The sequence below is a fragment of the Streptomyces sp. NPDC001728 genome (assembly GCF_040297565.1).
GTDB lineage: Bacteria > Actinomycetota > Actinomycetes > Streptomycetales > Streptomycetaceae > Streptomyces.
Genome location: NZ_JBEOZK010000008.1, coordinates 1 through 115,343 on the forward strand (window position 1 = coordinate 1; position 115,343 = coordinate 115,343).

A 115,343-nucleotide genomic window follows, 5' to 3' on the forward strand; every position below is an offset into this window, starting at 1 on the left:
CCAGTTGGTGTTCGCCACGAACGAGGCGGCCGTGTTGAACGCCTGGTCCGGATCGATCGACACGAAGCCGAGCGAGCCCGGCAGCGCGCCCTGGAGCCGCTGGAGCAGATAGAGGAACAGGACGCTCACGGCGGAGAAGGCGAGGACCCCCCGCAGATACGCGGGCCAGCGCATCTCCACGTTCGGATTGGCGCCTATGACCTTGTAGATCCACTTCTCCACCCGCAGATGCCGGTCGGAGGAGTAGACCCGCGCCATGTGGTCGCCCAGCGGCCGGTACGAGAGACCGAGCGCGACGACCAGCGCGAGAAGCTGGAGGATCCCAGCGAGAACAGGACTCATCGTCGTACTCAGAACCTCTCGGGCTTGACGAGGGCGAGGACGAGATAGCCCAGCAGGGCGGCGGCCACCAGGAGACCGACGATGTTCTCGGCACTCACAGCTTCGCCACCCCCTTGGCGATGAGGGCCACCAGCGCGAAGACCGCGACCGTGGTGACGACGAAGGCCATGTCGGCCATCGTGAGCTCCCGGATGAAGGAAGAGGGAAGAACGGATTCTCTGACGAGATGAGGAAACCCCTCCTCGGGCCGCTCACCGCCTCCGTTGACGTGCCCCTAACGCCGCGAATGCCCGTCTTGACGCGTCCCGTACGTGCGGGGGACCTGCGGCTCCCCGCCGCTCCCCCATTGCCAGTGGCCGGGAGTGGACATATCTTCGAGCCGAACCTACGGACCGGGATGCTCGTCAGTCCCGGGGCGGTCCGCCGTTCACGGACCGGACGGCGGGGAGCGGAACCCCCGGGACGACGGGGACGCTGGACGCCGGGCGTACGGGATATCCGTATCCACGTACCCGCAGGAGCTGAGCAGCACATGAGCAAGCACGTCCTGGCACAGAACCAGTACGGCAAGGCCGAGAACCGCCTCGTCACGGTCACCCGCAAGGGCGACGGCGGCGCGTGGCACGAGATCCGCGACCTGAACGTGTCGGTGGCGCTGCGCGGTGAGTACCGCGAGATGCATCTGACCGGCGACAACGGCAACTGCCTGCCGACGGACACCACCAAGAACACGGTGTACGCCTTCGCCAAGGAGCACGGTGTGGCCTCCCCCGAGGCCTTCGGCATCCTCCTCGCCGAGCACTTCGTGAACTCGCAGCCGGTGATCCACGAGGCACAGATCCGGATCGAGGAGTACGCCTGGGAGCGGATCTCCGTCCCCACGCGCAAGGAGCAGCACTCCTTCGTCCGTGACGGCCAGGAGGTCCGCACCGCGCAGATCACCTACTCGGAGAACACCGGGCTCCAGGTCCTCTCGGGCCTCAGGGAGCTCACCGTCATGAACTCGACCAACTCCGAGTTCCACGGCTTCATCAAGGACGGGTACACGACGCTCCAGGAGGCGTACGACCGCATCCTGGCCACCAAGGTGACCGCCCGCTGGGCGAACTCGGCGTCCGCCGCCGCCGACGCGGAGCACGACTGGGACCGCTCGTACGGGAAGGTGCGCCGCCACATGCTGGAGGCGTTCGCGGAGACGTACAGCTACTCGCTCCAGCAGACCCTGCACGCGATGGCCGACCGGGTCCTCGACAACGTGTCCACGGTCAACGAGGTCCGGCTGAACCTGCCGAACAAGCACCACTTCCTGGTGGACCTGGAGCCCTTCGGCCTGAAGAACGAGAACGAGGTGTACTTCGCGGCCGACCGGATGTACGGCCTCATCGAGGGCACGATCCACCGCGAGGGCGTCCAGCCGGTGATCGCGACCAGCGACTGGATCACCGCCTGAGGCCCTGGCTAGAACAGCCCGGCCGTCCGGACTCCCAGCCATACGGCTCCGAGTCCGGCGGCCAGGCTCCCGGCCACGTTGAGCAGGGCGTGGCGCTTCGCCCCGTCCTCGAACAGCTTGAGCGTCTCGTACGAGAAGGTCGAGTACGTCGTCAGGGCCCCGCACAGGCCCGTGCCGAGCAGCAGGTACGCACGGCCGGAGGCGGTTCCGGCGAACAGGCCGAGCAGGAACGATCCGACGACGTTCACCAGGAACGTGCCCCAGGGGAAGTCCGGCCCGAACCGGGCCCGTGCCGCACGGTCCGTGAGGTAGCGCAGGGGCGCGCCGACGGCGGCTCCGACGACCACGAGCAGCCAGTTCACGCGCGGCCCGCCCGCTCACGGGCGGCCCGGACGCCGTCGGCCCTTCGCCACGCGGACCTGGTGGCGGTGACACCGGCCCAGACCCCGGCGAGCGCGGTGAGCACCGTCCCGCCCAGGTACAGCAGCCCGCGCGTCGGGTCGCCGCCGCTCAGCAGCCGCTCGGTCTCCAGGGCGTACGTCGAGAAGGTGGTGAACCCGCCGCAGAACCCGGTGCCCAGGAAGGGGCGGAGGAGCGGGTGCGGAGGAGCGGAGGACCACTCGGTCGGCTTCTCCGTGACCAGGACCATCAGCACGCCGAGCAGCGCACAGCCGGTGGCGTTGACGGTGAACGTCGTCCAGGGGAAGGTGCCCTCGGGACTCGGCCAGAGGAGTCCCGCGCCGTAGCGGGCGGACGCGCCGATGGCGCCGCCGACGGCCACCGCGACGACGACCGGCGGTTCCGCGCGCAGTCCCCGCGGTCCCCGCAGTCCGTGCAGTCGCCGCAGTCCCATGGCCGAGAGCCTATGACAGGCGGGTCGAGGCGAGGCGCACAGGCGCGGTCCCCGGCCTGGGGCATTAACCGCGGTCCGGCCCGTGCAGCCTCGCTCTGCGATGGTCCGGCCACGCCGTGCGACGGGTCAAAGCCGGGCCCGCGAGTCTGTCAGATCCCCCCGCGGGGTATTCCGGACTCCTCAGGCAGGGGCCGGCGAGGGAGCGACGACGCCCCCCGCGACCTGCGACGACACGGCGGGAGGTGGTCAGGCCACCATCCGGCGGCCGATTCGGGTGCCGGGTACACCTCGTCGCGGAATACGGTCACGGGCGACGGTGGTGGAGCAGCGGGAGGGAGCTGCGCAACCTTCGGGCAGGAGTGTCGTGAGTACATCCGTCGCAACCAAGCGCAGGGCCGCCGCCGGTACCGTTCCCCCGGCCGCGCCCCTGGGTGTCGTCAGGTCCGTCGGCGCGGGCGGCTCGCGCGAGGACGTCTACGCCGAGCTGTGTGCCGCGCTGTTCTCCGGCTTCCCGCGCCGCGACCAGCGGCTGAAGGCCGAGCAGTATCTGCACGGCCTGCTCACCGCGCAGGGCCGCAAGTCGATCCGTAACATCGCCGCCCAGATAGGCGGCCCCGCCGCCGAACAGAGCCTGCACCACTTCGTGTCCAGCTCCACCTGGGACTGGCAGCCCATGCGGGCGGCGCTCGCCCGCCACCTGGAGCGGAACGGCTGTCCGCAGGCCTGGGTGGTGCGGCCGATGCCGATCCCGAAGGCCGGGGAGCACTCGGTGGGCGTGGACCGGCGTTTCGACCCGGAGCGCGGCCAGGTCTTCCACGGCCAGCAGGCGTTCGGGGTGTGGTTCGCGAGCGACGAGCTGAGCGTCCCCGTCAACTGGCGTCTCTTCCTGCCGGACCCCTGGGTGAACGACCGCACGCGGCGCGACCGCGCGGAGGTTCCCCAGGAGGCCGGCGAGGAGACGCTGGAGGAGTGCGCGGTGGCGGCGGCGCTCGACACCGCTCGCTGGTCCGACGTCACCCGCAAGCCGGTGCTGCTCGACATCCGGGGCGGCGCGGGGCGGGCGGCCCTCACCCGGCTGGCCGGGGCGGGGGTGCCGGTCGTGGCGCGGATCGGTCCGGGGTCCCGGCTGGCCATCGCGGACCGTTCGCTGCCCGGTTTCGGCGCGGGTCCGCTGTCCGCCGTACAGATCCTGGAGTCCCTCAAGGGGCTGCGCAGGCCGGTGAGCTGGGTGGACACGGTCGCCGGTGCGCGGACCTCGCGGACCTCGCTGGCCACGGCCGTGCGGGTGGCGCTGCCCACGCCGGGCGGGGAGCGGATGCGTCCGCTGGTGCTGCTCGGTGAGTGGGACGACCCCCGTCGGGCGCCGTCCCGGGTGTGGATCAGCGATCTGGCCGGGTCGCCGGTCGGCACGCTGCTGCGACTGACGAAGCTGGCCCGCCGGGTGGAGCGGGACTTCGTGGAGGTGGGTGAGGGGGCGGGGCTGCGGGATTTCGTGGGCCGTTCGTTCCGCGGCTGGCACCGTCACATCACGCTGGCGTCGGCGGCCCACGCGGCGACGGTGCTGGCCTCCGCCGACTGGGACGCGCCGTACGGTTCGGGCTACGGCTCGGGGCGTTCGGCCGGCTGACGGCCCCTGGCCAGGAGTTCGCGGGTGCGCTGGAGGCGCAGCGCGAGCTGGACCTCAAGGACCTGGCCGGGCTTCTGCCATTCGGGGCCCAGGAGTTCGCCGATCCGCTCCAGGCGCCGGGAGACCGTGTTGGGGTGGACGTGCAGCGCCTCGGCGGCGTTCGTCGGGCTGCCGCCGGAGGCGAAGTACGCCTCCAGGGTGTGGGTGAGGTCGGTGAACCGCTCGGCGTCGTAGTCGAGCACGGGTCCGATCGCCGCCTCGACGAAGCCGTCCACGTCGTTGTCGTCGGAGAGCAGCAGCCCGAGGAAGCCCAGGTCCTGCACGGAGGCGGCGGAGCCGGTGCCGCCGAGCGCGCTCATCGCGTCCAGGCAGCGGCCGGCCTCCTGGTGCATCCGTCCGACGCCGTCCGGGCTCTGGGCGGGTCCGGCGGCGGCGACGGAGACGGGGTGCCCGAGCAGCGGGGACAGTTCGTCGGCGACGGCCCGGGCGGCGGCCGAGGCGTCGATGCCCGGGAGCAGCAGCACGATGCAGCCGCCCTGCACGGTCTTCAGACCGGAGAGGCGGTACGCGTAGGAGGACGCCCAGACCACGGCCCTGCCCTGTTCGCCGCCCTCCGGCCGGGCGAGCACGAGGACGTGCGGCTTGCGCAGGTCGACGCCGAGGCGGCGGGCCCGCTGGGCGATCTGCTGCGGTGCGTGCGGCGGGTCGGCGATGAGGTCGTCGAGGAGTTCGTCGCGGACGGGTCCTTCGGCGACGGCGGTGGAGCGGCGCATCAGGAGGAGGAACGCGACGGACTGGGCGGCGAGTTCGAGCAGCCGTTCGTCCTCGCCGGTGAGTCCGCCGGCGGCCCGGACGACGAGGCCGCCGAGGTCCTCGGAGCCCGCGATGACGGGTGCGACCCAGGTGTCGTCGTCGGCGAGGACCGGGCGGCGGCGGGCGTGCGCGTCGAGCGAGGCCTTGGCGACGGCCTCCTCGTCGAGACCGGGGAGGTCCCCGGCGCCGGCGAGGCAACGGCCTCCGGGGTCGCGGATCATGACGGTCGCGTCGAGGGCGTCGGCGGTGGCCTTGGCCACGTTGCAGAGGTCGCCGCCCGCGAGGACCAGGTTCATGATGCGGCCGTGGGCCTCGCTGACGTGCCGCATCCGGGTGAGGCTCGTACGGACCCGGGAGCTGTCCCGTTCCAGTTCGGAGACCTCGGCGCGGGTGCGGTCGAGAAGTCCGGCCTTCTCGACGGCGAGGGCGGCGAGGTCCGCGAGGGCGGCGAGGAGTCCGATCTCCTCTGCCGTGTGGTCGCGGACGCGCCGGTCGGCGCCGTGCAGGGCCCCGATCACGGTGTCGCCGCTGCGCAGCGGGGCGGCCATGATCGCGTGGAGGTCCTCGGCGCGCAGGGCCGTCTCGGCGGCCTCGTCGAAGGCGGGGGCGTGGACACCGGCGTCGAGGGAGCCGGAGGGCGCGAAGCGTTCGTCGGCGAGGTAGTCGGCGGTCCAGACGGGTTCGCCGTGGAGCTGGACGGCGCCGCCGAGCCCGTACCCCTCGGCGATCCTGAGTCCGGGGGCGAGCCGGGGGCCCGCGCCGCGGCCGGCCCGGGAGCCCTCGGTGGTGTGGACGTAGCAGGCGCCGTGCGGTCCGCGCAGGGTGACATAGGCGAGGTCGAGGCCGAGGAGCCTGCGGGCGCGGCGGGTGATGACCCGCAGCAGGCTTTCGAGGTCGTAGGACGAGGTCAGGTCGCGTGCGGTGTCGGCGAGGGCGGCGAGCCCGGCCTCACGGCGGACGGCCTGTTCGCGGACGGCCTGCTCGCGCCGGGCGGCCTGCTCGAGGGCGGCCCGCTCAAGGGCCGTCTGTTCGAGGAAGTCCTGTTCGAGGAAGTCCTGATCGCCGAAGACCTGCTCGCGGAAGACCTGCTCAAGGGCGCCCCGGTCGTCGCCGCGCGCCTCCCGTTCCCGTCCCGCGTGGGCCTCCCCGGCCAGGGCGACGGCCCGTTCGAGGCGGGCGAGCGCGTCGCCTTCGAGGCCGGTGGCGCGGGCCTCGGCGAGGACGGCGTCGAAGCGGGCGGGCGGCGCCTGCCTGGCGAGCAGTTCGAGGACCGTGAGCAGCGCGTCGGCACCACCGGCTCCGTCCGCGCCGTGCAAGCTCATGGCCCCTACCCCCGTGGTCGAGCGAAATCGGGCACCTGGGAGGAAACCCGTACTGCTCGCCGAAAATAATTCGGCTTCGGGAGTCGGTCAACGGTGAGTTGCCGCACTTCATTCCCCGCCGGTGCCCGCGCCGTCGACCACCCGGCGTGTTTCGTGGTTCCCTGCGCCGTCAGCCGACGGAGCCCGCCGGGACGAGGCGGGCGCGGGTGGGGCTGAACTGGGCCGGGATGCGGGGAGCGTACACGGGGCGGATCTCGGTCTCCCGGACGGCGAGGACCGAGCGCTGGAGGCGTCTGAGCCGCGCCGACGGCTCCATGCCGCTCTCCGCCAGGAGCGAGGCGCTCAGCCGCTCGTACGCGGCGAGGGCCTCGTCGTGGTGGCCGCAGCGCAGCAGCGCGACGATGTAGTGGGCGTGCAGCGGTTCGTTGGTGCGGTAGCGGGCGGTGAGCCCGGAGAGTTCGGAGACGAGTTCGGCGTGCCGGCCGAGGCCGAGCTGTGCTTCCACCCACTGGTCGAGCACGCTCAGCCGGGAGGTTTCGAGGCGCTCGATCTCCCTGCGGATACGGGGTCCTGCGGCGACGCCCGCGTAGGGCTCGCCGCGCCACAGGGCGAGGGCCTCGCCGAGACGGAGCGCGGCCCTCGGCAGGTCGCCCGCCTCCATGGCCCGGTAGCCGGCGCCGGCCGCGCGCTCGAACTGCCAGACGTCGTTGGCGCCGCCGCCGGTGTCGAGCCGGTAGCCGCCGGGCTGGGAGACGAGGATCGCGTCGGCGGTGCGCCGGTCGGACCAGCCGCCGGGCCGGGGCTCGGCCGGGTCGGCGCCGCGCAGCGCACCCGCGATGAGGGTGCGCAACTCGGCTATGTGGGACTGGAGTTCGGTACGGGCTCCGCGGGGCGCGCCGGACGGCCACAGCTCCTCGGTCAGGACCGTCACGGGGACGACCTGGTCGGCGCTGGCCGTGAGCAGGGCGAGGAGCTGCCGGGGTGCGGCGGCCGTCGGGGTGATCGACACCCCGTGCTCGCGCACCGACAGTCCCCCCAGGATCCGGACGTCCACCTTGCCCCCTCAGTGCCTGTGCGGTGTCTGCGCGCGGGATGACTCTCGATGATTAGAAAAGACCCCCGAAGGCATGTCAATAAGAAACCGGAGGGTATGGAAACCCGACCCTGGATATCGGGGTGATTCACCCTCTTTGTCGGGATATCTGAGCGTAGGGATTTCGTCAGTGGCGGAGACTGGCACACGGCGGAAGACTGTTTCCGGACTCGTAGGTACGCTTTCGCGGGCTCCTCGCGGGAGCGGGAGGTGACCTCACCCGCGAGTTCACGCCAGAAACGGGCAGGGGGGTACGGTTCCGGGCCCGGCCTACTGGACGGCGGCGGCGGCGAGCAGGCCGAACGCGGCGACGACCAGCGCCGTACGGATCCGGTGGAAGCCGTTCCAGCGCTTCTCGAAGGCGGCGCGGACGGCGGCCGGGGCCTCGCCCGTCGACTCCGAGGCGGCCAGGGCCGTGTTGAGCGGGATGTTGCCGCCGACGGTCACCGCGTGATTGAGGACCGCGGCGACGAGTCCCATGAGGACCAGCCACTTCTGCGTGTCCGTACGCCCGTCGGCCGGCACGAAGAACGCGGCGGCGGGGAAGGCGACCACCCCGAGGAAGACGGCCATGAACACGCCCCTCGGCACCGACTCGTTGATCCGGCGCATCGCCGTGACGAACTCGGCGTCCTTCAGCCGGGCCAGCGCGGGCATGATCCCGGCCTGGAAGATCAGCATGAATCCGGCGTACAGCCCGGTGCATCCGACGGCGAGGGCGAGCAACAGGGTGGCCATGCGGCCATTCTGACCCGCCGCCCGCCCGCCGCGTCGGTGTTTGCGGACCAGTCGTCAGCGTTCGCGGGCCGGCCGTGACACCGGTACCGGACGAAAAGCCCCGCGACGGTGGCCGAGAACCGCCCCCCCTCGGCCCGTTCCTCGCCGGGCCGTCGCACTGTCGGGCCGCTCTCCGTCATCTCCCCCTCCCCGTAAGGCACTTGCGAACCCGACGAAGGAGAGGCCCGCCAGGAGCGGTCGAAGGTGTTGCGGATGAATCTCGCTGCGGCGACGGCGACCCGGGTGACGTGGTGTGGCATGGATTCGCCATCCTTCTCAACAGGGGTTGTCACCGTGTGCAGTCACATGCGTACATGGAGTGGACATCGATCGGGCGGGGGTGGTCAGCGGTGGCAGAGAGCGCGGGCTCCGTGATGCTCGCCCGTTCGGCGATGAACCGGGCCGCGACCGAGGGACAGCGGCCCGCGGGGCGCCCGGTCCGGGGTGCGCGGCGCATCAGCGCGGCGCTCGCCGGGCTGGCCGCTTCCACCCGGTACGAACTGCTGACCTTCGACGACCCGGTCGCGTCCGCGGGCTGCGCGATCCCCGAGCCGTTCCTGCGGCTGGCGGGAGCGTGCATGCGGGCCGCGGCGGAGCGGGCCGGCGAGGTCAGGAGGATCGTGCCGCGGCACGCGCTGCCCCGGATCGAGTCGGGCGTCCGGATACCGGGACGGGCCAGGCTGGCGGATTCGATCCCGTTCAAGATGATCGTGGTCGACCGGACGGTGGCGGCGCTCCCGCTCGACCTCGAACTCCTCTACAACGGGCTGCTGCTGATCCGGGACCCGGTGGTGGTGCAGGCCCTCGTCCGGACGCACCATGTCTGCTGGGCGGCGGCCGAGGAGCTGACGTACGCACCGCCGCCCCCGCCGCCGCCCCGCGATCTGCCGCCGCAGCTGCGTCCGGTCCTCGACGCCCTGCTGTCGGGGCTCACGGACGAGACGGCGGCGACCCGGCTCGGCATGTCGGCGCGGACGTACAGCCGCCGGGTCGGCGAGCTGATGGCGGCCCTTGGCACGACGAGCCGCTTCCGCGCGGGCGCGGAAGCGGCTCGGAGGGGGTGGCTGTGACGAGACCCCGAGGCCCCGGCCGGGGGCTTTCGGATACGTGCCCGGCGCCCCGGCCTGGGCCTTCGGGTACGTGCGCTAGGACACGATGTCCTTGCGGGCGAAGCCCCGGAAGGCGAGGGCGAAGAGGACGAGGGCGTACGTGAGGGAGATCGCCGTGCCCTTCACCATGCCGCCCCACTCCAACTGCGGCTGGAGCGCGTCGATCCAGGCGAACTGCCAGTGCGCGGGCAGGTAATCGCGCCAGTCGCCGAGGGCCGTGACGGCGTCCAGGACGTTGCCGACGATGGTCAGGCCGACGGCGCCGCCGACCGCGCCGAGCGGGGCGTCGGTCCGGGTGGAGAGCCAGAAGGCGAGCCCCGCCGTGACCAGTTGGGAGGCGAAGACGAACACGACGGCGACCGCGATCCGGAGCAGCGCGTCCCCGGCGGGCACCGAGCCCCCGGTGGGTAGCTGGAGCGGCCCCCAGCCGTAGGCGACGGTGCCCGCCACGAGGGCCACCAGCGGCAGCAGGACCATCGCGGCCGCGCTGTAGCCGAGGGCGACCGCCAGCTTGGAGGCGAGGAGCCGGGACCGGGGCACGGGCGCGGCCAGGAGGTAGCGCAGTGAGGCCCAGCTCGCCTCGGAGGCGACGGTGTCCCCGCAGAACAGGGCGACGGGGACGACGAGGAGGAAGCCGGCCGAGACGAAGAGGCAGGTCGCGGCGAAGTTGGCGCCGGAGGCCGTCGCCGTGTCCATCAGGGTGATGCGGCTGTTGCCGCCGCCGTCCGGCCCGCCGCCGACGGCGAACGCGATCATCAGGACGAACGGCAGGGCGACCAGGATGCCGCCCATGACCAGGGTGCGGCGGCGCTTCCACTGCCGGAGCGCTTCGACCCGCAGGGGCAGGGTGCGTCCGGGGCGGTAGCCGGGGGCGGAGTCCGGCGGGGTCGCGCCGGTCCCGTCGGCGTCGGCGGTCGTGGCGGTGTCGAGCAGCGGGCTCATGCGGCTCCGCCTCCGATCAGGGTCAGGAAGGCGTCTTCGAGGCGCCGGTGCGGTCCGACCCCGGTCAGGGGGACGTCCAGGCCGACGAGTTCGCCGATGAGGGCGGTCGGTGCGAGGCCGTCGAGGCGGACCAGGATGCCGCCGTCGGTCCGGGTGGCCCCGGCGATGCCCGGGAGGGTGCCGACCTTCTCCACGAGGGCGTCCGGGACGGGCGCCCCGAGCGTCACCAGGAGGGTGTCGCCGGAGCCGGTGATCTCGGCGACGGGTCCCGCCTGCACGAGCTGTCCCCGGTCCATGACGACGAGGTGGGTGCAGGACTGCTCGACCTCGGCGAGGAGGTGGCTGGAGACGATGACGGTACGACCGCCTGCCGCGTACCGGATCATCACCTCGCGCATCTCGCGGATCTGCGGCGGGTCGAGTCCGTTGGTGGGCTCGTCCAGGATCAGCAGGTCCGGCAGGCCCAGCATGGCCTGGGCGAGGGCGAGGCGTTGCCGCATGCCCTGCGAGTAGGTGCGGACGGCGCGTTCCAGGGCGCCGCCGAGGTTCGCGATGCGCAGGGCCTCGACGACGTGGGCGTCCTCGGCGGGGCGGCCGGTGGCCTTCCAGTACAGATCCAGGTTCTCCCGGCCCGAGAGGTGCGGCAGGAAGCCGGCGCCCTCGACGAAGGCGCCGACCCGGGAGAGGACCGGGGCGCCGGGCCGGATGGCCTGGCCGAAGACCCGGATCTCGCCCTCGTCGGGGGTGATCAGGCCCATCAGCATGCGCAGGGTGGTGGTCTTCCCGGCGCCGTTGGGGCCGAGGAGGCCGAGCACCTGGCCCTGCTCGACGCGGAAGGAGAGGTCCTTGACGCTGTACCTGTCGCCGCCCTTGTACTTCTTGGACAGTCCGGTGATCTGGAGGGGTACGGAGACGAGTCCGGGGTCGGGCGCGGGGGCGGCGGTGCGGCGCCGGGCGGTGAGCAGCAGCGCGGCGGCGACGGCGAGGCCGAGCAGCGGCAGGCCCCACACCCACCAGGGGAAGCCGGCGGCCTGGGTGGCGAGGCCGGGCGCGGTGGGGACGGTCAGCGGGCCCTCGACGGCGACGGTGTACCCGGCGGGGACCACCGGGGAGGCGTAGCCGAGGTCGGTGGCGGCGACGACGAGCCGGAGCCGGTGCCCGGCCTCCACCTCGTGGTCGATGGCGGGGAGGGTGAGCGTGACGCTCTTCCCGGCCTTGGCGCCGTCGACGCGGACGGGGGTGACGAGCTGGGCGGGCAGCACCTGCTGACGCCCGTCGGGCCCGACGTCGTACACCTTGCCGAAGAGGACGGCGGAGCCGTCGGCGGCGGTGGAGGTGACCTTGACGCGGACGGTCGGTGTGCCGGTGATCCGCAGGGCCCCGGTCTGCGGTTTCGCGTCGAAGCGGGCGTGCTGGCCGGGGAAGTCGAGGGAGAGGCCGACGCCGAGGGAGGAAAGTCCGGCGATGCCGCCGCCGAGGCCGGGGACGGCGGAGACGGCGGGCGGTGCGGCGCCGGCGGGGTTGGTGAAGGTCTGCGGCGGTCCCGCGAGGGCCACGGCCGTGGGTCCCGCGGTGAGGCCCGGGTAGTGGTCGTCGGTCGCGGCGCGCAGGGTGGCCTGTCCGTCGGTGGAGTCGACGCCTCCGGTGCGGCTGACGCGGAAGGCGGGCCCGGTGTCGACGGAGGTGTCGCGCTTCAGCCAGCGGTCGAACCAGGTGCTGATGCGGCGTTCGACGCGTTCGGTCTCGCGGTCGCCGCCGTCGTGGCCGCCGGAGATCCAGTCGACGGCGACGGGGGCGCCGTTGGCGGTGAGGGTGCGGGCCATGGCGTCGGACTGGGCGAGGGTGAAGAGGGAGTCGGACTGGCCCTGGACCAGGAGGGCGGGGACCTTGATCCGGGCGCCGACGGCGGAGGGGCTGCGGGCTTCGAGGAGGGCGCGGGCGGCGGCGTCGGGCTTCCCGGAGACGGCGACGCGCTGGTAGAGGGCGCAGAGTTCGGGGGTGAAGCGCCCACAGGCGTCGGCCGCCCCGGGCGCGGCGGCTCCTGCCCCGGCTCCGGTTCCTGCTCCGGTTCCTGCCCCGGTTCCTGCTCCGGTTCCTGCCCCGGCTCCCACCGCGGGCCGGTCGCCCGCCGAGAAGAAGATCCCGGCCCAGAGCTTCTTGAAGACGCCGTTCGGGAAGAGGGCGTCGGCCAGGTTCCAGTAGGTGATCTGGGGCGCGATGGCGTCGACGCGCGGATCGTGCCCGGCGGCGAGCAGGGAGATCGCGCCGCCGTACGAGGCGCCGGTGACGCCGACGCGCGGGTCGCCGGGCTTGTCGAGCAGGACCTCGGGGCGGTCGGCGAGCCAGTCGATCAGCTTGCGGGCGTCCTCGACCTCGTACGCGGGGTCGTTGAGGCCGATCCGCCCGGTGGAGGCGCCGAAGCCGCGGGCGGACCAGGTGAGGACGGCGTAGCCGTCGCGGGCGAGCTGTTCGGCCTGGGCGCGGACGTCGTCCTTGGAGCCGCCGAAGCCGTGGCCGAGGAGGACGGCAGGCCGGCGCCCGTCACCGTCGCCGGTGAAGTACGAGGTGTCGAGCCGGGCGCCGTCGATGTCGAGCGTCCGGTCCGCGCGGTGCACGGGCGGCGGATCGTCCGAGGCGACGGCGGTCCAGGTGCCGGCACCCGCGAGAACGGCGAGGACGGCGGTGACCGCGGCCCACCGGGGAAGTCGGAGTCGCATGGTGTCGAGCCTAGGGCCTGTCGTGTGGATCAGGCCGGATCAGGGAGCGGGGCCTGGTGCGTGCGATCGCAAGGCGGAGGAGGAAGTCAACGCGGAGCGTTGGCGACCGACGACAACGCGGCGAGCGTGCCTGCCAGGCCCCGCGAGCCCGGCATGATCCGAAAGACAGGCCCTCGGGCGCCCCGGCCGTGCGGTACGGCTGCCCGGGGGCTGAGCCGCCCGACCTCCTGGGGTCGTACGACACCGCCGCCCCGTACCGCGGGCGCGGTACGGGGCGGCGGGGTGCTGCCGGGCTTGATCAGTGGTTGCGCGGGAAGCCCAGGTCGACGCCGGACGGGGCGTCGGACGGGTCCGGCCAGCGGGTCGTGACGACCTTGCCGCGGGTGTAGAAGTGCACGCCGTCGTTGCCGTAGATGTGGTGGTCGCCGAAGAGCGAGTCCTTCCAGCCACCGAAGGAGTGGTAGCCCACCGGCACCGGGATCGGCACGTTCACACCGACCATGCCGGCCTCGACCTCCATCTGGAAGCGGCGGGCGGCGCCGCCGTCACGGGTGAAGATCGCGGTGCCGTTGCCGAAGCGCGAGCCGTTGATGAGGGCGAGGCCCTCCTCGTAGGTGTCGGCGCGCAGCACGCAGAGCACCGGGCCGAAGATCTCGTCCTGGTACGCCTTGGCCGTGGTCGGCACGTGGTCCAGGAGGGACAGGCCGATCCAGTGGCCGTCCTCGTGGCCCTCGACCGTGTAACCGGTGCCGTCGAGGACGACCTCGCAGCCCTCGGCCGCCGCGCCGGTCACGTACGAGGCGACCTTGTCGCGGTGGACGGCCGTGATGAGCGGGCCCATCTCGGAGGTCGGGTCGTTGCCGGGGCCGATCTTGATCTTCTCGGCGCGCTCGCGGATCTTCTCCACCAGCGTGTCACCGATGGAACCGACGGCCACGACGGCGGAGATCGCCATGCAGCGCTCGCCGGCGGAGCCGTAGGCCGCGGAGACGGCCGCGTCGGCGGCGGCGTCGAGGTCGGCGTCCGGGAGGACCAGCATGTGGTTCTTCGCGCCGCCGAGCGCCTGGACGCGCTTGCCGTTGGCGGAGGCGGTGGTGTGGATGTGGCGGGCGATCGGGGTCGAGCCCACGAAGGAGATCGCCGCCACGTCCGGGTGCTCCAGGAGGCGGTCCACGGAGACCTTGTCGCCGTTCAGGACGTTGAAGACGCCGTCCGGGAGACCGGCCTCGGCGAGCAGCTCGGCGATCTTCAGGGCCGGCGACGGGTCCTTCTCGCTCGGCTTGAGGATGAAGGTGTTGCCGGTCGCGATGGCGATCGGGAACATCCACATCGGCACCATGGCCGGGAAGTTGAAGGGCGTGATGCCCGCGACGACACCGACGGGCTGGCGGATCGAGGCCACGTCCACGCGGTTCGACACCTGGGTGGACAGCTCGCCCTTGAGCTGGACGGTGATGCCGCAGGCCAGGTCGACGATCTCCAGGCCGCGGGCGACCTCGCCGAGCGCGTCCGAGTGGACCTTGCCGTGCTCGGCGACGATCAGCTCGGCGATGGCGTCGCGGTTGGCGTCGAGCAGCGCGCGGAACTTGAAGAGGATCGTGGTGCGCTGGGCGAGCGAGGAGGTGCCCCAGGTCGCGAAGGCGCCCTTGGCGGCGGCGACGGCGGCGTCCACCTCCTCGACGGAGGCGAGCGCGACCCGGGTGGTGACGGCGCCGGTGGCCGGGTCGGTGACCGGGCCCCAGTTGCCCGACGTGCCCTCGACGGTCTTGCCACCGATCCAGTGGTCGACGGTCTTGACGGTGTTCGTCATGACGAAATGCTCCTTCAGAGATGGCTGCGTCGGGCGGTGACGTGCCGGTCGTACTCCTCGCGGGCCTTGACCGCCGACGGGCGGGTCGAGATCTCGGCCACGGGCACATCCCACCACGCCTGGGCCGGGGGCGGGCCCGACACTCTGTCTGGCGTTTCGGTCTCGACGTAGACACATGTGGGAACCGTCGCCGCCCGTGCGTCCGCGAGGGCTTCCCGCAGGTCACGCACGGTGCGGGGGCGTAGCACCCGCATGCCGAGGGAGGCGGCGTTGGCGCCGAGGTCGACGGGGAGCGGGGGTCCGGTGAAGCCTCCGTAGGCGTCCCGGTGGCGGTAGTCGGTGCCGTACCGCTCGGCTCCGACGGCTTCCGAGAGGCCACCGATCGAGGCGTAGCCGTGGTTCTGGAGGACGACAAGACGCAGGGGCAGCCGTTCCTGGACGGCGGTGACGATTTCGGTGGGGTTCATCAGATACGTACCGTCGCCGACGAGCGCCCAGACGGGCCGGCCGGGTGCGGCGAGCAGGACGCCGACGGCCGCGGGGATCTCGTAACCCATGCAGGAGTAGCCGTATTCGACGTGGTACTGGTCGGTTGAGCGGGTCCGCCAGAGCTTGTGGAGGTCGCCGGGGAGCGAGCCGGCGGCGTTGATCAGGATGTCGCTGCCGTCGACCAGGGTGTCGAGTACGCCGAGGACCTGGGTCTGGGTGGGGCGGGCGTCCTCGTCGGGGACGGCGTAGGCGGCGTCGACCTGTTCCTCCCAGCGCTGCTTGGAGGAGTGCCACCGGACCGTGTCCCGGCGGTGGCCGCCGAGCGCTTCCGTGAGCGCGGTCAGCCCTTCGCGGGCGTCCGCGACGAGCGGGAGGGCGCCCAGTTTGTGGGCGTCGAAGCCGGTGATGTTGAGGTTGAGGAAGCGGGTGCCCTCGGGGAAGAGGGTGCCGGAGGCGGTGGTGAAGTCGGTGTAGCGGGTGCCGACGCCGATGACCAGGTCGCTGGTGCGGGCCAGGGCGTTCGCGGGCCCGGTGCCGGTGTGCCCGATGCCGCCGACGTCGCAGGGGTGGTCGTAGGGGAGGACTCCCTTCCCGGCCTGGGTGGTGGCGACGGGGAGACCGGCCCGCTCGGCGAGGACGCGCAGGGCGTCCTCGGCGCGGCTGTGCCGCACCCCGCCGCCGGCGATGACCAGGGGGTGGGCGGCGGACCTCACCGCCCGTACGGCGGCGTCGAGTTCGGCCGTGTCGGGGCGGGGGCGGCGGACCCGCCAGATCCGCTCGGCGAAGAACTCCTCCGGCCAGTCGTACGCCTCCGCCTGGACGTCCTGGGGCAGCGCGAGGGTCACGGCGCCGGTCTCGGCGGGGTCGGCGAGGACCCGGGCGGCGGCGAGCGCGGCCGGGATCAGGGCCTCGGGCCTGGTGACCCGGTCGAAGTACCGCGACACCGGGCGCAGGCAGTCGTTGACGGACACGTCGCCCGCGTACGGCGGCTGGAGCTGCTGGAGCACGGGGTCGGCGGGGCGGCCGGCGAAGGTGTCGCCGGGCAGCAGCAGGACCGGGAGGTGGTTGATCGTGGCGAGGGCGGCGCCGGTGACGAGGTTGGTGGCGCCGGGGCCGATGGAGGTGGTGACGGCGTGCGCGGAGAGCCGGTTCGACTGGCGGGCGTAGCCGACGGCGGCGTGCACCATGGCCTGCTCGTTGCGGCCCTGGTGGAAGGGCATCAGGGTGGGGTCCTCGACGAGGGCCTGGCCGATGCCGGCGACGTTCCCGTGGCCGAAGATGCCCCAGGTGGCGGCGATCAGCCGCTGCCGGGCGCCGTCGCGCTCGGTGTACTGGGCGGCGAGGAAGCGGACGAGGGCCTGAGCGACGGTGAGGCGGACGTGGGAGCCGCCGGCGGGGCGGGGGCCGTCGGGGCTCGCGGGACCGGGGCCGGGACCGGGGCCGGGACCGGGGCCGGTGTCGCTCATGCGTATCCCTCCGTGTGGTCCGGGTGGAAGCAGATCTTCCACTCCCGCCCGGGGCCGGGGCCCGCCATGACGTTGAGGTAGTAGAGGTCGTGTCCCGGCTGGGCGATCGAGGGACCGTGCCAGCCGTCGGGCACGAGGACCGCGTCGCCGCCCCTGATCTCGGCGAGGAGTTCCGCGCCGCCGGGCCGGGAGGGCGAGATCCGCTGGTAGCCGAGACCGTGCGGGCCGTCGACCTCGTAGTAGTAGATCTCCTCGAGGACGGACTCGGCGCCGGGGCGGTGCTCGTCGTGCTTGTGCGGCGGGTAGGAGGACCAGTTGCCGCCGGGGGTGACGACCTCGACGGCGATCAGCCGGTCGCAGTCGAAGGCGTCGGCGGAGGCGAAGTTCCGCACCTCGCGGGCACGGTTGCCGCTGCCCCGGATCTCGACGGGAACCTCCGGCGCGGGGCCGTAGCGGGCGGGGAGTCGTCGCTCGCACTTCGCTCCTGCCAAAGCGAAGCGGCCTCCCGCACCGGAGGCGATCTGGGCGCGGGCGTCGCGCGGTACGTAGGCGAAGTCGGTCACCCCTTCGAACACGCCTGCGCGGCCCTGGAGTTCGAGGTTCTCTCCGTCGACGCGCACGCTACAGGCACCGGCGAGGGGAAGCACGGTCCATTCGAAATCCCCGCTCTCGAAGGAGTGGATCTCCCCGGGTCCGAGGGTGAGGACACGGAGGGCGGAGTACGCCCATCCGGCCCGCACGGGGTCGATGTCGAGCGCGTAGGGGCCGTGGGCGGCGGTCCCGGCCGGCAGGTGGAGGGACGGGGGGTGATCGGTGCTCATGGCAGACCCCTACCCCGTTTCCGCCGGGGTTCCGCCGCCGGCCAGCACTTCGGCGATCTCGGCGGCGTACGGCATCGCCGAGGAACAGGCGAGACGGCCGGCGACGATCGCGCCGGCGGCGTTCGCGTGGCGCAGGACCGTCTCCAGGTCCCAGCCGGCGAGCAGCCCGTGCACCAGCGCCCCGCCGAAGGCGTCCCCCGCGCCGAGCCCGTTGACGACCTCCACCGGCAGCGGCGGCACCTCCGCGCTCGTCCCGTCGGCGGCGAGCGCGAGGACGCCCTTGGGGCCCTGCTTGACGACGGCCAGCCGGAGCGCCCGCCCGGCGGCTGAGCCGAGCAGGGCGCGGGCCGCCGCGTACGGGTCGCGCTCCCCCGTGGCCACCTCGCACTCGTCGAGGTTGCCGACGGCGACGGTCGCGTGCCGCAGCGCCTCGGTGTAGTACGGCCGGGCCGCCGCCGGGTCCGCCCAGAACATCGGCCGCCAGTCCAGGTCGAGCACCGTCACCTCGCGGCCGGACCGGGCCCGCAGCGCCGCAAGGGTCGCGGCGCGGCTCGGCTCGGCGCACAGCCCGGTGCCGGTCGCCCAGAAGACCCGGGCGGCGCGGATCGCGTCGAGGTCGAGCTCGTGCGGGTGGATCTCCAGGTCGGGGGCTTTGGGGCGGCGGTAGAAGTACAGCGGGAAGTCGTCGGGCGGGAAGAGCTCGCAGAAGGTGACGGGCGTCGGATACTCCTCGACGCCGGCCACCCAGCGGTCGTCCACGCCGAAGCCCCGCAGCTCGCGGCGCAGATAGACCCCGAAGGGGTCGGTCCCGGTACGGGAGACGAGAGCGGTGCGGCGGCCGAGGCGGGCGGCCGCGACGGCCACGTTGGCCGGGGAGCCGCCGAGGAACTTGGCGAAGGTCTCGACCCGGTCGAGCCCGACGCCCGTCTGGAGCGGATACAGGTCCACACCGAGGCGTCCCATGGTGATCAGGTCGTACGGCTCCGACTCCACCCGCGCCACCTCTCGCGTCCGGTCTCCCGCACCCAGGTCTAGCCGTCCGCCGGGAGGCGTGTCAACGATATGTCCGGACATTCGGACGACTGAGCGGGCCGGGGCGGCCTCCTTGACGCTGCTCGTGACCCCCGTCCAAGGTGGCGGGCATGACGAAGCCGTCCCCGCAGCCGTCACCGCAGCCGTCGCCGTCCCGCATCCGGATCGGGTCGGCCCCGGACTCCTGGGGCGTGTGGTTCCCCGACGATCCCCGCCAGGTGCCCTGGCGGCGCTTCCTCGACGAGGTGTCCGGCGCGGGCTACGGCTGGATCGAGCTGGGCCCGTACGGCTATCTGCCCACCGATCCGGCCGTCCTGACGGAGGAGACCGCGCGGCGCGGCCTGCGGGTCTCGGCGGGCACGGTCTTCACCGGCCTCCACCACGGGCCGGACGTCTGGGAGCGGACCTGGGCGCACGTCGCCGAGAACGCCGCCCTCGCCCAGGCCATGGGTGCGGGCCATCTCGTCGTCATCCCCTCGTTCTGGCGGGACGACCGCACCGGCGAGGTGCTCGAGGACCGGACGCTCACCGCGCCGCAGTGGCGGGACCTGACCCGGCTCACCGAGCGGCTCGGCCGGGAGGTGCGCGAGCGGTACGGGCTGCGGATCGTCGTCCATCCGCACGCCGACACCCATCTCGACGGTGAGGAGAGCGTGACGCGGTTCCTCGACGCCACCGACCCGGAGGCGGTCGCGCTCTGCCTGGACACCGGGCACTACGCGTACGCCGGCGGGGACAGCGTCAAGCTGATCGAGACGTACGGGGAGCGGATCGGCTACCTCCACCTCAAGCAGGTCGACCCGGCGGTCCTCGCGGGGGTGGTGGCCGAGGGGGTGCCGTTCGGTCCGGCCGTCGCACGGGGCGTGATGTGCGAGCCGCCGTCCGGGGTGCCCGCCCTGGAACCGGTCCTTGCCGCCGCGTCCGCCCTGGACGCCGACCTGTTCGCGATCGTCGAGCAGGACATGTACCCGTGCGAGCCGGACGTCCCGTACCCGATCGCCGCACGCACCCGACGCTTCCTGCGGTCCTGCGGAGTCTGACGGGCGCGCCGGCGGCGTATACCTCTCTGACCAGGGTGACGCATGCGGACACACCGATGTCCCGATGCGTCTCTTCTGTCACGCTTGTCCCGCGACCGTCACACATGTCTCCATTACGCGGGTCTTCCGTCACAGGCGATCGACAGCCCCTCCCCTCCTGTCTGGAGGGGAGGGGATGGGGCACAGGCTCAGTGATCGCCAACGCCCGCCCGCAGCGCCCCCGAACGGCACCCCCGCCGCCGCTGCGCGGTGAGCAGGGAGGTACCAGGCATGACGGACAAGAGGCTCTGGTCGTACAAGGACATCGCCGTACACATCCGGGTGCAGCCGGACACGGTCCGCTCCTACCGGAAGCACGGGCTGCTTCCGTCCCCCGACCACGTCGAGTCGGGCAAGCCCTACTGGTACGCGGACACCATCCGCACCTGGGTCGCCAACCGCCCCGGCAACCGGGGCCGCCGCGACTGACACCTCCCCGCCCCCACGAGGACGCCGGGCCCGGAACACCTCCGGGACCCGGCGGGGCCCCTGACCGTACGGCCCTCCTCAGAAGATCAGGTCGTACGTGTTCCAGCCGCCGAACGCGTGCCATGAATCCCCCCGGGGGTGCTTCTCATCTGCGTGGCGAAGCGGTTTCACGCCGCTCCTCGGACACCTCCTCGGCACCTGAGGGATGTCCAGGGTTGCGCCCGTCCGACTCACTGATCCCGAATCGGTCGTGGAGGCGGCGCAGCGGGCCCGGTGCCCACCAGGTGAGGCGGCCGGTCAGTCTCATCACGGACGGGACGAGGAGGCTGCGGACCACCATGGCGTCCATGAGGACGGCGAGGGCCACGCCGAGGCCCAGCATCTTGGTGTTGGTGACGCGGGAGGTGCCGATGGCGACCATCACGACCGCGAGGATCACGGCGGCGGCGGTGATGAGGCCGCCGGTGTGGCGCAGGCCGAAGCGGACGGAGCGCTCGTGGTCGCCGGTCGCGTCGTACTCCTCCTTGATGCGGGAGAGCAGGAACACCCCGTAGTCCATGGAGAGTCCGAAGGCCACGCAGAACATGAGGACGGGCAGGGTGGTCTCGATGTCGCCGGTGGGCGTGAAGCCGAGGAGTCCGGCGAGGTGTCCGTCCTGGAAGACCCAGACGACCGCGCCGAACATCGCCGTGAGGCTGAGTGCGTTGAGGACGACGGCCTGTACGGGGATGAGGACGCTGCCGGTGAGCAGGAAGACGAGAAGCAGGGTGACGAGCACGATGATGCCCGCGGCCCAGGGCAGCCGCTCGGCGAGGGCGTCCTTGGAGTCGACGAGGACGGCGGCCTGTCCGGTGACGGAGGTCTCGAACGGGGCGGGCTCGGCCCGCAGTTCGGCCACGGCCCGCTGGGCCCCGGCACCGACGGCCTCCCCCTCGGGCACGACGGTGAAGTAGGCGTGGCCGCCGCCGGCGGTCACCGGTCCTTCGGCTCGCACGACGCCGTCGAGGGCGGAGATCCGCTCCCGGTAGGCCGCGTACTGGGCGGGGGTGGCCGTCCCTTCGGCGAGCACGGTGATGCCGCCGCCGGGGTCGCCGGGGAAGCCCTCCCTCAGCTGGTCCTGGACGACCCGGGAGGAGGCGGTGACGGGGAGCTGGCGGTCGTCGGCGGTGCCGAACCGCACGCCCAGGAAAGGCAGTCCGAGGAGGACGAGTCCGGCGGTCGTGAGGACCGCGAAGACCGGCGCCCGGCGCATCACGAGCGCGGCGGCCTTGGCCCAGCCCGCGCCCTCGCCCCGGTCGCGGGCGCCGGACGCGCCCCGCCGAAGGAGGCGTCGCAGGTCGAGGGCGTTGACCCGGTCGCCGAGCAGCACGAGGGCCGCCGGGAGCAGGGTGAGCGCCGCCGTCGCGGCGAGCAGGACGACCGCGATCCCGGCGTACGCGAAGGAGCGCAGGAAGTACTGCGGGAAGACCAGCATCGCGGCGAGCGAGACGGCGACGGTCAGGGCGGAGAAGAGCACGGTCCGCCCGGCGGTGCGCAGGGTGGTGCGCACGGCGGTGTACGTGTCGGCCCCGGTGGCGAGTTCCTCGCGGTAGCGGCGGACGACGAACAGGGCGTAGTCGATGGCGAGTCCGAGCCCGAGCGCGGTCGTCAGGTTCTGCGCGAAGACGGAGACGTCGGTGAACTCGGTGATGCCGCGCAGGACGGCGTTGGTGCCGAGGATGGCGACGATGCCGACGCCGAGGGGCAGCAGGGCGGCGACGGCGCTGCCGAAGACCATGACGAGCAGGACGAGGGTGAGGGGCAGGGCGATCATCTCGGCCCTCAGCAGGTCTTCCTGGATGATCGTCTGCATCTCGTGACGGACGGCGAGGCCGCCGCCGAGGGAGACCTCGACGGGCCCGTGCGTGCCCCGGTAGGCGGGGGCGATCCGGTCGAGGACGGCCCCGGCGTCCTTCTCCTCGCCGGCGATCCTGGCGGCGATCACGGCCTGCCGGCCGTCCTCGGAGCGGAGGGCGGGCGAGCCGGTGGACCAGTAGGAGCCGACGCCCTCGATACCCGGCTCGGCGTCGAGCCGCTCGGTGAGCCTGCGGGCCTCGGCGGCGACCGTCGGGTCGTCGACCCCGGCGGGACCGGCGTCGACGAGGAGGAGCAGATTGGGCTGGGAGCCGGGGAACCGCTGCTCCAGGGCCTCGATCGCGTACGTGGACTCGGCGGTCGGGTCCTCCCAGCCGCCGCTGCCCATCCGGTCGGCGACCCCGCCGCCGGCGAGCACCGCGAGTGCGGTGAGGACGAGGGCCACGAGCAGGGTGAGACGCGGCCGTGCGGTGACGAACCGCGTCCACCCGCCGGACCTCGCCGCCCCGGAAGCCCCGCCCCCGGACCTCGCCGCCCCGGCTGTCCCGGAGGACCCGCCCCCGGGTGCTGAATTCTTGACTTCGGCCATGACGCGGTGTCCCCTTCACCTGACCCGTGCGCTCGCTTCCCGGCAGGTCACATGGGTCGCCCGTTGCCATAGACTGGCAAACACGAGTGATCACTCGCGTTTCCCAAGAATGCGAGCGACCTCTCGCGTTTGTCAATCGCGTTGAGGAGAGCTGGGGACAACCGTGTCCGAAGAACCGAAGCCGCGCCGCCACCAGGCGCGCGGCGAGCGCCGCATCGCGCAGCTGCTCCAGGCCGCCGCGAACGTCTTCTGCGCGAACGGCTACACGGCGGCCAGCACCAACGCGATCGCCCGGGAGGCCCATGTCTCGCCCGGCACGCTCTACCAGTACTTCCCGAACAAGGAAGCCATAGCGATCGAGCTCGGCGAGCGCCTGATGCACGAGATGCGCGAGGCCCACGGCCAGGCGTTCGTCCCGGAGAACCTCGCGCTGCCACTGCCCGAGCTGCTCGACGCGGTCGTCGACCCGATGATCGAGTTCAACTGCGCGAACCCCGCCTTCCTCGCCCTGATGCACGGCTCCGAGGTGCCCGGCCGGATCGCCGAGGAGCACGACGCCCTGCACGCCTCGCTCCTCGCGCGCGTGCAGGAGGTGATCGCCCACTACGCCCCGGAGACGCCCGCCCCGGACCGCGCGCGCGTGGCCGCAATGACCTTCTCGGCCTTCAAGGGCGGCCTGGGGCTCGTCCTGGCCGCACCCGAGGGTCCCGAGCGGGACGCGACCATCAACGAGTTGAAGACCCTCCTCCTGCGCTACCTCAGCCCACTGACCGGCGAGCCGCTCACGGACCCCAGGACCACCATGGACCCCAGGACCACCATGGACCCCAGAGCCACCACGGATCCCCTGGTCACCACGGACCCCAGGCCCACCACAGCCCCCCGGATCACCACGTTTCCGAACCGCTGACCCGTTCCGCCAGGAGCTCGTCCCCGCCCTTCCCCTTCCCCGCCCGCATTTTCAGCGCGAGCAGCGGGAAGACGAGCACCGAGACCATGCCGGCCCCGACGAGCGCCGCCGCCTCGCCCGCCGTCATCGCCTTGTCGTCCACGCCGATCGTGGTGATGGCGACGACGAGCGGCAGCGCGGTGGAGCCGTACAGGACGAGCCCGCCCCGGTCCTCGCGGTCGAGGTCGCGCGGGGCGAGGAACCAGATCGGGCCGCCGCGCACCACCAGGAAGAGCAGCAGGAAGACCGGCAGCAGGAGCAGGGTCCGGCCCCCGTCGAGGAGCGAGTCGAGGTCGAACTCGATGCCGGTGACGACGAAGAAGACGGGCACCAGGAAGCCGAAGCCGACGGCCTCGACCTTCTCCAGGACCTGGGGGCCGGACTCGGGCGCCGCCCCGGTCAGGACGAGCCGGGTGATGAGTCCGGCCGCGAAGGCGCCGAGCAGGATGTCCAGCCCGAGCACCTCCGACGCGCCCAGCATCACGGCGAGCAGCAGGAAGACGAACCGGACCGCGAACTGGGCGCTGGTGTGCAGCGTCTTGGCGATGATCTTCGAGAACCACGGCGGGCGCGGTCGGAGCGCCCAGAACACGGCCCCGGCGGTGAGCGCGGCGAAGACGGCGAGGAGCGCGGTCGACTCGCCCGCGCCGCGCCCGCTGAGCAGCAGCGCCATCGCGATGATCGGGCCGAACTCACCGACGGCGCCGAAGGCCATGACGACCGAGCCGAACCGCCCGCGGAGGTCGCCCGCGTCCCTGAGCACGGGCAGGACGGTGCCGAGCGCGGTGCTGGTGAGCGCGACCCCGATGAAGACGCCCTTGGTGTAGCCACCGCCGAGCAGGACGCCGGTGCCGAGCCCGACCGCGAGGGCGATCGCCCAGGCCTGGACGGAGCGCCGGAGGGTGTCGCCGCGCACCTTGCCGAACTCGATCTCGTACCCCGCGAGGAAGATCAGCATGGTGAGGCCGAGCTGCGAGAGTCCGTCGATCAGCTCGCTCGGGCGGGCCCAGTCGAGGACGTCGGGGCCGATGAGGATGCCGAGCAGGATCTCGAAGATGACGAGGGGTACGGGGACCTTGCGGCCGACTCCGTAGGCGAGCAGCGGCGCCAGGACGGCGATCGCCATGATCAGGATAAGAGTGGTCCCCGAATGCGACATATGGGGTATTTATCATAAGCTCCAGTCAGATCACCCGGCGGCAGAGGGACTTGGAGGTCTCCCCGTGCACGAGTACCCGCCCCTCACACAGACACCGCCGCCCCCGGCGGCCCCGCCGGCCCCCGTGCCGCGACCCGGCCTGTGGAAGCGCTGCCTCTGGGGCGGCCTGGCGCTCTGGATGCTGACCGCGGTCGTCACGTACACCACCGAGAACACCACCCTCCTCCCCACCCTCATCCTGCTCGGCAGCTTTCTCGTCCCGGCGGTCTTCGTGCTCTGGGCGTACGAGCGGCACGGCCGGGACCTCGGGGTGCCGGTGATCCTCGGCTGCTTCGTCACCGGCGGGGTCCTCGGCGTGCTCGGCGCCTCGGTCATGGAGCACTACCTGCTCCACCCCTCCCTGTGGATGTTCCTCGGGGTGGGCCTGATCGAGGAGGCGGTGAAGCTGGCGGCGCTGATGTTCGTCGTCCGCCGTCACACCCAGCTGCGGGGCGTCCGCGCCGGGATCGTGCTCGGCGGCGCCGTCGGCTTCGGCTTCGCGGCCTTCGAGAGCGCCGGATACGCCTTCAACGCCGCCGTCACCATGGACGGCATCGACCTGCGCTCCCTCCTGGAGACCGAGATCCTGCGCGGCCTGCTCGCCCCCTTCGGGCACGGCCTGTGGACGGCCATCGCGGGCGGGGTGCTGCTCGCCTTCCGCCGCGCCGACGGCCGCTTCCGCTTCACCGGGCCGGTCATCGGCACATACCTCGGCGTCGCGGTGCTGCACGCGCTCTGGGACTCGATGCACGGCATCGCGCTCTGGCTGGTCCTCCAGGTGACCACCACCAACCTGGACCGCTCGCTCTTCGCCCAGGGGTACCTTCCGCGGCCGACCGACCAGCAGCAGCACCTCTTCACCCTGTTCTCGGTGGGCGGACTCGTGCTCGTGACCCTGGCCGGTCTCATCTGGCTGAGATCACTGGCGCGCCACGACCGCGCCCCGAATGGAATTCATACCCCCTAGGGGTATAATCTGGTGGTGTACGGCACTGAACCCACGAGGAGAACGCCATGACCGCAGAGACGAAGACCGAACTCACCACCGTCTACCAGGTCAAGGGCATGACCTGCGGCCACTGCGAGGGCGCCGTCTCCAGCGAGATCTCCGAGCTCCCCGGCGTCTCCTCGGTCACGGCCGTCGCCTCGACCGGACAGGTGACCGTCGTCTCCGCCGCCCCGCTCGACGAGGAGGCCGTCCGCGTCGCCGTCGACGAGGCCGGCTACGAGCTGGTCTGACCGCTCCCCCACCACCACCCCGCAGGGTCGTACCGTTTACCTGGTACGGCCCTGCTCCCGTTTGGAACCGCTCATGACCTCCACGATCACCGAGCTCACGATCGGTGGCATGACCTGCGCCTCCTGCGCCGCCCGTGTCGAGAAGAAGCTCAACCGGATGGACGGGGTGACCGCGACGGTCAACTACGCCACCGAGAAGGCGCGCATCGAGCACCCCCCGGAGATCGACGTCGACGCGCTGATCGCCACCGTCGTCAGGACCGGCTACACCGCCGAGGAACCCCCGCCGCCGGAGCCCGTGCCGACGCCCGCCCAGGAGACCCACGAGGACCCCGAGCTCGCCTCCCTCCGGCAGCGGCTCACCGTCTCCGCGCTCCTCGCCGCGCCCGTCGTCCTGCTCTCCATGGTCCCGGCCCTCCAGTTCGACAACTGGCAGTGGCTCTCCCTGACCCTCGCCGCCCCCGTCGTCGTCTGGGGCGGGCTCCCCTTCCACCGGGCCGCCTGGACCAACCTCCGGCACGGCGCCGCCACCATGGACACCCTCGTCTCCGTCGGCACCCTCGCCGCCTTCGGCTGGTCGCTCTGGGCCCTCTTCCTCGGCGACGCGGGCATGCCCGGCATGCGGCACGGCTTCGACCTGACCGTGGACCGGTCCGCGGCCTCCTCCGCGATCTATCTGGAGGTCGCCGCCGGAGTCGTCACCTTCATCCTGCTCGGCCGCTACCTGGAGGCCCGCGCCAAGCGGAAGGCGGGCGCGGCGCTCCGCGCCCTGATGGACCTGGGCGCCAAGGACGTGGCCGTCCTGCGCGCCGGGACCGAGGTCCGCGTCCCCGTCGCCGCACTGCGGGCCGGCGACCTCTTCCTCGTACGCCCCGGGGAGAAGATCGCCACCGACGGCACCGTCACCGAGGGCGCCTCCGCCGTCGACGCCTCCCTCCTCACCGGCGAGTCCCTGCCCCTCGACGTCACCGAGGGCAGCGCCGTCACCGGCGGCTGCGTCAACGTCTCCGGCCGGCTCGTCGTCCGGGCCACCCGGGTCGGCGCCGACACCCGGCTCGCCCGGATGGCGAAGCTCGTCGAGGACGCCCAGAACGGCAAGGCCGAGGTGCAGCGGCTCGCCGACCGGATCTCCGCCGTCTTCGTCCCCGTGGTGCTGCTCATCGCGCTCGGCACCCTGGTCACCTGGCTCCTCGTGACCGACGACGCCACAGCCTCCTTCACCGCCGCCGTCGCCGTCCTGATCATCGCCTGCCCCTGCGCCCTGGGCCTGGCCACCCCGACCGCCCTCATGGTCGGCACCGGCCGCGGCGCCCAGCTCGGCATCCTGATCAAGGGCCCCGAGGTCCTGGAGTCCACCCGCAGGGTCGACACCGTCGTCCTGGACAAGACCGGCACCGTCACCATCGGCCGGATGGCGCTGCGGAAGGTGTACGCGTACGAGGGCGCGGGCACCGACGAGGACACGCTGCTCCGGCTCGCCGGGGCCCTGGAGCACTCCTCCGAGCACCCGGTGGCCCGCGCGGTCGCCGCCGCGGCCACCGAGCGGTACGGGGAGCTCCCCGTACCGAAGACCTTCGAGAACGTCCCCGGGCTCGGCGTACGCGGCTCCGTCGACGGCCACCTGGTCCTCGTCGGGCGCGCGGCCCTGCTCGCCGCCGAGGAGATCGAGGTCCCGGCGGGGGCCGAGCCCGGCGTCGTCCACGTCGCCTGGGACGGACTCGCCCGGGGCGCCCTGACCGTCGCCGACGCCGTCAAGGACACCAGCGCCGAGGCCGTCGCCCGGCTGCGCGGGCTCGGGCTGCGCCCGGTGCTGCTCACCGGGGACCACCGGGCGGTGGCGGAGGCGGTGGCCGCCGAGGTCGGCATCGACGAGGTGATCGCGGAGGTGCTGCCCGAGGAGAAGGCCGAGGTGGTCCGCCGGCTCCGGGCGGAGGGCCGGACGGTCGCGATGGTCGGCGACGGGGTCAACGACGCGGCGGCGCTCGCCACGGCGGATCTCGGGCTGGCGATGGGGACGGGCACGGACGCGGCGATCGAGGCGAGCGACCTGACGCTGGTACGGGGTGACCTGCGGGTCGCGGCGGATGCCATCCGGCTCTCCCGGCGGACCCTGGCGACGATCAAGGGCAACCTCGGCTGGGCCTTCGGCTACAACCTGGCGGCGCTGCCGCTCGCGGCGGCCGGACTGCTCAATCCGATGATCGCGGGCCTCGCGATGGCCCTTTCGTCCGTGTTCGTCGTCTCCAACAGCCTGCGGTTGCGGCGGTTCTCGTGAATTCACCTACGCTTGACGCACAGGACCTTCACAAAGAGATCTAGATCACAGATATTGGGGGGTAACCATCTGGGCTGTTCGCGAGTCTAAGTGGGCGATGCCGAGAACGTCTTGGGGGACGTTCATGGGATGTCTTGGGGGATGTCCCATTGGCAAGCGTTGGCCGGGGCACGTGCACCGGGGAGCTTTGAGCGGCCCTCCCGTACGTACCCCGGCAGACCGCGCAGCGCCCGACCCGCGTAGCTTCTGCTGACACCCGCAGACGCCCGGCCCGGATCCCGTGGGGGGAATCCGCTCCGGGACATGGGAAGCGCCCCGACTACCGACCCGTGGGGGGATCGATAGCGGGGCGCTTCCTCTTTTCTCAAAGGCTCGGTTCGCCGGGGCGCAGTCCGGCGCTTGAGGTTCTAGCGCGCCTCGACCGGGACGAAGTCGCGGAGGACCTCGCCCGTGTAGATCTGGCGCGGGCGGCCGATGCGGGAGCCGGGCTCCTTGATCATCTCGTGCCACTGGGCGATCCAGCCGGGGAGGCGGCCGAGCGCGAAGAGCACGGTGAACATCTCGGTCGGGAAGCCCATCGCGCGGTAGATGAGGCCCGTGTAGAAGTCCACGTTGGGGTAGAGGTTGCGCGAGACGAAGTACTCGTCGGAGAGCGCGTGCTCCTCCAGCTTGAGCGCGATGTCCAGCAGCGCGTCGTCCTTGCCGAGCGCCGAGAGGACATCGTGCGCCGCCGCCTTGATGATCTTGGCGCGCGGGTCGAAGGACTTGTACACCCGGTGGCCGAAGCCCATCAGGCGGACGCCGTCCTCCTTGTTCTTCACCTTGCGGATGAAGGAGTCGACATCGCCGCCGTTGGCCTGGATGCCTTCCAGCATCTCCAGGACCGACTGGTTGGCGCCACCGTGCAGGGGACCCCACAGGGCCGAGATGCCGGCGGAGATCGAGGCGAACATGTTCGCCTGCGAGGAGCCGACCAGACGCACGGTGGAGGTCGAACAGTTCTGCTCGTGGTCCGCGTGCAGGATCAGCAGCTTGTCGAGCGCGGAGACGACGACCGGGTCGAGGTCGTACTCCTGCGCGGGGACCGAGAAGGTCATGCGCAGGAAGTTCTCGACGTAGCCGAGGTCGTTGCGCGGGTAGACGAACGGGTGACCGATCGACTTCTTGTACGCGTACGCCGCGATCGTCGGCAGCTTCGCGAGCAGCCGGATCGTGGAGAGGTGGCGCTGCTCCTCGTCGAACGGGTTGTGGCTGTCCTGGTAGAAGGTGGACAGCGCGGAGACCACCGAGGACAGCATCGCCATCGGGTGGGCGTCCCGCGGGAAGCCGCGGAAGAAGTTCTTGACGTCCTCGTGGACCAGCGTGTGCTGCGTGATCTCGTTCTTGAAGGTCGACAGCTCGTCGACCTTGGGAAGCTCGCCGTTGATCAGCAGGTACGCCACCTCAAGGAAGGTGGAGCCCTCGGCGAGCTGCTCGATGGGGTAGCCGCGGTACCGCAGAATCCCCTGCTCACCATCGAGGTAGGTGATCGCGGATTTATAGGCGGCGGTGTTGCCGTATCCGCTGTCCAGGGTGACCAGACCGGTCTGGGCTCGGAGTTTCCCGATGTCGAAGCCCTTGTCGCCGACGGTGCTCTCGACCACCGGGTAGGTGTATTCACCGTCCGCGTACCGCAGTACTACAGAGTTGTCGCTCACGTCATCCCTCACCGACGTAGTGCCTCTTCTTCGAGGTGCCCTGACTGTCTCTACCATCCCCCATTTGGCTCAGGAGAGTGCACTCGGGGTCGACCATTGGGCCAATCGGCGGCACTCAGTGCCGCCAACCTTCATATCCTGCCCCCTTCGCCCCGGTTCCGGTACCCCTCCGTGATCTTTCACACGAGGGCGCCCCCTGTGAGCCGATGGGCGAGTGCGGTAAAGCGCCTGCCCGCCGAGACCGTACGGACCGCCTGGGCTATCGCCCGCCGGGAACCGACGAGGACGACGAGCTTCCGGGCCCGGGTCACGGCCGTGTAGAGCAGGTTCCGCTGGAGCATCATCCACGCGCTCATGGTGACCGGGATCACCACCGCCGGATACTCGCTGCCCTGCGAACGGTGGATGGTGACCGCGTACGCATGGGCGAGTTCGTCCAGCTCATCGAAGTCGTACGGCACCTCCTCGTCCTCGTCCGTCCGCACGGTCAGCCGCTGTTCGACGGCGTCCAGCGCCGTGACGACGCCGACCGTACCGTTGAAGACCCCGTTGGCCCCCTTCTCATAGTTGTTCCGAATCTGGGTGACCTTGTCACCGACACGGAAGACCCGGCCGCCGAATCGCTTCTCCGGCAGATCGGGGCGGGCCGGGGTGATGGCCTGCTGGAGCAGTCCGTTGAGCGAGCCGGCACCGGCCGGGCCCCGGTGCATGGGGGCGAGCACCTGGACGTCGCGGCGCGGGTCGAGCCCGAACTTGGCCGGAATCCGGCGGGCGGCGACGTCCACGGCGACCCGGGCGGCGTCCTCCGTCTCCTCCTCGACGAAGAGGAAGAAGTCCGGCAGCCCTTCGGTCCTCGGCGGGAGTCCGGCGTTGATCCGGTGCGCGTTGGTGACGACACCCGACTCCTGGGCCTGCCGGAAGATCCGGGTCAGCCGCACCGCCGGTACGGGGCTTCCCGGGGCGAGCAGATCGCCCAGGACCTCCCCCGCGCCGACCGAGGGGAGCTGGTCCACATCGCCCACGAGCAGCAGGTGCGCCCCCGGCGCCACCGCCTTGACCAGCTTGTTCGCCAGGAGCAGGTCGAGCATGGAGGCCTCGTCGACCACGACCAGGTCGGCGTCGAGGGGCCGGTCCCGGTCGTAGGCGGCGTCGCCGCCCGGCTTCAGCTCCAGGAGGCGGTGGACGGTGGAGGCCTCGGCGCCGGTCAGCTCCGCGAGCCGCTTGGCGGCCCGGCCGGTGGGCGCGGCGAGGACGACCTTGGCCTTCTTGGCGCGGGCCAGTTCCACGATGGAGCGGACGGTGAAGGACTTGCCGCAGCCGGGGCCGCCGGTGAGCACGGCGACCTTGCGGGTGAGGGCGAGCCGTACGGCCTCCTCCTGCTCGGGCGCGAGCGAGGCCCCGGTCCGGTCGGCGAGCCAGGCGAGGGCCTTGTCCCAGGCCACGTCACGGAAGGCGGGCAGCCGGTCCTGGTCGGTGGCGAGGAGCCGGCGGAGCTGCCCGGCGAGGGACAGTTCGGCCCGGTGGAAGGGGATGAGGAAGACGGCGGTGACGGGGGTCCCCTCGGGCCCGGGGACGGTCTCGCGCACCACCCCCTCGGGGTCCTCGGCCAGCTCTGCGAGGCACTCGATGACAAGCCCGGTGTCGACCTGGAGGAGCTTCACGGCGTCGGCGATCAGCCGTTCCTCGGGGAGGAAGCAGTGGCCCTGGTCGCTGGACTGCGACAGGGCGTACTGGAGGCCGGCCTTCACCCGGTCGGGGCTGTCGTGGGGGATGCCGACGGCCTGGGCGATCTTGTCGGCGGTGAGGAAGCCGATCCCCCAGACGTCGGCGGCGAGCCGGTAGGGCTGGTTCCGCACGACGGAGATCGAGGCGTCCCCGTACTTCTTGTAGATCCGTACCGCGATGGAGGTCGACACCCCCACGCCCTGGAGGAAGACCATCACCTCCTTGATCGCCTTCTGCTCCTCCCAGGCGGCGGTGATGTTCTTCGTGCGCTTGGGGCCGAGCCCGGGGACCTCGACCAGCCGCGCGGGGGCGTCTTCGAGGATGTCGAGGGTGTCGAGACCGAAGTGCGTCGTGATGCGGTCGGCGAAGACGGGCCCGATGCCCTTGACGAGCCCGGAGCCGAGGTAGCGGCGGATGCCCTGGATGGTGGCGGGAAGGATCGTCGTGTAGTTGTCCACACTGAACTGCTTGCCGTACTGCGGATGGGACCCCCAGCGCCCCTCCATCCGCAGCGACTCCCCCGGCTGCGCGCCGAGCAGCGCCCCGACCACGGTGAGCAGATCACCGGCACCACGCCCGGTGTCGACCCGGGCGACCGTGTACCCGCTCTCCTCGTTGGCATAGGTGATCCGCTCCAGAACCCCTTCGAGCACTGCCGGACCTGGCCCGCGACCCTCATTGGACATGGAACGAACCGTAGCGAAGAGCTCGGACAGTGCGCGGGGCCCTGCGGACAACTCCCGGGCGGCGGCCCGGGCGGCGGCAGGCGGGGCTCGGGGCCTCAAGGGCGGTCAGACCGCCCGGAACGCCTCCAGCGTCTCCTCCAGGACCTCCACCCCGTCCCTCGCCCACAGTTCCTCGTTGAAGAGTTCCACCTCCACCGGGCCCGTGTAGCCCGTCTTCTCCAGCAGGGCCGACCAGGCCTTGAGGTCGATCGAGCCCGTGCCCAGCTGGCCCCGGCCGTTGAGGACTCCGGCCGGGAGGGGGGTCGTCCAGTCCGCGAGCTGGAAGGAGTGGATGCGGCCCGTCGCGCCCGCGCGTTCCACCGCCGCCGGGGCCCGGTCGTCCCACCACAGGTGGTACGTGTCCACGACCACGCCCACCTGTTCGGCGGGGAAGTGTTCCGCGATGTCCAGCGCCTGGTCCAGGGTGGAGACGGCGCAGCGGTCCGCGGCGTACATCGGGTGGAGGGGTTCGACGGCGAGGCGGATACCGCGTTCGCCCGCGTAGGGGGCGAGTTCGCCGATGGCCTCGGTGATGGCGGCGCGCGCGGACGGCGGGTCCGGGTGGGCCGGGGTGAGGCCGCCGGAGACCAGGACCACGGTGTCGGTGCCGAGCACCACCGCCTCGTCGATCGCCGCGCGGTTGGAGTCGAGCCAGCCCTCCGTGGTGAAGAAGCCGCCCCGGCAGAGGGTGGTGACGGTGAGGCCCGCGTCCCGCACCAGGTCGGCCGCCGCCTCCACCCCGTACTCCTGGACCGGCTCCCGCCACAGGCCCACGCCCCGGATGCCGAGACGGACGCACTGGGACACCAGCTCGGGCAGGGCGAGCTGCTTGACCGTCATCTGGTTGACGCTGAAGCGGTCGAGGTTCATCGCATGCCTCCGTGGACCGTGAGCAGGGACCGCATCCGGGCCTCGGCCAGGGCCGGGTCCGGGAACAGGCCGAGGCCGTCGGCCAGTTCGTACGCGCGTGCGAGGTGCGGCAGCGAGCGGGCGGACTGGAGGCCGCCGACCATCGTGAAGTGGTCCTGGTGGCCGGCCAGCCAGGCGAGGAACACCACGCCCGTCTTGTAGAAGCGGGTGGGGTTCCGGAAGAGGTGCCGGGAGAGCGCGACGGTCGGGTCGAGGATCCCGCGGAAGCCGGCCGTGTCGCCGGTGTCCAGGGTCCTGACCGCCTCCGCCGCCAGCGGGGCGAGGGGGTCGAAGATGCCGAGCAGGGCGTGGCTGAAGCCCTGTTCGTCGCCCGCGATCAACTCCGGGTAGTGGAAGTCGTCGCCCGTGTAGCAGCGGACGCCCTCCGGGAGGCGGCGGCGCAGCGCCACCTCGCGTCCGGCGTCGAGCAGGGAGACCTTGATGCCGTCTACCTTGTCGGGGTGCGCGGCGATCACGTCGAGGAAGGTCTCGGTGGCGGTGTCGAGGTCGGCCGAGCCCCAGTACCCGTCGAGCGCCGGGTCGAACATCGGGCCGAGCCAGTGCAGGATCACCGGTTCGCCCGCCTGGCGCAGGAGGTGGCCGTAGAGGTCGAGGTAGTCCTCCGGGCCGCTCGCGGCGGCGGCCAGCGCGCGGGAGGCCATCAGGATGGCCTGGGCGCCGGACTCCTCGACGACCGCGAGCTGTTCCTCGTAGGCCGCGCGGATCTCCGCGAGCGAACCGCCCGCGATCTGGTCGGTGCCGACCCCGCAGGCGATCTGTCCGCCGACGGCCTTCGCCTCGGCCGACGAGCGGCGGATCAGTTCGGCCGCGCCGGCCCAGTCGAGGCCCATCCCGCGCTGTGCGGTGTCCATGGCCTCGGCGACCCCGAGGCCGTGGGACCAGAGGTGGCGGCGGAAGGCGAGGGTGGCGTCCCAGTCGACGGCGGCGGGCGAGTCGGGGGTGGTGTCGGCGAAGGGGTCGGCGACGACATGGGCGGCGGAGAAGACCGTACGGGAGGCGAGCGGGCCGCCGGTGACGGGCGCGAGGGGCTCGGTGCGGGGCTCGTACGCGCGGACGCCGCCGTCGGGTCCGGGCAGGTGGATCGTCACAGCGTCACCTCCGGGACCTCCAGGCGCCGGCCCTCGGCCGCCGACCTGAGGCCCAGCTCGGCCAGCTGGACGCCCCGGGCGCCCGCGAGCAGGTCCCAGTGGTACGGCTCCCCGAGCGTGACGTGCCGCAGGAACAGCTCCCACTGGGCCTTGAAGCCGTTGTCGAACTCGGCGTTGTCGGGGACCTCCTGCCACTGCTCGCGGAAGGGTTCGGTCGCCGGGATGTCCGGGTTCCAGACCGGCTTGGGGGTGGCCGAGCGGTGCTGGACACGGCAGTCGCGGAGCCCCGCGACGGCCGAGCCGTGGGTGCCGTCGACCTGGAACTCCACGAGTTCGTCGCGGTTGACGCGGACGGTCCAGGAGGAGTTGATCTGGGCGATGGCGCCGCCCTCCAGCTGGAAGATGCCGTACGCGGCGTCGTCGGCGGTGGCCTCGTACGGCTTGCCCTGCTCGTCCCAGCGGCGCGGGATGTGGGTGGCGACCTGGGCGGTGACGGAGGTGACCCGGCCGAACAGCTCGTGGAGCACGTACTCCCAGTGCGGGAACATGTCGACGACGATGCCGCCGCCGTCCTCCGCGCGGTAGTTCCAGCTGGGGCGCTGGGCGTCCTGCCAGTCGCCCTCGAAGACCCAGTAGCCGAACTCGCCGCGCACGGACAGGATCTCGCCGAAGAAGCCGCCGTCGATCAGGCGCTTCAGCTTGAGGAGTCCGGGGAGGAACAGCTTGTCCTGGACGACGCCGTGCTTCACGCCCTTCGCGGTGGCGAGGCGGGCCAGCTCCAGGGCGCCGGCCAGGTCGGCGGCGGTGGGCTTCTCGGTGTAGATGTGTTTCCCGGCCTCGATGGCCTTGGTGAGCGCCTCGACGCGGGCGGAGGTGACCTGGGCGTCGAAGTAGATGTCGATGCTGTCGTCGGCGAGGACGCCGTCGAGGTCGGTCGACCACTCGGTGAGGCCGTGGCGCTCGGCGAGGGCGCGCAGGGCGGGCTCGCGGCGGCCGACGAGGACCGGCTCGGGCCAGAGGACGTCGCCGTTGCCGAGGTCGAGGCCGCCCTGCTCGCGGAGCGCGAGGATCGAGCGGACGAGGTGCTGGCGGTGTCCCATGCGTCCGGTGACGCCGTTCATGGCGATGCGGACTGTCCTGCGTGTCACGAAAGGTTCCTCTCCCCGGTGTTCCGCGCCTCGATAGAAAGCGCTTTCCATCGACGATGACGCTAGCCTGCCGACATCGCCGTCGACAAGGCCCCGGAGGTACGCACCCGATGACCGTCACCCTGGCGGACGTGGCCGCCCGCGCTCGGGTCTCCCCCGCCACCGTCTCCCGCGTCCTGAACGGCAACTACCCCGTCGCCGCGTCGACCCGCGAGCGGGTGCTGCGCGCGGTGGACGAGCTGGACTACGTCCTCAACGGGCCCGCGAGCTCGCTCGCCGCCGCCACGTCCGATCTGGTCGGCGTCCTCGTCAACGACATCGCCGACCCCTTCTTCGGGATCATGGCCGGGGCCGCGCAGAGCGCCATCGGGGAGGGCGGGACCGGGCGCGGCGGCGGCGAGAAGCTCGCCGTCGTCTGCAACACCGGGGGCTCCCCGGAGCGCGAACTGACCTACCTCACCCTGCTCCAGCGGCAGCGGGCCGCCGCCGTCATCCTGATGGGCGGGTCCCTGGAGGGACCCGAGCACCTGGCCGCCACGACGGCGAAGCTCGCCAAGCTCGCGGAGGCCGGGACGCGCGTGGTGCTCTGCGGGCGCCCGCCCGTGGACGGCGACGCGCACACGGCCGCGCTCGTCTTCGACAACCGGACCGGCGCGCGGCGCCTCACCGAGCACCTGCTCGGCCTCGGACACCGGCGCATCGGGTACGCGGCCGGGCCCGCCGCCCGGACCACCACCCGGCACCGGCTCGAAGGCCACCGCGAGGCGCTCGCGGCGGCGGGCGTCCCGGAGGGGCCGACCGTCCACGGCGCGTACGACCGGCGGGCCGGCTACGAGGCCACGGCCGAGCTCCTCACCCGCGACCCCGGCCTCACGGCGGTCGTCGCCGCCAACGACACGGTCGCGCTCGGCGTCTGCGCGGCCCTGCGGGAACGCGGCCTGAGCATCCCCGGCGACGTGTCCGTCGCGGGCTTCGACGACCTGCCGTTCTCGGTGGACGCGGTCCCGTCCCTGACGACGGTGCACCTCCCACTGCACGAGTCGGGGGTACGGGCGGGCCGCCTGGCCATGGGCACGGAGGAGCCTCCGGCGGGCGGCAGGGAGGACGTGCCGGCGGGGCTGGTGGTACGGAGGTCGACGGGGGCGCCTCGGGGGTGACGGGGCGCCTCAGGTGACGGAGGTGCCTCAGGTGACGGAGGCGCCTCGGGTGACGGAGGTGCCTCAGGTGACGGAGGTGCCTCAGGTGACGGGGGCGCCTCGGGTGACGGAGGTGCCTCAGGTGACGGAGGTGCCTCGGGTGACGGGGCGCCTCAGGTGACGGAGGTGCCTCAGGTGACGGAGGTGCCTCAGGCGACGGAGGTGCCTCGGGTGGCGGGGCGCCTCAGGCGACGGAGGTGCCTCAGGCGACGGAGGTGCCTCAGGCGACGGGGGCGCCTCAGGTGCCGGCGATGCCTCGGGTGACGGGGCGGAAGGGGCAGGCGGTCACGGGGTAGGGGCAGGCGGCTGCGGGGCCGAGGCCGGGCGGCTACCGGGCAGGCGGCGTCGGTAGGCGCGGAGTCGGCGGAGGGACTCCCGGTCGTCCGCGCGCACGTACGTCAGCTCAGCAGACCCCTCAGGCCCGTCGCCTCCGCCACCGCTTCCACCGTCTGCTGCACCGTGTGCTCCGCGTTGTCGATCCAGACGCCCTCGCCCGACAGTTCGGCGCGCATCGCCTCGTCCAGGAACGCCCAGTTCGTCGTCAGGCGCTTGTCGCGGGCGTTGTTGCGCTCCCAGGCCTTCTCCGGGCCCGGGGCCAGGACGATCACATGGAGCGGCACCGCCTTCACCAGGGCGCGGTAGTGGTCCAGGTGGGAGCGGCGTACCACCACGTCATCGATGACCGGGACGAAACCGGCCGTGGCGAAGCTGTCCGCGAGCAGGCAGGCGTTGCGGGCGCGCAGCAGGATCTGGCGGTCCGCCTCCGGGTCGCCGTCGGGGGTGGGCCAGTGGCAGCCGCCCACGATGAGGGACTGGAGCGCGTCGCCCTCGATGTGCGCGGAGCGGGCGAGGCGGGCGGCGAGGGCCGCCGCGACCGTGGACTTGCCGCTGCCGGGGATGCCGACGAGCAGGACGGCGCCGGGGGCGGGCGCGGGGGCGTCGACGGTGATGTTCTCGAAGGTCATGGGGGCCTTTCCTGGGCGCTGCGGCCGGACGACGATACGACCACGCGCCCGCCGGTCGCCAGCGGATTCCGCCCGCCACGGGACCCCGCCGTGGTGGCGGTGCGGCTCGATCCGACGGCGACGCGCCGGCCGCACGCCGTATGGCGGACGGAGGCGGCGCGGCGCCCGGAGATCCGGGCGACGGTCCGTACGCTCCAGGGACTCCGGCCCGGGATCGCCGCCGTGGGTGATTCCTGCGCGGGTCCTTGACCTGGCAGTTACTTTCGGGCTTTCGTGACTCCTTGGAAGTTTCCTTCAGGGGTTCTTCCGACGAGTCCTCCAACCTCGCACGGCCGGAAGGAGCATCAGTGCACCACCGCGCCCCCGCCCCCTCCCGACGCACCCTTCTCACGGTGACGGCCGCCGCGGCGGCAGCCGCCGTCACCGGCGTGAGCACCCCCGCCCACGCCGAGAGGGAACGGCCCGACGACCGGAAGCTCCGGCGGATCATCGACCGCATGTCCCTAGAGGAGAAGGTCGGCCAGCTCTTCGTGATGAGGGTGTACGGCCACTCCGCGACCGCACCCGACCAGGCCGACATCGACGCCAACCTCCAGGAGATCGGCGTCCGGACGGCCGCCGAGCTGGTCGAGCGCTACCACGTGGGCGGGGTCATCTACTTCGCCTGGGCCCACAACACCCGCGACCCGCAGCAGATCGCCGAGCTGTCCAACGGCATCCAGCAGGCCGCGCTCGCGCAGCCCACCCCGGTCCCCGCGCTGATCTCCACCGACCAGGAGCACGGCATCGTCTGCCGGGTGGGCGAGCCGGCCACACTGCTGCCCGGGGCGATGGCCCTCGGCGCCGGGGGGTCGCACGCGGACGCCCGTAAGGCGGCGCAGATCGCGGGCGAGGAGCTGGCGGCCGTCGGCATCCGGCAGAACTACGCGCCGGTCGCGGACGTCAACGTCAACCCGGCCAACCCGGTCATCGGGGTCCGTTCCTTCGGCTCCGACCCGGCGGCGGTCGCCGGGATGGTCGCCGCGCAGGTCAAGGGCTATCAGCGGGCCGGGGTCGCGGCGACCTCCAAGCACTTCCCGGGCCACGGCGACACCGCCGTCGACAGCCACTACGGGCTTCCGACGATCACCCACACCCGGGAGCAGTGGGCGGAGCTGGACGCCCCGCCGTTCCGGTCCGCGATCGGTGCCGGGATCGACTCGATCATGACCGCGCACATCGTGGTCCCGGCGCTCGACCCGAGCGAGGACCCGGCGACCCTGTCCCGGCCCATCCTCACCGGCATCCTGCGCGAACAGCTCGGTTACGACGGTGTGGTGGTCACCGACTCGCTCGGCATGGAGGGGGTGCGCACCAAGTACGGCGACGCGCGCGTCCCGGTCCTCGCCCTGAAGGCGGGCGTGGACCAGCTGCTCAACCCGCCGAAGCTGGACGTGGCGTGGAACGCGGTCCTGGCGGCGGTCAGGAGCGGTGAGCTGACGGAGGCCCGGCTCGACGAATCGATCCTGCGCATCCTGCGGCTCAAGGCGAAGCTGGGCCTGTTCCGGAACGCGTACGTGACCCGGGCGGGCGTGCAGCGGGTGGTCGGCACGGCCGCGCACCTCGCCCAGGCCGACCGGATCGCGGAGACGACCACGACCCTGCTGGTCAACGAGGACGGCTTCCTGCCGGTGGCTCCGGCCTCGCACGGCGCGGTCCTGGTCGTCGGCGCCGATCCGGCCTCCCCGTCCGGTACGACGGGCCCGCCGACCACGACGCTCGCGACCGCCCTGACCGAACTGGGCTTCACCGCGACCGCGCTCTCCACCGGAACCACCCCGACGGCCGCGAAGATCGACGAGGCGGTGGCGGCGGCGGCCGGGAAGGCACTGGTGGTGGTGGGGACGTACAACGTCACCGCGACCAGCCCGCAGCGCACCCTCGTGGCGCGGCTGGTGGCGACCGGGGTGCCCGTGGTGACGATCGCGATCCGCAACCCGTACGACGTGGCGATGCTGTCCGGCCAGCGGGCGACGCTCGCGGCCTACTCGTGGACCGACGTCGAACTCCGGGCGGCCGTACGCGTGCTGGCCGGCCGGGCTCGGCCGCAGGGCCGCCTGCCGGTCCCGGTGCGGAGCGCGCAGGACCCGGCGAAGGAGCTGTACCCGCTCGGGTACGGCCTGTCGTACCGCTGACACGACGGTGGGGTGCGCCGCCGGACGCACCCCACCTTCGTACCTCATGGTCCGACCGAGGGAACTACGGCCGCAGGCCGTGCTCCCGCGTCACGTCCTCGTCGACCGCCTTGTCGAGGCGGGCGTCGAAGCGGGCCAGCGGCTTCGCCGCCTGGACGGCCGGGGCGTCGACTCCGGCCCAGGCCAGGATGCGCGCGGTGGCGTTCTCACGCTCCGCGTCGACGAGACCGGCGACGTTCGCGCCGTGGTTGGCACCCGGCGCGTAGTACACGTAGCTGTCGCGCGCGCCCTTGCCGAGGTGGAACGGCTCGGCACCCCACGGGTCGTTGCCGCCGTAGACGAAGAGCATCCGGTCGGCGTTCCTGCGGACCCAGTTGTCCACGTCCCGCATGACCTGCGGCTGGAACTTCATGGGGATCTCGCTCGGCACGAAGCTGCTGGCCGGCTGGTAGCCGTAGCGGCTCAGACCGTTCAGGTGCGGCTGCTTGATGCTGGGCGAGCCGAGCTGGGTGGCCGCCTGGTAGTAGTACGGCGTGTAGTACTCCAGGTCCTGGTCGGTGTAGGCGGACCAGCCGGAGTAGGCGTCGATCGTCTCGTAGACGGTGTCGTCGCTCGCGGTCTTCGCGTCCGGGATCCGGTCGCAGACGTCCTGGCCGTAGTACTGCCAGAAGCCCCAGACGAAGTCGAGGACGACGGCCTCGTACGCCTTGTCGAGCGAGCCGAGGGTGTTGAAGGTGGCGCCCTCGGTCTCGGCCCACTCCTTGTACTTCTTCTGCAGCGGCTCGCGGCGGACGAGGGCCTCGCGCTGCATGTTGTTCAGGCGGTCGCGGCAGTCCTTCGTCCCGACGGTCTCGAAGAACCGGTCGTACGCCGAGTCCTCCTTGTTGACGACGTCGTTGGGGGCCACGTAGGCGACGACGCCGTCCATGTCCCTCGGGTAGAAGCGCTCGTAGTAGGTGGCGGTCATGCCGCCCTTGGAGCCGCCGGTGGAGAGCCAGTTCTCGCTGTAGACCTTCTTCAGCGCGGTGTAGATCCGGTGCTGGTCGCTGGCGGCCTGCCAGATGTCGAGCTTGGACCAGTCGGCCGGCTGCGGGCGCGACGGCGTGAAGAAGCGGTACTCCATGGAGACCTGGTTGCCGTCGATGATCCGGGTCGGCTCGGCCCGGCTCGGGGCGGTGCTCAGACCGTAGCCGCTGGTGCGGAAGACGGTGGGGCGGTCCGTGCCCTTGTGGAGGACCGAGATCCGCTGCTTGAACGTGCCCGCCCACGGGCGGTGGTGGTCGATCGGCTGGACGTAGTCCAGGACGAAGAAGCGGTAGCCGGCGTACGGCTTCTCCTCGATCAGGCTCATCCCGGGAATCGCCAGCAGGCGGTCCTTGATGTCCGTGCTCTGCGAGTCGGCGACGGACGTGGTGATGGTCTCGGCCTCGGTGTCCGCGGCGGTAGCCACGCCCGTCGAGCCGACGGTGCCTATGAGCACCGAAAGCGACAGCGCCCATCTGAGCGACTTGCGCATTCGTCCTCCCCTTGGTTCACAACGGTCTCGCGAACCTAGCGGGGGCAACGTGTGGACCGCCAGACCCAGTTGGCCCTTACGCTTGGACTTTCCTTCGCATGGGCACAGGAATCGGGCCGGGCGGGTGCGCGTTCGGTACGGGAATCGGGCGGCACGGGTGCCGTTCGGTACCGGAATCGGGCGGCGGGGAATCAGTCGGCGCGGCGAACGGTCAGCACAGGATCCAGCCCGTGGCCGTCCCCCGGCCGGACACCGAGGCGGCCACGCGGACGCAGCGGTTGAGGGCGTGGACGGTGACGGGACCGGCCTGCCGGCCGAAGCGCCCCGCCTTGACGGCGGGCCGGCCGCCACGCGGCTGGAGGGAGACGCTCATCGGGCGGAGGGCCCCGGGGCGCTTGGCGATGGTGACGGCGCAGGCGTAGTGGCGGGTCTTGTAGAGGCGCAGCTCGCCGGTCGCGAAGGCGATGGTGCGGGTGGGCCGGCCGTGGCAGACGGAGGCGGCGTCGGCGATGGCTCCGCCGGGGCCGGGTCCCGGCAGGAGGAGCAGCGCGAGGGCGGCCAGGAACGGGGCGAGGACCCGGGCGAGCAGCCGTCGGCCGGGCCGTGCGGTCGTCGTGTCCGTGGACATGGGTTCCCCTCCCGGGTGGATCGGCGTACGGGCGTACGACGCGCGCCGGGCCGGAATGGTTGCCTCCAGGCTGCTGCGGCTACGCGAACGCGGTGAGGAGGAAGAGCAGGAAGACGCCCTCGGCGCCGAGCTGGGTCCAGAACGCCGCCCGGCGGACGTCCCCGCGGGAGGTGCTCCGCACGGTCACCAGCGCCGCGAGGACGACCACCAGGGCGGCGATGTACAGCAGGCCAGGGGTGCCGTCGCAGGCCTCGCCGTAGCCGAGGCAGCGCGCGGTGTTCTCCCGGGTGAGCACGAGGATGCCGGCGAGCAGCGACGCCGGTACGAACAGCCCGGCCCAGATCATCGAGCGCTTGCGCAGTCGCGTACCCTCGGCGTCCGGCGGGGTGACGGGGACGGGCGAGGCGGCGCGGGGACGGAGGTCGTCGCTCATGCCCCCGATTCCATCCCGGCGGCGGGGTGGCCGAATCCGCCGGGATACTCATCCCGCCGGGCGGCCCGTACTCAGATCGCGCGCCGGCTCCCGGCCCCAGCCCCGCGTCACACCCGCTCCGGCTCCTCCTCGTCCACGGCCTCGCCGATGAACGTGCTCCACAGGGCCGCGTACGGGCCGCCCAGCGCGAGGAGTTCCTCGTGGGTTCCGTCCTCCGCGACCCGGCCGTGGTCCATGACGATCACCCGGTCGGCGCGGGCCGCCGTGGTCAGCCGGTGGGCGACGACCAGGGTCGTGCGGCGGCCGGCGAGCCGGTCGGTGGCCTGGTTGACCTGGGCCTCGGTGGCCAGGTCCAGGGCCGCCGTGGCCTCGTCGAGGAGCAGGATGTCGGGGTCGACGAGTTCGGCGCGGGCGAGCGCGATGAGCTGGCGCTGACCGGCGGAGAGGTTGCGGCCCCGCTCGGCCACCTCGTGGAGGTAGCCGCCTTCGAGGGTGGCGATCATGTCGTGGGCGCCGACCGCGCGGGCCGCCGCCTCCACCTCGGCGTCGGTCGCCTCGGGACGGCCGTAGGCGATGGCGTCGCGGATCGTCCCCGCGAAGAGGTACGCCTCCTGCGGGACGACGCCGAGCCGGTGCCGGTACGCGGTGAGGTCGAGGTCCCGCAGGTCGGTGCCGTCGGCGGTGACCCGGCCGCCCGTCGGGTCGTAGAACCGGGCGACGAGCTTGACGAGGGTCGACTTGCCCGCGCCGGTCTCGCCGACGAAGGCGACGGTCTGGCCGGCCGGGATGCGCAGGTCGATGCCGGTGAGGGCGGTCTCGTCCTTGACGGTGCCGTCCTCCCCGCCGTACGCGAAGGAGACGTCCTCGAAGGCGATCTCGCCGCGCAGCGAAAGGACGTCCAGGGGTGCGTCGGCGGCGGCCGTCGACGTGGGCTCCCGGAGGAGTTCCTGCATCCGCCGCAGCGAGACGGTCGCCTGCTGGTAGCCGTCGAAGACCTGCGAGAGCTGCTGCACGGGGGCGAAGAACAGATCGATGTAGAGGAGGTAGGCGACCAGGGCACCGGTGGTGAGCGTGCCCGCCTCGATCCGGTTCGCGCCGACGATCATGACGGCCGCCGCGGCGACCGAGGACAGCAGGGTGACGAACGGGAAGTAGACCGAGATCAGCCACTGGCCACGGACGCGCGCCTCGCGGTAGTGGTCGCTGCGCTCGGTGAACCGTTCCGCCCCGGACCGCTCGCGGCGGAAGGCCTGCACGATCCGGAGGCCGGAGACCGACTCCTGGAGGTCGGCGTTGACCACGCTGATCCGCTCGCGGGCCAGCTCGTACGCCTTCACGCTGGAACGGCGGAAGAAGAACGTGGCGACGGCGAGGACCGGCAGGGTCGCGAAGACGACCAGGGCCAGCTGGAGGTCGAGCACCAGCAGCGCGACCATGATCCCGAAGAAGGTGACGACCGAGACGAAGGCGGTGACCAGCCCCGTCTGGAGGAAGGTGGACAGGGCGTCCACGTCCGTGGTCATCCGGGTCATGATCCGGCCGGTCAGTTCGCGCTCGTAGTAGTCCAGGCCGAGCCGCTGGAGCTGGGCGAAGATCTTCAGCCGCAGTCCGTAGAGGACCCGCTCGCCGGTCCGGCCGGTCATCCGGATCTCGGCGGTCTGCGCGATCCACTGCACGAGCACGGTCACCAGGGCCAGCGCGGACGCCGCCCAGACGGCGCCGATCGCGAGCCGGTTCACGCCCTCGTCGATGCCGTGCCGGATCAGGACCGGGAGCAGCAGACCGGCGCCGGCGTCGAGCGCGACCAGGCCGAGGCTGACGAGCAGCGGGAGGCCGAAGCCCCGGAGCAGCCTGCGCAGGCCGTAGGAGTCCTCCGCCGACACGGCGCGGGCCTCGTCGATGGCGGGGGTGTCGTCGGCGGGCGGCAGGGCCTCGACGGCGGCGAGCAGCTCCGGGGTGGCCCCCGGCGCGGTGCTCTCCCGGTCGGGGGTCTCCTCGCGCACCCACAGGGTGGGGGTGAGGCCCCGCTCGGCGTCGAACTCGGCGTCCAGCTCGGCCCGCAGCATGCGGTCCTCGGGCGGCGCGGGCGGTGCGATGTGGCCGGGCGAGACGGCGCCCAGCTCGTCGGGGTCGGTGAGGAGGCGGCGGAAGAGCGGGGAGCGCTCCTCCAGCTCGGCGTGGGTGCCGATGTCGGCGAGCCGACCGTCCTCCAGGACGGCGATGCGGTCGGCGAGGCCGAGGGTGGAGCGGCGGTGGGCGATGAGCAGGGTCGTACGGCCCGCCATCACCGACTTCAGGGCCTCGTGGATCTCGTGCTCGACCTTGGCGTCGACGGCGGAGGTGGCGTCGTCGAGGAGGAGGAGACGGGGGTCGGTGAGGATGGCGCGGGCGAGGGCGACGCGCTGGCGCTGGCCGCCGGAGAGGGTGAGGCCGTGCTCGCCGACCTTGGTGTCGTAGCCCTCGGGCAGCTCGGCGATGAACCGGTCGGCCTGAGCGGCGCGGGCGGCCGTCTCGATCTGCTCCTGGGTGGCTTCCGGAAGGCCGTACGCGATGTTGGCGCGGACGGTGTCGGAGAAGAGGAAGGAGTCCTCGGGGACGAGGCCGATCGCGGCGCGCAGCGAGTCGAGGGTGAGCTCGCGGACGTCGTGGCCGCCGACGAGGACGGCGCCGTGGGAGACGTCGTAGAAGCGGGGCAGGAGGAGGGAGACGGTGGACTTGCCGGAGCCGGAGGCGCCGACGACGGCGACGGTCTCGCCGGGGCGGATCTCCAGGGAGAAGCCGTCGAGGACGGGAGTGGTCCTGCCGGAGGCGCCCGGGTATCCGAAGCTCACGTCGTCGAACTCGACGGTGGCGGGAGCGTCCGCGGGAAGGTCCTTGGTGCCGTCCTGAATGACCGGCTCGGTGTCGACCAGGTCGAGGACCCGCTCGACGCCGGCGCGGGCCTGCTGGCCGACGGTGAGGACCATGGCGAGCATCCGGACCGGGCCGACGAGGGAGGCCAGGTAGGAGGAGAAGGCGACGAAGGTGCCGAGGGTGATCTGGCCCTTGTAGGCGAGCCAGCCGCCGAGGGCGAGGACGGCGACCTGGCCGAGGGCGGGGACGGCCTGGAGGGCCGGGGTGTACTTGGCGTTCAGCCGGATCGTCCGCAGCCGGCCGGCGAACAGCTTCCGCCCGGCCTCGCGGATCTTGCCGGTCTCCTGGTCCTCCTGGCCGAAGCCCTTGACGACCCGGACGCCGGTCACTGCCCCGTCGACGACACCGGCGACGACGGCGGCCTGCTGCTGCGCGTGCCAGGTGGCGGGGTGGAGGCGGGTACGGCTGCGCTTGGCGATCCACCAGAGGGCGGGGGCGACGGCGAGCGCGACGAGGGTGAGGGGCGGGGACAGCCAGGCCATCACGGCCAGCGAGATGAGGAAGAGCAGGATGTTCCCGAGGGTCATCGGGAGCATGAACAGCAGGCCCTGGATCAGCTGGAGGTCGCTGGTGGCCCGCCCGACGACCTGCCCGGTGGACAGCTCGTCCTGCCGCCGCCCGTCGAGCCGGGTGATGGTCGCGAACATGTCGGTACGCAGGTCGTGCTGGACGTCCAGGGCGAGCCGTCCGCCGTAGTAGCGGCGGACGTAGGTGAGGACGTAGACGAGCACGGCGGCGGCGACGAGCAGCCCGGTCCAGACGCCGAGGCTCCGGGTCTTCGTCCCGACGACATCGTCGATGATCACCTTGGTGACCAGCGGCACGAGCGCGAGCACGGCCATCCCGAGCAGGGACGACCCGAGCGCGAGCAACACGTTGGCCTTGTACCGCCACGCGTACCCGGCCAGCCTGCGCGCCCAGCCCTGCTGCTTCTCCCCGACCACCGCCACGAATGGCCTCCCGTCCGTCCTGCTCTACCGGAAGGCCCAACACCGCTGGGCTGCGATTTCATCCCGCCGCAACAAAACGGGGGCGGGGTCCGGCCGAAGGTCCCGGCGGGGACCCGGCCGGGGTCCCGGGTCCCCGGCCCGGCGCGCTCACAGGTGCGTCGGCTCGAACATCCTCAGGAGGGCCGGGAGGACGACCACCGACGGGCCCGGGGTCGTGAGGGACTTCGTCAGGTCCGTCGTCAGGGTTTCCGGGGTCGTCAGGGTCGCCGGGACGCCGAAGGACTCCGAGAGGGCCACGAAGTCCGGGCGGCTGAGTTCCGTGCCGGTGGCCTCGCCGAAGGCGTCCGTCATGTACTCGCGCAGGATGCCGTAGCCGCCGTCGTCGACGATCAGCCACGTCACGTCCAGGCCGTACTGCTTCGCCGTCGCCAGCTCCGCGATCGAGTACATCGCGCCGCCGTCGCCGGAGACCGCGAGGACCGGGTGGCTCGGGTCGGCCACCGCCGCGCCGAGGGCCGCCGGGAAGGCGTAGCCGAGGCCGCCGGCGCCCTGCGCGGAGTGCATCGTGTTCGGGTGCTTCGCGTCGAAGGCCGACCACGCCCAGTACGCCAGGATCGTCATGTCCCAGAAGCTCGGCGACCGCTCCGGCAGCGCCTCCCGCACCGCTGCCACGACCCGCTGCTCAAGACCCAGGCCCTGGGCCGCGATCCGGTCCCCGACCTTCGCCAGGACGGCCGCGACCCGCTCGGGCGCGGTGGGGTCCCGGCGCTCCGGCACCGTCTCCAGGAGCGCCTGGAGCGCGAGCCGGGCGTCCGCGTGGATGCCGAGCGCCGGGTGGTTCGACTCCAGCTTCCCTGCGTCCGCCTCGATCTGGATGACCCGGCCGCGCGGCGCGAACGTGTGGTAGTTCGAGGACAGCTCACCGAGGCCCGAGCCGATGACGAGCAGGACGTCGGCGTCCTCCAGGAAGTCGGTGGTGTGCCGGTCCTCCAGCCAGGACTGGAGCGACAGCGGGTGCACCCACGGGAACGCCCCCTTGCCGCCGAAGGTCGTCACGACCGGGATGTCCAGCCGCTCCGCGAGGGCCAGCAGCTTGCCCGAGGCGTCGGAGCGGACGACTCCGCCGCCCGCGATGACCGCCGGGCGCTCGGCGTTCGCGAGCAGGTGCGCCGCGACCGCCGTCAGCTCGGGGCGCGGGGCGACCTCCTCGGGCGTCGCGTCCATCGCCGTCACGACCGGCAGTGTGGTCTCCGCGAGGAGCACGTCCTGCGGGATCTCCACCCAGACCGGTCCGTGCGGGGCGGTGAGTGCCGACTCCCAGGCCGCCGCGATGGCGGAGGGGATCTGGGACTGCGTACGGACCATGTGGACGGACTTCACCACGTCACGGAAGGAGGCCTGCTGGTCGCGCAGCTCGTGCAGGTAGCCGTGCCGGCCGCCGCCGAGGCCGGCCACCGGGATCTGGCTGCCGATCGCGAGGACTGGAGCGGACGCGGACGCGGCCTCCTGGAGCGCGGCGAGCGACATCAGCGCGCCGGGCCCGGTGGAGAGCAGCAGCGGGGCGGCCTCGCCGGTGATCCGGCCGTAGGCGTCGGCGGCGAAGCCCGCGTTGTTCTCGACGCGGAGGCCGACGTAGCGGAGGGCGGAGCGGCGCAGGGCGTCGAACATGCCCAGGGCGTGCTGGCCGGGGAGGCCGAAGACGGTGGTGGCGCCGAGGCCGGTGAGGGTCTCGACGACCAGGTCGCCGCCGATGCGCCCCTCGGGCGGGTCGAGGGCGGCGGCCGTCTGCGCGTCGGTGGGGCGGAGTACCAGGTCGTGGTCGTGGGTCATCGGATCCCTCGGGGCGTGGCGTGGTCGGTGCGGTGCGGCCCGGTGGCCGGGGCGGGCCCCGCGTTCCGCCCGGGGGAGGAACGCGGGGCACCTCCGACAGGTTCCTACTTCGCCGCGCGGCCCGCCGCGATCTGGCGGGACATGATCGTCGTCAGCTCGTACGCGGTGTGGGAGGCGGCGACCGCCGTGATCTCCGCGTGGTCGTACGCGGGCGCCACCTCGACGACGTCCGCCGACACCAGGTTGCAGGAGGACAGCCCGCGCAGGATCTCCAGCAGCTCGCGGGAGGTCATGCCGCCCGCCTCGGGGGTGCCGGTGCCGGGCGCGTGGGCCGGGTCGAGGCAGTCGATGTCGATGGAGATGTACAGCGGGCGGTCGCCGATGCGCTGGCGCAGCTGGTCGGCGACCTCGTCGGCGCCACGGCGGTAGATGTCCGCCGAGGTGACGATGCCGAAGCCCATCTTCTCGTCGTCGGTGAGGTCCTGCTTGCCGTAGAGCGGGCCGCGCGTACCGACGTGGGAGAGCGCCTCGGTGTCGAGGATGCCCTCCTCGACGGCCCGGCGGAACGGCGTGCCGTGGGTGTACTCGGCGCCGAAGTAGGTGTCCCAGGTGTCGAGGTGCGCGTCGAAGTGGAGCAGGGCGACGGGGCCGTGCTTCTTGGCGACGGAGCGGAGCAGCGGCAGCGCGATGGTGTGGTCGCCGCCGAGGGTCATCATGCGGGCGCCGGAGGCGAGCAGGTCGTCGGCGGCGGCCTCGATGGTCTCGACGGCCTCGTTGATGTTGAACGGGTTGGCGGCGATGTCGCCGGCGTCCGCGACCTGGGCGAGGGCGAACGGGGAGGCGTCCTGCGCCGGGTTGTAGGGGCGCAGCAGGCGGGAGGCCTCGCGGATGGCGTTGCCGCCGAAGCGGGCGCCGGGGCGGTAGGAGACACCGGTGTCGAAGGGGACGCCGACCACGGCGATGTCGGTGGTGCCGACCTCGTCGAGTCGCGGCAGACGGGCGAACGTCGCGGGACCGGCGTACCGCGGGACGCGGGACGAGTCGATCGGGCCGCGCGGGGTGTTCCGGTCGCTGCTGCTCATGGTCGGGGTCCTCCTGAGGTGGATCGGTCGGGGTCCGCCCGTGGCCCCGGATGTTCACGACGGTAGGTCGCCGGGGCCCTCCGTTGAAGGGTACGTTTCCTCCACTGTCGACACCGGAAATGTACGAAGGATCCATGACCGTGTCCGTACCGGAACTCGCCTCCCCCACTCCCCCCGCGCCGCCCGTCTCCCTCGCCGCGCTGCTCGCCCGCCGGGACCTGGGGCTCCGGCTGCTCGCCGGGCCCGGGGACGTACCGCTGCACTGGGTGCACACCTCGGAGATGGCCGACCCGTATCCGTACCTCCTCGGCGGCGAGCTGCTGATGACGGCGGGCGTGCAGCTCACCGACCCGGCGCGGTACGTGGAGCGGGTGGTGGAGGCGGGGGCGGCGGCGCTCGCCTTCGGGGTGACCCCGGTGTACGACACGGTTCCGGCGGAACTGGTCGAGGCCTGCGCGCGGCACGGGCTGCCACTGGTCGAGGTGCCGCCGAGGACTCCGTTCACGGCGGTCGCGCGGGCGGTGTGGCGGCTGATGGCCGAGGCCCGGCTGCACGAGCTGCGCCGGGTGACGGAGGCCCAGCAGTCCCTGGCGACGGCCGCGGCCCGGCCGGCCCCGGTCCCGGCGGTGCTCGGCGCGCTCGCCTCGCGGCTGGCGGGGCGGGCGGTGCTCTTCGGGGCGGACGGCACGGAGTCCGCGGCGGCGGGCCGGACGGTACCGGCGGAGGCGGCGCGGGCGCTGCGCGAGCTGGCGGGGGTGCTGGGGCCCCGTCCCGGCGGGCCCGCGTCGGCGAGCGGGGACGGCGGCGGGCTGCGGCTCGCGGCGTACGCGCTGGGCGGCGGGGACGGTCTGACGCTCGGGGTCGCGACGGAGCGGCGCGGCCCCGGGGACCACACGATCGCGGGGGTCGCGGTCGTGCTTCTGTCCCTGCTGACGGCCCCGCACCGGGGGGCGGACGTGACGGTACGGGACGGGGCGCTGGTCAGGCTGCTGCTGGGCGCGGCCCCGGCGGAGGCCGCGGGCGCGCTGGGCCCCGGCCCGTGGACGGTGGTCCACGCCTCGGGCGGCGACGGCACACCGTTCGCGGCGGCGAGCCTGGCGGCGGCGCTGGGGACACCGCTGGTGGACGCGGGGGTGGGGGTGGGCGCCGGTGCCCAGGGCGCGGGTGCGGGGGGCGCGGGCGCGGGGGGCGCGGGCGCGGGTGCGGGGGGCGCGGGTGCGGACGGCGCGGGTGCGGACGGCGCCACGGCCTCAGGCTCGGGCTCGGGCTCGGGCTCGGGCTCGGGCTCGGGCTCGGGCTCGGGCTCGGGCTCGGGCTCGGGCAAAGCCACCCCCGGAACCATTCGCCTCCTCCTCCCCTCCTCCGCCGCCCTCACCCCCCAGGACGGCTGGACCCTCGGGGTCAGCGCCCCCGTCGACGCCGCCGACCTCGCCGCCGGGGACGCCCAGGCGGCGCGGGCGCTGCGCCGGGCGGAGGCCACCCGGGTGACGCTGGTGCGGCACCGGGCGGACGGTCTCACGGGGCTGGTGGACCGGGACGAGGCCGCCGCGTACGCCCGAACCCTGCTCGCCCCCCTGACGGAACCCCTCAGGGAGACCCTGCGCACCTGGCTGTCCCTGCACGGCGGCTGGGACCGGACGGCGGTCGCCATGGACATCCACCGCAACACCGTCCGGCAGCGGATCGCCCGCTGCGCCGTGCTCCTCGACCGGGATCTGGACGATCCGGACGTAAGGATGGAGCTGTGGTTCGCATTGCACTCGGGGTGAGACCGGCACAGCCAGTTGCTACACGATCTCGCCCATCCACATACGCCGCCCGAGCTCGTCCAGCTCTGTCCGGCGCTCGTCGTATTCGGGCAGCGCCGCCCCCAGCAACCTCCAGAAGTCCGCACGGTGCCCCGGAACACGAACATGGGCGAGCTCATGGGCAACGACGTAGTCGACGAGGTGCATCGGCAGCTGAAAAAGCGGCCACCCAAGGCTCATCTGGCCGGGCCCTAGCTCGCCGTCGCCGGGGCGGTACCTTCCCCAGCGTCGACCGAGGTCGCAGACGTCGAGTACGGGCTCCGCGACCGCCATGCGGGCCGCCCACGGCTGGAGCCGCCCCGCGGTCCAGTTCTGCCCGGCCCGGCAGTACCACTCAGCGAGCGCCGCCCTCCCCCGGTCCGGGTCCCCGGCCTGCTCGCGGCTCATCACCAGGCGCCCGGCAATCAGTCGCACCCTGCCGTCGGCGGGCCCGTCTGCCGTAATCGCGAGCCGGTACGTCCGCCCCAGGTACCGGAAGACCTCTCCGTCCACCAACCGCTTGGCGGGGTTCAGCGGGAGAGTGCGCTCGCGCGCCGCCACCTTCGTCACCACCCAGGACCAGTGCGCGCGGACGAAGTCCTCCGCATCCCCCGCCGGACGCCCCTCGGGCGCGTGCAGGGTCAGCCCTGCATCGGACTCAACGGTCAGCGCGAACCGCTTGCGGCGGCCACTGACCCGTACGCGCAGCGACAGCCCGTCGACGGTGAGGAGATTCCCCTCGGCGAGGGTCGGGAGGACACGGTTGTCGGCGAGAGCGGTCACCCGGCCTATTCTCCCCGTTGCCTGGCCAGAAATTGCCGCTTGTTCTCCGCCGCGAACGAGGCGAGTCGCTGGGCGATGCCGTTCAGCGGAGCCCAGTCCGTGGCGTCGGCCGGCAGCAACCCCGGCACCAGCTGGCGGTGGATGACCTTCGCCAGCTCGTCCAGGTCCTGGCTCTGGTCCTGGAACGACGCCTTGCCCATGGTCCGCCCGGCCGCGTCACAGACCGCGCCGACCAGTGGCCGGGTGTCCGGGACCTGCCGGACGACTCCCGGGGTCTCCTCCAGAAGCTGGTCCAGCAGGCGGTACACCTTCTGCTCCAGCGGGCTGAGCCCCGCGAGCGCCGGGTCCTCCTCGTCCTCCCGCCTGGCCTGCTCGATCAGCGGGCCGAACTCCTGGATCTGCTCGTCGAAGCGCCCCGGAAGATCCCGGAGGATCTCCTCCAGCCGTTCCGAGAGCCGTGTGTACTTCTCCGGGTCCTCACGCTTGACCCGCTCCTCCAGGTGGAAGCGCAACGCGTGTCCCATCTCCGCCGCAGCCTCGCGCGGCGGCATGGTGCGCACCGCGTCGTCGAAGACGGGCGAGGCGAGCGAGACGGGCGCGATGACCTGCTCGATCTCCGGGCCCTCCAGGTGTTCGGCGATCATCGCCCGGACCTTGCGGCCGTAGCGGCGCAGAGTGAACGTCCCGCCCGGCGCGTCCCGGTAGAGCCTGCGGACGCGCTTCTGGAGCATGCCCCACCGCCGGGCGTCCACCACGAACCGCAGGCCCTCCTCGTGCGGCAGCACCCGCTCCAGTACGCCGAGGAACTCGTGCAGCACGTCGTCGTATCCGAACCGCGCCGCCTCGGACTCGAAGCGCTGCGCGGCCGCACCCAGCTTGGCCGGGTCGGTCAGGTCCGCGTCGTCGACGCCGTGCATGCTCAGGAAGTCGCGCACCGCCCTCGCCGCCGGCGCGAGGCCCTCGATCTCGTCCGACAGACTGCGCATGGTGTCGTCGACATCGGCCTGCTGGTACTCGGCCAGCGCGCCGGTCAGGTGCTCGAAGACGCCGTAGTAGTCGACGACGTACCCGATGTCCTTGCCCTCCATCGGCCGGTTGACCCGGGCGACGGCCTGGAGCAGCTCGGCGTCACGGATCGGCCGGTCCAGGTAGAGCGCCTGCTCGCGTGGTGCGTCGAAGCCCGTCAGCAGCATGGACTTCACGATGAGGAAGGCGACCGAGCTGTCGGGGTGCACCGGATCGGGCGCGGCGCCCGGCCGGGTCTCGGGTTGTCCGGACTCGTCCTGGGACCAGGGGTGGTCGCCGGCTCCGGCGCCCGCCCCTGTCGTCTCCTGCGGCGGCAGGTTGAAGGGTGTGGTGGTGACCCAGTCGGGTGCGGGCCGCAGTTGGGGGAATGCCTGGTGGAAACGCTTGATGTACGCCTTCTGCCGCTCCTTGTCCGTCCAGTGCAGCCACTGACGGCGCTTCCGTTCCTCCCCCGGAGAGATCACCGGCACGAAGTCGAGACGGTGCAGCAGGGTACGGTACTGGTGCGCCTGGTAGAGGTAGCGCTGGCGGCGGGGCAGCTCCTCCAGCGGAATCCCCGCCACCGACTCCGGGTTGAATCCGGCGAGTTCCACCATCAGAAGGTCGCGCGCCCGTCGCAGCGCGTGGTGATACTCGACGGCGGCCTTCCGGCTGACGGCCGCGACCTGAGCCTTGAAGCCACCGCCCGGCAGCACCCAGGTCACCCAGTGCTCCAGCATGTCCTCGGCCTTCGCCCGGATCATGGGCTGGGATTCGGCGACGTCCCGTTCGGTGGGCCAGCGCCGCAGCAGCGCCTTGCGCTCGTCGTCCGTGCGCCCCCGGATCAGGTCGGCGAAGTTCCGGTCGAGGCCGTCCTTGTCGAAGACCTTGCCCTCGCCGGTACGGCCTTCGTAGCGGATGCGTACGACGACGCCGTCGCGCTCGGCATCCGCCATGCGGTACGTGTCGAGGAATCCGCCGAAGATCCGGCGGGTGTCCTCGACCCGGCCGGTCATGATCGGCGTGCCGGTGAAGCCGATCTTGGCGGCGTTGGGGACGGCCTTGCGCAGGGCCGCGTGCAACACGCTGGTGTGCGAGCGATGGGCCTCGTCGACCAAGACCAGGATGTCGGAGGACGTGTTGCACTCCGGGAAATCGGGCTCGGGTGGCGGAACGTCGGCCCGGCGCTCCTTCCGGGCCCGCTCGGCGTCCTCGTAATCCCCTGCCAGATCCCGGCCGTCCCCGTCCCCGTCTCCGCCGTCGCCTCCGGCCCCCGTGGCGAAGGCGCCACCGGTCCCGTACTTCTGGATCATCGCGAAGACGACCCGGCGCCCGCCGTCCCGGAGCAGCCCCTCCATCTGGGTCCTGGTCTCGGCCGTCTCGACGTCCGACTCGCTGAGCTTCAGCGTCTTGGAGAGCTGGTCCTGCAACTGGGTGCGGTCGGTGACGACGACGATCGTGAACTCGCTGAGCCGGTGGTGCAGATGCATCCGGCGCACGAGGAACGTCATGGTCAGGCTCTTGCCGGAGCCCTGCGTGTGCCAGATGATCCCGCCGCGCTCGTCTTCGAGGACGAGCCCGCCACGGGTCCGGCCGTCGACCAGCTTGCGTACGGCCTTCTCGGCGGCCCGGTACTGCTGATGGCGCGCGGCGGCCTTGACCGTACGGGTGCCTCCGGACTCCGTCTCGACGGGGAGCGGGATGACGTAGTGGCGTACGAAGGTGAGCAGCGCGGCGGGACGCAGGACGACGCCGACGAGCTTGTGCCGCTCGTTGAGCTTGGTGACGTCGTCCGGCAGGTCCGCGAGGAGCGTGGCCGGGGCCTCCGGCTCGACGCTCCGCCAGGGATGGAAATGGTCGGGCGTGGAGGTGACCGTCCCGAGATACGCGGTCTCGGCGGTCGCGGCGACCAGCAGCTGCACGGTACGGAACAGCTCCGGCACGCCGGCGGGCAGCGGCAGGTCGGAACCGTCACGCTCGTCGTCGGCGATGGGGTCACCGGCGTAGTGCCGCAGGTCGAGTACGGCGCTGCGGACGGGGTCGGCGAGGTCGGGGCTCTTGCACTCGACGGCGACGAGCGGGATGCCGTTCACGAAGAGGACGATGTCGAGTATCGACACGTCCCCGGAACGGTTCTTCACGCGGAGCTGGTCGACGACCGTGAACTCGTTGAGCCCGACCCGCTCTTCGTGCCACTCGATGTACTGCACGGTGGCGGAGGCCCCGCCGTGAGCGGCGGAGGGGCCGGTGAGGAAGTGCCCGCTGAGCAGCAGATCGGTGGCGTCGAAGTTGGCCTGCGCGACGCCCTTCCCGAGGGAGACGGAGGTCAGCGCGGTGACGGACCGCGACACGTCGGTGCCGTCCATCCACGACTCGCCGTCGTCGGCCCGGACGTTGATCCGCCGCAGGGCGGCGCCGAGCTGATCGACGAGCAGCGGGGTACCGGCGTCCAGCGTGCCGACCGTCGTCCCCGGGACGTGCGTCCACCCCATCGCCTCAAGCTGCGCGACGATCGGCCGCTCCACCTCGTCCCGCTCGACCTGCACCACCATGCCCGCCCCCGCGCCTTCCGCCCGCCGTCACCCAGGTCCCGCTCAGTTGATCCATTCTGCGCCCTGAGCGGGCCGGGTGGGAGAGTTCAAGCCGCGCGGGCAGGTGACGTACCGGGGCATGTCGGGGTACGTCACCGGGGGTGGCGGGGTCGGTCAGCCGTCGAGCGGGCCGGTGTCGCCCTCCTCCTCTTCTGACGCCTCGCCCTCCTGATCCTCAAGTACGGGTACGGGAAGCCGGGCGCCCCGGCTCCTCGCGATGCGGTGCACATCCCGCAGAGCCTCGACCATGCGGGCCACGACGAACCGGAGCTGCTCGGGGGTGACCTGGCGGTCGTCGACCATGTCGGCCGCGTGGCCGAGGAGCTCGGCGGCCATGCCCAGCTGCACGCTCTCGATGTTGTCGGCGACCCGGGAGAGGTAGCCCGTGCCGTCGCCGACGAGGTAACAGGGCTTGCCCTCGGGGCTGGACCAGGGGAGCAGTCGCCCGTTGTGGATCGTCCGGCCGATCACGCGACGACCTCCACACCGTGGATCAGGCGCGGCCCGATGTCGATGCCGTGCACGGCGAGCCAGAGGGCGCGCCGGCGCGCTCGCTGACGACGGGCCCGCTCACGCTGCTCGTGGGCGAGGAGGTAGGGGCGGACGAGAGGACTGCCCTCGCCTCGGAGGACGGGCTCGGGCGGGCGTCCGGGGGCGGGCGGTACGCCGATGGGCGGCGCGGCGGGTGCCTTCGGGGGCTGGTGACACTCCGGCGCGGGCCACAGGAGCCGCAGCAGCGACTCGAAGATGCGGGCGATACAGTGCGACACGTCGTCAACTCCGCTGGGTTGATGGCCACGCCCCCGGGCCGTTCACTGCGGCTGCGGGGGTCTTTCGTGCGTGGCCGGCGAATAGGCATCGCTGTGTAGCGATCCCCTCACAGAGTGAGACGGGTCGGGCTAGGCTCGCCAGGGGGTAGAGGGTGACGAAGCGTTTGTCACATGGGAGTTGACCATGAGCAACATCTATGGGGTCTGGTTGAAGGAGCAACGGCTGGCGGCCGGACTCACGCAACAGGAACTGGCCGACATGGCGGTCATGACCCGTTCGCACATCGCGCACATCGAGGCGGGCCGCCGCATCCCGTCGAAGGAGGACGCGCGCCGCCTGGACAGGGCTCTGGGCACGGGAAACGTCCTGAGCAGCTTCCTGCCGGACGACGGCGCGGCGGTCGCCGACTACTTCGAAGCGGCCCGGCTCCTCGAACAGCAGGCGGTGATGATCAGGGAGTTCGCGCTGTCCCTCGTGCCAGGCGTCCTCCAGACAGAGGGGTACGCCCGTGCGGTTCTGCGGCCCGGGTTCCCTCCCAGGAGTGAACAGGAAGGTGACAGGCTCCTTGTCACACGACTGGAACGAGGAAAGGTCCTGACCGATCCGGCGATCCCGCTCTTCTGCGCACTCCTGGACGAGGCGGTGCTACGCCGCCACGTGGGGAGCCCCGAGGTCATGGCCGAGCAACTGACCCACATCGTCCGCTTGGCAGAGCGGGACCGCATCCGCGTGCATGTCCTGCCCTTCGGAGTCGGCTACCACCCGCTGCTCCAGGGCATGTTGTCGCTCATGATGTTCGACGACCAGCCTCCGATCGCCTACGGTGAGGGCGTACTCATGGGCAGGCTGCACGACTCCCCTGCCCTCGTTGAGACACTGCAACATACATACACTCTCGCCCTGGGCGACGCGCTTTCCCGCAAGGAATCGATCGCTCTCCTGAGAGCGACGGCAAAGGACTACGGGAACCATGACTGAGCGGATCATCCCGAACGCAGCAGCGTTGACCGGCTGGCGGAAGTCGTCCTACAGCAGCGGCGACGGCGGCAGCTGCGTCGAGGTCCTGGACGGTCACCCGTCAGGCGTGCCCGCTCGCGACTCCAAGGTCCCATGCGGCCCTGCGCTGGTCTTCCCGGCGGCCAACTGGTCGGCGTTCGTCACGGCCGTAAGGGACGGCGAGTTTCCCGCCTGAACTCCTAAGGACTCACGGCCCTTGTCGTACGACAGGATCCTCGCCATATCCCCACGACTGATCAGGCCTCGCTCGACAGCAGGTCGTCCACGAGGCCCAGCTTGAGAGCTTGCAGCTTCGCCAACTCTCCGTTCTCAGCGTCCACCTGCCGCGAGATGGAAGAAAGGGATGAAAGCACTCGCGCCTGCGCTTCAAGGCTCGGCAACGGGACGGGAACCCGCCGAACAGCACTCGCCGAGATCTTCACCATGCTTTCCGAAGTACCTTGTGCCATCGATCGGATATAGCGGCGCGCGCGCGGCGACATAAGAACGGTGGCCAAGAAATCCACCGAGCAACGCCTGGAGGGCCGGATTCTCATCATCAGATCCGGATAAATGCAGGGTGATCCCACATCCCGGTACACCCCGGCCAGGCCCACCAACTCTCGGGTATTTGCACGGCTCATAAGCAGGTCCCCATCCCGCAGCATAGCGGCGTGCTCGGCCGCAACGAACGACGGGGCATTCTTCAACTGAGCAGGCTCAAACCCCGCCGAAGTGAGGCACCCAAGCCCAAGCATCTGCACCCCGGTCCACACCTCACTCTCCACGGGAGAGAATCCATTGCGGATGGCACCATCCGACGCATCCGCCAAAGTGTGATCCCATACAAACTCATCAAGCATTGCACCCGATGCGCCTGCCATCACGGACTTCAGCTTGGCGATCGACGCCTCAATGGCACGCTCCTGTACCGACACCGCATCGATGATGTCGACGATCCGCTGCTGCTCGGACACTTCAACGGGGTGCGGCACCAGATGCTCCGCAAACTTATCCTGCGGAAGGTGCGCAATGCTCGTCTGGCTGACGCCATCAACGAAGAGACCATGGCGAGCCGCATGCTCCATATAATGGAGCATGTAACGCGGTTCGACCACCCCCCGCGTTCGCAGTCGGTGCAACGACTTCTGGAAGAAACACTCCGCTCGCTGTTCCTCCCAAATCGCGGTACGGCCGACCTCTCCCCCCTCAGTGACCAGCAAGTCCCCGCGAACCAAACGGAACTTCTCTCGCTCCGACTCGCTGAAGCTCATGCGGTTCAGCTCGTCGAAACCCAGCCGATTCCACTGAACGTTCTTGTTCGTGAGGTACTCCCGCTGCGAGGGGCCGGCCGCAGCCTCCTTACTAAGCATCTTGCCGAGCTGCATGTCAAAGAGGTCACCCACACGAGTCCGGGCCCACCCAGACGGAAGCTCACGCATAGCCCAGCTCCTTCAGAACCCCGTCCAACATCGCCGTCGCCCGCTCCCGCTCCGCCCGGATCTCCCGCAGCGACACCGCGTACTTGTCCGCCCACACCCCAACCGCGTCGATCAACTCCCGCCGCCGACGCACCACATGCCCGTCCAGCTTCCCCGCCAGATCGTCCCGCAGCAGCTCCAGCACCACCCGGCGCTCCCCCTCCGCGTCCAGCGCGGCCCGCGCTGCGAACAGCCTCGGTGGTTCCTCGCCCAGCTTCGGCGGGTCACTCGGCCACGGGTACCAGAACTCCGCCTCAAGCCGCTTGATCAGGGCGCCGGCCTTCGCCCGCTCCTTCTTCACGTGGGCGAGCTCCGCCAGCTGCTGGGCGCTCAACGCGACGGTCTCGCGTGTGACGTCCTCGTCACCTTCCGGCTCGCCGTCCTCCGACGGTTCCGGCTCCGCGTTGAGTTCCTTCCAGCGCGCGTCCAGCTCCGCCTTGCGGGCGTCCGCCTCCGCCAGCTCCGTCAGAAACTCCGGGACGATCGCCGCGACCACCTTGTGGTCGTACGCCTGGCGCCGCTCAGCCGCCGTGCGCTTACGCAGCTTCCGCGTCTTCGGGTCCTGTTCGGGTGCGAGCAGGGTGTCGACGTTCTCCACCCAGCCGTCCAGGACGCCCGCGAACCCGTTCTCCGACAGGGCCAGCAGGTCGTACTTGGCCTCGTACCACCACCCCGCCACCGCGCCCGCGAGCGCGTACCGGTCGAGCAGTCCGACACCGCCCAGCCGCTCCACGAACGACTCGATCAACGAGCCCCGCACCGCCATCAGCGCGGCCTTGCGCTCCGAGGACGTCAGGTCGGCCAGGCGCTCGGGAGTCGCCGTCACCGCCTCCAGGTGCCGGGCCTCCTCGTCCCACCACTTGGCGAAGGCGGTCCGCAGTTCGTCCTCGCGCGGGCGGGCCAGTTCCGCGAGCCGGGCCGCGTCCGGGCGCTGCCCTTCCGGCAGGAAGTCCATGTACGCCGGGTCGACCGGGTCCCGCTCGGCGAAGAGGTCGGCCGGAACCACCTCGTACGCCTCCAGCAGGTCCTGCTTCGCCTCGATCTCCGCGCGCGGCACCCCGCCCACCAGATGCGCCCGTACGTCCTGGGGCTCCGGCGGCGGCGTGTTGTCCACGTAGCGGCGGATGTTGAGGTTGTCGTCGTTGTCGCGCAGCTCCTCGCGGGTCACCACACGCGAGAAGCCCGGCACCTCCGCGTACCCGTGGAAGGTGGAGGTGATCTTCTCCGCGTGCTCGGGCAGGAGCACGTTCTGGGCCGACTCCTTGCGGTACTCGCGGTCCGCGTTGATGAACAGCACCTTGCCCGCCCGCGCCGGGTCCTTCTTACCCGGCGGGCGCAGCAGCAGGATGCAGGCCGGGATGCCCGTGCCGTAGAAGAGGTTCGGGGCGAGTCCGATGACCGCCTCGATCGTGTCGTCGTCCAGCAGCTTCGTACGGATCTCCTGCTCGCCGCCCCCGCGGAACAGCACGCCGTGGGGCATGACCGTGATGACCATGCCGCCGCGCCCCTCCTTCTTGGTCTCCCACAGCATGTGCTGGAGGAACATCAGGTCGGCCTTGCCGCGCTCGCTCGTCGCCCCGTACGTCGTGCGCTGCGCGCCGTACAGGAGGTCGCTGAGCGTGTAGTCCATGGAGAACGGCGGGTTACTCAGGACCCCGTCGAAGCGGTCCGCATCCTTGCTCGGTACGTGGGCCGGCTCCGCCAGGGTGTCGCCGGTGCGCAGGTCGAAGCGGCGCACGCCGTGCAGCACCATGTTCATCGTGGACATGATCCAAGAGCCGCTGTTGGCGTCCTGACCGGCGAAGAACATGTCCGTGGTGTCACCGCCGTGCTCCTCCACGTACTCCTTGGCGTGGATCAGCATGCCGCCCGATCCGACGCACGGGTCGTAGATCCGCATGCCCTGCCGGGGGCCCAGCAGCTCGACCATCATGCGGACGACCGCACGCGGGGTGTAGAACTCGCCGCCCTTGCGGCCCGCCGAGTCTGCGAACTCCTTGATCAAGTACTCGTAGGCGGCACCGATCAGGTCGGGGAACTCGAAGTCGTCCGTCCGCAGCCGGATGCGTCCGAAGTGCGCGATGAGCAGCTTCAGCCGCTGGTCAGCGAGCTTGGCCGCGCCCGCCGCCGCGCCGGAGCCGCCGATGCGGTTGAAGTCGAGGTGGTCGAAGAGTCCCTTGAGCTTGCTGTTCTGGCCTTCGAGCGCCTGGAGCGCGGGCCGCAGCCGGTCCTCGTTGATGTTGTGGGTGGCCGAGGAGATCCGTGGCCAGCGGGCGATCTTCGGGACGTACAGCACGTCACGGTCGCCGTAGGCGGACTCCTGCTCCAGGTAGCTGTCCAGGAGCTCGCCGGTGAGTCCCATGCTCTTCGCCGCGTGCTCGCGGATCTGCTCCCGGGCAGCCTCGAACTCGTCGTTGGCCCGCTTCAGGAACAGCAGGCCGAAGATGTAGTCCTTGTACTCGGAGGCGTCCATCGTGCCCCGGAGGATGTCCGCGGCAGCGAAAAGGTGCCGCTCCAACTGCGCGAGCGTGAGCTTGGCCACGAATTCGACTCCCTACGTCCCCGGTGTGACGTAGGAACCCTACGGCGGCGGCGGGCTCCCGGCGAAAACGGAGACCGGCCCACCCGCTCGCGTCAGTACGAGGTGATTCCGAGCCCGTCCTCGACGAAGGCGAAGACATCGGTGTACGGATCGCGCTTGACCAGCGGTACGTGATCACCGTGCGTCGCGTTCATCTTCAGCGCGCGCTTCTTGGCCTCCGCGTAACTGCCCCGCGCGATCTGCTCCGGGAGCACGCTCTTGATGTTCGCCGCGTCCTTGGCGAACGGCAGCCGCGCCGTCGCCTGCCCACAGACCCCGCCGAACGTGCCGCTCACCGCCTTGTGGTGCAGCAGCCGCCACACCTCGAAGCAGGGGTGCGAGAAGGCGACGCGTACGTCCCCCTCGCGGGCCTGCTTCAGCGCCGTGTCGATGGATTCGTGCTCGTCGCGGTCGAACAGACACCAGACCTGCGGCCAGAAATCCTGCTTCAGGCCGTTGCGCTTCGCGTCCCGCGCTTCGTCCCGCATCAGCTGTACAGCGGCCTCTACCAGCTTGATCGGCTTCCGCTGGGAACCGGGGGCGGTGGAGTTCGCGATCCGCACCTCGACAGCCAGGGAGGGGTCGGTGTAAACACCCCGGGCCTTGATGATGTTGATGTAGTCGGGTTCCGTGACCCGGCCCTCCGTGAAGACGTGGACGACCCGGCGGCGGCGCCCACGCTGCTGCTTCGCCGGACCCAGCGAGTCCTTCCCTCTCGTACGCGCCATCAGCTCAGCTCCGCTCCGTGCCCACGATCCTGCTCATGTTCCTGCCCTGTGGCGGCGAGCAGCCGCCGGGCGATCTGGCCCTCCAGGAGATCGGGAACCGCGCCGAAGGCTCCGGCCAGGTAGGACTTCATCAGGTCCTCGTCCTTGCCCGGGGAGGCGGCGGTGAGCGGGTAGAGGTCGGTGGCCCCGTCCTCGTCCTTCTCCGTCAGCCACACCTGACCGGGCTCCAGCAGACGCCCGCCACTCGGTGTGCTGAGCACCGACGGGTCGTGCGAGGTGAAGACCAGCTGCGCGCCCTTCGGGTTGGCGTCCGGATCGTGGAAGAGCCGGACGACCTCGGCGGCGAAGCGGGGATGCAGGCTGGAGTCCAGTTCGTCGACGAGCAGGACCGCGCCTTCGTCGAGGGCAAGGAGCAGTGGACCGAGCAGGGCGAACCACGAACGGGTACCGAAGGACTCGTCGTGCCAGTCGAAGGCCACCTCGCCGGAGGCCGACCGGTGGGTGAGTTTCACCGTGGACGGGCCCCGCCCCTCCTGGACGACCTCCGCGCCGGTGATACCGAGGTCAGCGACACGCAGCAGCTCGTTGATGCGGCGTGCGCGCTTTCCCGAGAGCTCCCGCGTGGTGAACGCCTCGCGCTGCGTCCGCTCGTCCTCCGGGTTGATGAGCCAGAGATTGCGGCGGAACCAGTGGAAGAGAGGAGAGAGCTGGGGATGGTTGTCCGTGCCGGCCGTGGACAGGAGCAGGGCGTTGGGCCGGGTGCGCCGTACCAGCTGGGCCCGGTCCTTGACCCGCGCGCCGGGCCATTCGTACACCTCGGTGCGCGAGGCCTCGCGGTCGAGCCAGACCTGGCGGTGGCCGCGCGGGTAACTGTGCAGCCATTCGGCCTCGACGCGCTCCGGGCCGAGCTCGAATCCGTACGTCCAGCGCACGCCGTCGATCACCAGGTCCGTCTCGAAGAAGCTCGGCTCGCGCTCCTCCTTGCCGCCCAGCCCGAAGGGGCGGCGCGGGATGCCGTCGTACGACGCCCATCGCGCGTAGGAGTTGAGGACGGCGGTCCGCATGTCGGTCATGGCCGCCAGCACGTTCGACTTGCCCGACGCGTTGGCGCCGAAGACGCCGATGAGGGGCAGAACCCCGAGAGTTCCGCTGCCGGCGAGTTCCAGCGGCCGAGCGGCAGCGCTCGGCTCGTCCTCGGACACGACAAAGGACAGTTCCTGCTCATCCCGCAGTGACCGGACGTTCGCGGTACGAAACCTCAGCAGCATGCTGCCCCCTCTCCGCGGCCAGGGTAATGGTCATGAACGACATCGGCGCGCCTCCGGGGCCATCGGGCGTGCTGTTCCTCACTCTGGACAGGCCCGGTGACCGCTGGGTAACTTTGGCATGAGCAAGCGCTTAGTTTCATGCGCAGCAGCCGTAGATCACCGCCGATGGAAGGGGCGTCCGTGCGCCGTACCGTATTCAACGAGGACCACGAGGCGTTCCGGGAGACCATCCGCGCCTTCATCGAGGCCGAGGTCGTCCCCGTCTACGACGAGTGGTTCGCCGCGGGCCAGGCGCCCCGCGAGTTCTACGACAAGCTCGGTGAGCTGGGCATCTTCGGCATCAACGTGCCCGAGGAGTTCGGCGGCGCGGGCCTGGACACCCACAAGTTCGAGGCCGTCCTGTACGAGGAGACCTCGCGCGCCGGCGTGCAGTTCGGCGGCTCCGGCGTCCATGTGCTGCTCGCCCTGCCGTACATCAAGATGCTCGCCACCGGCGACCAGAAGAAGCGCTACCTGCCGAAGTTCGTCACCGGCGAGGAGATGTGGGCCCTCGCGATGACCGAGCCGGGCACCGGCTCCGACGTCGCGGGCATGAAGACCACCGCGAAGCTCTCCGAGGACGGCACGCACTACGTCCTCAACGGTGCCAAGACCTTCATCACCGGTGGCGTCCACGCCGACCGCGTGATCGTCTGCGCCCGCACCTCCGCCCCGAGCGCCGAGGACCGCCGCTTCGGTATCTCCCTCTTCGCCGTGGACACCAAGTCCGAGGGCTACTCCGTCGGCCGCAAGCTGGACAAGCTGGGCCTGCGCACCTCCGACACGGCCGAGCTGGCCTTCGTCGACGTCAAGGTGCCGGTCGAGGACCTGCTCGGCGAGGAGGGCAAGGGCTTCTCGTACCTCGGCCACAACCTCGCCTCCGAGCGCTGGGGCATCGCCTTCGGTGCCTACGCGCAGGCCAAGGCCGCCGTCCGCTTCGCCCAGCAGTACGTGCAGGAGCGCACGGTCTTCGGCAAGACGGTCGCCTCCTTCCAGAACACCAAGTTCGAGCTGGCCGCCTGCAAGGCCGAGGTCGACGCCGCCGAGGCCGTCGCCGACCGCGCCCTTGAGGCCCTCGACGCGGGCGAGCTCACCCCCGCCGAGGCCGCGAGCGCCAAGCTGTTCTGCACCGAGGTCGCGCACCGCGTGATCGACCGCTGCCTCCAGCTGCACGGCGGCTACGGCTACATGAACGAGTACCCGATCGCCCGCCTGTACGCCGACAACCGCGTCAACCGCATCTACGGCGGCACCAGCGAGATCATGAAGTCGATCATCGCCAAGGACATGGGCCTCTAAGTGCCCGAACCGCACACCGCACTCGATGCCCTGCTCGATCTGCTCGACCTGGAGCGGATCGAGCGGGACATCTTCCGGGGCGAGTCCCGGTCCGCGCTCGTCCCCCGCGTCTTCGGCGGCCAGGTGGCCGCCCAGGCGCTGGTGGCGGCGGGCCGGACCGTGCCGGCCGACCGGCTCGCGCACTCCCTGCACGCGTACTTCCTGCGCCCCGGGGACCCGGGCGCGCCGATCGTCTACACGGTCGACCGCATCCGCGACGGACGCTCCTTCACCACCCGCCGGGTCGTCGCCGTCCAGCACGGGCAGCCGATCTTCCACCTCTCCGCCTCCTTCCAGGTGTACGAGGAGGGGCTCGACCACCAGGCGGACATGCCGCCCGCGCCGGACCCGGAGTCCTTGCCCACACCGGCCGAGATGCTGCCCCGCCACCTCCCCCGGGAGGTCGCGGACCGGCTGGTCGAGGCCCGCGCGGCGGTGGACCTGCGGTACGCCGACGTGCCGCCCTGGGGTTCCGTCGGGCAGCCGCGCGAGCCGCGCTCGCAGGTGTGGTTCCGTACCAACGGCAAACTCGCCGACGACCCCCTGCTGCACGTCGTCCTGGCCACGTACGTCTCCGACATGACCCTGCTCGACTCCGTCCTGCTCGCGCACGGGCGGGGCGGCTGGGCCGTCGGGGACGTGGTCGGGGCCTCCCTGGACCACGCGATGTGGTTCCACCGGCCGTTCCGGGCCGACGAATGGCTGCTGTACGACCAGGAGTCGCCGACCGCGTCCGGCGGGCGCGGCCTCGGCCAGGCCCGGATCTACACCCAGGACGGACGGCTCGCGATCTCGGTCATCCAGGAGGGTGTCGTTCGCGTGCCGCGCCGATGACCGGACATACCGTCCGATGTCATGACAGAGCAGTCGGAGAACGGTGAGAGCGCCTTCACGGTGATCGTGGCGGCGGCGGCGAACCTGGGGATCGCCGTCGCCAAGGCCGTCGCCGGCGTCGTCAGCGGGTCCAGCGCGATGCTCTCGGAGGCCGCCCACTCGGTCGCCGACACGGTCACCGAGGTCATGCTGCTCACCGCGCTCAAGCGGAGCGAGAAGCCGGCCGACGAGGACCACCCCGTCGGGTACGCGGGCGAGCGCTATGTCTGGGCGATGCTCGCGGCCGTGGCCACCTTCGTCGGCGGCGCGGTCTTCTCGATCTACGACGGCATCCACGCCCTCGCCCACGGCGAGGAGCCGGGCGACCCGCTGATCTCCTACATCGTCCTGGGCGTCGCGTTCCTTCTGGAGGGCTTCTCCCTGCGGACCGGCGTGAAGCAGGTGAAGGCCGAGGCGGAGCGGGTACGGGCTCCCTTCGCGCGCTATCTGCGGCTGATGCCCGACACCACCGTCAAGGCCGTGGTCATGGAGGACTCCGCCGCCCTCGCCGGACTCATGCTGGCGGCGGGCGGCCTCCTCGGCGTCCAGATCACCGGCTCCGGCGTCTGGGACGGCGTCGCCTCGATCCTGATCGGCTGCCTGCTCGTGTACGTGGCCTGGGTGCTCGGCCGCTCCAACGCCGAACTGCTCATCGGCCGGCCGCTCCCCCGCACGATGCGGAAGGAGGTCCGCGAGGAGCTGCTCTCCGTCCCGCACATCGTGGACGTCCTCGATCTGACCACCCTCATCCAGGGCCCCGGCGAGGTCCTGATCGCGGCGAAGGTCGACTTCCGGGACGTCGCGTCGGCGGCGCAGGTCGAATGGGCCTGCGAGGACGCCGAACAACAGCTCCGCGAACGCTTCCCCCAGATCCGCCGGGTGTACCTGGACCCGACCCCGGGCGTGGCGCGGCGCCGGGACGGGCGGGAGGGGTAGGGGACCGTCAGGCGAGGCCCGCCGCGTCCAGCGTGTACGCCGTCAGCGGCTCGTAGTAGCGGGGGTCCAGGACGTGGTCGTCCAGGGGGATCGTGACCTGCATCGTGCCCTCCGCCTCGCCGATGAAGAGGGCGGGGTCGTTGCAGTCCGCGTAGCCGACCGAGTCGATCCCGCGCTGGCCCGCGCGCCCGGCCCAGCCGTGGTCCGCGATCACCAGGTCGGGGCGGCCGTCCTCGCCGAGCCCGTCCAGGATCGCGTTCATCGGCTCCGGGGAGTGGGTGTGCCAGAGGCTGGCTCCGCGCTCGAAGACGGCGACGTCCGCGAACTGCACGACGTACCCCTCGTCGGCGACGAGCCCGCCGGGGATGCGGACGATGTCGCAGCCCTGGGCGCGCAGCGCGGCGGCGACCCGGCTGTGCACGTCGATCAGCGCGCCGGGGTGGCCGGTCGCGAAGAGGACCCGCTCGCGGCCCGCGGCGGCCTTGCGCAGCCGGGCGGCCATCCGGTCGAGGCCGTCGACGGTCAGCTCGGGATCGATGGTGTCCTGGCCGGCGCGGTGGGCCGGGTCGTCGATGACGCCGCAGCGCTCGGCCATCACGGCGAGCACGTCCTGCTCGTCGGTCCAGCGGTCACCGAGCTCCAGGCCGAGCCAGTAGTGCCGGTCCCCGTTGGCGAGCTTGCGGTAGTGGGAGAGGTTGTTGTCGCGCGGGGTCGCGACGTCTCCCGCGATCCGGGTGCGGACGAGGTGCTCGACGAGGGCGGGGCGGCTGAGTATCGGCATGGGGTTCATTCTGGAGGACACCACCGCGTGACGGGCAATCGTTCCGTCCCGTGGACCCGCCGGAAGCCGTGGCCGGACCCGCGGGAGCCGTGGCCGGCCCGGCCAAGACCGCGGCCGACCACGCCGGAAGCCGTGGCCGACCCCACCGGGACCTACCCCGCGAGCGCCCCGAAGGCCCCGTGGGCCAGTCGCTTGAGGAGGGCCTCCATCGGGCCCCGGCCGAGCGCGGCCAGGTGCGGGGTGGAATTCAGGAGTCCGAAGACGGCGTGGACGGCGGTCCGCGACTCCGACTCCCCGGCGTCCGGGTACAGCTCGCGCACGACCGTCACCCACAGCTCCACGTACTGCCGCTGGAGCTGCCGCACCCGCTTGCGGTCCTCGTCCTTGAGGCGGTCGAGCTCGCGGTCGTGGAGCGTGATCAGCGGCCGGTCGTCGAGGGCGAAGTCGATGTGCCCGTCGATGAGGGCACCGAGGAGGACGCGCGGGTCCCCGTCGGATTCGGCCACCCGCAGCCGCCCGCCGGACAGCAGCCGCTCACTGATGCCGACCAGCAGCTCGGCGAGCATCGCGTCCTTGCCGGGGAAGTGCCGGTAGAGCCCGGGGCCGCTGATGCCGACGGCGGCCCCTATCTCGTCCACGCCCACGCCGTGGAACCCACGCTCGGCGAAGAGGCGGGCGGCCTCCTTGAGGATCTGCTCGCGCCGCGTGGGGGCGTCGATCCTGCCGGTGGCGGTGGAGGTCGGAGTCGTGGCCATGGGTTCCATCCTAGACAACGCGGTTAGCGGTCGTTAACCTGAGCGTCATACGTTAACGCTCATTAACCGAGCAAGGGAGCTCGAGGGATGCAGCAGGCACCTGTGCTGGCGAGTGCGGCGGATCCCGCCTCGCCGGCCTGGCAGGCGAACGAGGCGGCGCACCACGAGCTGGCCGCGACCCTGCGCGACAAGCTCGCCGCCGCGGCGCTGGGCGGTGGCGAGAAGTCGCGGGCCCGGCACACCGCGCGTGGGAAGCTGCTGCCGCGCGACCGGGTGGACACGCTCCTCGACCCGGGCTCGCCCTTCCTGGAGCTGGCCCCGCTCGCGGCGAACGGCATGTACGGCGACGCGGCCCCGGCGGCCGGCGTCATCGCGGGCATCGGCCGGGTCAGCGGACGCGAGTGCGTGATCGTCGCCAACGACGCGACCGTCAAGGGCGGCACGTACTACCCGATGACGGTGAAGAAGCACCTGCGGGCCCAGGAGGTGGCGCTGGAGAATCGTCTCCCCTGCCTCTATCTGGTCGACTCCGGCGGCGCCTTCCTGCCGATGCAGGACGAGGTCTTCCCCGACCGGGAGCACTTCGGCCGGATCTTCTACAACCAGGCCCGGATGTCCGGCGCGGGCATCCCGCAGATCGCGGCGGTCATGGGCTCGTGCACGGCCGGTGGCGCGTACGTCCCGGCGATGAGCGACGAGGCCGTGATCGTACGGAACCAGGGCACGATCTTCCTCGGCGGTCCGCCGCTGGTGAAGGCCGCGACCGGTGAGGTCGTCACGGCGGAGGAGCTGGGCGGCGGCGAGGTCCACTCCCGGATCTCCGGCGTCACCGACCACCTCGCCGAGGACGACGCCCACGCGCTCCGGATCGTCCGGAACATCGTCGCCACGCTCCCCGGGCGCGGCCCGCTCCCCTGGTCGGTCGAGCCGGTCGAGGAGCCGAAGGTCGACCCCGCCGGGCTGTACGGCGCGGTGCCGGTCGACTCCCGCACCCCGTACGACGTGCGCGAGGTCATCGCCCGGGTCGTGGACGGCTCCCGCTTCCAGGAGTTCAAGTCCGAGTACGGGCAGACACTGATCACCGGCTTCGCCCGGATCCACGGCCACCCGGTCGGCATCGTCGCCAACAACGGCATCCTGTTCGCCGAGTCCGCCCAGAAGGGCGCGCACTTCATCGAGCTGTGCGACCAGCGCGGCATCCCGCTCGTCTTCCTGCAGAACATCACCGGCTTCATGGTCGGCAAGGCGTACGAGCACGGTGGCATCGCCAAGCACGGCGCCAAGATGGTCACGGCCGTGGCGACCACCCGCGTCCCGAAGCTGACGGTCGTCGTCGGCGGTTCGTACGGCGCGGGCAACTACTCGATGTGCGGCCGGGCGTACTCCCCGCGCTTCCTGTGGATGTGGCCCAACGCCAAGATCTCGGTCATGGGCGGCGAGCAGGCCGCGTCCGTCCTCGCGACCGTCAAGCGCGACCAGCTCGGCGACGACTGGAGCGCGGCGGACGAGGAGTCCTTCAAGGCCCCGATCCGCGAGCAGTACGACAGCCAGGGCAACGCCTACTACGCGACCGCCCGGCTCTGGGACGACGGGGTCATCGACCCGATGGAGACCCGGCAGGTCCTCGGACTCGCCCTGACCGCCTGTGCCAACGCGCCCCTGGGAGACCCCCAGTTCGGCGTCTTCCGGATGTGAAGGGCCCCCAGGAGATGCACAGCATGTTCGACACCGTCCTCGTGGCCAACCGGGGCGAGATCGCCGTCCGCGTCATCCGCACCCTGCGGGAGATGGGCGTCCGCTCGGTGGCCGTGTACAGCGACGCGGACGCCGACGCCCGGCACGTACGGGAGGCGGACACGGCGGTACGGATCGGCCCGCCGCCGGCCTCCGAGTCGTATCTGTCCGTCCCGGCGCTGCTCGACGCGGCCCGGCGGACCGGCGCGCAGGCCGTCCACCCCGGCTACGGCTTCCTCGCGGAGAACGCCGGCTTCGCGCAGGCCTGCGCGGACGCGGGCCTGGTCTTCATCGGCCCCTCCGCCGCCGCGATCTCCCTGATGGGCGACAAGATCCGGGCGAAGGAGACCGTGAAGGCGGCGGGCGTGCCCGTGGTGCCCGGCGCCGCGGACCCCGACATCGTCGACGCCGCCCGTGAGCTGGGCGCGCCCGTCCTGCTCAAGCCGAGCGCGGGCGGCGGCGGCAAGGGCATGCGGCTCGTCCGGGACCTGACGGTCCTGGAGGACGAGATCGCGGCGGCCCGGCGCGAGGCCCGCGCCTCCTTCGGTGACGACACGCTGCTGGTGGAGCGGTGGATCGACCGGCCCCGGCACATCGAGATCCAGGTCCTCGCGGACACCCACGGGAACGTGATCCATCTGGGCGAGCGCGAGTGCTCGCTCCAGCGGCGCCACCAGAAGATCATCGAGGAGGCGCCGAGCGTCCTGCTGACCCCGGAGCTCCGGGCCTCGATGGGCGCGGCGGCGGTCGAGGCGGCCCGGTCCTGCGGGTATGTCGGCGCGGGCACGGTCGAGTTCATCGTGCCGGGCGGCGACCCGTCCTCGTACTGCTTCATGGAGATGAACACCCGCCTCCAGGTCGAGCACCCGGTGACCGAACTGATCGCCGGCGTCGACCTGGTGGAGTGGCAGCTGAGGGTGGCGTCGGGCGAGCCGCTGCCGTTCGCGCAGGAGGACGTCCGGCTGGACGGCTGGGCGGTCGAGGCCCGTATCTGCGCGGAGGACCCCTCGCGCGGTTTCCTGCCCTCGGGCGGTACGGTCCTGGCGCTGAACGAGCCGGCGGGCGCCGGGGTCCGCACGGACTCGGGTCTCTCGGAGGGCACGGAGGTCTCGTCCCTCTACGACCCGATGCTGTCGAAGGTCATCGTCCACGCCCCCACCCGCGAGGCGGCCCTGCGGAAGCTGCGCGCGGCCCTGGCGGACACGGTCACCCTGGGCGTCCCGACGAACGCGGGCTTCCTCCGCCGCCTCCTGGCCCACCCGGACGTCGTCTCGGGCGCGCTGGACACGGGCTTGGTGGAGCGGGACGCGGAGTCGCTGGTCGACGGGTCGGTGCCGGCGGAGGTGTACGTGGCGGCTGCGTTGCTGCGTCACTTCCCCCACCCCGCCCCTTCCCGAAACCCTGCCGGGGGCTGGGTGGACCCCTTCGGGGTCCGTAGCGGCTGGCGCCTGGGCGGCCAGCCGGCCTGGACGACCCTCCACTTCCGCGTGGCGGGCCACGACCCGATCGCCACCCGCGTGCGCGGCACGGCCACCGAATCCGTGCTTCTGCTGGGCGAGGCGCCCGCCGCTCTCACCGCTGCCCTGGTCAGCGACCCCGAAGCTCCCGGCAGGCCCGCGGCGGGGCCGCTGGTCGGCGCTGCGGGAAGGGGTGGGGTGGGGGAGATCGCCTTCCACCTCGACGGCGTCACCCACCGCTTCACCCTCGCCACCTCCGCGGAAGGGATCTGGCTCGGCCGCGACGGCGACTCCTGGCACGTCATGGATCACGACCCCGTCGCCGCCGCCCTCTCCGGCGCCCGGCACGGCGGTGCCGACACGCTCGCCGCGCCCATGCCCGGGACGGTGACCGTCGTCAAGGTGGCCGTCGGGGACGAGGTCGAGGCCGGGCAGAGCCTGCTGGTGGTGGAGGCGATGAAGATGGAGCACGTCATCTCCGCCCCGCACGCCGGCACCGTCACCGAGCTGGACGTCACCCCCGGCTCCACCGTCGCCATGGACCAGATCCTGGCCGTGGTGACCCCCCGCGAGGAGGCAGCGGAATGACCCTGCCCATGACCGTCCGGGACCCCGCGCTCCCCGCCCGGGTCCGGATCCACGAGGTCGGTGCCCGGGACGGGCTGCAGAACGAGAAGACGGCCGTCCCGACCGATGTGAAGGCGGAGTTCGTGCGGCGGCTGGCCGCCGCCGGGCTCGGCACGATCGAGGCGACCAGCTTCGTGCACCCGAAGTGGGTGCCCCAACTGGCCGACGCGGAGGAGCTGTTCCCGCGCGTTCGGGACCTCCCCGTCCGGCTCCCGGTGCTCGTGCCGAACGAGCGGGGTCTCGACCGGGCCCTCGCGCTCGGCGCCCGCGAGGTCGCCGTGTTCGCCTCGGCGACCGAGTCCTTCGCGAAGGCCAACCTCAACCGGACCGTCGACGAGGCGCTCGCGATGTTCGCGCCGACCGTCACCCGCGCCATAGAGGCGGGGCTCAAGGTCCGCGGCTACCTGTCGATGTGCTTCGGCGACCCCTGGGAGGGCGCCGTGCCGGTCGAGCAGGTCGTCCGGGTCACCAAGGCCCTCGCCGACATGGGCTGCGACGAACTGAGCCTCGGCGACACCATCGGCGTCGCCACCCCCGGTCATGTCCAGGCCCTCCTGACGGCCCTGAACGAGACCGGCGTCCCCACCTCCCGTATCGCCGTGCACTTCCACGACACCTACGGACAGGCCCTGTCCAACACCCTGGCCGCGCTGCGCCACGGGGTGACCACGGTCGACGCCTCCGCCGGCGGCCTCGGCGGCTGCCCGTACGCGAAGAGCGCGACCGGCAATCTCGCCACCGAGGACCTCGTGTGGATGCTCGACGGTCTCGGCATCGAGACCGGTGTCGACCTGGCCGCCCTCACCGCCACGAGCGTGTGGATGGCCGAGCGGCTGGGCCGCCCCAGCCCTTCCCGTACCGTCCGCGCCCTCTCCCACAAGGAGTGACGAACACCATGTCCCTCGACCACCGGCTCTCCACAGAGCACGAGGAACTCCGCCGTACCGTCGAGGCGTTCGCGCACGACGTGGTGGCGCCGAAGATCGGCGACCTCTACGAGCGGCACGAGTTCCCGTACGAGATCGTCCGCGAGATGGGCCGTATGGGCCTGTTCGGGCTGCCGTTCCCCGAGGAGTACGGCGGCATGGGCGGCGACTATCTGGCGCTCGGGATCGCCCTGGAGGAGCTGGCCCGGGTCGACTCCTCCGTCGCGATCACCCTGGAGGCCGGTGTCTCGCTCGGCGCGATGCCGGTGTTCCGCTTCGGGACCGAGGAGCAGAAGCGCGAGTGGCTGCCGAAGCTGTGCGCCGGTGAGGTCCTCGGTGCGTTCGGGCTGACCGAGCCGGGCGCCGGCAGCGACGCCGGTGGCACCCGCACCACCGCCGTCCGCGACGGCGACCACTGGGTGATCAACGGCTCGAAGTGCTTCATCACCAACTCCGGTACGGACATCACGGGTCTGGTGACGGTCACGGCGGTCACCGGCCGCAAGCCCGACGGACGGCCGCTGATCTCCTCGATCATCGTGCCCTCCGGCACCCCGGGCTTCACGGTCGCCGCCCCGTACTCGAAGGTCGGCTGGAACGCCTCGGACACCCGCGAGCTGTCCTTCGTCGACGTCCGCGTCCCGGTGGAGAACCTGCTCGGCGAGGAGGGCCGCGGGTACGCGCAGTTCCTGCGCATCCTCGACGAGGGCCGGGTCGCCATCGCGGCGCTCGCCACGGGCCTCGCGCAGGGCTGTGTCGACGAGTCGGTGAAGTACGCGCACGAGCGGCACGCCTTCGGCCGCCCGATCGCGGACAACCAGGCCATCCAGTTCAAGATCGCCGACATGGAGACCAAGGCGCACATGGCCCGGATCGGCTGGCGGGACGCGGCCTCGCGGCTGGTCCTCGGCGAGCCCTTCAAGAAGGAGGCGGCCATCGCGAAGCTGTACTCCTCCACGGTGGCGGTGGACAACGCCCGCGAGGCGACCCAGATCCACGGCGGCTACGGCTTCATGAACGAGTACCCGGTGGCCCGCATGTGGCGCGACTCGAAGATCCTGGAGATCGGCGAGGGCACGAGCGAGGTCCAGCGGATGCTGATCGCACGGGAGTTGGGCCTGCCGGCCTGACGCGGACCCCTCCCCGCGGCGAGCCCGTCGTCCCCTCGGGGCGGCGGGCTTCGCCGTACCCCCGTACCCCCTGCCCCCGTACCCCTATGGAGATTAGTGAGGTTAGGCTAACCTACGTTTTCATGACGCACGCCGAGACCGCCCCCTTCCAGTTCTTCCCCCTCCAGGTCGACCGGACCCGGCGGCTCGGCCCGTCCCTGGTCCGGGTCACCTTCACCGGGGACGCGCTCAAGAACTTCGCCGCCGGGGGCCGCGACCAGTCGCTCTCGCTCTTCCTGCCGCACCCCGGCCAGCCGGCACCCGTCCTGCCGCCGCTGGACGATCCCGACATGTACGCGATCCTCGGCGCCTGGCGCGCGATGCCCGACGACGAGCGGGCCGTGATGCGCTCGTACACCGTCCGCGAGCAGCGCACCGAGCCGGTGCACGAGATGGACATCGACTTCGCGGTCCATGAGGACGGCGGCCCCGCCTGCCGCTGGGCCGGCCGCGCCGCACCCGGCGACCGGGTGGTCGTACTGGGCCCGGCCGTCGCGGAGAACACCGGCGTCCGCTTCCGGCTGCCCGAGGACGCCGACTCCGTCGTGATCTGGGCGGACGAGACCGCCCTTCCGGCCGCCTCGGCGATCCTGGAGTGGCTGCCGGCCGACACCCGGGCCCGGGTCTTCCTCGAAGTGCCCTACTCCGGCGACCGCATGGAGTTGTCGACGCGCGCCGACGCGACCGTCACCTGGCTCGTACGGGAGGACGGGGCGCCGACCGCCGTGGACGCGGTGCGCGGGGCCGAACTGCCCGGGGAGGACCCGTACGTCTGGATCGCGGGCGAGTCGGGCGCGGTGAAGGCGCTCCGCCGGCACTTCGTACGGGAGCGCGGACTCGACCGGCGCCGGGTGACGTTCGTCGGCTACTGGCGCAAGGGGCTGTCCGAGGACGCGCTGCGCGAGGTCCCTGACGAGACGGCACAGGACGAGGCGCGGGACGCGGCGTAACCCACCCGTACCCCCACAGGGCCAACGGCCCCCAGCCCTTCGGGTTGGGGGCCGTTGTGCGGTGAAGTGAGGTTAGGCTAACCTTACTTAAACCGACCGAGTCCGCTCCCGGAAGGGCCCCACATGCGTTCCCACCTGCTCAACGACACGACGGCGGAGAGCTACCGGCGCTCCGTCACCGAAGGAGTGGAGCGGGTGGCGAGGAAACTCGCCGCGACGCGCGGCCCGTTCACGGGCGTGACGCCCGCCGAACTCGCGCCCGTCATCGACGCCGTCGACCTCGACCGCCCGCTCGGCGACTCCTCCGCCGCCCTCGACGAGCTGGAGAGCGTCTACCTCCGCGACGCCGTCTACTTCCACCACCCCCGCTACCTCGGGCACCTCAACTGCCCCGTGGTCATCCCCGCCGTCCTCGGCGAGGCCGTCCTCTCGGCGGTCAACTCCTCGCTGGACACCTGGGACCAGAGCGCGGGCGGCACCCTCATCGAGCGCCGGCTCGTCGACTGGACCACCGGCCGTATCGGCCTCGGCCCGCTCGCCGACGGGGTGTTCACCAGCGGCGGCACCCAGTCGAACCTGCAGGCGCTGCTCCTCGCCCGCGAGGAGGCGACGGCGGGACGGACCGACCGGAACGGCCCCGCCGAGCTGTCCGGGCTCCGCGTCTTCTCCTCCGAATGCAGCCACTTCAGCGTCCAGAAGTCGGCCACCCTCCTCGGTCTCGGTCAGGACGCCGTCATCTCCATCCCGGTCGACCGGGACAAGCGGATGCAGTCCGTCGTCCTCGCCGCCGAGCTGGAGGCCTGCCGCGCCGAGGGCCTGGTCCCGATGGCGATCGTCGCCACCGCCGGCACCACCGACTTCGGCTCGATCGACCCGCTGCCCGAGGTCGCCGCCCTCGCCGAGGAGTACGGCGCCTGGATGCACGTGGACGCCGCCTACGGCTGCGGGCTGCTGGCCTCGCCGACCCGCCGCCACCTCCTGGACGGCGTCGAGCGGGCCGACTCGGTCACCGTCGACTTCCACAAGTCCTTCTTCCAGCCGGTCAGTTCCTCTGCCCTGCTGGTCCGCGACGGCGCCACCCTGCGCCACGCGACGTACCACGCGGACTACCTCAACCCGCGCCGCACGGTCGCCGAGAAGATCCCCAACCAGGTCGACAAGTCCCTCCAGACCACCCGCCGCTTCGACGCGCTCAAGCTCTGGATGACGCTGCGCGTGATGGGCGCCGACGGTGTCGGTCAGCTCTTCGACGAGGTCTGCGACCTGGCCGCCGAGGGCTTCGCGCTGCTCACCGCCGACCCGCGCTACGACGTGGTGGTCGAGCCGCGGCTCTCCACCCTCGTCTACCGGTACGTCCCGGAGGCCGTCGTCCCCCCCGAGGAGATCGACCGGGCCAACCTCCACGCCCGCAAGGCCCTCTTCGCCTCCGGCGAGGCCGTCATCGCCGGGACGAAGGTCGACGGGCACCAGTACCTCAAGTTCACCCTGCTCAACCCCGAGACCACCGCGGCCGACATCGCCGCCGTCCTCGATCTGATAGCCGGCCACGCCGAGCAGTACCTGGGAGAGAACCTTGTCCACGCCTGAGACGGCTCAGACCCTCGATTTCATCGGCATCGGGCTCGGTCCGTTCAACCTCGGACTCGCCTGCCTGGCCGAGCCGGTCGACGAGCTGAACGGCCTGTTCCTCGAGTCGAAGCCGGACTTCGAGTGGCACTCGGGTATGTTCCTCGAAGGCGCCCACCTCCAGACCCCGTTCATGTCGGACCTGGTCACGATGGCCGACCCGACCTCGCCGTACTCCTTCCTCAACTACCTGAAGGAGAAAGGCCGGCTGTACTCGTTCTACATCCGCGAGAACTTCTACCCGCTGCGGACCGAGTACGACGACTACTGCCGCTGGGCCGCCGGGAAACTCTCCTCGGTCCGCTTCTCGACGACGGTCACGACCGTGACCTTCGACGAGGCCGACGAGGTGTACGTCGTCTCCACCGACTCCGGCGAAACGTTCCGCTCCCGTCGTCTGGTCCTCGGCACCGGCACCCCCGCGTACGTCCCCGAGACCTGCCGGGACCTCGGCGGCGACCTGATCCACAACTCGCGCTACCTCCCGAACAAGGAGGAGCTGCAGAGGAAGAAGTCGATCACCCTGGTCGGCAGCGGCCAGAGCGCCGCCGAGATCTACTACGACCTCCTGAGCGAGATCGGCGTCCACGGCTACCGGCTGAACTGGGTCACCCGCTCCCCGCGCTTCTTCCCCCTCGAATACACCAAGCTCACCCTGGAGATGACCTCCCCGGAGTACGTGGACTACTTCCACGCGCTGCCCGAGCGGACCCGCTACCGCCTGGAGACGGAGCAGAAGGGCCTCTTCAAGGGCATCGACGGCGAGCTGATCGACGCGATCTTCGACCTGCTCTACCAGAAGAACCTCAACGGCCCGGTCCCCACCCGGCTGCTCACCAACTCGGCGCTGCACTCGGCCGCGTACGACGCCACGACGGGCACGTACCGCCTCGGCTTCCGCCAGGAGGAGCAGGAGAAGGACTTCACCCTGGAGACCGAGGGCCTGATCCTCGCGACCGGGTACAAGTACGCCGTCCCCGGCTTCCTGGAGCCGGTCCGCGACCGCCTCAACTGGGACGGACAGGGCCGCTTCGACGTGGCCCGCAACTACGCGATCGACACGACCGGCGGCGGGGTCTTCCTGCAGAACGCCGGGGTGCACACCCACTCGATCACCTCGCCCGACCTCGGCATGGGGGCGTACCGCAACGCGTACATCATCGGAGCGATGCTGGGCCGCGAGTACTACCCCGTCGAGAAGACCATCGCCTTCCAGGATTTCGCGGCATGACCGTATCGATACGCCCCTTCGACCCGTCGAAGGACGCCGGGCTGATCCACCCCTGGGTCACCCACCCGAAAGCCGCCTTCTGGATGATGCAGGGCGCGACGCTCCAGGACGTCGAGCGCGAGTACGCGGCGATCACCGCCCACCCGCACCACGACGCCTTCATCGGCCTCGTCGACGGCGAACCGGCCTTCCTGATGGAGCGCTACGACCCCGCCCGGCTGGAGCTGGTCGGGCTCTACGAGCCCCGGCCGGGCGACGTCGGCATGCACTTCCTCGTCGCCCCCACGGACACGCCCGTGCACGGCTTCACCCGGACGGTGATCACGGCCGTGATGACGGAGCTGTTCGCCGACCCGGCGACCGCGCGGGTGGTCGTCGAGCCCGACGTGGGCAACACGGCGGTCCACGCGCTGAACGAGGCGGTGGGCTTCGTGCCGGAGCGGGAGATCCGGAAGCCGGAGAAGAAGGCACTGCTGAGCTTCTGCACGAGGGCGCAGTTCGAGACGGCAGTGGGAGCGACGGCGTGAACACGGTGAACCTCCCGTCCCCCGAGGCCGCGAACCCCGTCGCGCACCTCACCCCCGCGCGCTGGGCCGACGCCAACCGCGCCCTCATCCGCAAGGGCCTCGCCGAGTTCGCCCATGAGCGGCTGCTGCACCCGAGGGAACTGGGCGAGAGCCGCTACGCGGTGCTCGCTGACGACGGCACGACCGAGTACCGCTTCACGGCGGACCGGTTCGCCCTCGACCACTGGCAGGTCTACCCGGAGTCGATCAGCCGTCACCGCGGTGACGGACAACTCCCGCTCGACGCACTGGCGTTCATCATCGAGCTGCGCGGTTCGCTCGGCCTGAGCGACGAGGTCCTCCCGGTGTACCTGGAGGAGATCTCCTCCACCCTCGCCGGTACGGCCTACAAGTCGACGAAGCCGCCCGTGACCTCCGCCGAGCTGGCCCGCGCCGGCTTCCAGGCGATCGAGACGGGGATGACGGAGGGGCACCCCTGCTTCGTCGCCAACAACGGCCGGCTCGGCTTCGGTGTCGACGAGTTCCGGGCGTACGCCCCCGAGGCCGCGAGCGGGATCCGGCTGATCTGGCTGGCCGCGCGGCGGGACCGGGCGACGTTCACGGCGGGCGCGGACATCGCGTACGACTCCTTCGTCCGAGCGGAGCTGGGCGATGCGACGGTGGACGGCTTCGCGGCGGTGCTGAGCGCCCGGGGCCTGGACCCGGCGGAGTACCTGCTGATGCCATGCCACCCGTGGCAGTGGTGGAACAAGCTGTCCGTGACCTTCGCGGCGGAGGTGGCGCAGGAGCGCCTGGTGTACCTGGGCGAGGGCGAGGACACGTATCTGGCGCAGCAGTCGATCCGTACGTTCTTCAACACCTCGGACCCGGCGAAGCACTATGTCAAGACGGCGCTCTCGGTGCTCAACATGGGCTTCATGCGGGGGCTTTCGGCCGCGTACATGGAGGCGACGCCGGCGATCAACGACTGGCTGGCCGGTCTGATCGCCTCCGACGGGGACTTCGCGGCGGCGCGCTTCTCGATCATCCGGGAGCGGGCGGCGGTGGGCTACCGCCACCTGGAGTACGAGGCGGCGACCGACCGCTACTCGCCGTACCGCAAGATGCTGGCGGCGCTCTGGCGCGAGTCGCCGGTGCCGACCCTCGCCGAGGGCGAGCGGCTGGCGACGATGGCCTCCCTGCTCCACGTGGACCACGCGGGCGCGTCGTTCGCGGGGGCGCTGATCAAGGAGTCCGGAGAGACGCCGACGGTGTGGCTCCGGCGGTACCTGGACGCGTACCTCCTCCCGGTCCTGCACAGCTTCTACGCGTACGACCTGGCGTTCATGCCGCACGGCGAGAACGTGATCCTGGTCCTGGACGAGCGCGGCGCGGTGGTGCGGGCGATCTTCAAGGACATCGCGGAGGAGATCGTCGTCATGGACCCGGCGGCGGTCCTGCCACCGGCGGTGGAGCGGGTGCGCGCCGACGTCCCGGAGGACATGAAGCTCCTGTCGGTCTTCACGGACGTCTTCGACTGCTTCTTCCGCTTCCTGGCGGCGACGCTGGCGACGGAGGACGTCCTGGCCGAGGACGAGTTCTGGCGCACGGTCGCGGAGTGCGTACGCGACTACCAGGCCGGGAAGCCGGAACTGTCGGACCGGTTCGCCCGGTACGACATGTTCGCGGAGACCTTCGCCCTGTCCGCCCTGAACCGCCTCCAGCTCCGCGACAACAAGCAGATGGTCGACCTGGCGGACCCGTCGGCGGCCCTCCAACTGATCGGCGACCTGACGAACCCGATAGCCCGCTTCGCCTGACACCTCCCCCGGAACCGATGCGAGCCCCGCCGGAGTACGGTCCTCCGCCGGGGCTCGCATCTGCCTTCCGGAGGGTTCTCGTGTCCCGTTCGGGTCGCCGACGCCGTACCGGCGTACGACGCCTACGCGGCCATGTCCCACACCACCGCGAGTGCCCCGGCCGCGCTCGTCGTCGTCCTGGACGATCCGACCCGGACGGAACCGCTCCGGGTAGAGATTCCCCTCGTTTCCCCTTGAGGAAGGGGCGCGCGGAGCCGTCCGAGGTCACCGGCTGAGGACGAGAGCCATGGCGAGAGCGGCGATGAAGCCCACGGTCGTGACGGCCACGGCGTGGAGCCTCATCGAGGCCCGCCCGTGACCAGGGCGACGTACTCGACCGTCACGGCGAAGGTGTCGTGCCCGGTCGCGACGGCATGCGCCAGGCACGCGCCGTTCACGCCCGGCGGCGCGGGCGTCGGCTGCGTCTCCCAGGTGCACGCGCCGTCCAGGCAGGAGGCCGTCGCGGCGGCCTCCCCCTGCGGGTGCGGGCCGATCCGGTGTGTGACGGGTACGTCCACCGGTGCCGCCGTCACGGGGCCACGATCCGCATCTTCGGCGGGTCGTGCGGGTGGTTGCGGATCTCCACGACGCAGTCCACGGCGGCGGATTCGTCGTGCTGCGGGCCCGTACCGGTGTAGCGGTCGAACCACTGGACGAGGTACGCGCACGGGGTGCAGTCCGGGACGGGCTCGGGCCGGGGGCGAAGTCCGTGGTCGGCGGAGAGGACGAGGGCCGGCGGTACGGGGGTGATGAGGATCCGGATGCGCGCCCACTCGTCCTCGGTGGGCGCCCGCAGGCTCTCGGGCGAGGCGGCCCACTCGGCGCCGCCGCCCGGCGGGCGCAAGTAGATGCTTCCGGCCTGGCTGCGCGACACCCTGCCGAGTCGCGTCACGCCGCTGCCGGTGTCGGCCACGAAGGCGCCGGCGGTGGGTGGATCCGGGGGCGGGGGGACGTTGCGTACGGACATGACCACTCCTCTGCGTAGCGACTCCACTACCAAGGGTGCTCAGAGTGACCTACAGTCGGGTGCGCATCAACGTGTCGCGGCAGGACGGAAAGTTGGCGAGGACCCTTGAACGTCAAGGAGTTGGACCCGGAGAGCTCTCCGCAGGCGGCGTTCGGCGCACGTCTGCGCCGGTTACGCGAGGAGCGCGGCTGGTCCCAGGAAGAGCTGGGCACGCGGATGGGGTACTCGGGGACACATCTCTCCTCCGTAGAAACGGGCCGCAAGATGCCAACTTTGCGCCTCGCGCGGCGCGCGGACCTGGCCTTGGGAACGGACGATTCGTTCGAGCGCGAGTGGCGCGAGATGCGCCAGGGGGCGCTGCTGGAAGGCTTCCCGGAGTACGTGGAGCACGAGGGCCGGGCTGCGGAGATCCGGCTGTACGAGGTCGGCGTCATCCCCGGTCTGCTGCAGACGCCGGAGTACGCGACCGTGCTGGCCGAGAGCGCCGTCAAGCGGGGAGCCATCGCCTCGGAGCAGGCCCAGGAGCGGGTGGCGGTCGTCACGGAACGACAGGCCGCGCTGCTCCGCACACCTCCCCCGCTGCTCTTCGTCGTCCTGGACGAAGGCTGCATCCGTCGCCCCATCGGCAAGCCGGCCGTCATGGAAGCGCAGTTGAAGCGTCTGATCGAGTTCGCGGAACTGCCGAACACCGTGCTGCAGATCGCGCCGTTCGAGATGGGGATCCGGCGCCCGTTCAACCTGCCGATCACCGTGCTGACGCTGCCGGATCGCTCCCTGATGTCGTACGCGGAATCGGCCCAACGGGGCCATCTGGACCGCGAAATCGCATCGGTACTCCCCATGCTGACGGCCTACCATCAGCTGCAGGCCGAAGCGCCCTCCCAGGCGGAATCCGTGGCCGCGATCCACAAGGTACGAAAGGGCTCTCCGTGACGACCGAATCCCCCCGCTGGTTCACGTCCTCGTACAGCGACAACGGCGGTCAGTGCATCGAGGTCGCCACCAACCTGGCCGACTCCCGAGGCTCGGTCCCCGTCCGTGACTCCAAGCGCCCCACCGGCCCGACCCTGGACGTCTCCACCGTCGCGTTCGCGGCGTTCGTGGCCGGCGTCAAGGACGGCGGGCTCGGCGCCGCCTGACCCGCGCACATACGCGGAACGCCCGGCCGGGAACCCAGCCGGGCGTTCCGCACACACCGGTCGGCTACTCCGCCGGCCAGGGCACCTCCGGGGAGCGGTACCAGTCGATGCCCAGGGCCCTGAAGCGTGGGGCCTGTTCCGCCAGGCGTTCCTTGTACGTGTCCCAGTCGTGGGTGGACGCCGGGGACCAGCCCAGTTCCGCCACGCCCGGAAGGCGCGGGAAGGCCATCACGTCGAGGTCGTCCGTCGTGGCCAGGGTCTCCGTCCACAGGGGGGCCTCGACGCCTCGGACGGCTTCCTCCGGGGCTCCCGGCAGATACGTCGCCGGGTTCCAGTCGTAGGACTTGCGGACCTCCACGTAACCGGCCCAGGCCAGGCCCAGGCGGGTGTCCTTCGTGTACTTCATGTCGAGGTACGTGCGGTCGGCGGGCGACAGGATCAGCCCGGCGCCCGCGCGCGCGGCGGCGGCGACCCGCTCCTTCTCCGCGGCGGGCGTGCGGTCGAGGCCCCAGTACTGGACGAGCGCGCCGGGCGCGGGCGTCGTGCCGGTCAGCTGGTGCCAGCCGACGACCTTCTTGCCGTACTTGCCGACGACCGGCTGCACCTTGTCCATGAAGGCCACGTAGTCCGCGTGGCTGGTGGAGTGCGCCTCGTCGCCGCCGATGTGGAGGTACCGGCCGGGGGTCAGCGCGGCGATCTCACGGATCACGTCGTCGACGAAGTCGTACGTGACGGGCTTCGGCGCGCAGAGCGAGCTGAGGCCGACCTTGATGCCGGTGTAGAGCGGCGGGGCGACGCCGTCGCAGTTGAGCTCGGCGTAGGAGGCGAGGGCCGCGAAGGTGTGGCCCGGCATGTCGATCTCGGGGATGACCTCCTGGTAGCGGGAGGCCGCGTACCGGACGATCTCCTTGTACTCCTCCTTGGTGTAGTACCCGCCGGGGCCGCCGCCGACCTCGGTGGAACCGCCGTAGGTGGCGAGGCGGGGCCAGGAGTCGATGGCGATGCGCCAGCCCTGGTCGTCGGAGAGGTGCAGATGGAGGGTGTTGACCTTGTAGAGGGCGAGCTGGTCGATGTACCGCTTCACCTCGTCGACGGTGAAGAAGTGACGGGCGACGTCGAGCATGGCGCCCCGGTAGCCGTAGCGCGGGGTGTCGGTGATGGTGCCGCCGGCGATCTTCCAGGGCCCGGTCTGGACGCTGCGGCGCTCGACGGCGGCGGGGAGCTGCTGGCGGAGGGTCTGGACGCCGCGGAAGAGGCCCGCGGGGGCATGGGCCGTGAGGGTGAGGCCGTCGGGCGCGGAGTGCAGCCGGTAGCCCTCGTCACCGAGCGCGGTGTCGTCGGGGTCGAGGCGGAGGCGGATGCCGCCGCGGGCCCCGGCCTCGTCGACGACGGGCAGTGGGAAGCCGGTGGCGGGGCGGAGGAGTCCGGCGAGGTAGCGGCCCACGTCCCGGGACTCGCGGGAGGTCCCGTCGACGCCGATGCGGGTGGTGTGGGTCAGGGTGTAGGGCTCGCCCTCGGGAGTGACGGACGCGGGTACGGGCACGATGCGGCCGAGCGGGCGGACCTCGGGCTCGGCGGCGGCGCCGCCGTTCCTGCCGTCCGTCCGGCTGTCGGCGATGGCCTCCCCGCAGCCGACCCCGGCGGCGGCGACCAGGAGCAGTGATCCGACCAGGCGCGGAATCCTTCGGCGCTGTCTCACAGGCTGGGTCCCCTTCGATCGGTTGGGCGCGTCTGTCGACTTGTATATCCGAACCGTCACCATGCGTACCGCTGGGACTCCGAACGGTCAAGGTCTGGACCAAGCCACACCCGAAAGCCCTGGATCATGACACGCCTGCCCGATATCGGGCAGGATTCTTGCGAAAGGCGGGGTTGACCCCTCAGTATTCACGGGTGCTCGAACGCCGACCGTCGCACGACGACCTCATCGACCACCTGGTCCGCAGCACCGCGCTCCAGCGCGGTGAGGCCACCCGGGTGATCCTCGACGTCCTGGCGTACTTCGACGAGTCGACCGAGGACTTCGTCCGCCGCCGCCACCGCGAGCTGCAGTCCGGCGGGGCGGTGAACGCCGAGATCTTCGAACGGATCGCGACGGAGCTGCCGCACCGGGCGGTGGCACCACCGGAGCTCTCGCTCCGGCAGCTGCGCCGCATCGTCTACGGCTGAGGCGCGGGCACACTCACCAACCTGGAGGGGTTTCACCTTTATGTGCGGAATTGTCGGTTACATCGGAAAGCGCGACGTCGCCCCCCTGCTCCTTGAGGGCCTGGCGCGTCTGGAGTACCGGGGATACGACTCCGCCGGCATGGTCGTCACCAGCCCGAAGGCCTCCGGCCTGAAGATGGTCAAGGCCAAGGGCCGGGTCCGTGACCTGGAGGCCAAGGTTCCCAAGCGCTTCACCGGCACCACCGGCATCGCCCACACCCGCTGGGCCACCCACGGCGCGCCGAGCGACGTCAACTCGCACCCGCACCTGGACCCCGAGAACAAGGTCGCGGTCGTCCACAACGGCATCGTCGACAACGCCCAGGAGCTCCGCGCCAAGCTGGAGGCCGACGGCGTCGTCTTCGCCTCCGAGACGGACACCGAGGTCATCACCCACCTCATCGCCCGCTCCCAGGCCGACACCCTCGAGGAGAAGGTCCGCGAGGCGCTCAAGGTCATCGAGGGCACCTACGGCATCGCCGTGATGCACGCCGACTTCAACGACCGTATCGTCGTGGCCCGCAACGGCTCCCCGGTCATCCTCGGCATCGGCGAGAAGGAGATGCTCGTCGCCTCCGACGTCGCCGCGCTGATCGCCCACACCCGCCAGGTCGTCACCCTCGACGACGGCGAGATGGCCACCCTCAAGGCCGACGACTTCCGTACGTACACGACCTCGGGCGCGTCCACCACCGCCACCCCGGAGACCGTGGAGTGGGAGGCCGCCTCGTACGACATGGGCGGTCACGACACGTTCATGCACAAGGAGATCTCCGAGCAGCCCGACGCGGTCGACCGCGTGCTGCGCGGCCGGATCGACGACCGCTTCTCCACCGTGCACCTGGGCGGCCTGAACCTGGACCCGCGCGAGGCCCGCACCATCCGCCGGATCAAGATCCTCGGCTGCGGCACCTCGTACCACGCCGGTCTCATCGGCGCCGGGCTCATCGAGTCGATGGCCCGCATCCCCGCCGACGCCGAGCCGGCCTCGGAGTTCCGCTACCGCAACCCGGTCGTGGACCCCGACACCCTCTACATCGCCGTCTCCCAGTCCGGTGAGACCTACGACGTGCTCGCCGCCGTCCAGGAGCTCAAGCGGAAGGGCGCCCGCGTCCTCGGCGTCGTCAACGTCGTCGGCTCGGCCATCGCCCGCGAGGCCGACGGCGGCGTGTACGTCCACGCCGGCCCCGAGGTCTGCGTCGTCTCCACCAAGTGCTTCACCAACACGGTCACCGCCTTCGCACTGCTCGCCCTGCACCTGGGCCGGATCCGCGACCTGTCCGTCACCGACGGCAAGCGGATCATCGAGGGCCTGCGCAAGCTGCCCGCGCAGATCCAGGAGATCCTGGAGTCCGAGGACGAGATCAAGAAGATCGCGGCGGAGTACGCGGGCGCCCAGTCGATGATGTTCATCGGCCGTGTCCGTGGCTACCCGGTCGCCCTGGAGGCCTCCCTCAAGCTGAAGGAGATCTCCTACATCCACGCCGAGGCCTACCCCGCCTCCGAGTTGAAGCACGGCCCGCTCGCCCTCATCGAGCCGGCGCTGCCGACGGTCGCGATCGTCCCCGACGACGACCTCCTTGAGAAGAACCGTGCCGCCCTGGAGGAGATCAAGGCCCGCAGTGGCCGCATCCTCGCGGTCGCGCACCAGGAGCAGGCCAAGGCCGACCACACCATCGTCGTGCCGAAGAACGAGGACGAGCTGGACCCGATCCTGATGGGCATCCCGCTCCAGCTCCTCGCCTACCACACGGCGCTCGCCATGGGCCGCGACATCGACAAGCCGCGCAACCTGGCCAAGTCCGTCACGGTCGAGTAGCACCCGGGCGGGGCCTGTCCCCCCGCCCCCGCGCGCCGGGCCTGTCCCCCGGCGTTCGACCGGACACGAAAGCGGTCCCCCGTGCATCCCAGGTGCACGGGGGACCGCTTTTTTTGAGACTCGGTTCGCCTCCGGGCCGCTGGTGCGACTGCCGACGGTCGACCGTGCTCGGTTCCTCGTCCCTCGGAACCTCCGCGCGCTCTCCCTCACGCCAGCCGCGCGCCCCTTCGGCTCACTCGCCGCTCCCGTACGGTCAGCTCGCTGCCGGGGCCCCTCCGCCCGCTCGGGCCAGAGAGGTCGGCCAGCCCGCGACCGCCGCCGTGGCGCCGTACCAGGCGACGAGACCGGCGACCGCGGCCAGCCAGCCGCCCGCCTTCCCGAGCCCGCCGTTGTCGGCGAGCGCCCCGATGCCGAGCAGCAGGAGCGCCACGAACAGCAGCCCGTACACGCCCTGGCCGAACAGTCCGCCGCCCGATGCGGCCAGCGTCAGCGTGAGCGCCAGCAGCGCCCACAGGAGCAGGAAGACGCCGATGGCGTCGGCCGAGGCGCCGCCGCCGGCGGCGGTCCCCCAGGTGAACCAGAAGGCGCCGAGCGCCGCGAACGCCGTGCCCTCCCCCTTGTCGCCCGCGCGCAGGGCGAGCAGGCCGACGAGGAAGAGCGTCACCCCGCCGACCCAGGTGGCGAGGCCCGCGGCGTCCGTCGCCGCGACGTTGTCGATGACACCCGTACCACCCAGGCCGAAGGCCAGCAGGGTGAGTCCGAGTGCCAGGTGTCCGAGAGTGGAAGTGGTGTTTCCCGCGGCGACTTCGTTGTCCACGGCGGGCTCCCTTCAGATGCGCAGGTGTACTGCGTGAGCTGCTGTGTTCCGGTGACCTTTATGTACCCTTCACAAGCGCACAATTCACCTGAGGAAGTCCGAAATTATGGCTGGAGAACGGCAGTTGACCCTGCTATCTGACGGGTCATGAGGGGCGGAAGGGGTCCCCGTACCCGTTACGGGATGACGATCACGGGCCGCTGCGCGCGGCGCGCGAGGCGCCCGGCCACGGAGCCGAAGATCCGGCCGACGATCCCGTGCGTGGAGCCGACCACGATCGCGTCGGCCGAGTACTCCCGGCCGACCTCCTGCAGCTCGTGGCAGATGTCCCCGCCCCGCTCGACCAGGATCCAGGGCACCTCCGACAGGTGCTCCGCGCAGGCCAGTTCGAGGCCGAGGACCTCGGTTCGGTGGTCGGGCACGTCGACGAAGACGGGGGGCTCGCAGCCGGCCCACACCGTGGTGGGCAGCCGGTTGGCCACATGCACGATGATCAGGCCCGAGCCGGAACGCCTGGCCATGCCGATGGCGTACGCGAGGGCTCGCTCACTGGACGTGGAGCCGTCGAAGCCGACGACCACCCCGTGCCGGAAGGCCGGGTCGCAGGCATGACGTGGCTGTTCTACCGCGAGGGGGTCGACCGTGGAATCGGCGACGCGCTCGCGGTCCGCGGGTTCGGGGAATTCGTGACCGGCCATCGGTGTCTCGGCGAAGAAGGTCCTCGTGGGAAGGGACGGGGAAAGGAGGGGACGAACGACGGGTGGCGGCGGAGCTGTGTCCGGGAATCATCTTCCCAAGCCCATACCCCAAGGGTACGGCGCCACTCCTCTCCTGCCCAGAGCCTGCCGTGCCACTCCTGGCGTGCCCGCCGCTCACGCGCGGCGTTCCAGGGAGCATGCCCGAGGGGTTCGCGATCTGGCAATGCCGGATGTGCCCTACAGGCGTCCGTACGGGGGCCAAACGGACGTCGCCGAGAGTGACCGGAACGTTCCGCTCCTCGTTGCCACAGGTCCAGCCCACCGTCGCAGGGAGACCGCCCGTGCCCGCACCATCGACCGCAGCCGGCCAGACCTCCACCGCCCCCACCCCCCTTCTCTCCGAGCCGCGCGGTCGCCGCCGCACCACCACCGCCACATGGGCCGCCGCCGGGGACCCGGACGCGGGAGCGACACCGGGACCGGTGGGCGCGACGCCGGGACCCATGAGCACGGGTCCCGGGTCGCGTACGGGTCCCGGGTCCGGAGCGGGGCCGGCGGGCGCGGGCGACCCGGCCGGTGACGTCGTCCGCTGGGCGGTCTTCTGCTGTGCGCTCGTCCCGGTGGTGCTCGTCGTCTACGGCGCCTCGCTCGCCGGGGCCGCCGGGACCGCGTCCGGACTCGTCTCGATGACGGCCGCGTGCTGGGCGCTGCTGCGCCGCTCGGAGCGCGGGCTGCGGGCCGAGGTCTCGCACGGCAGGCGCCGCGTCTGAGCGACCCCGAGGGACGGGGAGCGGGGTGAACGGGGGGCAAACCGGTCCGAAATGGAGCCCTCCGTCGGGCCCGCCCCTCGTGGAGTTGACAGGTTCGCACACCCGAACCCATATGTTTTCGGCCAACTTCCATCCATCGGCGAGTCCTTGGCAAAACGATTGCCCAACCCCGGTGCCGGCACCCGAGAATGCCCCGCTCCAGGGGCTCGCACCCCCCGCGTACGGGGGTGTTCGCCGAACCGGACCCTCCCCCGGCGACCCCCGGACGGGAGACTTCGCGATCGATCGCTTCACGCCAAGTGGCCTTGTCGACAATCCACCGGACGGAGAACTTGTCACGCCGGCGGCACGGGACGCAGTAGATTCGATCATGGGTACCGAAGACTGGGGTCTCGTGCAAAACCGAGGGGAAACGTGCAGGAGCGACACGACCAGGGAGACGCGAACACCGAGGGGGGCTTAGCGTCATGAGCCAGGACTCCGCCGTACCGGAGGCCGCACGGAAGCTGACCGGACGCCGCCGTCGCGAAGTCGTCGCGGTGCTGCTGTTCAGCGGCGGCCCCATCTTCGAGAGCTCCATCCCGCTCTCCGTGTTCGGCATCGACCGGCAGGACGCCGGGGTGCCACGCTACCGACTGCTCGTCTGCGCGGGCGAGGACGGCCCGCTGCGGACCACCGGTGGACTCGAACTCACCGCGCCCTACGGCCTGGAGGCCATCAGCCGCGCGGGCACCGTCGTCGTACCGGCCTGGCGGTCGATCACCTCGCCGCCGCCGCCGGAGGCGCTCGAAGCGCTGCGCCGTGCCCATGAGGAGGGCGCCAGGATCGTCGGCCTGTGCACGGGGGCGTTCGTCCTCGCCGCGGCCGGCCTCCTCGACGGCCGGCCGGCGACCACCCACTGGATGTACGCGCCGACGCTCGCCAAGCGCTACCCGTCGGTCCATGTGGACCCCCGGGAGCTCTTCGTCGACGACGGGGACGTACTGACCTCCGCCGGCACCGCGGCCGGAATCGATCTGTGTCTGCACATCGTGCGGACCGATCACGGCACCGAGGCGGCGGGCGCGCTGGCGCGCAGGCTCGTCGTCCCGCCGCGGCGCAGCGGCGGTCAGGAGCGCTACCTCGACAGATCTTTACCGGAGGAGATCGGCGCCGACCCGCTGGCCGAGGTCGTCGCCTGGGCGCTGGAGCACCTCCACGAGCAGTTCGACGTGGAGACGCTGGCCGCCCGCGCCTACATGTCCCGGCGGACCTTCGACCGCCGGTTCCGCTCGCTGACCGGTTCGGCCCCGCTCCAGTGGCTGATCACCCAGCGGGTGCTGCAGGCGCAGCGGCTCCTGGAGACCTCCGACTACTCGGTCGACGAGGTCGCGGGCCGGTGCGGATTCCGCTCCCCGGTGGCACTGCGCGGCCACTTCCGGCGCCAGCTCGGCTCCTCGCCGGCCGCCTACCGGGCGGCGTACCGGGCCCGCCGGCCGCAGGGGGAGACCGCCACGGCGGTGCTCGACCCGGTCGTGCCCGCGCAGCTCTCGGCGGGTGTCCGGCGACCCGGGTCGCCGCTCGAACCGGGGAAGCCGCAGTCCGACGCCTACGTTCCGGGGCGCGCGTCGCTCCCGGGCCAGCGCAGCGCACCATAGGGGGACCGCCCGAAAGGCCCCCCTCGTAAGGACCGGCGTGGCCACGAGCCGCGCAGCGCAGGCCGACGGGCGCCCGGGGACACCTCCCCCGGGCGCCCGTCGGCCTGCCGGTACATGAAGAAGACCCCCAGGGCCTGCCCGACCGTTCGCGCCGGGGCGTTCCGGCCGTGCGGCGAGCCTGCGTGCCGGGCGGTCCGGACCCGGCGGGAATGGTCGGGCAGGCCCTAAGGTAGGACGCATGAACGATCGCATGGTGTGGATCGACTGCGAGATGACCGGGCTCTCGCTGACGGACGACGCACTCATCGAGGTGGCCGCACTGGTCACCGACTCGGAACTGAACGTGCTCGGCGACGGGGTGGACATCGTGATCCGCCCGCCGGACAGGGCACTGGAGACCATGCCCGAGATCGTGCGCCAGATGCACACGTCCTCGGGGCTGCTCGACGCGCTCGCCGGCGGCACCACCCTCGCCGACGCGGAGGCCCAGGTCCTCGCGTACATCCGCGAGCACGTCAAGGAACCCGGCAAGGCGCCCCTGTGCGGGAACTCGGTCTCCACGGACCGCGGCTTCCTCGCCCGGGACATGCCCGCCCTGGAGAGCCACCTGCACTACCGGATCGTCGATGTCTCCTCGGTCAAGGAGCTGGCCCGCCGCTGGTACCCGAGGGCGTACTTCAACAGTCCGGAGAAGAACGGCAACCACCGGGCCCTCGCCGACATCCGCGAATCCATCGCGGAGCTGCGCTACTACCGGGAGGCGGTCTTCGTCCCGCAGCCCGGACCGGACTCGGACACCGCGAAGAAGATCGCGGCCCGTCATGTCGTACCGGCCGAATGATCCCCGTCCCGGCCGTGTGAACCCCCTCGCATAGGGCGTGCTCGCGCCCCCGAAACAATGCGGGCGCGAGCACCCTCCAAGACCCTGTAGACTTCTTCTCGGCCGGTCAGGGAAACCTTCGGGAAAACCTCCGGGCATGGTGGGTATAGCTCAGCTGGCAGAGCACCTGGTTGTGGTCCAGGATGTCGCGGGTTCAAGTCCCGTTACTCACCCTCAGAGCGCAGGCCCCGGTTCGAAAGAACCGGGGCCTGCGTCGTTGTGCGCCGGGGCCGACGGCCGCACCGCCCCCGTGACGCAGAAGATCGCCGAGGACACGAAGCGGGCCGGCCACTGCATCGAGCCGGTCGGCCCGCTGTTCCGGCTGGCCGAGCAGACCATTGCCGTCCTGCTCAAAGGGGTGCGCGCCCCGGTCGGCGGTAGGGTTCCGGCCGGGGCGCGCGGTGTGGGGGGACGGGGGAGGTCGTCGGGTGCGGGTGGACGGGGGTCAACCACCGGGGGCGGGGGAGGTCACTTGTAGGCCGCGAAGGCCTTCGTGAAGGCCAGCGGCTGCTGGAGGACCGAGGAGCAGGTGGCGTCCGCGTAGGTGATCGCGCCGGCCGCGCACTGCTTGTCGCGGGTCGAGGACCACATGGAGAGCCAGCCGAGCCCCTTGGACTTCGCGAAGTCGGCGAGCTGGGTGGCGTCGTCGACCTTGAAGACCTCGCTCGCGACATCGTTGACACCGATCATCGGGGTGACGGCGACGGCCTTCCAGGCAGCCGCGTCGGAGAGCCCGAGGACACCCTTGACCTGCGCCTGGGTCGCGGTCGCCGCCTGGATCGCGTACGTGCCCATGTCGGCGCTGTAGGCGGGCCCGTAGTCCATCGCCATGATGTTGACGGCGTCGGTACGGACCCCGTTCCGCTTCGCGTCGGCGAGCAGGTCCACGCCCGGCTGGGTCAGGCCCTCGGGCATCACCGGCAGGGTGAAGGAGACGTTCAGGCCGGGGTGGGACCTCTGGAGCTGGGCGATGGCCTGCGCGCGGCGGGTGTTGGCGGCGGTGTCCGGCAGCGCGGCGCCCTCGATGTCGAAGTCGACCTTGGTCAGCCTGTACTGGTCGATCACCTTGCCGTACGCGGCGGCCAGCGCCGAGGCTGACGAGCAGTTCAGGGCCAGCTCGTGGCCGGCGGCGCCGCCGAAGGAGACCCGGACGTCCCCGCCCTTGGCGCGCAGGGCGCCGATCTGGGCGGCGACCTTGTCGTTCGCCAGGTCGGTCACGCCGCCCCACAGCGGGGCGCAGGAGCCGCCGGAGGTGACGAAGGCGAGGTTGAACTCCTTGACGCCGGTGGCGTCGGCGGTGGCGAGGAGGTCGTACGCCGGGTAGAGCGAGGTGTCGACGTAGGGGGCGAACTTCGCGGCGCCGACGGGGGTGCCGGTCGCAGTCGCCGTGGGGGTGGGGGTGGGCGCGGCCGTGGTCGGCGGCGGTGTGGTGGGCGGGGCCGTGGTGGGGGCGGCCGTGGTGGGCGCGGGGGTGGGCGCCGTCGTGGTCGGGGCGGTGGTGGGGGTGGGCTGCTCGGTGGGGCGGCCACTGGGGGTGGGGGCGGGGCCTCCGGCGGAGCAGGCGGCCTTGTTGATCAGGCAGCCGGTGGGGTCGCCGGCCGCTCCGGCGGCCGAGGTGACGAAGCCGACGGTGACGGAGCCGCCGGGCGCCAGCTGCTTGTTCCAGCTGGCGGGCCGGACGGTGACATGGCGGCCGGAGACGGTGTGCTCGCCGTTCCAGAGGGAGCCGATGGCCGTGCCGGCCGGGAGGTCGAACTCCAGGGTCCAGTCGGACTGGGCGGCGGAGGTCTCGTTGGTGACGACGTACTGGCCGGTGTAGCCGCCGGTCCAGGAACTGGTCCTGGTGTACGCGGCGCCGACCGCCGCCGCCTGGGCCGTACCCGTGAGTGCGAACACGGCGCCGCCGACGACCGCGGCGGCGACGACCGCACCCGCGATCTTCGTCCTGGTGCTCGCCCTGCGCCGGTGCGAACTGGTGCCCATCGGGTGCCTGCCTCTGTGCTGGGGTGTGGGGAGGGGGTGCGGGCAGCACGCTAGCGAGCGGGAAGCGGACAAATCGGCGTCCGGGGACGCGGGCGGCGATCCTTAGGCTCCGCTTAAGGAAGGGATCGGAGCCACGAAAGGTTGGCCCGGGAACGGCGATGGAACGACGGGTGGTTCAGCCGCCGCTGGCCCTTCGGGTGCCCGTGCCGCCGCGGCGGCGGGGCGGGCGGTGGCCCCGGCGGCCGGCCACGGCGCCCGTGCGGCGGCCGTCGAGGCCGATCCAGATCCGGACCTCCGTGCCGCCCAGCACCGAGTGGCCGATGCGGACGTCGCCGCCGGTGGCCTCCGCTATCCGCCGCACGATGTCGAGGCCGAGGCCCGTGGAGCCGTCCCGGGCACCGCTGTTGCCGCGGGCCAGCGCGGCGGCGGGGTCGGCGATGCCGGGGCCCGCGTCGGAGACCAGCACGATGACGGCGTCGTCGCCGTTGTGGACGTCGATGGAGAAGGCCGTGCCCTCGGAGGTGTGCCGGAAGACGTTGCCGAGCAACGCGTCGAGCGCGGCGACGAGCTCGGGGCGGGCGACCGGGATGCGGACCGGGCGCTCGACGCCCGCGACCCGGACCCGGCGGCCCTCGTCCTCGGCGAGCGCCGACCAGAACTCCATGCGTTCGCGCACGACTTCGGCGGCGTCGCAGCCCGCGCCGGGCCCGGTCGCCTGGGTCTGCGGCTTCGCGTCCCGGGCCGTACGGATGATGGTGTCGACCTCGCGCTCCAGCTGTTCGACGGCGGCGCGGGTCTGGTCGGCGGCCGGTCCCGAGCCCAGCGAGGCGGCGTTGAGCCGGAGCACGGTGAGCGGGGTGCGGAGCCGGTGGGAGAGGTCGGCGGCCAGCTCCCTTTCGTTGGCGAGGAGTTGGACGACCTGGTCGGCCATGGAGTTGAACGCGACGGCGGCCGACTTGAGTTCGGGCGGGCCCTCCTCGGGGACCCGCGCGCCGAGCCTGCCCTCACCGAGGTCGTGGGCGGCGCCCGCGAGCCGCTGGGCGGGCTGGACCATCCGGACACCGAGCCGGTCGGCGACGGCGACGGAGCCGACGATCAGGGCGACGCCGACCCCGGCGAGGACCAGCCAGGCGGTGGCGACGCCGTTGGACACCTCGCCCTCGGGGACGAAGAGTTCGACGACGGCGACCTGGCCGCTGCTGAGGGCGGTGGGCTGGAGCAGCGCGAAGCCGCCGGGGACCTCCGCGATGGAGGCCCGGCCGAGCCTGCGGGTGGCGGCGAGCTCCTCCTCGCCGGCCCGCCGGGTGCCGATCGCCAGGTCCGTACCGCCGGGTTCGGCGGCGGGCACATGGACGGCGAGCCGTCCGGCGGCGCCGTCCTCGGTGGTGGCGACGGCCTTGTCGAGTTCGTCGCGGTCGGTGGTGATGGCGAGGACGGGGGCGAGGCCGGCGGCCCGCCGTTCGGCGTTGGAGAACGCCCGGTCGCGGGCCATCTCCTTGACGACGAGCCCGAGGGGTACGGCGAAGGCGAAGACGACCATGGCGGTGACGGCGAGCGACACCTTGACGAGCGCCCATCTCACGGCTGCGGCTCCCGGGGCGGTTCCAGCTTCACGCCGACCCCGCGCAGGGTGTGCAGGTAGCGGGGCCTGGCGGCTGTTTCACCCAGTTTCCGCCGTAGCCATGACAAATGTACGTCGATGGTCTGGTCGTCCCCGTACGACTGCTGCCACACCTCGGCGAGCAGCTCCTTGCGCGGGACGACGACACCGGGCCGCCCGGCGAGGAAGGCGAGCAGGTCGAACTCGCGCCGGGTGAGGTCCAGGGGCGCCCCGTCGAGCTCCGCCTGACGGCGCAGCGGGTCTACGGTGAGCCCGCCGACCCGGATCACCCGGGAGGGCGGCGCCTCCCCCGCGGCGGACCTCGCCCGGCGCAGCACGGCGGCCATCCGGGCCGAGAGGTGGCCCACGGAGAAGGGCTTCACGAGGTAGTCGTCGGCCCCGGCGTGGAGGAGCCGTACGATCTCCGCCTCGTCGTCCCTGGCGGTCGCGATGATCACCGGGACGTCGGTGATTCCGCGCAGCATCTTGAGCGCCTCGGACCCGTCGAGATCCGGCAGACCGAGGTCCAGGACCACGACGTCGAAGCGGAAATGGGCGACCTCGCGCAGCGCCTCCAGAGCCGTGCCGACGCTCCGTACCGTGTGGGAGGCCTCGGACAGCTGGCGGATGAGGGCGGAGCGCACGAACTGGTCGTCCTCGACCACGAGCACACTTGCCATGGGCGGCACCGTACGCCATTCAGGGGAATCATCTGACAATGTCCACCCCCCGGCCCGGCCCTCCCGAGCGTGGTGCACTATGTCCCGGTGCGAAGAGGACTCGTTCACGCCCTGGCCTGGTCGCTCGCCACCGGCGCGGCGGTCACCCTGTCCTGGTGGGGAGTGCACACCGTGCTGTCCGGAACGGTCTACGACCCCCCGCGCGCGCTGCCCCTCCCCGCCGGCGCCGCCGACGTGACGGAGACGGCCGGCGACGACCCGCGGTCCTCGTCGACGCGACGGCCCGGGACCGGGACGCCCTCCCCGCCCGCCACCACCAGGGCCACGCCGGGCGCCGACCCCACGACCGCGCCCGCCACCCCTCCGGCGCCCCCCTCGCGGACGCCGAGGCCCACCACGAAGGCACCCAACACCGCCCCGGCAGACTCCGGTTCGGACGTGAAGAGCTACACGGTCGACGGCGGCCGGGTCACCTTCGACATCGGGGACACCTCGGCCGAACTGGTCTCCGCGACCCCGGCCTCCGGCTGGCAGATGCAGGTGTGGAAGCAGTCCACCTGGATCCGGGTCACGTTCACCGCGGACGGCCGCGAACTGTCCGTGTTCTGCGTCTGGCACGACACCGCACCCCGCGTGGAGATCGAGGACCGCGCGGTCTGAGGCCCCGGGGCCCCGGCCGGGACCGTCAGCGGAAGACGGACGCCGGCGGTACGGGCGAGGGCTTGGCGCTCGCGTCGGTGACCGGCACCGCTCCCCCGGCGAAGTCGGCCAGCGCCCGCCCGTGTTCGACCCGGCCCGGGTGCGGGTCGGTGGCGACCCGGCGGGTCAGCTCCGCCACCGGCAGCTCGCGGTCCGAGGCGAGCAGCACCGCGTTGCCGAAGCGGCGACCGCGCAGCACGGTCGGGTCGGCGGTCAGCGCCAGCTCGGGGAAGACGGCGGCGGCGGTGGCGATCTGGCCGCGCAGATGGGTCAGCGGCGGGCCGTCGGCCAGGTTCGCCGCGTAACAGCCGTCGGGGCGCAGCACCCGCCGTACCTCCGCGAGGAACTCGGTGCTGGTCAGGTGGGCCGGGGTGCGGGCTCCGCCGAACACATCGGCGATGACCAGGTCGGCCCAGCCGTCCTGGACCTTGCCGAGCCCGGCGCGGGCGTCGGTGGAGCGGACCCGGACGCGGGCGTTGGCGTCGAGCGGGAGTTCCCGGCGTACGAGCTGGACGAGGCGCCCGTCGAGTTCCACGATCTGCTGGGTGGAGCGGGGCCGGGTCGCGGCGACGTACCGGGCGAGGGTGAAGGCGCCGCCGCCGAGGTGGACCACCTGGAGCGGGCGGTTCGGCGGAGCGGCGAGGTCGATGATGTGGCCGAGCCGCCGCTGGTACTCGAAGGTGAGGTGCGCCGGGTCGTCGAGGTCCACATGGGACTGCGGGGCGCCGTCGATGAGGAGCGTCCAGGCGCGCGGGCGCTCCCGGTCGGGTATGAGTTCGGCGAGTCCGCCGTCGACGTTCTCGACGACGGGGGCGGCGGCCGACGCCGCCCGGTCACGCTGCTTGTTCCTGGCCACGTGCCCATTATCCGGGCACCGGCGGCGGGCGGCTCAGTGGCAGCCGTCGGCCGCCTCGATGAGCCGGGCCGCCTCGCCGAGGGCCTCGCGGAGCACGGCGGGGTCGGTGACCGGGTCGGCGTCCCCGGGCGGCAGCAGCCAGCCGGCCGGACGGGGCGCGTCCCCGGCCGGTTCCGGGAGCTCGGGCAGTTCGGGGAGGCGGAGCCCGCGCCCCGAGGTCCGTGTACAGGCACTGCCGGGGACGTCCCAGGCGGCGGCGGTGCCGGGCGGGACGAGGAAGCCCAGGGTGTCGCAGGTGCCGTCGTGCACGACGGGGCCGACGGCGGGGGCGGCGCCGCGCCGCAGGATGTCCACGGCCTCCAGGCCCTGCCGGACCGGCACGGTCACCAGGTCCCAGGCTCCGGCGACGGGCTGGGGCCCGTCGGCCTCCGGGGCGGATGCGTGGCGCATGGCCTCCGGGGCGGGCGCGTGCCACGTGGCCGACTGCGAACCGATCTCCGACATGGGGACCCCTCCTGGCTCCTGAGGAGACACGTGCCGTCTCTCCCTTACGTTTCAACGCCCGTGCGCGTCAACGGCTACGGCGGGATGCCGCCGCAAAGGATGGCAGTTCATGGCAGATCGCAGGTGAGATATCCGATTTGTAGCCAAACTCAGCGTGTGCGTCCGGTCACAGCAGGTACGTTCTTGCCGCCGGACACCCGGCAGCACCAGGAGAGGGCTCGGCCATGGCGATGTCACGGGCAGTTCCCAATCTCGCCTTCCGTCGGCTCCGCGGACAGCACTCGCCGGCGGAGTTCGCCGCGTCGGTCCGCCGGGCGGCGCGGGAGATCGGCGAACAGGTCGCGTGCGACGCCCGCTACATCGGGCGCGTGGAAGCGGGCGAGATCCGCTGCCCCAACTACGCGTACGAGCGGGTCTTCCTGCATATGTTCCCCGGTCTGGGCCTCTCCGACCTGGGCTTCTCCGCGCGGGAGACGGTGCGTGGACGGCGGCAGGCCGTCCCGGCCGGGGCTCAGCCCCCCGCGGCCGTCACGACCCGGAACGATGAGGAGAGCGACGTGCTGCGTCGCGCATTCATGACGAGCGGCTCCGCCACCCTGGCGGTCGCCTCGCTGGGACTCGGCGGCCCCGCCGTCGCGATCCCCTCCCCCCGCGGCACCCACCGGATCGGCGACGCCGAGGTGCGGGCCGTCGAGGACGCCGTACGGCAGATCCGGCTGCTCGACGACCGGCACGGCGCCGACGGTCTCTACAAGGTCGCCGCCCAGCCGCTCCGCGCCGCCTACGCGCTGCTCGACACGGGCACCATGACCCGTCGCTCCACCGAGGACCGGCTGCACGCGGGGGCGGGCGAACTCGCCCTCTCCGTCGGCTGGCTGGCCCACGACTCCGGCCGCCACGAGGACGCCCGCTCGCACTACGCCGAGGCCCTCGCCACCGCGCGCGTGGCGGGGAACGCGGCCCTGGAGGCGCACGCCTTCTGCAACACGTCCTTCCTCGCCCGGGACACCGGCCGGTTCCGGGAGGCGGTGCGCGCGGCGCAGGCGGGGCAGCGGGCCGCGCAGCCGCTGGACTCGGCCCGGCTGCTGTCCCTGCTGTCGCTGCGGGAGGCAGCCGCCTGGGCGGGGCTCGGCGAACGGTCCGCCTGCGAGCAGGCACTCGGCCGCGCCCACGGGCACTTCGACCGGGGGCCCTCGGACGGCGACCCGGAGTGGATGTCGTTCTTCGGGGAGCCGGAGCGGGAGGCCCTGGAGGCCCAGTGCTGGTCGGCCCTGGGCGACTGGGGCCGGGCCGCCCGGCACGCCCACCGGGCCACCGTCCTGCAGAACCCGCACTTCGCCCGGAACCTGGCGCTCTACCGCGCCCATCTCGCGAAGGACCTGGCGCACGCCGGGCGCCCGGACGAGGCGGCGGCGGAGGCGAAGCGGGTGATCGACTCCCTGGAGGGCATCGCCTCGGCGCGCGTCCGGCGGATGCTCGCGGAGACGCGCCAGGTGCTCGCGGCGTACTGACGCGCGGGAGGCCGGGCGGCGGCTGCCGCGGGCCGACCGCCGTCCGGCCACCGCCCCCGCCGTTACGCCGGTGACTCCAGGTGCCCCGCGTCGTTCCAGCGCTCGACCGCCGGGGCGCCGTACGCCCAGCCGAGGACCGAGAGGCTCGTCGGGTCGAGGCGGATGCGGGAGGCGAAGGAGACGTCCTCGCCCAGCCAGCGCGCGCCGATCGAGCGGAGGATGTGCCCGTGCGCGAAGACCAGGACGTCACGGTCGGCGGAGCGGGCCCAGTTCACGACCTCGTCGGCGCGGTCCGAGAGCTGCGCCATGGTCTCGCCGTCCGGGACCCCGTCGCGCCAGATGAACCAGCCGGGGCGGATGTCCTGGATCTGCGGCGGGGTCAGCCCCTCGTACGCGCCGTAGTCCCACTCCATCAGCGCGTCCCAGGGTTCGGCCCGGTCGCCGAAGCCGGCCAGCTCGCAGGTCTCGCTCGCGCGGACCAGCGGGCTGGTGCGCACCTCCACGCCGGGCAGGCCCTGCCAGGGGCCGCGGTGCAGGCGCTCGCCGAGCAGTTTCGCGCCGCGCCGGCCCTCGTCGAGCAGCGGGATGTCGGTCCTGCCGGTGTGCCGGCCGAGAAGTGACCACTCGGTCTGGCCGTGCCGGGCGAGCAGGATGCGCGGTGCCATGGGAAGGACTCTCCAGGGGTTTCACGGTGCGGATTCACGGTGCGGGCGTGCCTGCCCCATCATCGCCCAGATGGATTCGGGGTGACGTCCGGGCAACCCCGGAGCGGCCCACGGCGTCCCCCTCCCGGGGCCGGACACGTCGGGGGGATCTTTCGCATGCGCAAGCCGCGCTGGTGGCTGGAGTTGTCGTTGGTCGGTGTCGTCTACGCGGGCTACTCCGCGGGACGGCTCCTGGCCCGGGGCGACGAGGACTCGGCCGTCGGCCACGGGCTCACGATCCTGCGGCTGGAGGAACGGCTCGGGATCGACGCCGAGCACCCGCTGAACCGGCTGTTCACGGATGTGCCCGCGCTCGGGGTCCCGGCGGACTTCGCGTACGCCTCCCTGCACTATCTGGTGACCCCGGCGATCCTGGTGTGGCTGTTCCGCCGTCGCCCCGCCCACTACCGGGCCGCCCGCACCTGGCTGATGCTCTCCACCCTGCTCGGGCTCGTCGGCTTCACCCTGCTGCCCACCTGCCCGCCCCGGCTGCTCGACGCGGCGCACGGCTTCACGGACACGATGGCGCAGTTCAGCGCGTACGGCTGGTGGGGCGGCGAGGCCAGCGCGCCGCGCGGGCTCGGCGGGATGACCAACCAGTACGCGGCGATGCCGAGCCTCCACGTCGGCTGGGCGCTGTGGTGCGGGGTGATGCTCTGGCGGTACGGGCGGACACCCCTCACGAAGGCCCTCGGAGTGGCGTATCCGCTGGTCACCGCGGTGGTCGTGATGGGGACCGCCAACCACTACCTGCTGGACGTGGTCGGCGGGGCCGCCGTGATGGGCCTCGGGCTGCTGCTGACCCCGTACGCGCTGCGGCTCGCCGGACGGCTGCGCGGGACGGCGGAAGCTCCCCCGGTTGTCAGTGGCGGATGCGAGACTTCCCCGGGTGAGCGCATCCCTGGACAGCGGTCTGCCCCGACCCCCGCGGACCACCCGTCGACAACTCGCTGAGCTGCGCGGTCCGGCCACCCCACCGCGTCCGCTGGACGCGCGGGCCCTCGCGGCGCTGGCCGCCAATCCCGGCTGCCGGAGGCGGGCCCTGCTCGACGGCGCCGGGGTCGACAAGTCCGCGCTCGCCGCGAAGCTCGGCTCGCCCGCCCCGTTCGGGCAGTCGCAGTTCGCGATCGTGCGGGGCAACTCCTTCGAGGCGAAGGTCAAGGCGGACGGCGGCCGTGAGCTGCTGCGCCTGATCGGCGTGGAGGAACCGGGCGCGGTGTCCGTGCCCGATCTCGCGGCGGCCGGACCCGAGGGGCGGGTCGCCAGGACGGCGCTCGCACTGCGGGAGGCCACCGACGCGGGGGCGTGGTCGCTGCTCGACCATCCGCTGCTCGCCCTGGAGGTCGCGGGCTCGCCGGCGTACCTGGAGCCGGACGCGGTGGTCGTCCGCCCCGACGGCGGGTGGACGGTCGTGGAGATCAAGTCGTTCCCGATGGTCGACGGCGCGGCGGACGCGTCGAAGGTGGGCGCGGCGGCCCGGCAGGCCGCCGTGTACGTGCTGGCCCTGGAGGGGGTGGCGGCCAGGACGGAGGGCGCGCGGGTCGCACAGTCGGTCCTCCTGGTCTGCCCGAAGGACTTCTCGAACGTGCCTACGGCCTCGGTCGTCGATGTGCGCAAGCAGCGCTCGGTCACCCGGCGCCAGCTGGCCCGGCTGACCCGGATCGACGAGATCGCGCAGGCGCTGCCCGAGGGCACCAGCTTCGATGTGGCGGAGCGCTCGGCGGAGGAGCTGACGGCGGCGGTGGAGTCGGTGCCCCACCAGTACGCGCCGGAGTGCCTGGCCGCCTGCGAGCTGGCCTTCCACTGCCGGTCGCGGTCGCGGGAGACGGGCGCGGTGGAGACCCTGGGCCGTTCGGTACGGGGTGAGCTGGGCGGTCTGACGACGGTCGGCGCGGTCCTGGCGGCGGCGCGCGGCGAGGAGGGCGACCCGCGGGACCCGGCGGTGGCGGCGCTGCGCAGGGCGCGGGCGCTGCGGCAGGAAGCGCTGGCGGCGGGTTCGGGGGGTGTGGCATGTCGCTGATCTCCACGCTCGCCCGGATGGAGGCCGTCGAGTCGGGCCGGGCGCAGCCGCTCGCGACCGTCCGGCACCGGCGGCTCTCCGCGCGGCCCCTCGTCCTCGTACCGCTGACGACGGCCGGTGAGGCGGGGGCCCCGCTGGGCGCCCTGGTCGGCACCGGCCCCGAGGAGCCGCGGCTGCTCGTGGTGCCACAGCCCCGGGACCGTGAGCTGCGGTTCGCGTTCCTCGCCGAGCTGGCCGAGGAGGTCCTGCCGTACATCGACTCCTTCGCGGACGTCGTGGAGGCGGCGGAGAAGAGCGAGGTCGACCCCGAGACCGGCAAGAAGGTGAAGGTCGAGGTCGAGCTGTGCGCCGACGCGCCGCAGCTGATCGTGCCGAGCCGGGCCGGCATCGAGTACGTACGGCTGCTGGGGCGGTCGACGCGGTTCCGGCGGACGGCCGAGCAGGACCCGGAGACGCCGTTCCCCGCGCCGCCTCGCGTCCCGCTGCTCGGGCGCTGGCTGACGCACTTCGGCGACCGGGCCCGGGTGCCCGGCTCCTCGCTGCTGCTGTCGGCGACCGACCTGCTCAACCGGCACTGGGCGACCGGGCAGTCCTCCCTGGAGGACCAGCACCTCGGCGCGCTGCTCGCCTGGATCGACCCGTCCGACGCGCCGGGCGCCGAGGCGGCGCTGCGGGCGGAGACGGGCCGGGACTCCCAGGGGCAGCTGCTCTGCCCGCCCGCCGGGCCCGCCACCGACCCCGCCTTCGACAACGGGCTGCTCGCGCCCGCGATCGAGCGGTACGACCGGGCCCGGCAGCGGCTCGGCGCGGCCGAGGACGGCGAGACGGCCGACTCGGGCCTCGGTGAGCTGCACGCGGCCGAGCGGGAGCTGCGCCGGCTCGTCGTCTCCCAGCTGAAGCCCACCTGGGACGCGGTCTGGCGGGCGGTCGGCCTGCTGCGCGAGCTGCCGGAGGGCGCCAGGGTCGAGGACCGCTGGACCCGCGACCGCTGGTCCTTCACCGCCCACCGGGACCGGGTCACGGCCGGTGAGCCGCCGCAGCCGCGCCGGGACGACGCCGTGACCGCGGCCCGGAAGCTCGCCGCGCGCGAGCAGGCGCAGGGCCAGCTGGAGGCGCAGGAGGCGCTCGACGATCCGCTGGTGCTCGCCGGGCGGCGGCTCGCGGGCGAGGCGTTCGCGGCGGAGGTCGTCGAGGTGACGATGGCGTGGACGGAGTCGAAGCGGCCCGCGCCGCGCCCGCTGCTCACGGTCCGCACGGAGGACCGGCCGCATCTGGGCGTGGGGGTCCCCCCGGCCGAAGGCTGGGGGAGGGTGAGGGTGTACCGGTCGCTCGACGGGAAGCCGCAGGCGGCGGAGTTCGTGCGGTACGAGGAGGACGGGGCGCTGCTGCTGCGTCTGCTCGACCGGATGGGCCGTTCGAAGGAGCCTGCGCCGGGCTCGGTGCCGGAGAAGGGCGAGCGGATCTCCTGGACGCTGTTCGAGCACGACCAGCGGGTCGGGCCGCGGCTGCCGGACGCGGAGGAGACCCCCTGGACGCACGGCGGTCCGCCCCGGACCGACGCCGTGGAACTGCCCGACGCCGTGACCCCGGAGGACGTGCTGTGAGTCCGGAACCCTTCGACCCCTCGGCGGAGGCCGGCCGGGCGACGGCCGGCATCCTGGCGGACACCCTGAACGGCACCGCGCGCGGTGTCGTGGTGGACTCCCCGCCCGGGGCCGGGAAGTCGACCCTGGTCGTCCGGGCCGCCCTGGAACTGGCCGCCGCCGGGCGCCCCCTGATGGTGGTGGCGCAGACGAACGCGCAGGTGGACGACCTGGTGCTGCGACTCGCCGAGAAGGAGCCGGACCTCGTGGTGGGCCGGCTGCACTCGAACGACTCCGACCCGTACGACAAGGCGCTCGACGACCTGGAGAACGTACGGAAGTCGGCGAAGGCCGGTGAGCTGGCCGGGCTGCCGGTCGTGCTGTCCACGGCCGCCAAGTGGGGCCACGTGAAGAACGTCGAGCCCTGGGCGCACGCGATCGTCGACGAGGCGTACCAGATGCGCTCGGACGCGCTGCTCGCGGTGGCGGGCCTCTTCGAGCGGGCGCTGTTCGTGGGCGACCCCGGGCAGCTCGACCCGTTCTCCGTGGTGGGAGCGGAGCAGTGGGCGGGGCTGTCGTACGACCCTTCGGCGAGCGCGGTCACGACCCTGCTCGCGCACAACCCCGAGCTGCCGCAGCACCGGCTGCCGGTGTCCTGGCGGCTGCCGGCCTCGGCGGCGCCGCTGGTGTCGGACGCCTTCTACCCGTTCACGCCGTTCCGCAGCGGCACCGGGCACGGGGACCGGAAGCTGTCGTTCGGGGTGGCGTCGGACGGTTCGGGGCCCGACCGGGTCCTCGACGAGGCGGCGGAGTCCGGCTGGGGCCTGCTCGAACTGCCCGCCGCGCACACCCCGCGCACCGACCCGGAGGCCGTCGGCGCGGTGGCGCTGGTGGTGCGCCGGCTCCTGGACCGGAAGGGCACGGCGGTCTCGGAGCGGTCGGAGGACGCCGTCCCGCTGACGCCGGACCGGATCGCGGTCGGCACCGCCCACCGCGACCAGGCGGCGGCGGTCCGGGCCGCGCTCGCGGGGCTGGGCGTGACGGGCGTGACGGTGGACACCGCGAACCGGCTCCAGGGGCGCGAGTACGACGTGACGGTCGTCCTGCACCCGCTGTCCGGGCGGCCGGACGCGACCGCGTTCCACCTGGAGACGGGGCGGCTGTGCGTCCTCGCCTCCCGGCACCGGCACGCGTGCGTGGTGGTCTGCCGGGCGGGCGTGGCGGACCTGCTCGACGCTCACCCGTCGACCGATCCGGTCCAGCTGGGGGTCGCGGTGTCGTTCCCCGACGGCTGGGAGGCGAACCACGCGGTCCTGTCCCACCTGGAGGAACACCGGGTGGCCTGGACGCCGTGATCCCGGGCCCGTCGCCCGCCCGGGCCCGGGCGGGCGGGCTCAAACCGGGGCTCGGGGGACGCCGGGGGCGTACGCGGGAGGGTTCGCGCTCTTGCGGGGCGCGGGACAATGGAAGACGGCCCGGGATTCCGGGCCGTGCCTGTGCGAGGAGGAGAAGAACGATGGCGGAACCCGCGGAACGGAGCGGACAGCGGCGGCTCAGGCCGGCACCGCTGATCTTCGAGCCTGCCGAGGCGACCGCCGATCCGGAGCACTTCTTCGACCTGGAGTCGCTGGAAGATCCGAGGGAGCTGCTGGCCCGCGCGACGGAGCTGACGCTCGCGTTCCGCGCGGCGACGGACCGGGCGACCGAGTTCCAGGCCATCGCGGCGGCGCAGCTGGCGGACCCGCGCCGGTTCGACCGGCTGACGACGGCGGACGTCGCGGAACGGGCGCAGTGGACCGAGGACTACGCGCTGAAGATGATCGAGTTCGGCCGCGACCTGATCAGGGCGAACGGGCGCCCGGCGGAGGACTGATCCGGGGGATCCGGACGGGGGCGCCTCGGAGCGTGGGAGGGGCCTCGGGACGTCGGGGGCGCCTCTGGCGGCTCGAAGTGCCTCCGGGTGGCCTGGAATCGCCGTCTGGCATATGCCGAGGGGGCACGATACTCCTCCCCCTCCCCTCCTGTCCGGGATTCCGCGAACACTCGGCTACCTAGCCGTCACTCCCGGTACATCTGGAGTCATGACGACGTGGCTGCGCGACGAGACCCCGCACGACATCTTCCGGTTCCTCCGGGAGGGCGACGAGGTGCGGCACCAGACGGCCCGGGTGACCGCCGACGGAGCCGCCTGGCTGGCCTCGGCCGCCGGGGGCCGCGGCGAGTCGGCGCTCACCCGTTGGGAGGCCCGGCCGGCCTCGTCGGCGGCGCTGCCCTGCGGCCGGGTCTTCGACGTCGTCAACTTCGACCCGGTCTTCGGCCGCCGGATGCTGGACCGGCTGTGGGAGGAGGGCCCGGGATCGGGCCCTGTCGCCGTTCATCGGGGCCGGATGATGCTGTTCACCGCACCGGGGACGGCCCAGCGGCTGCCCGCCCTCCTCGACTGGGAGGTGGGGGTCCCCCCTGAACGCAGTGATCGGAGGAGGGGGGAGCGGGTCCCCCGGCCGCTCTGCCACGGCGTCGGGGACGCCGTCACCGTGCCGCCGCTCGTGCCGTCCGGCGCCTCCGGCCCCCGCTGGGTGGTGGCCCCCGACACCCGGAGCCCGTGGCTCCCGGGGCCCGAGGTCGTGCTCTGGGCCTGTGTGCGGGCCGTTCGGACGTACTCCGCCGCCGACGTGCGGGTATCGATTTTTCCTCCCGCCGATCCGGATGCTAATGTCGACGACGTCAGCAGGCGCCGCTAGCTCAGTTGGTTAGAGCAGCTGACTCTTAATCAGCGGGTCCGGGGTTCGAGTCCCTGGCGGCGCACAGACAGAAGAAGCCCCTCGCGGAAGCGAGGGGCTTCTTCGTGTTCCGGGCGCGGGCTGAGGCTCAGCGCACGGCCGGTTGGGTGATCCGTACCGTCCAGGCACCCGACCGGGTGCGGTCCGTGACCTCGACCCGCACTCCCGTACCGGGCACGGTGAGGGTCTCGCCCACTTCGAGGGGGGCGTCCGCGAGCGGCGGATAGACCGAGCGGTCCCAGCAGGCCTCGGTGCGCGGGTGCGCGTCGACCACCTCGACCGGGCCGTCGCCGGAGGCCGCGCCGCTCCGGATCCGGTAGACGAGCACGCCCTCGGTGCAGGTGTCGGCGTCGCTCCCCGCGTCGCTCCGGGCCTCGACGGCGAGGGCGCTGTCGGGGCCGGTGCGGACCACTGCCAGCCGGGTGCCGAGGGTGCCGCCGGCCGGGACCGGGGCGTCGGTCGGCTCCAGGCTGACCATCCGGGGGGCGGCCCCCTGGACGCAGGTCACCTGGGCGCGGGAGAGCCAGCCGAGCTTCCACTTGTGCCAGCCGAACAGGTCGGGCGACAGCCCGAACTGGCTGCCCATGACGTCCCAGTCGCCCACATGGGTGTCCCAGTCGCCCTTGCCGTCCTCCGGGCGGTGGTAGAGGTCGGGCAGGTCGAAGACGTGGCCGGTCTCGTGGGCGAGGACGTTGCGGTCGGGCGGGTGCCGCTCGAAGACGGTGACGACCCGCTTGATCTCGGTGCCGTCGACCTCCAGCGGGCGTTCGAGGTTGACGACCTTGGTCGCGTCGGAGTCCACGCCGGGCGCGTCCGGGTCGGCGACCAGGTAGACGATGTCGTACCGGGAGAAGTCGACGTCCGCGTCGGCGGCGGCGATGGCGTCGCGGAGGTAGGCGGCGCGCTTCCCGGCGTCCCAGTCACGCCTTATGCCGTACGCGCTCGACGGCTTCGGCATCGGGGTCCAGGTGCGCTGGGGGTGCGGGCGCAGGGTGAACCGCCCGTAGGAGGCGCGGCTGAAGAACTCGCTGGTGGCGGGGAAGTGGTCGGCGGCCAGTTCGGCCGGCTGGGTGAGGGGCTCGGCGTCCGGGAAGGACAGGAAGATCATGACGGCGTCAAGGGCGCGGTCGGGGCGCGGGTACGACCGGTTCCAGGTGTCGAGGCCGAGCGAGTGATGGGCCGAGGTACGGGGCAGGGCGCAGGGGTTCGGCGCCGGGGCGCCGACGGCCGGGCCTGCGACCAGCCCGGTGGCGGCCAGGGCGGCGAGCGAGGTGAAGGCCGCGGCCCCGGCACGCAGCCGCGAGCGTTCCACTCCCCCGGGTGGCTGCTGACCCCTCACGTGGACCTCCGGTTCGGGAATGCGGGACACCCCACCCACCTTGTGATGGTTTGCGGCGTTCCGCACGTTTCCACTGCCCCGGTCGGGTGAGAGGGCACCTCGGAGGCGACGCGACACGAGCGAAATTCACCTCACGGAAAGTCACATTCGGTCACACCCTCGACGACCCGTGTCAGACCCGCGCAGAAACGATCGCCCGGAGTCCCACGGTGGTCGGCCTCACAGCTCCGCACGCCCCCCGAGAGCCCCCCGGAGCTGGAAGGCTCCCCCGCGCTGGCTCTATGATCGGCTCACTCTTCCTTGGCCGACCGTCCCGACCACATGTGACCGGCCCGACTGCACTACGGGAGCGAGCGGTGAGCGGAACCCCCGAAGGACCGGTGCACCCAGAGCCGCCGGACACGCACACGGCGCACCCCGTACTCACGGAGCGTCACCCCGAGGCCCACGCCGACCGTCACCCCGAGCCCCCGGCGGACCGCCGCACCGCGCCCCCCGCCGGTCATCGCACCGCGCCGCCCGCCGGTCATCGCTCCGAGCCCGTCGCCGACCGTCGCGCCGCCGAACTCCGCGACCACGGCGCCGCCTTCCGGGTCGCCCAGCTCGCCATGGCCGTCGTCGACCAGGACGGCGTGGTCGTCTCGGCCAACGACTCCTTCGGCTCCCTCCTCGGCTCCGACCCCGGGGCGCTGTGCGAGCAGGCTGCCGCCGACCTCGTCGACCTCGCCTCCGACGGGCGCACCTGGCACGCGTACCGCGAGGTGCTGCGCGGCCGGCGCTCCCGCTTCCGCTGCACCCGCCGCCTCAAGCACGCCGACGGGCGCTCGTTGTGGGCCGAGGTCACCGTCGCGCCCGTGCCCGACAGCCGGCGCGTGCTGCTGTCGATCGCGGACATCAGCGACCGGCGGGAACTCCAGGCCCGGCTGCGCCACCTCCAGATGCACGACCCGGTGACCCGGCTGCCCAACCGCGCGCTGTTCTTCGAGCGCCTCTCGGCGGCCCTTGAGGCCTCGGCCCAGGACGCCGGGGACACCCCGTACGCCGGGGACACCCCGTACGCCGAGGAGACCCCGTACACCGAGGGCGTCCACGGCACCGGAACGACCGGAGGCGCGGTGGAGACCCGGGGGCCGGTCCGTTCGTCCTACGAGTCGTACGGGTATGGCAGAACAGGGCGGATCGGACTCTGCTACCTCGATCTCGACGGCTTCAAGGCGGTCAACGACACCCTCGGCCACCGCGTCGGCGACCGTCTCCTCGCCGCCGTCGCCGCCCGGCTGACGGAGTGCGCGGACAGCGACGGCTACACCCGCAGCGGCGGGCATCTCGTGGCGCGGCTCGGCGGCGACGAGTTCGCGGTCCTGGTCGAGGACTCCACCGGTACGGAGCAACTCGCCGATCTGGCAAGGTCGGTGCTCACGGCGCTCCAGCAGCCCTTCGACCTGGGCGGCCAGCGGCTCTCGGTCTCCGCCTCGATCGGTGTGGTCGAGCGCTCCGGGTTCGGCACGACGGCGACCGCCCTGATGCAGGCCGCCGACACCACGCTGTACTGGGCGAAGGCCGACGGCAAGGCCCGCTGGACCCTCTTCGACCCGGAGCGCAACGCGCACCGGATGACCCGGCAGGCACTCTCCTCCACCCTCCGTCCGGCCGTGGAGCGCGGGGAGTTCGCCCTGGAGTACCAGCCGCTCGTGGACCTGGCGGACGGGGCGGTGCGCGGGGTGGAGGCGCTGGTGCGCTGGAACCACCCGCAGTTCGGCACGCTCCCGCCGAATCGGTTCGTCGCCATCGCCGAGGAGGACGGCTCCATCGTGGAGCTGGGCCGGTGGGTCCTCAACACCGCCTGCCGGCAGGCGCGGCAGTGGCAGAAGGACCATCCGCGCGAGCGCCCGATCTTCGTGAGCGTCAACGTGGCGGTCCGTCAGGTCTGGGACTCCGACCTGGTCGCGGACGTGGCCGGCATCCTCGCCGAGACCGGACTCGCCCCGCACCTCCTCCAGCTGGAGCTGACCGAGTCCGCCGTGATGGGCTCGGCGGGACGGCCGCTCCAGGCGCTCCAGGCGCTGAGCGACATGGGGGTGCGGATCGCGATCGACGACTTCGGCACCGGCTACTCGAACCTGGCCTATCTGAGCCGGCTGCCGGTCTCGGTGCTCAAGCTGGACGGTTCCTTCGTCCGCGGCTTCCAGGACGAGGAGCACGCCAACCCGGCGGACGAGCTGATCGTCGAGGCGCTGGTGCAGCTCGCGCACCGGCTGGGGCTCACCGTCACCGCCGAATGCGTGGAGACCTCGGGGCAGGCGAGCCGGCTGCGCAGGATCGGCTGCGACACGGGGCAGGGCTGGCTGTACTCACGGGCGGTGACCCCGGACCGCATCGCCGAACTGATCGGCACGGAGCCGCTGCCGGTGTGAGAAGACCGGCACCGCAGGGGGGCGCGTCGTGACCCCTTCACCGGGTCCGGGCATGGGACTGCCCCCGGCCGGAGGGACATTCCGGGCGGGGGCAGTGGTTCATGAGGGGGTCAGCGGGTCAGGGCCTCAGCAGGCGCCCTGGTCCTTCCAGACGCCCCACTCGCCGGTCGTGCCCGGCTCCTCGTTCTGGGTCCACCACTGGGCCTTCCAGGTGCGGCCCTTGTGGGAGACGAGGTTGCCGGTGTTGTAGATCGTGCCGGCCACGTACGCCGGAGAAGTGCAGCTGCCCGTGGGCGGCGTCGTCGGCGGGGTCGTCGGCGGCGTGGTGGGCGGGGTGGTCGGGGGCGTCGTCGGCGGGGTGGTCGGCGGCGCGGTGGTCGGCGGGGTGGTGGTGCCGCCGAGCGCGGTGTTGATCTGGGTCAGCAGGGTGGCGTTGTCGTCCAGGCCGAGGAGCGAGTACATCATCGCGCCGGCCAGGCCGCGCTGCTTGCCGTAGTCCACCCGGGCCTGGATGGACTTCTGGTCGAGCCCGGTGAAGAACTCCCCGTCCTTGTAGAAGTACGAGGACTTCGCCTGCTCGTCCCAGAAGGTGGTCGCGGCGTTGTCGACGATGCCGCCGAGCTCCTTGTAGTGCGCGATGCCGGCCTGCTGGCTGAGCGGGCGGACGTTGGAGCCGCCGGTCGCGGGCTGCGCGAGGCCGTTGGCGGTCCCGGCCGGGACGCCCTTCCAGCCGCGGTAGTAGAACTCGTAGCCCAGGGTCAGCTTGTCGGCGGGGAAGCCGCCGGCGATGCCGTAGGCGGGCTTGCCGTCGATCCAGGAGTCGATCGCGTTGTCGATCGAGTACTTCTCGGTGCCCGGCGCGATGGGGTCGGTCGGGTCGTTGGTGCCCGAGTAGAGCGGGGACTGGTGGTACGTCGGCCCGTCGCCGTCCCAGGCGCCGTGCATGTCGTACGTCATGATGTTCGCGTAGTCGAGGTACGCGCCGATCTTGTCCGTCTCGATGTACTTGATCTTGTCCTGGCCGGCCGGGAGGGCCGCGGTGAGCAGGTACTTCTTGCCGCCGTTCGCGGTGCCGTACTCGTCGAGCTGCTTGCGGAACTCGGCGAGGAGCAGCGTGAAGTTCTGCTTGTCCTCGGGGGCGTAGTGGTTGCCCAGGTGGCCGCCGGAGGAGCCGGGGTACTCCCAGTCGATGTCGATGCCGTCGAAGATCCCGGCCGCGGTGCCGGGGCCGCCGTAGCCGCCCTCGACGGGCAGGTTGCCCTTGATGTACTGGTCGATGCAGGAGGAGACGAGCTTCTTGCGGCTCGCGTCCGTCTTGGCCGCGTCGCTGAAGTACTTGGAGTAGGTCCAGCCGCCGAGCGAGATGTTGATCTTCAGGTTCGGGTATTTCGCCTTCAGTTCCTTGAACTGGTTGAAGACGCCCACGATCGGCTGGTCCCACTTGTCGGCGATGCCGTCGACACTGTCCGCCGCGCTGAAGGACTTCTGGTAGTCGGCGTACGAGTCGCCCGCACCGTCACCCGCGTTGGGGTTGTTGTCGTCACCCGCGGCCTTGTTGGCCTCGAAACAGGTGAGGTTGGTGGGGTGGATGTTGCCGAACGAGTAGTTGATGACGTCCAGCTGGCCCGCGATACCCCGGGTGTCGAGGTGCTTGGGGTAGAACGCGTTGCCGTAGACGCTCCACTGGTCGTAGTACGCGATGCGCACGTTGCCCGCAGAGGCAGTGGTCGTCGTGTCGGCCGCCTGGGCGGAGCCGAGGCCGACGGTCGCGGCAAGCGCGCCGGCGGCGAGGGCCGTGCTGAGCAGCGCGGCGATCAATGGCTTACGGGGGTGCACGTGCGGCCTCCATGGGGGAGTGCGGGGGTGATGCCGTACAGGAGCTGGAGCAGTGATAACCGGCGCGTGAACAGTGCGTCAATGGTCTGAACCAGATTGAGGACTAGACCAATTGGCGGAAGAAAGGCCTTGTCAGAGGCGCGCAGCACAAAACGGAACCGCCCGCCACCATCGGTGACGAGCGGTTTAAGGTTTGCTTAGGGGTGGGGCGGAGGTGGTTCGACGATGAACCAACCACCCTTGAGAACCGGGGTTCTCACCCGGCCCCGCCGGCTCTACCGCTCCGGCGGCTCCGGGAGTTCGTACGCGTCCGCGATGAGTTCGTAGCTGCGCAGCCGCGCCTCGCCGCCGTGGCCGTTCGCCGTGATCATCAGCTCGTCGGCGCCGGTCCGCTTACGCAGGTCGTCCAGGCCCGTACGGACCTCGTCCGGCGTGCCGTACACGACGTTCGCCAGCCAGCCGTCGACGAACTCCCGCTCGGCCGGGCTGAATCCGTACGCCTCCGCCTCCTCCGGCGTCGGGACGAGACCCGGGCGGCCGGTACGCAGCCGCAGCATCGCGAGCGCTCCGGCGAGGACCTCCCGGCGGGCCGAGGCCGCCTCGTCGGCGGCGAGCGCCGAGACGCCGATCATCGCGTAGGGGGCGTCGAGGACGCCCGAGGGCCGGAAGGAGTCCCGGTAGAGGTCGAGGGCCGGGATGGTGTTCCTGGCCGAGAAGTGATGGGCGAAGGCGAAGGGCAGGCCGAGCAGGCCGGCGAGCCGCGCACTGAAGCCGGAGGAACCCAGCAGCCAGACCGGCGGGCGCCCCTTCGGACCCTGCACCGGGCCGGGAACCGCGTGGATGCGGGCGTAGGGGTGGCCGTCGGGGAAGTCGTCGTCGAGGAACCGGGTCAGCTCCGCGAGCTGTTCCGGGAAGTCGTCGGCCCCCTCGTCGAGGCTGTCGGACCGCCGCAGGGCCGCCGCCGTGGCGCCGTCCGTGCCGGGGGCGCGGCCGAGGCCGAGGTCGATCCGGCCCGGCGCGAAGGCCTCCAGGGTGCCGAACTGCTCGGCGATGACGAGCGGGGCGTGGTTGGGCAGCATGACGCCGCCGGAACCCAGCCGGATGCGCCGGGTGTGGGCGGCGAGGTGGGCGAGGATCACCGCCGGGGAGGAGGAGGCGACGCCGGGCATCGAGTGGTGTTCGGCCACCCAGTGCCGGTGGAAGCCGCGCCGCTCGGCGAGCCGGCTCAGCTCGACGCTGGTGGCGAGCGCCTGGGTCGCGGTCCTGCCGCTGCCGACGGTCACCAGGTCCAGCACGGACAGCGGCACGGGCGCGGAGCCCCGCGCCTCTCCTCGAATAGCGTCGCTCACCTTCGGGACCCTCCTCGGCACACGTACGGAATCGTTCGATCGGCTCCCGGCGCGGCGCCCGGACCCGTGGATCGGCTTCGACAAGGCGACAACAGGAGGGTGGCTCCGTTTATTCCGGCGGTTCCTGGCCACCGGAGGAGCCCGGCCCGTCCACTTCTCCGTAAATAATCTTCCGTTCCCCACGGGCCGAACATGTGGGCGAGCGCTCGCGCGCACGGCTCTGACCTGAGACTCTGCGTGGCACTCATGACATGGGCATATGCCAGAGTGGCGAACCCCAGCACAGGGCCAGGATGCTCCGCATCATTCTCGCCAACAGCCGCCCCTTAAAGGGTGCTTGGCGGCTATCGTGGTGCGAAAGCTTGCGGTCACAACCTGGTAGGGGGAAACCGTGGCGCTGAAGCCCGAGCCCACCGCGCCGTTCCACTCGGTGCAGTACGCCCTGCGCGTCCTGGAGACGATCTCACGGCACGGCGGCGGTGTGACTGACGTCCAGATCGCGCGCGAAGCCGGCCTGCCCGTCGCCCACCTCTCACCCCTGCTCCTCATGCTCCGCCGCGAGGGATACGTCGAGCAGGTCGCCGACGACGCGTACGTGATCGGGGACTCCCTCGTCCTCCTCGGCTCCGGCACGACCCGCCGCGAGGCCCTGGAGACGAAGCTCCAGGAGACCCTGACCGAGCTGCGCGACTCCGTCGGCGCCGCGGTCTACATCAGCCGTTACATCGACGGCGAGGTGAAGATCACCCAGTTCGCCGACGGCCCGCGCACGCCCAAGGTCAACGAGTGGGTGGACATCCGCTCGGCGGCGCACGCCAGCGCGGTCGGCAAGTGCCTGCTCACCCAGCTCGACCAGAACGGCCGCCGCGACCACCTCTCGCGGCACAAGACCGCCCGGCTCACCTCCCGGACGATCACCAACGAGCGGATCCTCTTCTCCAAGCTGGACAGCCAGCCGCCGACCGTCCCGGTGCTCGACCTCCAGGAGTACGCGGTGGGCACGGTCTGCGCCGCCGTCCCGCTGACGGCGGGCTCCGCCGTGGGCTGTCTGGCGCTCTCCCTGCCGATCGAGCACGCCCACCGGCTGCGCTCCGCGGCCGACACGCTGAACCGCAAGGCCGCTCCGGTGGTCATGGCGCTGGCGATCTGACCACCCCTCCCGCGGGGTGGTCACGAGCACCCCGCGGGACCGGGTAGTATTTTCTCTGTCAGCAAGCGCCGCTAGCTCAGTTGGTTAGAGCAGCTGACTCTTAATCAGCGGGTCCGGGGTTCGAGTCCCTGGCGGCGCACAGACAGAAGAAGCCCCTCGCGGAAGCGAGGGGCTTTTTCGTGCCCGCATCTCGGGTTCTTCACGCCCTGAGGTACGTCAGGACCGCCAGGACCCGGCGGTGGGTCTCCTCCGCCGGCGGCAGGTCCAGCTTCGCCAGGATGTTGCCGATGTGCTTGCCGACGGCGGCCTCGCTCACCACCAGACGCCGGGCGACCTCCGCGTTGGAGTGTCCCTCCGCGACCAGGCCGAGGACCTCGCGCTCGCGCGGGGTGAGCGCCTCCAGCGGATCGCGGTGCCGCCGCAGCAGCTGCCGTACGACCTCCGGGTCGACGACCGTGCCACCGGCGGCGACCCGCAGGAGGGCGTCCTCGAACTCCTCCACCTGCCCCACCCGGTCCTTGAGCAGATAGCCGACGCCGGTACCGTCGCCCGTGTCGAGAAGGTCGGCGGCGTAGCTGCGCTGCACGTACTGGCTGAGCACCAGGACCGGCAGGCCGGGCCGCTCGGACCGGAGCGCGACGGCGGCGCGCAGCCCCTCGTCCTGGAAGCCGGGCGGCATCCGGACGTCGGTCACGACCACGTCCGGGTCGTGGGCGGCGACCGCCTCGCGCAGGGCGTCGGCGTCCCCGACGGCGGCGACGACCTCATGGCCGAAACGGGCCAGCAGCCCGATCAGTCCCTCCCGGAGGAGGACGCTGTCCTCGGCGAGGACGACACGGAGCTTTCGGACAGCGATCGGCACGGGATCTCCGCTCGGAGGAGGGTCGGCCCGCCCGGCGGGCTCATGATCGTCAGTCTGCCATCGAGGACGGCCAGCCGGTCGGCCAGCCCGGTGAGCCCGGAGCCCCCGGCCGGGTCGGCGCCGCCGCGCCCGTCGTCCGACACCTCCAGGCGCAGCACCCCGCCCTCGGCCCGCGCGGTGAGCCGCGCCCGGCGGGCGCCACTGTGCCGGGCGACGTTGGCGAGCGCCTCGCAGCCGGCGAAGTAGCCGGCGCTCTCGACGGCGGCGGGCAGCCGGGGCAGGTCGACGTCCGTGTCGACGGGGACGGCGGACCGGTCGGCGGCGTCGGCGAGGGCCGCGCCGAGACCGTAGTCGGCGAGGACCTGGGGGTGGATGCCGTGGATGAGCTCCCGCAGCTCGGTCAGGACCTGCCCCGCCTCCGTGTGCGCCTTCGCCAGCTGGTCGGCGAGCGGGCCGGGCGGCGCG

Annotated in this window: 96 protein-coding genes and 3 tRNA genes (1 of these 99 running past the window's edge); 46 read left to right on the plus strand and 53 right to left on the minus strand. The window is 72.0% G+C overall.

What is annotated here, in order from left to right; translation table 11 throughout:
* On the minus strand, positions 1–342 hold a 342-nt coding region (locus ABT154_RS14205), incomplete at its 3' end, for a potassium-transporting ATPase subunit KdpA (RefSeq protein ID WP_351856895.1).
* Positions 343–350: 8 nt separating this feature from the next.
* On the minus strand, positions 351–440 hold the full coding sequence (kdpF, locus tag ABT154_RS14210) for a K(+)-transporting ATPase subunit F (RefSeq protein ID WP_033204243.1): 90 nt from the start codon (positions 438–440) through the stop codon (positions 351–353).
* Positions 441–874: 434 nt separating this feature from the next.
* Here kdpF and pucL point away from each other — a divergent pair, with 434 nt between their 5' ends.
* On the plus strand, positions 875–1,792 hold the full coding sequence (gene pucL, locus ABT154_RS14215; protein ID WP_351856898.1) for a factor-independent urate hydroxylase: 918 nt from the start codon (positions 875–877) through the stop codon (positions 1,790–1,792).
* 8 nt (positions 1,793–1,800) lie between these two features.
* Here the strand turns inward: pucL and crcB (ABT154_RS14220) are convergent, their stop codons facing one another.
* Both crcB (ABT154_RS14220) and crcB (ABT154_RS14225) read right to left on the minus strand, forming a co-directional pair.
* Complete coding sequence (gene crcB, locus ABT154_RS14220; RefSeq protein WP_317873353.1) at positions 1,801–2,154, minus strand: fluoride efflux transporter CrcB; 354 nt, start codon at positions 2,152–2,154, stop codon at positions 1,801–1,803.
* A complete protein-coding gene (gene crcB, locus ABT154_RS14225) occupies positions 2,151–2,645 on the minus strand; it encodes a fluoride efflux transporter CrcB (RefSeq protein ID WP_351856900.1) in 495 nt (164 codons plus the stop codon). Before crcB (ABT154_RS14225) ends, crcB (ABT154_RS14220) begins: the two co-directional genes overlap by 4 nt.
* A gap of 364 nt (positions 2,646–3,009) precedes the next feature.
* Between crcB (ABT154_RS14225) and ABT154_RS14230 the strand changes: the two genes are divergently transcribed.
* On the plus strand, positions 3,010–4,272 hold the full coding sequence (locus tag ABT154_RS14230) for an IS701 family transposase (RefSeq protein WP_351856902.1): 1,263 nt from the start codon (positions 3,010–3,012) through the stop codon (positions 4,270–4,272).
* Here the strand turns inward: ABT154_RS14230 and ABT154_RS14235 are convergent.
* The 3 genes from ABT154_RS14235 to ABT154_RS14245 form a co-directional block, all read right to left on the minus strand.
* A complete protein-coding gene (locus tag ABT154_RS14235) occupies positions 4,245–6,407 on the minus strand; it encodes a helix-turn-helix domain-containing protein (protein WP_351856904.1) in 2,163 nt (720 codons plus the stop codon). The two genes, ABT154_RS14230 and ABT154_RS14235, sit on opposite strands and share 28 nt — an antisense overlap.
* A 169-nt stretch (positions 6,408–6,576) precedes the next feature.
* Positions 6,577–7,461, minus strand: coding sequence for an AfsR/SARP family transcriptional regulator (locus tag ABT154_RS14240; RefSeq protein ID WP_351856905.1), 885 nt, complete (start codon positions 7,459–7,461; stop codon positions 6,577–6,579).
* A gap of 309 nt (positions 7,462–7,770) precedes the next feature.
* On the minus strand, positions 7,771–8,238 hold the full coding sequence (locus ABT154_RS14245) for an anthrone oxygenase family protein (protein ID WP_351856907.1): 468 nt from the start codon (positions 8,236–8,238) through the stop codon (positions 7,771–7,773).
* Positions 8,239–8,627: 389 nt separating this feature from the next.
* Between ABT154_RS14245 and ABT154_RS14250 the strand changes: the two genes are divergently transcribed.
* Complete coding sequence (locus tag ABT154_RS14250; protein WP_351856909.1) at positions 8,628–9,347, plus strand: helix-turn-helix domain-containing protein; 720 nt, start codon at positions 8,628–8,630, stop codon at positions 9,345–9,347.
* Between the two features lie 75 nt (positions 9,348–9,422).
* On the opposite strand, the gene ABT154_RS14255 is transcribed toward ABT154_RS14250, so the two are convergent.
* The 6 genes from ABT154_RS14255 to iolC all read right to left on the minus strand — a co-directional run bounded on the left by ABT154_RS14255 (position 9,423) and on the right by iolC (position 18,594).
* A complete protein-coding gene (locus ABT154_RS14255) occupies positions 9,423–10,328 on the minus strand; it encodes an ABC transporter permease (RefSeq protein ID WP_351856911.1) in 906 nt (301 codons plus the stop codon).
* The gene (locus tag ABT154_RS14260) at positions 10,325–13,045 is read right to left on the minus strand and encodes an alpha/beta fold hydrolase (protein ID WP_351856913.1); all 2,721 of its coding nucleotides are present in this window, start codon (positions 13,043–13,045) and stop codon (positions 10,325–10,327) included. Before ABT154_RS14260 ends, ABT154_RS14255 begins: the two co-directional genes overlap by 4 nt.
* A 298-nt stretch (positions 13,046–13,343) precedes the next feature.
* Complete coding sequence (gene mmsA / locus ABT154_RS14265; RefSeq protein WP_056558661.1) at positions 13,344–14,855, minus strand: CoA-acylating methylmalonate-semialdehyde dehydrogenase; 1,512 nt, start codon at positions 14,853–14,855, stop codon at positions 13,344–13,346.
* Between the two features lie 14 nt (positions 14,856–14,869).
* Complete coding sequence (gene iolD, locus ABT154_RS14270; protein ID WP_351856915.1) at positions 14,870–16,810, minus strand: 3D-(3,5/4)-trihydroxycyclohexane-1,2-dione acylhydrolase (decyclizing); 1,941 nt, start codon at positions 16,808–16,810, stop codon at positions 14,870–14,872.
* On the minus strand, positions 16,807–17,631 hold the full coding sequence (gene iolB / locus ABT154_RS14275) for a 5-deoxy-glucuronate isomerase (RefSeq protein WP_351856917.1): 825 nt from the start codon (positions 17,629–17,631) through the stop codon (positions 16,807–16,809). The genes iolD and iolB overlap by 4 nt, the downstream gene beginning before the upstream one ends.
* A gap of 9 nt (positions 17,632–17,640) precedes the next feature.
* On the minus strand, positions 17,641–18,594 hold the full coding sequence (iolC, locus tag ABT154_RS14280) for a 5-dehydro-2-deoxygluconokinase (RefSeq protein ID WP_502969507.1): 954 nt from the start codon (positions 18,592–18,594) through the stop codon (positions 17,641–17,643).
* A gap of 179 nt (positions 18,595–18,773) precedes the next feature.
* On the opposite strand from iolC, the gene ABT154_RS14285 reads away from it, so the two are divergent.
* Together ABT154_RS14285 and ABT154_RS14290 are read left to right on the plus strand one after the other, a co-directional pair.
* Positions 18,774–19,703, plus strand: coding sequence for a sugar phosphate isomerase/epimerase family protein (locus tag ABT154_RS14285; protein ID WP_351856921.1), 930 nt, complete (start codon positions 18,774–18,776; stop codon positions 19,701–19,703).
* Between the two features lie 270 nt (positions 19,704–19,973).
* Positions 19,974–20,171 (plus strand): helix-turn-helix transcriptional regulator, encoded by a 198-nt coding sequence (locus tag ABT154_RS14290; RefSeq protein ID WP_351856923.1) that lies wholly within the window; start codon positions 19,974–19,976, stop codon positions 20,169–20,171.
* Between the two features lie 145 nt (positions 20,172–20,316).
* On the opposite strand, the gene ABT154_RS14295 is transcribed toward ABT154_RS14290, so the two are convergent.
* Positions 20,317–22,614: an MMPL family transporter gene (locus ABT154_RS14295; RefSeq protein WP_351856926.1), complete on the minus strand. Its 2,298-nt coding sequence runs from the start codon at positions 22,612–22,614 to the stop codon at positions 20,317–20,319.
* Between the two features lie 151 nt (positions 22,615–22,765).
* Here ABT154_RS14295 and ABT154_RS14300 point away from each other — a divergent pair, with 151 nt between their 5' ends.
* Positions 22,766–23,524 carry a TetR/AcrR family transcriptional regulator gene (locus ABT154_RS14300; RefSeq protein WP_502969508.1) on the plus strand — a complete coding sequence of 253 codons (759 nt, stop codon included), beginning with the start codon at positions 22,766–22,768 and terminating at the stop codon, positions 23,522–23,524.
* On the opposite strand, the gene ABT154_RS14305 is transcribed toward ABT154_RS14300, so the two are convergent.
* Positions 23,502–24,722 carry a cation:proton antiporter gene (locus ABT154_RS14305; RefSeq protein WP_351856929.1) on the minus strand — a complete coding sequence of 407 codons (1,221 nt, stop codon included), beginning with the start codon at positions 24,720–24,722 and terminating at the stop codon, positions 23,502–23,504. The genes ABT154_RS14300 and ABT154_RS14305 overlap by 23 nt on opposite strands.
* Positions 24,723–24,786: 64 nt before the next feature.
* On the opposite strand from ABT154_RS14305, the gene ABT154_RS14310 reads away from it, so the two are divergent.
* The 3 genes from ABT154_RS14310 to ABT154_RS14320 all read left to right on the plus strand — a co-directional run bounded on the left by ABT154_RS14310 (position 24,787) and on the right by ABT154_RS14320 (position 28,275).
* Complete coding sequence (locus ABT154_RS14310; RefSeq protein WP_502969497.1) at positions 24,787–25,728, plus strand: PrsW family intramembrane metalloprotease; 942 nt, start codon at positions 24,787–24,789, stop codon at positions 25,726–25,728.
* 47 nt (positions 25,729–25,775) lie between these two features.
* Positions 25,776–26,000 (plus strand): heavy-metal-associated domain-containing protein, encoded by a 225-nt coding sequence (locus ABT154_RS14315; RefSeq protein WP_351856931.1) that lies wholly within the window; start codon positions 25,776–25,778, stop codon positions 25,998–26,000.
* Positions 26,001–26,073: 73 nt separating this feature from the next.
* On the plus strand, positions 26,074–28,275 hold the full coding sequence (locus ABT154_RS14320; protein WP_351856933.1) for a heavy metal translocating P-type ATPase: 2,202 nt from the start codon (positions 26,074–26,076) through the stop codon (positions 28,273–28,275).
* 407 nt (positions 28,276–28,682) lie between these two features.
* On the opposite strand, the gene ABT154_RS14325 is transcribed toward ABT154_RS14320, so the two are convergent.
* From ABT154_RS14325 to ABT154_RS14345, 5 genes are all read right to left on the minus strand, one after another.
* Positions 28,683–29,972, minus strand: a complete 1,290-nt coding sequence (locus ABT154_RS14325) for a citrate synthase (RefSeq protein WP_351856935.1) — start codon at positions 29,970–29,972, stop codon at positions 28,683–28,685.
* 179 nt (positions 29,973–30,151) lie between these two features.
* The gene (recD2, locus tag ABT154_RS14330) at positions 30,152–32,383 is read right to left on the minus strand and encodes an SF1B family DNA helicase RecD2 (RefSeq protein WP_351856937.1); all 2,232 of its coding nucleotides are present in this window, start codon (positions 32,381–32,383) and stop codon (positions 30,152–30,154) included.
* A gap of 105 nt (positions 32,384–32,488) precedes the next feature.
* On the minus strand, positions 32,489–33,292 hold the full coding sequence (locus tag ABT154_RS14335; protein WP_351856939.1) for a sugar phosphate isomerase/epimerase family protein: 804 nt from the start codon (positions 33,290–33,292) through the stop codon (positions 32,489–32,491).
* Positions 33,289–34,440, minus strand: a complete 1,152-nt coding sequence (locus tag ABT154_RS14340) for a dihydrodipicolinate synthase family protein (RefSeq protein ID WP_351856941.1) — start codon at positions 34,438–34,440, stop codon at positions 33,289–33,291. Before ABT154_RS14340 ends, ABT154_RS14335 begins: the two co-directional genes overlap by 4 nt.
* Complete coding sequence (locus ABT154_RS14345) at positions 34,437–35,588, minus strand: Gfo/Idh/MocA family protein (protein ID WP_351856943.1); 1,152 nt, start codon at positions 35,586–35,588, stop codon at positions 34,437–34,439. Before ABT154_RS14345 ends, ABT154_RS14340 begins: the two co-directional genes overlap by 4 nt.
* A 110-nt stretch (positions 35,589–35,698) precedes the next feature.
* Here ABT154_RS14345 and ABT154_RS14350 point away from each other — a divergent pair, with 110 nt between their 5' ends.
* Positions 35,699–36,745, plus strand: coding sequence for a LacI family DNA-binding transcriptional regulator (locus ABT154_RS14350; protein ID WP_351856945.1), 1,047 nt, complete (start codon positions 35,699–35,701; stop codon positions 36,743–36,745).
* Positions 36,746–37,182: 437 nt separating this feature from the next.
* Here ABT154_RS14350 and ABT154_RS14355 read toward each other — a convergent pair whose 3' ends face one another.
* Positions 37,183–37,749 (minus strand): AAA family ATPase, encoded by a 567-nt coding sequence (locus tag ABT154_RS14355; RefSeq protein WP_351856947.1) that lies wholly within the window; start codon positions 37,747–37,749, stop codon positions 37,183–37,185.
* A 347-nt stretch (positions 37,750–38,096) separates the two neighbouring features.
* Here ABT154_RS14355 and ABT154_RS14360 point away from each other — a divergent pair, with 347 nt between their 5' ends.
* The gene (locus tag ABT154_RS14360; RefSeq protein ID WP_351856949.1) at positions 38,097–39,923 is read left to right on the plus strand and encodes a glycoside hydrolase family 3 protein; all 1,827 of its coding nucleotides are present in this window, start codon (positions 38,097–38,099) and stop codon (positions 39,921–39,923) included.
* A 64-nt stretch (positions 39,924–39,987) separates the two neighbouring features.
* Here the strand turns inward: ABT154_RS14360 and ABT154_RS14365 are convergent, their stop codons facing one another.
* The 6 genes from ABT154_RS14365 to speB form a co-directional block, all read right to left on the minus strand.
* Positions 39,988–41,439 (minus strand): serine protease, encoded by a 1,452-nt coding sequence (locus tag ABT154_RS14365; RefSeq protein ID WP_351856951.1) that lies wholly within the window; start codon positions 41,437–41,439, stop codon positions 39,988–39,990.
* Positions 41,440–41,650: 211 nt separating this feature from the next.
* Positions 41,651–42,067, minus strand: a complete 417-nt coding sequence (locus ABT154_RS14370) for a hypothetical protein (protein ID WP_351856953.1) — start codon at positions 42,065–42,067, stop codon at positions 41,651–41,653.
* Between the two features lie 79 nt (positions 42,068–42,146).
* Complete coding sequence (locus ABT154_RS14375) at positions 42,147–42,500, minus strand: hypothetical protein (RefSeq protein WP_351856955.1); 354 nt, start codon at positions 42,498–42,500, stop codon at positions 42,147–42,149.
* A gap of 107 nt (positions 42,501–42,607) precedes the next feature.
* Complete coding sequence (locus ABT154_RS14380) at positions 42,608–46,357, minus strand: ABC transporter ATP-binding protein (RefSeq protein WP_351857302.1); 3,750 nt, start codon at positions 46,355–46,357, stop codon at positions 42,608–42,610.
* Between the two features lie 153 nt (positions 46,358–46,510).
* Positions 46,511–48,193: a thiamine pyrophosphate-binding protein gene (locus ABT154_RS14385; protein ID WP_351856957.1), complete on the minus strand. Its 1,683-nt coding sequence runs from the start codon at positions 48,191–48,193 to the stop codon at positions 46,511–46,513.
* Between the two features lie 104 nt (positions 48,194–48,297).
* Positions 48,298–49,275, minus strand: coding sequence for an agmatinase (speB, locus tag ABT154_RS14390; protein ID WP_351856959.1), 978 nt, complete (start codon positions 49,273–49,275; stop codon positions 48,298–48,300).
* Positions 49,276–49,409: 134 nt separating this feature from the next.
* Here speB and ABT154_RS14395 point away from each other — a divergent pair, with 134 nt between their 5' ends.
* Entirely contained in the window at positions 49,410–51,044 is a 1,635-nt protein-coding gene (locus tag ABT154_RS14395; protein WP_351856961.1) for a PucR family transcriptional regulator ligand-binding domain-containing protein, read from the plus strand.
* Between the two features lie 18 nt (positions 51,045–51,062).
* Here ABT154_RS14395 and ABT154_RS14400 read toward each other — a convergent pair whose 3' ends face one another.
* From ABT154_RS14400 to ABT154_RS14415, 4 genes are all read right to left on the minus strand, one after another.
* Entirely contained in the window at positions 51,063–51,845 is a 783-nt protein-coding gene (locus tag ABT154_RS14400; protein WP_351856962.1) for a M48 family metallopeptidase, read from the minus strand.
* Between the two features lie 5 nt (positions 51,846–51,850).
* Positions 51,851–55,402: a type I restriction endonuclease subunit R gene (locus ABT154_RS14405; protein WP_351856964.1), complete on the minus strand. Its 3,552-nt coding sequence runs from the start codon at positions 55,400–55,402 to the stop codon at positions 51,851–51,853.
* A gap of 153 nt (positions 55,403–55,555) precedes the next feature.
* The gene (locus tag ABT154_RS14410) at positions 55,556–55,912 is read right to left on the minus strand and encodes a hypothetical protein (protein ID WP_351856966.1); all 357 of its coding nucleotides are present in this window, start codon (positions 55,910–55,912) and stop codon (positions 55,556–55,558) included.
* Positions 55,909–56,211, minus strand: coding sequence for a hypothetical protein (locus tag ABT154_RS14415; RefSeq protein WP_351856968.1), 303 nt, complete (start codon positions 56,209–56,211; stop codon positions 55,909–55,911). Before ABT154_RS14415 ends, ABT154_RS14410 begins: the two co-directional genes overlap by 4 nt.
* Before the next feature lie 184 nt (positions 56,212–56,395).
* Between ABT154_RS14415 and ABT154_RS14420 the strand changes: the two genes are divergently transcribed.
* Together ABT154_RS14420 and ABT154_RS14425 are read left to right on the plus strand one after the other, a co-directional pair.
* On the plus strand, positions 56,396–57,190 hold the full coding sequence (locus tag ABT154_RS14420; RefSeq protein WP_351856970.1) for a helix-turn-helix domain-containing protein: 795 nt from the start codon (positions 56,396–56,398) through the stop codon (positions 57,188–57,190).
* Positions 57,183–57,404, plus strand: a complete 222-nt coding sequence (locus ABT154_RS14425) for a DUF397 domain-containing protein (protein WP_351856972.1) — start codon at positions 57,183–57,185, stop codon at positions 57,402–57,404. Before ABT154_RS14420 ends, ABT154_RS14425 begins: the two co-directional genes overlap by 8 nt.
* Before the next feature lie 61 nt (positions 57,405–57,465).
* Here the strand turns inward: ABT154_RS14425 and ABT154_RS14430 are convergent, their stop codons facing one another.
* The 4 genes from ABT154_RS14430 to ABT154_RS14445 form a co-directional block, all read right to left on the minus strand.
* On the minus strand, positions 57,466–58,650 hold the full coding sequence (locus ABT154_RS14430) for a restriction endonuclease subunit S (protein ID WP_351856974.1): 1,185 nt from the start codon (positions 58,648–58,650) through the stop codon (positions 57,466–57,468).
* Positions 58,643–61,231, minus strand: coding sequence for a type I restriction-modification system subunit M (locus tag ABT154_RS14435; protein WP_351856976.1), 2,589 nt, complete (start codon positions 61,229–61,231; stop codon positions 58,643–58,645). Before ABT154_RS14435 ends, ABT154_RS14430 begins: the two co-directional genes overlap by 8 nt.
* A gap of 92 nt (positions 61,232–61,323) precedes the next feature.
* Complete coding sequence (locus ABT154_RS14440) at positions 61,324–61,998, minus strand: RloB family protein (protein WP_351856978.1); 675 nt, start codon at positions 61,996–61,998, stop codon at positions 61,324–61,326.
* Positions 61,998–63,266: an AAA family ATPase gene (locus ABT154_RS14445; RefSeq protein ID WP_351856980.1), complete on the minus strand. Its 1,269-nt coding sequence runs from the start codon at positions 63,264–63,266 to the stop codon at positions 61,998–62,000. Before ABT154_RS14445 ends, ABT154_RS14440 begins: the two co-directional genes overlap by 1 nt.
* Before the next feature lie 180 nt (positions 63,267–63,446).
* On the opposite strand from ABT154_RS14445, the gene ABT154_RS14450 reads away from it, so the two are divergent.
* The 3 genes from ABT154_RS14450 to ABT154_RS14460 are packed head-to-tail and all read left to right on the plus strand — an operon-like array spanning position 63,447 to position 66,452.
* The gene (locus ABT154_RS14450; protein WP_351856982.1) at positions 63,447–64,604 is read left to right on the plus strand and encodes an acyl-CoA dehydrogenase family protein; all 1,158 of its coding nucleotides are present in this window, start codon (positions 63,447–63,449) and stop codon (positions 64,602–64,604) included.
* Positions 64,605–65,477 carry an acyl-CoA thioesterase gene (locus tag ABT154_RS14455; protein WP_351856984.1) on the plus strand — a complete coding sequence of 291 codons (873 nt, stop codon included), beginning with the start codon at positions 64,605–64,607 and terminating at the stop codon, positions 65,475–65,477.
* Positions 65,478–65,498: 21 nt separating this feature from the next.
* Entirely contained in the window at positions 65,499–66,452 is a 954-nt protein-coding gene (locus ABT154_RS14460; RefSeq protein WP_351856986.1) for a cation diffusion facilitator family transporter, read from the plus strand.
* A gap of 7 nt (positions 66,453–66,459) precedes the next feature.
* Here the strand turns inward: ABT154_RS14460 and ABT154_RS14465 are convergent, their stop codons facing one another.
* Entirely contained in the window at positions 66,460–67,233 is a 774-nt protein-coding gene (locus tag ABT154_RS14465; RefSeq protein WP_056558564.1) for a phosphatase, read from the minus strand.
* Positions 67,234–67,385: 152 nt separating this feature from the next.
* Positions 67,386–67,988, minus strand: coding sequence for an SACE_7040 family transcriptional regulator (locus ABT154_RS14470; protein ID WP_351856988.1), 603 nt, complete (start codon positions 67,986–67,988; stop codon positions 67,386–67,388).
* Positions 67,989–68,075: 87 nt separating this feature from the next.
* Between ABT154_RS14470 and ABT154_RS14475 the strand changes: the two genes are divergently transcribed.
* From ABT154_RS14475 to ABT154_RS14515, 9 genes are all read left to right on the plus strand, one after another.
* A complete protein-coding gene (locus ABT154_RS14475; protein WP_351856990.1) occupies positions 68,076–69,683 on the plus strand; it encodes a carboxyl transferase domain-containing protein in 1,608 nt (535 codons plus the stop codon).
* 23 nt (positions 69,684–69,706) lie between these two features.
* Positions 69,707–71,767, plus strand: a complete 2,061-nt coding sequence (locus ABT154_RS14480; protein WP_351856992.1) for an acetyl/propionyl/methylcrotonyl-CoA carboxylase subunit alpha — start codon at positions 69,707–69,709, stop codon at positions 71,765–71,767.
* A complete protein-coding gene (locus tag ABT154_RS14485; RefSeq protein WP_351856993.1) occupies positions 71,764–72,693 on the plus strand; it encodes a hydroxymethylglutaryl-CoA lyase in 930 nt (309 codons plus the stop codon). Before ABT154_RS14480 ends, ABT154_RS14485 begins: the two co-directional genes overlap by 4 nt.
* 8 nt (positions 72,694–72,701) lie before the next feature.
* Positions 72,702–73,862 (plus strand): acyl-CoA dehydrogenase family protein, encoded by a 1,161-nt coding sequence (locus tag ABT154_RS14490; RefSeq protein WP_351856995.1) that lies wholly within the window; start codon positions 72,702–72,704, stop codon positions 73,860–73,862.
* A gap of 122 nt (positions 73,863–73,984) precedes the next feature.
* On the plus strand, positions 73,985–74,851 hold the full coding sequence (locus tag ABT154_RS14495; protein ID WP_351856997.1) for a siderophore-interacting protein: 867 nt from the start codon (positions 73,985–73,987) through the stop codon (positions 74,849–74,851).
* Positions 74,852–74,974: 123 nt separating this feature from the next.
* Positions 74,975–76,438, plus strand: a complete 1,464-nt coding sequence (locus ABT154_RS14500) for a pyridoxal phosphate-dependent decarboxylase family protein (RefSeq protein ID WP_351856999.1) — start codon at positions 74,975–74,977, stop codon at positions 76,436–76,438.
* Complete coding sequence (locus ABT154_RS14505) at positions 76,425–77,708, plus strand: lysine N(6)-hydroxylase/L-ornithine N(5)-oxygenase family protein (RefSeq protein WP_351857001.1); 1,284 nt, start codon at positions 76,425–76,427, stop codon at positions 77,706–77,708. Before ABT154_RS14500 ends, ABT154_RS14505 begins: the two co-directional genes overlap by 14 nt.
* Complete coding sequence (locus tag ABT154_RS14510; RefSeq protein ID WP_351857003.1) at positions 77,705–78,235, plus strand: GNAT family N-acetyltransferase; 531 nt, start codon at positions 77,705–77,707, stop codon at positions 78,233–78,235. Before ABT154_RS14505 ends, ABT154_RS14510 begins: the two co-directional genes overlap by 4 nt.
* Positions 78,232–80,034, plus strand: a complete 1,803-nt coding sequence (locus ABT154_RS14515; protein WP_351857005.1) for an IucA/IucC family protein — start codon at positions 78,232–78,234, stop codon at positions 80,032–80,034. The genes ABT154_RS14510 and ABT154_RS14515 overlap by 4 nt, the downstream gene beginning before the upstream one ends.
* A gap of 338 nt (positions 80,035–80,372) precedes the next feature.
* Here ABT154_RS14515 and ABT154_RS14520 read toward each other — a convergent pair whose 3' ends face one another.
* Complete coding sequence (locus ABT154_RS14520; protein ID WP_351857007.1) at positions 80,373–80,606, minus strand: hypothetical protein; 234 nt, start codon at positions 80,604–80,606, stop codon at positions 80,373–80,375.
* Positions 80,603–81,040, minus strand: coding sequence for a hypothetical protein (locus ABT154_RS14525; RefSeq protein WP_351857009.1), 438 nt, complete (start codon positions 81,038–81,040; stop codon positions 80,603–80,605). Before ABT154_RS14525 ends, ABT154_RS14520 begins: the two co-directional genes overlap by 4 nt.
* A gap of 105 nt (positions 81,041–81,145) precedes the next feature.
* On the opposite strand from ABT154_RS14525, the gene ABT154_RS14530 reads away from it, so the two are divergent.
* Positions 81,146–81,973 carry a helix-turn-helix domain-containing protein gene (locus ABT154_RS14530; RefSeq protein WP_351857011.1) on the plus strand — a complete coding sequence of 276 codons (828 nt, stop codon included), beginning with the start codon at positions 81,146–81,148 and terminating at the stop codon, positions 81,971–81,973.
* Entirely contained in the window at positions 81,970–82,179 is a 210-nt protein-coding gene (locus ABT154_RS14535) for a DUF397 domain-containing protein (RefSeq protein WP_351857013.1), read from the plus strand. The genes ABT154_RS14530 and ABT154_RS14535 overlap by 4 nt, the downstream gene beginning before the upstream one ends.
* A gap of 64 nt (positions 82,180–82,243) precedes the next feature.
* On the opposite strand, the gene ABT154_RS14540 is transcribed toward ABT154_RS14535, so the two are convergent.
* Positions 82,244–83,878: a beta-N-acetylhexosaminidase gene (locus ABT154_RS14540; RefSeq protein WP_351857014.1), complete on the minus strand. Its 1,635-nt coding sequence runs from the start codon at positions 83,876–83,878 to the stop codon at positions 82,244–82,246.
* Positions 83,879–84,072: 194 nt separating this feature from the next.
* Between ABT154_RS14540 and ABT154_RS14545 the strand changes: the two genes are divergently transcribed.
* On the plus strand, positions 84,073–84,348 hold the full coding sequence (locus tag ABT154_RS14545) for a hypothetical protein (RefSeq protein WP_351857016.1): 276 nt from the start codon (positions 84,073–84,075) through the stop codon (positions 84,346–84,348).
* 40 nt (positions 84,349–84,388) lie between these two features.
* Positions 84,389–86,206 (plus strand): glutamine--fructose-6-phosphate transaminase (isomerizing), encoded by a 1,818-nt coding sequence (gene glmS / locus ABT154_RS14550; RefSeq protein ID WP_351857017.1) that lies wholly within the window; start codon positions 84,389–84,391, stop codon positions 86,204–86,206.
* Positions 86,207–86,459: 253 nt separating this feature from the next.
* Here glmS and ABT154_RS14555 read toward each other — a convergent pair whose 3' ends face one another.
* Positions 86,460–87,023, minus strand: coding sequence for a GPR1/FUN34/YaaH family transporter (locus ABT154_RS14555; protein ID WP_351857019.1), 564 nt, complete (start codon positions 87,021–87,023; stop codon positions 86,460–86,462).
* A 176-nt stretch (positions 87,024–87,199) separates the two neighbouring features.
* Positions 87,200–87,721 carry a universal stress protein gene (locus tag ABT154_RS14560; RefSeq protein WP_351857021.1) on the minus strand — a complete coding sequence of 174 codons (522 nt, stop codon included), beginning with the start codon at positions 87,719–87,721 and terminating at the stop codon, positions 87,200–87,202.
* A 341-nt stretch (positions 87,722–88,062) separates the two neighbouring features.
* Here ABT154_RS14560 and ABT154_RS14565 point away from each other — a divergent pair, with 341 nt between their 5' ends.
* From ABT154_RS14565 to ABT154_RS14580, 4 genes are all read left to right on the plus strand, one after another.
* Positions 88,063–88,491, plus strand: a complete 429-nt coding sequence (locus ABT154_RS14565; RefSeq protein WP_351857023.1) for a hypothetical protein — start codon at positions 88,063–88,065, stop codon at positions 88,489–88,491.
* Between the two features lie 467 nt (positions 88,492–88,958).
* Positions 88,959–90,128, plus strand: coding sequence for a helix-turn-helix domain-containing protein (locus tag ABT154_RS14570; protein ID WP_317873871.1), 1,170 nt, complete (start codon positions 88,959–88,961; stop codon positions 90,126–90,128).
* 238 nt (positions 90,129–90,366) lie between these two features.
* Positions 90,367–90,969 (plus strand): oligoribonuclease, encoded by a 603-nt coding sequence (orn, locus tag ABT154_RS14575; RefSeq protein WP_317873872.1) that lies wholly within the window; start codon positions 90,367–90,369, stop codon positions 90,967–90,969.
* Between the two features lie 139 nt (positions 90,970–91,108).
* Positions 91,109–91,181 (plus strand) — tRNA-His (locus tag ABT154_RS14580).
* Between the two features lie 295 nt (positions 91,182–91,476).
* Here ABT154_RS14580 and ABT154_RS14585 read toward each other — a convergent pair.
* The 3 genes from ABT154_RS14585 to ABT154_RS14595 form a co-directional block, all read right to left on the minus strand.
* Complete coding sequence (locus ABT154_RS14585) at positions 91,477–92,991, minus strand: glycoside hydrolase family 18 protein (RefSeq protein ID WP_351857025.1); 1,515 nt, start codon at positions 92,989–92,991, stop codon at positions 91,477–91,479.
* A gap of 175 nt (positions 92,992–93,166) precedes the next feature.
* Entirely contained in the window at positions 93,167–94,573 is a 1,407-nt protein-coding gene (locus ABT154_RS14590) for a sensor histidine kinase (protein WP_351857027.1), read from the minus strand.
* The gene (locus ABT154_RS14595) at positions 94,570–95,271 is read right to left on the minus strand and encodes a response regulator transcription factor (protein ID WP_351857029.1); all 702 of its coding nucleotides are present in this window, start codon (positions 95,269–95,271) and stop codon (positions 94,570–94,572) included. Before ABT154_RS14595 ends, ABT154_RS14590 begins: the two co-directional genes overlap by 4 nt.
* A gap of 87 nt (positions 95,272–95,358) precedes the next feature.
* Here ABT154_RS14595 and ABT154_RS14600 point away from each other — a divergent pair, with 87 nt between their 5' ends.
* Complete coding sequence (locus ABT154_RS14600; RefSeq protein WP_351857031.1) at positions 95,359–95,931, plus strand: hypothetical protein; 573 nt, start codon at positions 95,359–95,361, stop codon at positions 95,929–95,931.
* A gap of 25 nt (positions 95,932–95,956) precedes the next feature.
* On the opposite strand, the gene ABT154_RS14605 is transcribed toward ABT154_RS14600, so the two are convergent.
* Together ABT154_RS14605 and ABT154_RS14610 are read right to left on the minus strand one after the other, a co-directional pair.
* Positions 95,957–96,826: a spermidine synthase gene (locus tag ABT154_RS14605; protein ID WP_351857033.1), complete on the minus strand. Its 870-nt coding sequence runs from the start codon at positions 96,824–96,826 to the stop codon at positions 95,957–95,959.
* A 33-nt stretch (positions 96,827–96,859) separates the two neighbouring features.
* Positions 96,860–97,330: a hypothetical protein gene (locus ABT154_RS14610; protein ID WP_502969499.1), complete on the minus strand. Its 471-nt coding sequence runs from the start codon at positions 97,328–97,330 to the stop codon at positions 96,860–96,862.
* Positions 97,331–97,554: 224 nt separating this feature from the next.
* Here ABT154_RS14610 and ABT154_RS14615 point away from each other — a divergent pair, with 224 nt between their 5' ends.
* Positions 97,555–98,841: an NsdA family TPR-like regulatory protein gene (locus ABT154_RS14615; RefSeq protein ID WP_351857035.1), complete on the plus strand. Its 1,287-nt coding sequence runs from the start codon at positions 97,555–97,557 to the stop codon at positions 98,839–98,841.
* Positions 98,842–98,903: 62 nt separating this feature from the next.
* On the opposite strand, the gene ABT154_RS14620 is transcribed toward ABT154_RS14615, so the two are convergent.
* Positions 98,904–99,506 carry a histidine phosphatase family protein gene (locus tag ABT154_RS14620; RefSeq protein WP_351857037.1) on the minus strand — a complete coding sequence of 201 codons (603 nt, stop codon included), beginning with the start codon at positions 99,504–99,506 and terminating at the stop codon, positions 98,904–98,906.
* 156 nt (positions 99,507–99,662) lie between these two features.
* On the opposite strand from ABT154_RS14620, the gene ABT154_RS14625 reads away from it, so the two are divergent.
* From ABT154_RS14625 to ABT154_RS14655, 7 genes are all read left to right on the plus strand, one after another.
* On the plus strand, positions 99,663–100,499 hold the full coding sequence (locus ABT154_RS14625) for a phosphatase PAP2 family protein (RefSeq protein WP_351857039.1): 837 nt from the start codon (positions 99,663–99,665) through the stop codon (positions 100,497–100,499).
* Entirely contained in the window at positions 100,435–101,565 is a 1,131-nt protein-coding gene (locus ABT154_RS14630) for a hypothetical protein (protein WP_351857041.1), read from the plus strand. The genes ABT154_RS14625 and ABT154_RS14630 overlap by 65 nt, the downstream gene beginning before the upstream one ends.
* Positions 101,556–103,169, plus strand: coding sequence for a hypothetical protein (locus tag ABT154_RS14635; RefSeq protein ID WP_351857043.1), 1,614 nt, complete (start codon positions 101,556–101,558; stop codon positions 103,167–103,169). Before ABT154_RS14630 ends, ABT154_RS14635 begins: the two co-directional genes overlap by 10 nt.
* A complete protein-coding gene (locus tag ABT154_RS14640; protein ID WP_351857045.1) occupies positions 103,166–104,503 on the plus strand; it encodes an AAA family ATPase in 1,338 nt (445 codons plus the stop codon). The genes ABT154_RS14635 and ABT154_RS14640 overlap by 4 nt, the downstream gene beginning before the upstream one ends.
* 161 nt (positions 104,504–104,664) lie before the next feature.
* A complete protein-coding gene (locus ABT154_RS14645; protein WP_351857047.1) occupies positions 104,665–105,021 on the plus strand; it encodes a DUF8844 domain-containing protein in 357 nt (118 codons plus the stop codon).
* Positions 105,022–105,229: 208 nt separating this feature from the next.
* Entirely contained in the window at positions 105,230–105,889 is a 660-nt protein-coding gene (locus tag ABT154_RS14650) for a hypothetical protein (protein ID WP_351857048.1), read from the plus strand.
* Positions 105,880–105,953 (plus strand) — tRNA-Lys (locus ABT154_RS14655). Before ABT154_RS14650 ends, ABT154_RS14655 begins: the two co-directional genes overlap by 10 nt.
* A 63-nt stretch (positions 105,954–106,016) precedes the next feature.
* Here ABT154_RS14655 and ABT154_RS14660 read toward each other — a convergent pair.
* Positions 106,017–107,297: a M6 family metalloprotease domain-containing protein gene (locus tag ABT154_RS14660; RefSeq protein WP_502969500.1), complete on the minus strand. Its 1,281-nt coding sequence runs from the start codon at positions 107,295–107,297 to the stop codon at positions 106,017–106,019.
* A gap of 326 nt (positions 107,298–107,623) precedes the next feature.
* On the opposite strand from ABT154_RS14660, the gene ABT154_RS14665 reads away from it, so the two are divergent.
* Positions 107,624–109,681, plus strand: a complete 2,058-nt coding sequence (locus ABT154_RS14665; protein ID WP_502969501.1) for a putative bifunctional diguanylate cyclase/phosphodiesterase — start codon at positions 107,624–107,626, stop codon at positions 109,679–109,681.
* 126 nt (positions 109,682–109,807) lie between these two features.
* Here the strand turns inward: ABT154_RS14665 and ABT154_RS14670 are convergent, their stop codons facing one another.
* Positions 109,808–111,517: a glycosyl hydrolase family 18 protein gene (locus tag ABT154_RS14670; RefSeq protein ID WP_351857050.1), complete on the minus strand. Its 1,710-nt coding sequence runs from the start codon at positions 111,515–111,517 to the stop codon at positions 109,808–109,810.
* Positions 111,518–111,792: 275 nt separating this feature from the next.
* On the minus strand, positions 111,793–112,866 hold the full coding sequence (locus ABT154_RS14675) for an LLM class flavin-dependent oxidoreductase (RefSeq protein ID WP_351857053.1): 1,074 nt from the start codon (positions 112,864–112,866) through the stop codon (positions 111,793–111,795).
* Between the two features lie 391 nt (positions 112,867–113,257).
* Here ABT154_RS14675 and ABT154_RS14680 point away from each other — a divergent pair, with 391 nt between their 5' ends.
* Positions 113,258–114,016: an IclR family transcriptional regulator gene (locus ABT154_RS14680; RefSeq protein WP_351857054.1), complete on the plus strand. Its 759-nt coding sequence runs from the start codon at positions 113,258–113,260 to the stop codon at positions 114,014–114,016.
* Between the two features lie 65 nt (positions 114,017–114,081).
* Positions 114,082–114,155, plus strand: a tRNA-Lys gene (locus ABT154_RS14685).
* Between the two features lie 60 nt (positions 114,156–114,215).
* On the opposite strand, the gene ABT154_RS14690 is transcribed toward ABT154_RS14685, so the two are convergent.
* Both ABT154_RS14690 and ABT154_RS14695 read right to left on the minus strand, forming a co-directional pair.
* Positions 114,216–114,872: a response regulator gene (locus tag ABT154_RS14690; RefSeq protein WP_351857309.1), complete on the minus strand. Its 657-nt coding sequence runs from the start codon at positions 114,870–114,872 to the stop codon at positions 114,216–114,218.
* Positions 114,809–115,343, minus strand: the end of a protein-coding gene (locus ABT154_RS14695) for a sensor histidine kinase (protein ID WP_351857056.1). Its footprint extends 767 nt past the window's final position; the window shows 535 of its 1,302 coding nt (coding positions 768–1,302); the start codon falls outside the window, past its right edge — the gene reads right to left on this strand; it ends in the stop codon at positions 114,809–114,811. The genes ABT154_RS14690 and ABT154_RS14695 overlap by 64 nt, the downstream gene beginning before the upstream one ends.

Coding starts and splice junctions, on each gene's coding strand:
- pucL (WP_351856898.1), top strand. CDS start 875: ATGAGCAAGCACGTCCTGGCACAGAACCAGTACGGCAAGGCCGAGAAC.
- crcB (WP_351856900.1), bottom strand. CDS start 2,645: ATGGGACTGCGGCGACTGCACGGACTGCGGGGACCGCGGGGACTGCGC.
- ABT154_RS14235 (WP_351856904.1), bottom strand. CDS start 6,407: ATGAGCTTGCACGGCGCGGACGGAGCCGGTGGTGCCGACGCGCTGCTC.
- ABT154_RS14245 (WP_351856907.1), bottom strand. CDS start 8,238: ATGGCCACCCTGTTGCTCGCCCTCGCCGTCGGATGCACCGGGCTGTAC.
- ABT154_RS14255 (WP_351856911.1), bottom strand. CDS start 10,328: ATGAGCCCGCTGCTCGACACCGCCACGACCGCCGACGCCGACGGGACC.
- ABT154_RS14260 (WP_351856913.1), bottom strand. CDS start 13,045: ATGCGACTCCGACTTCCCCGGTGGGCCGCGGTCACCGCCGTCCTCGCC.
- mmsA (WP_056558661.1), bottom strand. CDS start 14,855: ATGACGAACACCGTCAAGACCGTCGACCACTGGATCGGTGGCAAGACC.
- iolD (WP_351856915.1), bottom strand. CDS start 16,810: ATGAGCGACACCGGCCCCGGTCCCGGCCCCGGTCCCGGCCCCGGTCCC.
- iolB (WP_351856917.1), bottom strand. CDS start 17,631: ATGAGCACCGATCACCCCCCGTCCCTCCACCTGCCGGCCGGGACCGCC.
- iolC (WP_502969507.1), bottom strand. CDS start 18,594: ATGGGACGCCTCGGTGTGGACCTGTATCCGCTCCAGACGGGCGTCGGG.
- ABT154_RS14285 (WP_351856921.1), top strand. CDS start 18,774: ATGACGAAGCCGTCCCCGCAGCCGTCACCGCAGCCGTCGCCGTCCCGC.
- ABT154_RS14290 (WP_351856923.1), top strand. CDS start 19,974: ATGACGGACAAGAGGCTCTGGTCGTACAAGGACATCGCCGTACACATC.
- ABT154_RS14295 (WP_351856926.1), bottom strand. CDS start 22,614: ATGGCCGAAGTCAAGAATTCAGCACCCGGGGGCGGGTCCTCCGGGACA.
- ABT154_RS14305 (WP_351856929.1), bottom strand. CDS start 24,722: ATGTCGCATTCGGGGACCACTCTTATCCTGATCATGGCGATCGCCGTC.
- ABT154_RS14315 (WP_351856931.1), top strand. CDS start 25,776: ATGACCGCAGAGACGAAGACCGAACTCACCACCGTCTACCAGGTCAAG.
- ABT154_RS14320 (WP_351856933.1), top strand. CDS start 26,074: ATGACCTCCACGATCACCGAGCTCACGATCGGTGGCATGACCTGCGCC.
- recD2 (WP_351856937.1), bottom strand. CDS start 32,383: ATGTCCAATGAGGGTCGCGGGCCAGGTCCGGCAGTGCTCGAAGGGGTT.
- ABT154_RS14335 (WP_351856939.1), bottom strand. CDS start 33,292: ATGAACCTCGACCGCTTCAGCGTCAACCAGATGACGGTCAAGCAGCTC.
- ABT154_RS14350 (WP_351856945.1), top strand. CDS start 35,699: ATGACCGTCACCCTGGCGGACGTGGCCGCCCGCGCTCGGGTCTCCCCC.
- ABT154_RS14355 (WP_351856947.1), bottom strand. CDS start 37,749: ATGACCTTCGAGAACATCACCGTCGACGCCCCCGCGCCCGCCCCCGGC.
- ABT154_RS14365 (WP_351856951.1), bottom strand. CDS start 41,439: ATGCGCAAGTCGCTCAGATGGGCGCTGTCGCTTTCGGTGCTCATAGGC.
- ABT154_RS14370 (WP_351856953.1), bottom strand. CDS start 42,067: ATGTCCACGGACACGACGACCGCACGGCCCGGCCGACGGCTGCTCGCC.
- ABT154_RS14375 (WP_351856955.1), bottom strand. CDS start 42,500: ATGAGCGACGACCTCCGTCCCCGCGCCGCCTCGCCCGTCCCCGTCACC.
- ABT154_RS14385 (WP_351856957.1), bottom strand. CDS start 48,193: ATGACCCACGACCACGACCTGGTACTCCGCCCCACCGACGCGCAGACG.
- speB (WP_351856959.1), bottom strand. CDS start 49,275: ATGAGCAGCAGCGACCGGAACACCCCGCGCGGCCCGATCGACTCGTCC.
- ABT154_RS14395 (WP_351856961.1), top strand. CDS start 49,410: ATGACCGTGTCCGTACCGGAACTCGCCTCCCCCACTCCCCCCGCGCCG.
- ABT154_RS14405 (WP_351856964.1), bottom strand. CDS start 55,402: ATGGTGGTGCAGGTCGAGCGGGACGAGGTGGAGCGGCCGATCGTCGCG.
- ABT154_RS14420 (WP_351856970.1), top strand. CDS start 56,396: ATGAGCAACATCTATGGGGTCTGGTTGAAGGAGCAACGGCTGGCGGCC.
- ABT154_RS14425 (WP_351856972.1), top strand. CDS start 57,183: ATGACTGAGCGGATCATCCCGAACGCAGCAGCGTTGACCGGCTGGCGG.
- ABT154_RS14430 (WP_351856974.1), bottom strand. CDS start 58,650: ATGCGTGAGCTTCCGTCTGGGTGGGCCCGGACTCGTGTGGGTGACCTC.
- ABT154_RS14440 (WP_351856978.1), bottom strand. CDS start 61,998: ATGGCGCGTACGAGAGGGAAGGACTCGCTGGGTCCGGCGAAGCAGCAG.
- ABT154_RS14445 (WP_351856980.1), bottom strand. CDS start 63,266: ATGCTGCTGAGGTTTCGTACCGCGAACGTCCGGTCACTGCGGGATGAG.
- ABT154_RS14460 (WP_351856986.1), top strand. CDS start 65,499: ATGACAGAGCAGTCGGAGAACGGTGAGAGCGCCTTCACGGTGATCGTG.
- ABT154_RS14465 (WP_056558564.1), bottom strand. CDS start 67,233: ATGCCGATACTCAGCCGCCCCGCCCTCGTCGAGCACCTCGTCCGCACC.
- ABT154_RS14470 (WP_351856988.1), bottom strand. CDS start 67,988: ATGGCCACGACTCCGACCTCCACCGCCACCGGCAGGATCGACGCCCCC.
- ABT154_RS14475 (WP_351856990.1), top strand. CDS start 68,076: ATGCAGCAGGCACCTGTGCTGGCGAGTGCGGCGGATCCCGCCTCGCCG.
- ABT154_RS14480 (WP_351856992.1), top strand. CDS start 69,707: ATGTTCGACACCGTCCTCGTGGCCAACCGGGGCGAGATCGCCGTCCGC.
- ABT154_RS14485 (WP_351856993.1), top strand. CDS start 71,764: ATGACCCTGCCCATGACCGTCCGGGACCCCGCGCTCCCCGCCCGGGTC.
- ABT154_RS14490 (WP_351856995.1), top strand. CDS start 72,702: ATGTCCCTCGACCACCGGCTCTCCACAGAGCACGAGGAACTCCGCCGT.
- ABT154_RS14495 (WP_351856997.1), top strand. CDS start 73,985: ATGACGCACGCCGAGACCGCCCCCTTCCAGTTCTTCCCCCTCCAGGTC.
- ABT154_RS14500 (WP_351856999.1), top strand. CDS start 74,975: ATGCGTTCCCACCTGCTCAACGACACGACGGCGGAGAGCTACCGGCGC.
- ABT154_RS14510 (WP_351857003.1), top strand. CDS start 77,705: ATGACCGTATCGATACGCCCCTTCGACCCGTCGAAGGACGCCGGGCTG.
- ABT154_RS14525 (WP_351857009.1), bottom strand. CDS start 81,040: ATGTCCGTACGCAACGTCCCCCCGCCCCCGGATCCACCCACCGCCGGC.
- glmS (WP_351857017.1), top strand. CDS start 84,389: ATGTGCGGAATTGTCGGTTACATCGGAAAGCGCGACGTCGCCCCCCTG.
- ABT154_RS14560 (WP_351857021.1), bottom strand. CDS start 87,721: ATGGCCGGTCACGAATTCCCCGAACCCGCGGACCGCGAGCGCGTCGCC.
- ABT154_RS14570 (WP_317873871.1), top strand. CDS start 88,959: ATGAGCCAGGACTCCGCCGTACCGGAGGCCGCACGGAAGCTGACCGGA.
- orn (WP_317873872.1), top strand. CDS start 90,367: ATGAACGATCGCATGGTGTGGATCGACTGCGAGATGACCGGGCTCTCG.
- ABT154_RS14585 (WP_351857025.1), bottom strand. CDS start 92,991: ATGGGCACCAGTTCGCACCGGCGCAGGGCGAGCACCAGGACGAAGATC.
- ABT154_RS14595 (WP_351857029.1), bottom strand. CDS start 95,271: ATGGCAAGTGTGCTCGTGGTCGAGGACGACCAGTTCGTGCGCTCCGCC.
- ABT154_RS14610 (WP_502969499.1), bottom strand. CDS start 97,330: ATGTCGGAGATCGGTTCGCAGTCGGCCACGTGGCACGCGCCCGCCCCG.
- ABT154_RS14615 (WP_351857035.1), top strand. CDS start 97,555: ATGGCGATGTCACGGGCAGTTCCCAATCTCGCCTTCCGTCGGCTCCGC.
- ABT154_RS14620 (WP_351857037.1), bottom strand. CDS start 99,506: ATGGCACCGCGCATCCTGCTCGCCCGGCACGGCCAGACCGAGTGGTCA.
- ABT154_RS14625 (WP_351857039.1), top strand. CDS start 99,663: ATGCGCAAGCCGCGCTGGTGGCTGGAGTTGTCGTTGGTCGGTGTCGTC.
- ABT154_RS14635 (WP_351857043.1), top strand. CDS start 101,556: ATGTCGCTGATCTCCACGCTCGCCCGGATGGAGGCCGTCGAGTCGGGC.
- ABT154_RS14645 (WP_351857047.1), top strand. CDS start 104,665: ATGGCGGAACCCGCGGAACGGAGCGGACAGCGGCGGCTCAGGCCGGCA.
- ABT154_RS14650 (WP_351857048.1), top strand. CDS start 105,230: ATGACGACGTGGCTGCGCGACGAGACCCCGCACGACATCTTCCGGTTC.